Source organism: Citrobacter sp. wls716 (genome assembly GCF_005280975.1).
Taxonomy (GTDB): Bacteria; Pseudomonadota; Gammaproteobacteria; order Enterobacterales; family Enterobacteriaceae; genus Citrobacter; species Citrobacter youngae.
Genome location: NZ_SZWX01000024.1, coordinates 1 through 113,706 on the forward strand (window position 1 = coordinate 1; position 113,706 = coordinate 113,706).

Here is a 113,706-nt window from a genome sequence, read left to right on the forward strand (position 1 = left end):
CAGGTGGCCAAATTTACTGTGCCACTACATATGCAAAGAACAACGTTATATTTTGTCCTGATTGACACGGGATGAAAGCTCCTGATGGTTCTCTTTTCGTTCGCTATAGCGATCCGCAAGATAGCCGGTTTGCCCCTTAAGCAGCAGAGTGATTTTAAACAGCTCTTCGGCTACATCGACAATGCGGTCATACCATGACGAAGGTTTCATTCGTCCGTTTTCGTCGAACTCTTGCCATGCCTTGGCTACGGAGGACTGGTTAGGGATCGTAAACATCCGCATCCACCGGCCCAGAATACGCATCTGGTTCACTGCATTGAAGGACTGTGAACCTCCGCAAACCTGCATTACCGCAAGTGTTTTGCCCTGCGAAGGACGAACTGCGCCTTCACTTAATGGTATCCAGTCAATCTGCGCCTTCATAACTGCGCTCATAGCCCCGTGCCGTTCCGGAGAACTCCACACCATCCCGTCACACCATCTGACCAGACCGCGCAGCTCGGCGACTTTAGGATGTGTATCTGGCGCATCATCCGGCAGGGGTAAACCTGAGGGATTAAATAGTTTTACCTCCGCGCCCATCGCTGCCAGCAGGCGACCAGCTTCTTCCGCAGCAAAGCGGCTGTAGGAGCGCTCTCTAACTGAGCCATATAGGATCAGAATCCGCGGCGGCTCGTGCAGGCGCTCGGCGATGTGTTGATCAAAGCATTCACTATTCAGTGCTGGAAATTGTTCCATTTTTCTACTCCGGAGAGATCAGATGATTTCAAATTTAATACATATGATTTACCATATGTATATTCTAAAGGGAACGGAGTGAAAAATGCTACAACCTGTTCAGCTTTTCAAAATCCTGTCGGATGAAACCCGGCTCGCCATCGTCATGATTCTCCGGGAGTCAGGAGAACTGTGCGTCTGTGATATCTGCGCAACCATTTCCGAATCACAGCCCAAAGTCTCGCGACATATGGCTATTCTTCGCGAGGCTGGGTTGGTTCTGGATCGTCGTGAAGGCAAATGGATCCATTATCGTCTGTCACCCCACATACCGGCATGGGCAGCGGAGACAATCACAACGTCCTGGCAGTGTATGCGAGAGGATGTGCGTGAATGGCTGGATAAATCAGCCTGCACCTCCTGTTGAGAAATGAAAACACATTTACATAATCATATATAACGGAGTCTGAGATGCTTTTGGCAGGGAGTATATTTTTACTGACGCTGATACTGGTGATCTGGCAACCCAGAGGCTTGAGCATTGGCTGGAGTGCGAGTATCGGGGCTGTGCTGGCGCTGGTAACCGGTGTCATCCATATCAATGATATTCCCGTTGTCTGGAATATCGTCTGGAACGCGACAGCGGCATTTATTGCGGTCATTATCATCAGTCTGCTACTCGATGAGGCCGGTTTCTTTGAGTGGACCGCACTGCACGTCTCCCGCTGGGGTAACGGGCGTGGTCGCCTGCTGTTTTCCTGGATAGTGTTGCTCGGTGCCGCTGTCGCTGCTTTGTTCGCCAATGACGGCGCCGCGCTGATTCTGACACCAATTGTGATTGCGATGCTGCTTGCAATGGGATTCAGCAAGGGCACAACACTGGCCTTTGTGATGGCCGCAGGATTTATAGCAGATACGGCCAGCCTGCCGCTCATTGTTTCTAACCTGGTGAATATCGTCTCGGCGGACTTTTTCGGTCTGGGCTTTACGCAGTATGCCTCCGTTATGATCCCCGTAGATGTGGCAGCGATTGCGGCCACGCTAGTCATGCTGCATCTCTTCTTCCGCAGGGACATTCCGGCGACGTATGACGTTTCGCTGCTGAAGACTCCTGCCAGTGTGATAAAAGATCCGGCAACGTTCAGGGTGGGCTGGATTGTCCTGTTATTGCTGCTTGTCGGTTTCTTTGTTTTGGAGCCTATGGGGATCCCGGTCAGTGCGATAGCGGCTACTGGCGCAGCAGTACTGTTTATAGTGGCGAAAAGAGGTAATGCCATCAACACCGGAAAAGTCCTGCGCGGTGCGCCATGGCAGATCGTTATTTTTTCGCTGGGCATGTACCTGGTTGTTTATGGCCTCCGCAATGCAGGGTTAACGGAGTATCTGTCTGGCGTGCTAAACCTGCTGGCAGAAAAGGGATTATGGGCAGCAACGTTTGGCACCGGCTTTCTGACCGCGTTCCTGTCGTCGGTGATGAACAATATGCCGACAGTGCTGATTGGCGCGCTGTCGATTGATGGGAGTACGGCGACTGGCGTCGTCAAAGAGGCAATGATTTATGCCAACGTGATCGGCTGCGATTTAGGCCCGAAAATCACCCCGATTGGCAGTCTGGCAACCCTGCTTTGGCTGCATGTGCTTGCCCAGAAAAATATAACGATTACCTGGGGATATTACTTCCGCACCGGCATTATCATGACTCTGCCCGTGCTGTTTATCACTCTGGCCGCGCTGGCGTTGCGGCTCTCCATCACTTTGTAATGAGATACAGATATGAGCAACATTACCATCTATCACAATCCAGCCTGTGGCACCTCACGTAACACGCTGGAGATGATCCGTAACAGCGGTAACGAACCAACCATTATTTATTATCTCGATACTCCCCCGACTCGTGATGAACTTAGCAAACTGATTTCAGATATGGGCATTTCAGTACGTACATTGCTGCGTAAGAACGTCGAACCTTATGAGCAGTTGGGTCTTGATGAAGACAAGTTTTCTGATGAGCAGTTGATTGATTTTATGCTTCAGCATCCGATCCTGATTAATCGGCCGATTGTAGTGACACCGATCGGCACACGTCTTTGTCGGCCCTCCGAAATGGTGCTGGATATTCTACCGGAAGGTCAGAAAGGAGTGTTTACCAAAGAGGATGGAGAGAAGGTCATTGACGAAACGGGTAACCGAGTTAAGTAATCTGCCCACTTCAAAATATCGGACGCCTGTTAACGCTATGCGGGCGTCCGCTTTTCGCTCAAAGCTGACGCTCTAGCACTATCGCTTCGTGCATCAACATATAGTTTCTATTAACTCCGGTCCTTGATTCCCAACGGCACGCGTAACGGCGTGCCATATAAAATTATCAGCCGGCACGGAACCGTCGGCCGCAATTTCCGCAGCTTCTTTCCCTCCAACATCCTGCCTCATCCATTCACGAGCTGCATCTGGCGATAGTACCAGCGGTCGCCTGTCGTGAATATCTACCAGCCCTTTGTCGGCCGCAGCTGTCACTATAAGGAAACCTTCTGCTTCATCTCCACGTTCGAAAGGTGTGCTACCGATCGCTGCCATAAATATTGGCTGACCGTCTGCTCGGTGAATAAAGTATGGTTGTTTCTTGTCGACTTCCATTTTCCACTCAAACCATCCATCTGCAAAGCAAATTGCGCAGAGTGGTTTAAACATTCTGCTGGTGGCCGCAGTTTCAGACCGTGCATTAATGAGAGGCGGTTTATCCCACCAACCGGGGGCGTACTCCCAGATGACTGGATCAAGATGCAACTGTTCATCACGTTCGCTAAGAAGCAGAACTTTTGTTCCTGGCGCTACGTTGAATCTTCCGATGGGTTCTGGATCGTATGGAATGTCGCATTCTGATTCATCAGCGAGAAAGGCGAGGTAGTCTTCACGTGTCATTGACTGTGAAAAGCGTCCACACATAGAAACCTCCCGTTAACTGTCAGACTGAAAGTATAGGGTATTGGTTAGTACGAGAGGATTTGAACCTCCACACCACTAATATTCCATTACCTCTTGCTACCTTTTCGAGGCTGCTAAATGGCCGATAGACCACTACCCATCGTTACTTTTTTGGGGGCAAATTTGGGGGCAAAAATCAGTTAGGGGCATAATTTGGGGCGATGAAATGACTCATATTGCCCGTGATTGTCTAAATTCATTTTTTATTAACTGATTGATTTTATGGTAATTAACTGTATTTACTGAATTTTCAAAATCAATTTTATAGTCTAACGCTGATTATGTGGCAGTGGGGATAAACATTTAATAAACCGGGGGAAGGGATGTTAATGCGGCGATAAAAAGCCGGAATCGCTTACGCTTATCCGGCTTCTGTTCAGCATCTGGCGGAGTGCAGATTACTTCAGTTCATCAACCATGGTGATGGCGCGACCAATGTAATTGGCCGGCGTCATGGCTTTCAGGCGGGTTTTCTCGTCTTCCGGCAGCGCCAGACCATCGATAAACTGCTTCATGCCTTCAGCGTCAACGCGTTTGCCGCGAGTCAGTTCTTTCAGCTTCTCGTACGGTTTTTCAATGCCATAGCGACGCATCACGGTCTGGATCGGCTCTGCCAGAACTTCCCAGTTATGATCCAGTTCATCCAGCAGATGATCGCGGTTCACTTCCAGTTTGCTCACTCCCTTCAGCGTGGACTGATAGGCGATCAGCGCATAGCCAATGCCCACGCCCAGGTTACGCAGAACGGTTGAATCGGTCAGGTCGCGCTGCCAGCGGGAAACCGGCAGTTTGCTCGCCAGGTGTTGCAGAACCGCGTTAGACAGGCCCAGGTTACCCTCAGAGTTTTCGAAATCGATAGGGTTCACTTTGTGCGGCATGGTGGAAGAACCAATTTCACCGGCGACAGTTTTCTGCTTGAAGTGACCCAACGCAATGTAACCCCAGACGTCGCGATCGAAATCGATCAGAATGGTATTAAAACGGGCGATGCAATCAAACAGCTCAGCAATGTAGTCGTGCGGCTCAATCTGCGTGGTGTAGGGGTTCCACTGGATGCCCAGCGAGGTGACGAACTCTTTGCTAAACTGATGCCAGTCAACTTCCGGGTAAGCGGCGATGTGGGCGTTATAGTTACCCACAGCACCGTTGATTTTACCGAGGATTTCAACCTGGTTGAGCTGGCGATACTGACGTTCCATGCGGTACGCCACGTTTGCCATCTCTTTGCCCATCGTTGACGGGGTGGCAGGTTGACCGTGAGTACGGGATAGCAGGGGAATATCGCGATATTCAACAGAAAGCGCGGTGATGCCATCAATCAGTTGGCGCCAGTACGGCAGGACTACTTCGTCGCGCGCCGTTTTCAGCATCAGCGCGTGAGACAGGTTGTTGATGTCTTCTGAGGTGCATGCGAAGTGGATAAACTCGGAAACAGCGTGCAGTTCCGGGATATCCGCCACTTTTTCTTTCAGGAAATACTCAACTGCCTTCACGTCATGGTTGGTCGTACGCTCGATGGTTTTGATACGCGCAGCATCTTCTTCATTGAAGTTAGCGACGATCGCATCAAGGTAACCGATTGCGTCGGCAGCAAAAGCAGGAACTTCCTTGATCGCTGCGTGCGCGGCCAGTTTTTGCAGCCAGCGTACTTCAACCTGTACACGGAATTTCAGCAAACCGTATTCGCTGAAAATCCCGCGCAGCGCGCTGACTTTATCGCCGTAGCGTCCATCTACAGGGGAAACGGCGGTCAGTGAGGATAATTCCATAGATCACAACTCCGGGGTTAAATGAGCAAGAATTTGTTTTGCCTGAGTCGTCAGGCGATTACGAGAAAACATGAGTTGCAGACGGCCGCCACCTACCTGATGCCAGAGCACGGCAGCGCGAATGCCAGCCAGCAATGAAGCGCGTACTTTGGCCTGAACCTGTGGGCTCTGCAGGATAGCCGGGGAGCCAGTGACCTGAATACGCGGGCCGAGTGGGCTGATGACGTCAACATAAATGCCGGCCATCGCACTCATCAGTGTTTCTGACTGCAAATCAAAATGGTCCAGTTGGCGCTGCAAGCCGTTGATACGGTCTCCCAGCGTGTCCATGGCGCCTTTGGCGGCTGAAAGCTTACGCTCCAGTACCATCAGGCTTAATGTATAGCGGGTAAGTTCCGCGTTCAGCCCCTGACGGCTGCTGGCGTTGAGCACGCCGAGCATCGTTTCCAGACCGAGACGCAGGTTGGCCTCGCTGCCGCCAAACACGCCCAGCGTAGAGCTGGGATTCATGTCAATGACGCTGTTCAGTGAAACGTGTAATGCATCGGCATCACAATGCCCCTGGTGCGCCAGTTCTTGCACCAGGCGTGCCGACTGACAAATGCCTGCCAGGGCGAGGGTGATGTCATAATAATTCTTTGCCACGTTCACTGCTTCCTTGTATCAAATGTGTAAATAATTATACCGGCAGAGGCAATCGTTGTTCGATAATGCCGCCGCCGAGGCACACTTCGCCATTGTAAAAGACCGCCGACTGACCCGGCGTTACCGCCGCGACGGGTTCATCGAAAATGACTTCAATACGCTCGGCATCCAGTGCCTTAACGGTGCACGGAATGTCGGTCTGACGATAGCGGGTTTTCACCGTGCAGCGCATGGTGCCGGTGAACGGTTGACGGTCGACCCAGTGTAATTGCTGTGCAATCAGGCCAACGGACATCAGGCGCGGGTGTTCATGACCCTGAGCGACAACCAGAATGTTGTTCTCAACGTCTTTATCCACCACATACCATGGATCTTCGGTACCTTCTTTTGTTCCGCCAATACCCAGACCTTTACGCTGACCCAGGGTGTGATACATCAGCCCCTGATGCTGGCCAATTTCTTCACCGTCAACGGTAATGATCTTGCCGGGTTGTGCCGGCAGGTAACGACCGAGGAACTCACGGAACTTACGTTCACCGATGAAGCAGATGCCGGTGGAGTCTTTTTTCTTCGCAGTAACCAGACCCAGATCTTCGGCAATTTTACGTACCTGCGGTTTTTCCAGTTCGCCAACCGGGAACAGGCTTTGCGCAATTTGCTCATGGCCGAGGGTATAGAGGAAATAGCTTTGGTCTTTATTGCCATCAAGCCCACGCAGCAGTCGACTTTTACCGTCGACATCCGCGCGACGCACGTAGTGACCGGTGGCGATGTAATCGGCACCTAAATCTTCAGCGGCAAATTCGAGGAAGGCTTTAAATTTAATTTCTTTGTTGCACAGAATATCCGGGTTCGGCGTACGGCCCGCTTTGTACTCTTCAAGGAACAGTTCAAAGACGTTGTCCCAATATTCTGCGGCAAAGTTGACGGTATGCAGCTCAATGCCGAGTTTGTCACAGACAGCCTGAGCATCCGCAAGGTCGGCGGCTGCTGTGCAATATTCCTCGCCATCGTCCTCTTCCCAGTTCTTCATGAACAGGCCTTCTACCTGATAACCCTGTTGTTGCAACAGCCAGGCAGAAACGGAGGAATCGACACCGCCGGACATGCCGACGATCACTTTTTTTGGGCTTTCAGACATAGGAATACTCACGACATTGAACTTCAAGGCGGCATATTCTAGCACGCAGCCCCTTACTTGACACCCTCTGTAAACGGCCAGTTAAATTCACCGATCATCGCCAGCGGGTAGCGTTGTCCGCTCTGGTAGCAGCGAATGCTCTCCGCAACCAGCGGTGAGCGCAGGTTTGGCGCGCAGAGAACCTCTTTTGCGCTGACCCAGTGACAGCAATCTATATCGCTGTCATGAGGTTCGGTAGCGCACATATTGGCAAGCTCGATAGAAAACAGAAAACGTAAAAAGGGCGTTTTATCCGGCGCAATCCATTGATGCATTCGAATGAAATGCTGTGGCTGTGCGTGGATACCTGTCTCTTCCCAGAGCTCGCGCGCGGCGGCCTGCACTAACGTCTCATCCGCTTCCAGATGTCCTGCTGGTTGATTCCACAAGGCTTTGCCATTGATTGTTTCCTCAACGACCAAAAACTTATCTTCTGCATGCACAATGCAGGCGACCGTGACGTGCGGTTTGAACATACCTGTTCCTTATTCAGTTAGTTACATCCCGCCATTGACCATTGGCGAGATTATCCAGTGTGTAATCCCCCATGGCGTAGCGAATGAGACGCAGCGTCGGGAATCCAACGTGGGCTGTCATGCGGCGAACCTGGCGGTTGCGGCCTTCATATAAGGTCACTTTCAGCCAGGTGGTGGGGATATTTTTCCGCTCCCGAATGGGCGGGTTTCTCGGCCACAGCCATGCAGGCTCTTCTACCACTTCAACGCCTGCGGGCAGCGTGGGGCCATCGTTAAGCGTTACGCCTGTGCGTAGCGCATCCAGCGCTTCTGCAGTTGGCTCGCCTTCAACCTGCACGTAATAAATTTTCCCGGTGCGCTTTCCGGGTTGTGTTAAACGGGCCTGCAGTGCACCGTCATTGGTCAGCACCAAAAGCCCTTCACTGTCCCGGTCGAGTCGGCCCGCAGCATAGATTCCCGGCACGGGAATAAAATCTTTTAACGTGCTTCTGCCTGCCTCGTCCGTAAATTGCGGCAAAACATCGTAGGGTTTATTGAACAAAACCACGCGTTTTGGCTGGTTTTCTTTACGCTGCCTGGTGACTTGTCGTGAGCTGAATCGCTCAACCCGGTGATTTCTAAAAGAAGTTTTTTGCATGGTATTTTCAGATTATATCAATTGCCGCATTATAGCCTAAGAACGAGTGTCTTTCATGGCGGCAAACATTAGGGTAGTATTGACATGCTCATTACAAAACATTAACAAAAAATTGCTCTAACGCATTCGTGCAGCAGGACGCAAACGCACATGCAGCGCGATGACAGACGAGCAGAACCAGAAGCGCTCGAAGGAGAGGTGAATGGAAAGCAAAGTAGTTGTTCCGGCGGAAGGTAAGAAGATCACCCTGCAAAACGGCAAACTCAACGTTCCTGAAAATCCGATTATCCCGTTCATTGAAGGCGACGGTATCGGCGTTGATGTAACCCCACCGATGATCAAAGTTGTCGATGCTGCTGTCGAGAAAGCCTATAAAGGCGAGCGTAAAATCTCCTGGATGGAAATCTACACCGGTGAGAAATCCACTCAGGTTTATGGCCAGGACGTCTGGCTGCCTGCTGAAACCCTTGATCTTATCCGTGAATATCGTGTTGCCATCAAAGGCCCACTGACCACTCCAGTTGGCGGCGGTATTCGCTCTCTGAACGTTGCCCTGCGTCAGGAACTTGACCTGTATGTCTGCCTGCGTCCGGTGCGTTATTACCAGGGTACACCTAGCCCGGTTAAACACCCAGAACTGACCGACATGGTCATCTTCCGTGAAAACTCAGAAGATATCTATGCGGGGATTGAGTGGAAAGCTGACTCCGCTGATGCTGAGAAAGTGATTAAATTCCTGCGCGAAGAGATGGGCGTGAAGAAAATCCGCTTCCCGGAACATTGCGGTATCGGTATCAAGCCGTGTTCCGAAGAAGGAACCAAGCGTCTGGTTCGTGCAGCGATTGAGTACGCCATCGCTAACGATCGTGATTCTGTTACCCTGGTTCATAAAGGTAACATTATGAAATTCACCGAAGGCGCGTTCAAAGACTGGGGTTACCAGTTGGCGCGTGAAGAGTTCGGTGGTGAACTGATTGATGGCGGTCCGTGGGTTAAAATCAAGAACCCGAAAACCGGTAAAGAGATCGTGGTTAAGGACGTTATCGCCGATGCGTTCCTGCAACAGATCCTGCTGCGTCCCGCTGAGTACGATGTTATCGCGTGTATGAACCTGAACGGTGACTACATCTCCGATGCGCTGGCAGCACAGGTTGGTGGTATTGGTATCGCACCGGGTGCCAACATTGGTGACGAATGTGCGCTGTTTGAAGCAACCCACGGTACTGCACCGAAGTACGCAGGCCTGGATAAAGTGAACCCAGGTTCCATCATCCTGTCTGCAGAAATGATGCTGCGCCACATGGGTTGGGTCGAAGCGGCTGACCTGATTGTTAAAGGTATGGAAGGCGCGATTAACGCGAAAACCGTCACTTACGATTTCGAACGTCTGATGGACGGCGCTAAGCTGCTGAAATGTTCAGAGTTTGGTGACGCGATCATCGAAAACATGTAATCCAGATTCTGGGTTGTGTGAGAACGGGAACCGGGTGGTTCCCGTTTTTTTTAAATGGAATTCGGTGGCGATTAAAACCGCTTTAAACCTGCCGGGGCTCTACGCCAGATTTGTATTTTTTACCCTCATGGTATTTGTGATTAGTGTTGGCGAACACAAATTGATATTTACGTCTGGTCTGTAAGCTCAATGACGCGGTTCTTGCCAGGATATCTCGACCCGACAAGCAATCATATTTTTTATAGATGAGCTGCAAAACCAGGTTCTGGTGATTCATTGCACAGCACTCATTCGATGAGAGGCGTGAAACCCTCTGCCGGAAAAACAATATCCTGCTGTTGCCTGAAAAAATAGACCTTTATATTTATGTGTGTTTATTTTTACCACTTAAACAGGCAGCTTATTTTTTGTACGGTGGTAGCGAAATTTACTGTGTCGCAAATAACAGCAATGGCCTTTTTTAAGCAATGTCAAAAAATAAATTTAGATTAACTCTTTGATTTTAATGGGCTAAAAGATGGGGAGGCTTACAGTATCAATAATCGCTGGGCAGCATGTGTAAATAGCATAATAACTAAATTATAATTCTCTTACATTCGATAGATTGGTGAGGTTAGAATGCGGTTAATTGTCATGTTGTTAAGCTTTGTCGTCACTACCCAGGTCTGGGCCGGTGAACTTTCCAAACCTGTCGGTAAAGTCCTTTTAACAGTGTCCGGTAATATAGAAAATACCAATGAAGACGGGAAAGCCATTTTTGATATCGCCAGTCTCGAGAATCTGGGCACGGTAAGTTTCCAGACCTCCTCACCCTGGTATAATGGACGCACTACCTTTACGGGTATCTCACTGCAAAAGCTCATGGATTATGTCGGGGCAAAAGGTTCTGTTGTTAAAGTCACTGCGCTCAATGACTACACCACCGTTATCCCACTCAGTGATTTCAAAAAATATAATGTTATTCTTGCTCTAAAAATCAACGGAGAATATATGCGCATCCGTGATAAAGGCCCACTATTCATCGTGTATCCCTATGACAGCATTCCTGAACTGAATAATCAGATTTTTTATTCAAGGTCAGCATGGCAGGTCAGCTCAATGAAAATTGAGTAGGGGTTCAGAGGACCATCATGAACAGAATACTGGCTGGCATTATATTCTTCCTTTTTATATCTACCGGATATATATCTTTTCTTGTGCACGAAAGACAACAAGAACTACAGAAACTGACTCACTACACCGACTCATGGTCTGCTGTTCAAATGGTATCAGAATATTACCGATTTGAATCGTGGCTTGGTCTCTACATTAGTGATGATACGATGACGCTCGATGCTGTGCGCCTGCGTCTCGATATTATGCTCAGCCAGAGCGATTTAATAAAGGAAGGTGATTTAGGGCATTATATAGAGAGCAATCAAGCGCATTATGAACTGGCTATACAGCTTGAAAAAATGCTTAATTATCTGGATGTTCATCTTGAGAAAATGAATCGTTCAGAACTCAAGGCATACCTGAAAGAAATGCATGCGCTTGATGCACCGCTAGCCCGTCTTTCATCCGGTGCGTTAGATAAAGATGTTAGCTCGATTAATAATACAAATATTAACATTCAAACCCTGTATTATATTTATTCAGCTACTTCAGTATTGCTTATAATATTGAGTGCGATACTGGGGGTTCTGATTTTTTTTCAGAACAGAAACATTTTGAGAGCACATCTCCAGGTTAAGTGCCTTGCTGAGGAACTTCAGGAATCTAAAGAAAAACTGCAGATCCAGAATGCAAAACTGGAGTATGACGTCTATCACGACTCTCTCACCGAGATGAATAATCGCCAGTTGTTTTGGGGGGATTTAAATAAAACCATCGAGATGGCAGAAAAAAACAATGACTCTGTGACGGTGATGTTGTTCGATTTAGATCGATTCAAAGAGGTAAATGATACGTATGGCCATGATGCCGGTGATATGTTATTACGTCAGATATCCCATCGTTTGATTTCTATGAGCCAGGGTTCCGACACGCTATATCGTCTAGGCGGCGATGAGTTTGCTTTTCTTTCGAGCGGTCTGACAGAGAGTCATGCTGTTTCCCGAGCCCAAAAAATATGTGATTTTATCAACCAACCCTACACTATTTATAACGCAATTATAAATATAACCACTTGTGTTGGTATTGTTATCTCTGAAACTGAACGCCGTTCCGACTATCTTTATAAATTTGCCGATCTGGCGCTTTATGAAGCGAAAAATGAAGGCTCGGGTAAAATAAAAGTCTTCCGACAGCGGATGTTAGAAAAGCTGCAAGAAAGCAGAACTCTTGAGCATGATATGGCAATGGCCATAGTGAATAAAGAATTCGTGGTTTATTATCAGCCTATTGTCGATTCTTTCAGCCAGGAAATTTACAGCTATGAAGCCCTTATTCGTTGGATACATCCTCTAAAAGGGCTTCTGTCGCCGGATAGTTTTATTCCTGTTGCAGAAAAAACAGGAATGATTAACGAGATGGGAAAATCTGTGCTTGAAATTGCATGCAGGGAAGCAGCGTCCTGGACCGTACCGGTTAAAATTTCAGTCAATGTTTCACCTGTCCAGCTAAGCAGCAAGGCCTTTGCCGGAATCGTGCTGTCCATTCTGAAAGAAACCGGACTTCCGGCAGACCGTCTCGAGCTGGAAGTGACGGAATCCTCTCTCTTTACGGAGAGCAATACGCCGATGAATACGCTTAACAAGCTCAGAGCTCTGGGGGTAAAAATCTCCATCGATGATTTTGGTACCGGATACTCTTCTCTTTCGCGACTGAGTCGGCTTGCCTTCGATAAAATCAAAATAGACAAGTCCTTTGTGCATTCGATATCTACGCAGGAAGACGCCCTTAATATCATCAGGCTTATTACTGGTATGGCGAAATCGCTGAATATGAAAGCTGTTGCAGAAGGTGTCGAAACAGAGGAACAGCTGGCGAGCCTTCAGGCTTTGGGCTGCGATTTCGCGCAAGGGTATCTGTTTGGTAAACCGCAGCCGGGTATCAATGGGAAAATCAGAAACGGTTAAATAACGCCCGTTCCTCGTGCCCTGGCGATATGCTAAATCAGCGTAACGACAACGTACTTGCCAGCGCTAAGACGTTGGCAATTGCCGTTTTCGCTTGCGGACTGTTTTTCCAGCATGTCGAGCCGACCATTGACGCCGCTTGCTGGGTAATATCGTCGACAGTAGAGTTTTTAAGATCGGCAAGCGAGTGGAAACCAAGTTGCTCAAGCCGCTCGATGACTTTGGGGCCAACGCCTTTTAATGACAGAAGTGCCTGACGCTCAGTGGTTGAAAAGGGCATTGTCTCTCCTTACGTATGCGCAATACTGACAATCCGCTTACGAATACATGCTGATAGCGGCCAGGCTATCAGTTATAGCCTGGCCAACAGAGGTAAGCAAAACTAGAACTGGTAGTTTAAGGATACCCAGTAGTTACGGCCCGGGTTGACGTATCCGGTCGTGGATTGTGCAGTCTGATAGTAGTCGCCTGCATAAGTACTATTGCGGCCAACCTGATACAGCGTGACGTCACTAAAGTCTTTATCCAGCACGTTGTTCACCGCCGTATTCAGCGTCAGTTCTTTGGTCAGTTTATAAGACATCCCCATGTCCAGAACGGTCCAGGCTTTTAAATTTGCACCTTTGTCGTCATACACCGCCTTTTGGACGGCGCTGAGGTTGTCGTAATTCTCCGTATAGCGTGGAGCCTTACCGCGGTAGCGAGCGCTCAGCCAGGCGTTCATATCTTCCGTTGCCTGCCAGTTCAGACGGGCGTTCGCCATGTGTTTCGGGGTATAACTCAGTGGCGCGCCTTTATTCTCGCCATCTTTTTGCTTGCTCTGGGTATAGGTGTAGTTGAGAGATAAACTCAGCGAGTCCGACCATAGCGGGAATGTACTGGCAAACTCGATACCATCGGTTCTTGCTTTACCGCTGTTGGTGTAGCTGTTGGTATTATCATCGATAGAATACGAAACGATTTTATTTTTGTATTCAGTATAGAAACCCGTGACGTTGGCGTTCAGCCCAGCGTCATTCTCATAGTAAAGCCCGGTTTCGTAACTGGTACTTTCTTCAGGTTTAAGGTTCGGGTTCCCGACGGTATTGACCGTCCCCTGTGCCGTTACGCCACTGATGCCATTATGAAGTTGGCTGAGTGATGGCGCTTTATAACCCGTTGTGACGCCGCCTTTGAGGGTCCACTCATCGGATACGTCCCAGACCATATAGGCACGTGGGCTGAGGTGCCCACCAAAGACGTCATTATGTTCATAGCGAGTCCCCACGGTTAAGGCCAGAGAATCGAGGATATGCCATTCATCTTCAGCATAGGCCGACCATGTTTTCTGGTGGAATGTCTCGCCGGTATTGGCCAGCACGACACCATCCTTCATGCGGGCATCCCAGTATTCTCCCCCGAGAGTCAACAGGTGCGAGTCACCTAACGGCGTCAGCAGCATGGAATCCAAAATAACGTTGGTGTTCTTCAGTTCACGTGCGTCGCCGGCCCGGCTCGCGTTCTCTGGTGTCAGTGCCGAGGAGACCAACTGGCGGCCTTTGTTCTCGGTTTCATTCCAGCCTACAGAGGATTTCCAGGTACCAAATGTTAATGCGGTATCGTGGCCGAGCGTCACTTTGTTACGCTCATAACGCAGCGTCTTATCATATCCGCCGGTCAGATTGCCAAGCTGTCCATCATCGTTATCGTAGCGTTGTCTGGCGGAATCGAGATCCAGCCACAACGTATTGCTGTCACTGGTTTTCCAGTCCAGGCGAGTGCCGATATTGTAATTCTCAGATTCCGTAGGATACGGCACGCGGGTGGAAGAGGTATCGCTCAGCGAAGTGACACTGGAGCCTTGACGCTGCGTGGTGCTGCCGCGAACTTGCATATCCAGTACACCGGCGATCAATGGGCCGCTTGACCAGAAGTTGGCGACAGTGCTGTTACCCCATTTATTACTTTCTTGCAGGTTAACGCCGGTATTAATGGACGTGCTCCATTTATCGGTGCTCTTTTTGGTGATGATATTGACGACGCCGCCAATGGCATCGGAACCGTATAACGTCGACATCGGACCGCGGATCACTTCAATATGGTCGATTGCCGCCAGTGGAGGCATAAAGCTGGTGTTCATGGCTGAAAAGCCGTTCGGTGTCACGTCGCTGCTTCCATTTTGACGGATACCGTCAATCAAGAGCAGGGTATAGCTGGCGGGCATACCACGGATGCTAATTTCCAGACCGCCGGTTTTACCCGTGCTACTTTCGACATCTACACCTTCCACAGAACGCAGAGCTTCACCTAAATCGTTATATTTATTGGTTTGTAACTCTTGCTGTGAAATAACGGAAACGCTGGCAGCCGCATTGGTGATCTTTTTTTCGTAACCAGAAGCGGTTACTACCATCACGTCTTCAGCGAAGACAAAGGGGCTGGTAAACCCTATACAGGACAGAACGACAGAGGCAACAGGTTTTAAACGCATAGTCAAACTTCCTTTGTTAAAAATTCAAAGGCAGTAAGATAATTGATGAAAATGATAATACAAATAATTATCATTATATATTTACATAACTTGTCACTTACTGTGTCTTTCTTTAATAAAGATACATAAATTGTCATGAATTTGAGGTAGGTAAAAACCGAAGCTGGTGAATAGTTTTTCCTGCAACTATTGCTTCTTATTTAATATAAAGGCGAGTAAATACGGTGATTTTGCTTAGCCACTTCAGCGAAGTGAGAGGTGAAAGTACTGGGTATTAGAAAGTCGTATGATGTTTTTTAAAAATCGTCATACTTTTCTGCGCTGCATCATTTTTTTCGACATTACTGTCCGCCATAATCCCTTTCCCAGGAGACCGTCTAACGTAAATTGTTCGTTAAACGCGATAAAAATAACGTAAATCTGGATAAGAGAATGATTAAAGGCAAGCTGGCACTGCTGACGTGCGCACTGACTCTCGCATTAACCTCACCACTCCTCGCTGCGCAAAATGCAGACGAAGGCCAGACGTTAAAACTGGCCATTGGGCCCGAGCCGACGGAGGGATTTGACCCAATGTTGGGCTGGAGTCATGGCAGCTATCTGTTGTTGCATGCACCTGTGTTAAAGCAAAATGCGGATATGAGCTGGGGAAACCTGCTGACGGAAAAAGTGGTGACCAGTGCCGACGGCAAAACCTGGACGCTGACGCTTAAGCCCGATCTCAAATTCTCTGATGGTTCGCCGCTAACGGCTGAAGATGTGGTCTTCACCTATAACAAAGCCGCAAAAAGTGGTGGGAAAATTGACATGGGGAATTTCACCCATGCCCGCGTGATAGACAACCGCACGGCAGAAATTACGCTTAGCCATCCGCAGAGCACTTTTGTGAACGTGCTCGGTTCGTTAGGCATTGTTCCGGCAAAACAGTATGACGAAAAAACATTTGCCAAAAATCCGATTGGCGCAGGTCCTTACCGCCTGGTGAGCTTTCAACCTGGGCAGCAACTGATCGTGGAAGCAAACCCGTGGTATGCCGGTAAGAAGAATGATTTCAACCGGCTTGTGTTTGTATTCCTCGATGAGGATAACGCATACGCCGCAGCGCGTAGTGGCCAACTGGGACTGGTACGTATTGCGCCGTCGATGGCGGTGGCGCCCGCACAGCAGAATTTAAAACTGTGGGTTCGCGACAGTGTAGAAAACCGCGGTATTGTTTTCCCAATGGTTCCGGCTGGGAAGAAAGATGCTAATGGTTATCCGGTTGGGAACGATATTACAGCCGATATTGCTATCAGGCGTGCGATCAATTACGCCATTGACCGTAAGCAGCTTGCCGGGCAGGTTATGGAGGGGCATGCGATCCCCGCGTATAGCGCGGTTCAGGGGTTGCCATGGCAGGGGACTTCGGTGGCATTCAAAGATGGCGACGCTGAAAAAGCCCGGACGATTCTGGATCAGGCCGGCTGGAAAGTGGGCAAAGACGGCGTACGGGTGAAAGACGGTAAAGAGGCGCGTCTGACGTTGTGGTACGCCAGCGGCGACAGTACGCGCCGGGATTTAGCCGAGGCCGTACGTGCGATGCTGGAGCCAGTGGGTATTCAGATTTCGCTGCAGTCGGGTAGCTGGGAAACCGTTGAACGTCATATGCATGCTAATCCTACGTTGTTCGGCTGGGGGAGCCTGGATCCGATGGAGCTTTTCCATCACTACAGCGGGCAGGCGGCGGGTGTGGAGTATTACAACCCGGGCTACTACAGCAATCCGGTGGTCGAGCAACATCTCAAGCAGGCCATTGATGCACCAGACTGGCAAAAAGCGTTGCCTTTCTGGCAACAGGTTGAGTGGGATGGTAAACAAGGCGCAGGCGTACAAGGGGATGCCGCATGGGCATGGCTGCTGAATATTCAGCACACCTATCTGGCGAATCCGTGCATCGATCTGGGCAAAGGTGCACCGGAAATTCACGGTAGCTGGTCACTGCTCAATAATCTGGACGAATGGACCTGGACCTGCCGTTGATGAAGTCTGTTTTAGGCCATGTATTACGGCTGATAGTGTTGTTAGTGCTGGTCGCGGCTGGCACTTTCATCTTGCTCAGCTTTTCGCCGGTCGATCCAATCCGGGCCTATATTGGCAACGATTTGCTGCATGTTCCGCCGGAGCAATATGCACGTATTGCTGCTCGTTGGGGCCTGGATCAACCCCTGTGGGAGCGTTTTTTCCACTGGTTCTTACGCGTGCTACAGGGCGACCTTGGTTACTCGATGTTGTTTAATGCCCCTGTTGCCAGCGTGATTAAGGAGCGGTTTGCGACCTCGTTTGCGCTGCTGAGCGGTGCGTGGCTGGTTTCCGGTTTATTGGGAACGACAATGGGGTTTGTTGCCGGCCGCTACCTGAACCGTTGGCCGGATAAAGCCATCTGCCGACTTAGCTATCTGCTTTCTTCCTTACCGACCTTTTGGATTGGCATGCTGCTGTTGGCAGTATTTGCGGTACGCTGGCCGCTGTTCCCGGTCTGTTGTGCGTGGGAACCGGGAAATAACAGCGATATGGCAACGCTGACTGAACGTCTACGCCATTTGGTTCTCCCTGTTTGCGCACTTAGCCTGCTGGGGCTGGGGCAAATTACGTTGCACACGCGGGAAAGTATCGCCAGCGTGATGAAAAGCGAATTTGTTCGTTTTGCGCGTTCGCAGGGTGACAAGGGGTGGTCGCTGTTGCGTCACCAGGTTCTGCGACACGCCATCACGCCAGCGCTATGTCTACAGTTTGCCTCGTTGGGCGAACTGTTGGGCGGTGCGTTGCTGGCTGAGAAAGTTTTTGCCTATCCGGGGCTGGGGCAGGCTACCATCGATGCCGGATTACGCGGTGACCTGCCGTTACTGATGGGGATTGTCTTGTTCAGTACCGTGCTGGTGTTTATTGGTAACTCTCTCTCTGCCTGGTTTGTCCATGTTCTGAATCGCGCGCTGGAGCGACCTGATGCTCTATAACCCGACGCCGACGCTTGTTCGTCTTCTGCTATCCGTGAGCGGCCTGTTATTTATTGCAGTATATGGCGCAGCTATGCTGGATAATCCGTTGAACGTGAATCTTCTTGTGCGTCATCTTCCGCCTGATGCGCTGTACTGGTTTGGTACCGACAATCTGGGGCGCGACCTGTGGGTTCGTTGCTTTCAGGGGGCGCTAACCAGCCTGCAAATCGGTATTGGCGCGGCGCTGTGCAGCGGATTCATTGCGTTGCTGATGGCGGCGATTTCCCGTCTGCACCCACGCCTGGATGTCGTCATGCGTCTGATCACCGATGCGATGTTGTCCATGCCGCACCTTCTGCTGCTGATTTTGATCTGTTTTACCTTGGGCGGCGGGAAAAGCGGGGTGATTATGGCGGTTGCGCTCACACACTGGCCGCGGCTGGCATTGATTTTACGTGCTGAAGCGGAACGCGTTGCCCACAGTGATTACCTGACACTCACCTGGCGACTGGGGCATGGCCACTTTTACTGCTGGCGGCATCACTATTTACCTGCGCTATTGCCCCAGTGGTTAACGGGAACGTTGCTGATGTTCCCTCATGCGGTATTGCACAGTGCAGCGTTAAGTTTCCTTGGCTTCGGGCTGGCACCCCACGAACCTTCGCTGGGACTGTTGCTGGCAGATGCGCTGCGGTTTATCAGTCATGGCGACTGGTGGCTGGTGCTGTTTCCAGGGCTGATGCTATTTCTCCTTGTGATGCTATTTGATCAACTTGCCCGGGCGGTACATCGTTTATGGTTGAGAGGTGATGCATGTTGAGTTTGCGGCAGATTTCGCTGGAAGTGGCGCGTTATCGCTGGTACGGCGCAAAAAAATGGTCCTCGTTGCTGCAGGATGTCTCTTTTGATGTTGCGCCGGGCCAGATGGTGGCGTTAGTGGGGGGCAGTGGTGAGGGTAAGAGCCTGCTGCTGCAATGCTTACTCGATCTGTTGCCGGAAAATTTGCGCTTTCATGGCAATATCACCCTTAATGGGAAAATGCTGGATAACAATGACATCAGGGCATGCCGTGGCAGTACGTTTAGTTATGTTCCGCAAGGTGTGCAGGCGCTGAATCCGCTGCTGTCTATTGAAAAGCATTTACGAAGAGCCAGCCAGCTTTCTGGTCAGGCGTGGAATGCAGGGCAAATTGAACACTTGCTCGAACGTCATCATCTGGAAACCACCGTGTTAGAGGCTTTCCCGCGTCAGCTTTCGGGAGGAATGGCCAAACGCATTCTGGCGTGTCATGCCGCACTCAGCCAGGCTCGTTATATTCTTGCTGATGAGATTACCGCCTGGCTTGATGCGCCTCTGGCAAATCAACTGCTGGAACAGCTACGCGGCCTGTGTGAGCGGGGCGCGGGCGTTTTATGGGTGACACATGATCTCACTCTGGCTGCACGTCACGCAGATCGCATTGTCGCGCTGCATCAAGGAACGGTGTCGGATAATGTCAGCCGGGAACAGCTTTTACGCGGTGAAATTAGTGAACATCTAAAACGGCAATGGCGAGCACTGCCCGAAAGAAATCAACTTTTTGGAGAGCGGTATGCTGTGCTGTCGTGATGTGTTCATTCGTCAGGGAGGTAAAATACTGTGGCAAAATCTCTCGTTCTCGTTGTCACCAGGGGAGCGCATTGGGATTTGCGCACCCAGTGGAACCGGAAAAACAACGCTGGGACGTGTGCTTGCGGGGTGGCAAAAGCCGACGTCCGGCGACGTTCTGGTTGATGACCAACCGTTGCCGCGCCATCAATATTGCCCGGTGCAGCTTGTACCGCAGCATCCGGAATTAACCTTTAACCCCAGACGGAGTACCGGTGATGCGGTTCATGATGCATGGCGGCCAGATGCAGAAACGCTTGCCCGACTGCATATTAAGCCGGAGTGGCTAACGCGTCGTCCCGGACAACTTTCGGGCGGTGAGCTGGCGCGAATTGCCATACTGCGGGCGCTCGACCCGCGTACGCGTTTTCTGATTGCCGATGAAATTACCGCCCAGCTCGATCCTTCCATTCAAAGGGATATCTGGGCGCTGCTGCTTGAAGAATGTCAGCGTCGGCCATTGGCTATGCTGATTATCAGCCATCAGCAGGCATTGCTTGATCAGCTTTGTTCCAGCAAGCTCATTGTAGCGTGAAATGAGACAAGGGCTTGCAGCTGGTCTATTGATTTAATTGATACGTTATATTATAACATTTCACTCGCAAATGATTTGAGGGTGAAATTTTGGCTATGCATTTGGAAAAATTGGCAGTCGTTCTGGGGATGCTTTTTGTTAGTAGCCAGGTACTGGCGCATGGTCACCATTCCCATGGTGCACCAATGACCGAAATAGAACAAAAGGCGGCAGAAGGCGTTTTTGATGACAAAAATGTGCAGAACCGTACGCTCGCCGACTGGGATGGCATGTGGCAGTCTGTCTATCCATATCTGGTGAGTGGCGAACTGGATCCGGTATTCAAAAAGAAAGCGGAGAAAGACAAGAGCAAAACGGCAGAGCAGGTTAAAGCCTATTACCGCAAGGGCTACGCGACCGATGTTGACACTATTGGTATTGAAAACGGCGTAATGGAGTTTCATACCGGTAAAAAGGTGGCATCGTGTAAGTATGATTATGCCGGATATAAAATTTTGAACTATACGTCAGGCAAGAAAGGTGTGCGTTATCTGTTCGAGTGTAAAGACGCTGGCAGCGACGCGCCGAAATACGTGCAATTCAGCGATCACATTATTGCGCCACGTAAATCGAGCCACTTCCATATCTTTATGGGTAATACCTCGCAGGCTGCCTTGCTTGAAGAGATGGATAACTGGCCAACCTATTACCCTTATCAGCTCAAGGGAGAAGAGGTGGTGGATGAAATGCTGCACCATTAATCCCGACTGAAACTGTTCACAAAAACCCGCCGATGTTGGCGGGTTTTTGTGTATTACACTGACAGGAACATTATTTCCCGGATGTCAGCGTGTTGTAGCTGGTCATCAGGTTGCGATAGTCAGGAATATGGTTGGAGAACAACGTTCCCAGCCCTTCAATATCGTTGCGCCAGTCACGGTGTAATTCGCAGGCCAGACCGAACCACGTCATTAATTGTACGCCGGCAGATGACATACGATTCCACGCGGAATCACGGGTCAGCGGATTAAACGTACCGGATGCATCAGTGACCACAAACACGTCGAAACCGGCTTCAATGGCAGAAAGCGCAGGGAATGCGACGCAGACTTCGGTCACCACCCCGGCAATAATTAGCTGCTTTTTGCCTGTCGCTTTGATCGCGTTAACAAAATCTTCGTTATCCCAGGCATTAATCTGGCCAGGACGTGCGATGTAAGGGGCATCCGGGAACAGTTCTTTCAGCTCAGGAACCAATGGACCGTTAGGACCCGTTTCAAAGCTGGTAGTCAGAATCGTCGGGAGTTTGAAATATTTCGCCAGATCGCCTAATGCCAGAACGTTGTTTTTAAACTTGTCTGGATCGATGTCACGGACCAGCGAAAGTAAACCCGTTTGGTGATCGACCAGTAGTACGGCAGCCTGATCTTTATCAAGACGTTTATAAGCAATAGTCATTTTTCTTTCTCCATGTGATGAGAGGGGGCCTTGCGGGCTGAATCTACTGATAAACATTAGTGGCTAAACGGGGCATTGGGTAGGCGCAAAAGTGGGTTTCATCGTTGCAAATCTGGAACGAATAATGATGTTGCAATCGGACTGAAACAGAATGCTATATTCTAAAGCTTCTCTTTCCATCCCCTGGCGCATTCGTTAGCATATTGTCTCGCAGCAAGTGCATGTGTTTTTTCAGGAAGAGGTTAACGTGTTCGCAGAGTATGGAGTTCTGAATTACTGGACGTATCTGGTGGGTGCTATTTTTATCGTGCTGGTACCGGGGCCAAATACGATATTTGTGCTGAAGAACAGCGTCGGTCGTGGAGTGAAGGGTGGTTATTTGGCAGCAAGCGGTGTGTTTATCGGTGATGCCGTATTGATGTTTCTGGCCTATGCTGGCGTAGCTGCGCTAATCAAAACAACACCCGTATTGTTCAATATTGTTCGTTATCTCGGCGCGTTTTATCTGCTGTATCTCGGTGCGAAGATCCTGTATGCCACACTGAAATCGAAAGCCAGCGACGCTGCGCCAGAAGAAGTTCCGTTTGGTGCGATTTTCAAACGTGCATTAATTTTGAGTCTGACGAATCCTAAAGCCATTCTGTTTTATGTATCGTTCTTCGTACAGTTTATTGATGTCAACGCGACTCACTCAGGGTTGTCGTTCTTTATTTTGGCGATGACGCTTGAAATAGTGAGCTTTTTCTATCTGAGCTTCCTTATTTTCTCCGGTGCGTTTGTGACACAGTATATTCGTACGAAGAAAAAACTGGCTAAAGTTGGGAATTCCCTCATTGGCTTGATCTTTGTCGGTTTTGCCGCACGTCTGGCGACGCTTCAGTCGTAACGCTATTGGCCCGCTGTTGACGGCGGGCTTTCAGTATTAAGCTGTTCCCTTCATTGAAAAATGGGATTGTTATAACCAATAAATGGTATTTTAAATATATATTTTGAAGCGTACCCTGTTCACAGCAGCGATTCAATAAGACTCGCTGGTTGTCGACTGGAAAAGGGAAGAAAAATGCTTCAAATTCCACAGAATCATATTCATACACGCTCAACGCCGTTCTGGAATAAAGAAACTGCACCTGCCGGAATTTTCGAACGCCACCTTGATAAGGGTACCCGTGCCGGGGTTTATCCTCGACTTTCTGTGATGCAGGGGGCGGTCAAATATCTCGGATTTGCAGATGAACACAGCCCGGAGCCAGAAGAGGTGATGATTATCGAAGCCGGTCAGTTCGGCGTTTTTCCACCGGAGAAATGGCATAACATCGAAGTAATGACCGACGATACCTACTTTAATATCGACTTTTTCGTGGCGCCCGAAGTGTTGATGGAGAGCGCAAATCAACGAAAAGTTGTGCGTACCGGCAAGGAGTAAATCATGGGTAAAGCAACCTACACCGTTACAGTCACCAATAACAGCAATGGCGTGTCTGTCGATTATGAAACTGAAACGCCGATGTCGCTGTTGATTCCGGATGTCGCCGCTGAAGTGGTTAAAGATCTGGTCAATACGGTTCGTTCATACGATACCGAGAATGAGCACGAAGTCTGCGGCTGGTAGATGTTAGCCTCTGCCTCTGATTGAATATTTTCGTTTTTGATTTATAAACCGCACTGCGTTTTGATGGCGCAGTGCGGTTTTTTTATCCGTGTTAAACCTGGAAATATCCGGGAAAAGATTTCTTAAGAATACCTTAAGAAATCCGCATTGATTGCTAATGTTGGATCATTCACAGGGGTTATGATCGTGAAACAGTCACAATACAGAACCTCGCTTATGAAACTGAATACCCGACTAACATTACCCATTTTCATTCTTGGGCTGGTCATCGTAGCGATCCCGTTCACTGCGAACTGGAATCTACCTTTGCTCAACGGTACTGTCGTCAGATGGATTGAGAATGGCCAGGCATTATGGCTGCTGTTTGGTGCGCTTTTTACTCTCAGCTACATCCGGCCTTTATCACGTCCGGAAGGCGAGAAACAATTTTGGCTTTGGGCGGCTGTGTGGTGGTTGGTGTTGCTGGGTCGCAGTACCAGTTGGGGCCGTGATTATTTTCCGGAGCACCCTAAACTTCTGTTCAGAGCTATCTCAGTGGTATTGATTGCAATGATTATTTTGCCTGTCCTGATATCAAAACACTTACGCCAGGATATTGCCCGTCGCTTACGCAATGAACCGCTGCCGCTATGGCTGTTAGCGATCACCACCTGTGCATTTTTGATCTCCGATACGGTAGAGCATCATCGTCTGCTGGCCCCTATCTTTTTGCACAATGCGCAGTACGGCGATCTCATTGAAGAGCTGTATGAACTCCCGTTTATGGCGGGATTGTTTCTGATGAACCTCGGTTTTATGCAGCGGGATAAGCAGGTGGAATCAGCTGCCATTCGCTTTAGTGAACCACAGCTGGCGAAATAACGAGAAAAAGCCTGAGTCTGGGAAGTCAGACTCAGGCGGCCTGGGCGGTGACTTACTCAATGGCCTCGCACAGGCGTGATTTCATGTCGCTATACGTTTGTGCGGCATACTTCTCTGCCCATCCTTGATCGCTAATGTGCTCAATATTGACGGCACAATATTTGGTTTCCGGGGTCTTCGAGATGGGGTCCAGATTATCCTGGGTCAACTCATTACACGCGCCAATCCACCATTGATAGGTCATATACACCGTTCCGGTGTTGATGCGTTCAGAGACATCAGCCCGACTGATAACCTTGCCACGACGCGAACTGACCCATACCAGGTCACGATGGCGAATACCTAATTTTTCTGCATCATGGGTATTGATTTGCACATACCCAGGCTCATCGGCCAGGGCCTGCAATGCTGCGCAGTTGCCGGTCATCGAGCGGCACGAATAGTGGCCGACTTCGCGCACAGTGCATAATACCATTGGGTACTTTTCATCAGGTACTTCTGCAGGAGCACGCCACTGTGCGGCAAACAATTTACCTTTGCCATTGGCGGTATCAAACTGGCTGTGTGCATACAGATACGGCGTACCTGGGTGATCGAGTTCCGGGCATGGCCACTGTACATGACCCATATCACCCATTTTTTCGTAAGTCACGCCGTAGAAGAGCGGGCATAGCTCGCGCATCTCATCCCAGATTTGCTGGTTACTTTGATACTGCATCGGATAGCCCATTGCGGTGGCCAGCAGACTGATGATTTCCCAGTCGCGTTTGACATCCCCCGTAGGTTCAATCGCCTGTTCAAACCGCTGGAATCCGCGGTCGGCGCAGGTAAAGACTCCGCCGTGTTCGCCCCAGGAGGTGGCCGGCAGGAGGACGTCGGCCATTTCCGCTGTCTTGGTCATGAAGATATCCTGCACGACAATAAAATCGAGCGCGTTAAACCCTTCGCGGACCAGACCTAAATCGGCCTCGGTTTGCAACGGATCTTCCCCCATGATGTAGTAGGCTTTAATTTTGCCTTCGATAGCCAGATGCGGAACTTCGGTGATGCGCGTCCCAACCTTGTCATCCATCTGATTAACGTCAATCCCCCAGGCGTTGGCGAATTTCTCCCTGACGGTGAAATCGGTCACGTCCTGATACCCTGGGAACTGGTTAGGCAGCACCCCCATATCGCACGCGCCCTGTACGTTATTTTGCCCACGCACCGGCCCAACGCCGACGTTAGGGCGTCCCAGGTTGCCGGTCAGCAACGCCAGGCTCGACAAGCCACGAACCACGTCAACGGCCTGACCAAATTGGGTGACGCCCATTCCCCACATCACAGTTGCCGAGGGCGCTGCGGCAAAAGTACGCATCGCCTGACGAACCTGCTGTGCGGGAACACCCGTTAAATGTTCAACGGCTTCAGGCGCGTAATCCTTGACGGTTTCCCAGTATGTTTCCAGGCCTTCGGCATGTTTTTGCACATATTCGCGATCGTAAAGTTGCTCTTCGATAAGCACATGGCCAAACGCGTTGACCAGTGCCATGTTACAACCGTTTTTCAACTGCAGATGCTGGTCTGCAATTCGGGCAGTTTCAATGCGGCGGGGATCGCAGACAATGATTTTTGCCCCGTTCTGGCGAGCTTTGATCACCCGGCGAGCCACAATCGGGTGCGAGTCGGCACAGTTGTAACCAAAGATCAGCAGGCATTTTGAGTTTTCAATGTCGCTGATGGAATTACTCATGGCGCCATTGCCTAACGTTTCCTGTAACCCGGCAACGGAAGGGCCATGGCAGACACGGGCGCAGCAATCGACATTATTGGTATGGAGAACACCACGCGCGAATTTTTGCATCACGTAGTTGGTCTCATTCCCTGTTCCACGTGAAGATCCGGTGGTCATGATGGCGCGAGGACCATAGGTATTTTTGATATCGGATAAGCGTTTTGCGGTGTAACGAATGGCTTCATCCCAGCTAACGGGAGTGAATTTCCCACCTTTTTCATAACGGATCATCGGACGCGTCAGACGGGGAGTAAGAAGGCGAGTGTCGTTAAGAAAGTCCCAGCCATAGTAGCCTTTCAGGCATAACTGATTTTGGTTCGTTACACCCTCTGCGGCTTCGGCGCGGATGATTTTGTTATTTTCAACAACAAGCTTGAGCTTGCACCCGGCCCCACAGTAAGGGCATACACTGGTGATTTTTTTCATCAATAACAGACCTGTTAAATGCTGAAATAGCGCGAATTGTAAACGGAGCCACGCGATACGCATCGCGGACTACGATTTGTCATAGTGACAGGCTGTTTAAGCATAAAGTGTGCCAGAAGTGGAAACCCAGCAATGGCAGGGGCTGAGGGGGAGTCAGTAGACCTGAATGACTGACGATTCGACATTAATGACGAGCTACGTCAGGGCAAATGCCGCTATCGAATGGTTTAACCTTATGAAAGATCAGAAAAAGATGAAAATAACAGGTGATATTGATCACAAATTTTAATTTTTCAGCGCTATGCTATGCTTTTATACAACGAGTATACAACGAGTGAATCGTTAACTTAAAAACATAAGCGAGGGATATTATGGGCATTATTTCATGGGTGATTTTCGGTCTTATCGCGGGGATTTTGGCAAAATGGATTATGCCGGGTAAAGATGGCGGCGGATTCTTTATGACCATTATCTTAGGGGTTGTTGGTGCGGTAGTGGGCGGTTGGATCAGTACCTTCTTTGGTTTTGGTAAAGTCGATGGGTTCAACTTTGGCAGTTTCGTCGTAGCCGTTATTGGTGCGATTGTGGTGTTGTTTATCTACAGAAAAATCAAAAGCTAAGCAAACATACTGACAATAAAGGCCACTGATAAGTGGCCTTTTTCTCAGATTACCACCAGCCCAGTTCCGTTCCCAGCACGACAATAATGGCCACGCCAATCATAATAAGCGTTGTTTTTTTCATCGTTATGCTCCTGGTGAGGCGTAGCCGCCAATAAAGAACCAGGACAGGAAAACGACAGCGGAAATGAAAATAATAACGGGGAAAATAATACCGAGTCGCATACGCTTATCTGCCAGAATAATTTAAAGACGATTAAGCATAACAGGGCTTAATGTACGACAAAAGCGGTTTTATCCTGGCGTTTCTTATCCTGATACATCGCACTGTCTGCAAGATGAAGTGCACAGTTGACGTCTGTCTCCAGCGGGTCAATTTCTACAACTCCCAGACTGGCTCCCGGATAATACAGACAGATATCACCAAGGTCATAGTCACCGCAAATTAGCTGCTGTAAGTGGTTTTTCACGCTTTGCAAACGAACACACGGCGACATTTCGATTCCCCCTGACAGGCTGGCGACTAAAAATTCGTCACCGCCCAGACGACCAAGAATATCATTCTCACTGCATCCACGGCGTAAACGCTGGCCAATTTGGATCAAAAACTGGTCACCGACTTCGTGCCCAAAACGATCGTTGATCAGTTTGAAATCATCTAAATCAATATAGGCGACAATAATTTTGTGCCTCAGGTGGCGTGCCAGCGAGAAGAGGGTTTCGATATTTTCAAAGATTGCCCGACGGTTAGGTAGCCCGGTCAGAACGTCAGTGTAGGAGTGGGCGATCAGCGCAGCATTCGCTTCACGTAATTGAGCAACCAGCGATTCTTTCTGAATAGACTGCGCTATCAGGCCCGCGAACAGATGCAGTACCTGTTCACCTCGTTCACTAAGCGGTTGTTGCTGACGACTGGTGGCGCAGAGGGTGCCATAGAACGTGCCATCGGGCAGGTGGACAGGAGTACTCAGAAAGGTTGTGATCTCCAGCGCGCGTGCGGCGGTACATTCTGGCCAGCGCGCGGGAACGTTATCGCTATACAGACAGTTTGCGTCTATTGCGCGCTTGCAGAGTGTCTCATCCCACGGCACCGACAGCCCTTCGGGGATCTGCATTTGCTTACTATTACGCGCATACAGAATATGCTGCAGACGCGCATCTAAATCGACCTTAGTAAGATAGGTCGACTCCATCTCAGTCACTACCTCCAGCATCTCCAGAAGTTGCCGAACCAGACTCTCAACAGACTGCTCTGTGGCTAATGATTGTGAGACTCGGGCAAGGATCATGTCTGACATGAGAGGCAAATACTCCAGAATGCTGATAAGTCCTGTATTGCCCGCATAATAGAACATCGGAGGGAAAGATGAAACACGCTATCCGGGTCAAAATGTAGACATGGGATTGAAACTCGTCAGTAAAACATGGAGATAGGTGGGGAGTCGGGGTACTCTTCCAGTGTAACGTTTTTAACAGGAGTGAATATGAAACTTGCCTCTATTGTTGTGCCCGGCATTTTGGTGCTGGCGGGGTGTTCCACATCACCTGAAGCACCAGTACCACCGAAAATTGGCATGGCGAACCCGGCATCCGTATATTGTGAGCAAAAGGGCGGCGTGCTGGTTGCGGTGCAGACACCGCAAGGCGTAAGGTCGGATTGCAAACTACCCGGTGGCGAAGTTATTGATGAATGGGCGCTTTGGCGCAGAGATCATCCGGCAACGGGCAAATAACCCGCTGTCACAATTGACGTAACCACTCAGCCAGAACCAGCGCATGGTTTTGCTGTGTATCCTTCGCTGCATACAGCAGCGTTAACGGCTGTTGCCGGGCAATGTCCGCGAGTCGCTTGCCTTCCTGCTGTTGCTGGGCAAGTTCTGCGCGGTATTGCTCGGAGAAATGAGCAAAATCGATGATATCTGCGTGGAATGCCTTACGTAAATCAGATGAGGGCGTCAGCGCTTTATCCCATTCATTGAAAACAAGATCGGTTTTTTTCACCCCGCGCGGCCACAGCCTGTCGACCAGAACACGATAGCCATCACTTTTTTCTGCCGGGTCATACACGCGTTTACACTGAATATTCATCTCTTAATCCGCTCCGTTAAGCCACTGAACTCGTCTTCACGACGGCTAAATAAGATCGTAAAACGTGACCATTATAGCATTTTGGCCACATAGACTCTTAATTTAAGGGATTGTGGTAACAACAAAAAATCGGTAGGCTGAGGCTCCTTATGTTGTCCCTCATTGTCTGGACATAAGGAAAGTTAATGGAAATTTCCCCTGTTAAAGATACGCTTCGCATTGCGCTGGTGGGCGATTACAGCCCCGATATTGTGGCGCACCAGGCTATTCCCCTTGCCATCGATGATGCTGCTGCCGTTCTGGAATTAGTGGCTGATTATGACTGGCTCACCACATCTGATATTAGTAGTGGCGAAGATTTAGTCGGCTATGATGCCATTTGGGTGGTCCCTGGCAGTCCTTACCAGCACCCGGAAGGCGCGCTGACGGCAATACGTTACGCCCGCGAAAACAGCATTCCATTTTTGGGCACTTGTGGCGGTTTTCAGCATGCCATTCTCGAGTATGCTCGCAATGTGCTGGGCTGGCGTGATGCTGCGCATGCGGAAACAGAGACCTCGGGCCGTATGGTGATTGCACCGCTGACCTGCTCGTTGGTCGAAAAGACGGATGATATTGAACTGCGCGCGAATACGCTGATCGCCAGAGCCTACGGACGGGATGTCATTACAGAGGGGTATCACTGTAACTATGGCGTGTCGGAAACTTTTGCTGCTGAGCTTGAAAGCGGCGATCTGCGAGTGACGGGCTGGGATGACGCTGGTGATGTTCGCGCTATTGAACTGGTGACACATCCGTTTTATGTCGGGACGCTTTTTCAGCATGAACGAGGGGCACTGGCAGGAAAGCCTGTACCGCTCGTCCAGGCACTGCTGCGCGCGGCCAGAGGATAACAACTGGGCAGGTTGCTTATTCACCTGCCCGGTGTATTACGTGCTGGCGATCTCTTTGTCGCGTCCTGAACAGACGCCAAACACGGCCATGATGAGAGCGAGCAGTGCGACGCCAACCAGCGGGATCTGCCAGCTATCGTTAAGATCGTGAATTTTCCCCATCACCGGCGGCCCACATGCGGCCAGCAAATATCCGACAGATTGCGCCATGCCTGATAGCGCGGCAGCCTGGTGCGCTGAGCTTGCACGTAGCCCGATAAAGGTGAGACCGAGGATCATCGTGGCACCGGAACCAAAGCCAAACAGCACGGTCCACAGGGCCGCCTGCCCGGGCATAACAGCAAACCCTGCAGCGCCGACAGCGCACATTAACGAGACCAGTGCGGCGATAGTACGCTGATCTTTAAACCGATACAGAACGAGGGGGATCAGTAGCCCGGGAGCTGCGGTCGCCAGTTGCAGCAAACCATGCAGCGATCCCGCCTGTGCCTCACTGTAGCCGTGGCTGATCATAATGGCGGGTAACCAGCCGATAATGACATAATAGATGAGTGAGTTGATGCCCAAAAACAGCGTGACCTGCCAGGCGAGACTGGAGCGCCAGATCGCGCGGGAGTGCAACGCTCGCGAATTACTGAGGCTGGCATTGGCCGTCTGGCGCCATTGAGGTAACCAGATCAATAACGCCAGCAGCGGAAAGATCATTAACATCATCAGTGCGCCGCGCCAGCCAAATCCATTTAACGCCAGCGGCACGACCATTGCCGACCCCAGCGCTGCTGCAGCGCCCATCGTTAACGAATACGCCCCGGTAAGCTTTGCCACATGCTGTGAAAAATCACGCTTAATGAGTCCCGGCAAAAGGACATTTCCCAGTGCGATGCCACAGCCAATGACTGCCGTCCCACCAAACAAGGCTCCGGATGAAGGGAGCGAACGTATAGCAATACCCACACAGATCAGCAGCATGGCTGCTAACAGGCTGCGCTCAATGCCCCAACGGCGCGCAACGGCGGCAGCGAGGGGGGATACCAGCGCGAAGGCCAGCAGCGGCAGGGTAGTCAGAAGTCCCGTCTGGGCGGTACTCAGGCCGTAGTCGGCGCGAATGGCATCCAGCAATGGGGCTGCACCGGTAAAGGTGACGCGTAGTGTGGTGGCAATCATCAGGATCCCCGCGATCAGCAGCACTGCGCTTTTGCCGCGGGAGGAAGGTGTAATAATCATTTTTTTCTCATATCGTCAGGCGAGGCGATACTTTAGCGTTTTTACACTATGGATGAATCAAGCTAAAATGACAGTTTATCGCTAAAATAGGACATTCTGATGTTGGGGCTGAGACTGGATGGGTATCAACCCGATCTTTACCACGATGCCGCCGTGGCTTTTTGTATTCAGGCTCAGGAAGATGAACTTTTCAGCCCACTGCATCAACACCGCAAAGGTCAGTTAATCCTGGCGTTACATGGTGCAATTACCTGCGAAGTGGAGAACGCCATGTGGATGGTGCCGCCGCAATATGCGGTGTGGATCCCTGGCGAAATTCCACACAGCAACCACGTTACCGTGGGCGCGCAATTGTGTTTTCTGTTTATTGAGCCGCAGGCTGTCGTGATGCCTGAATGCTGCTGTACGCTGAAAATCGCTCCGTTATGTCGGGAACTTATTCTTGCGCTGGCGAACAAAACGGATGCCCAGCTCTGTGAACCAGCTACCCAGCGGTTAACGCAGGTGTTGTTTGACGAACTCCCGCAGCAGCCACAGGAGCAAATGCAGTTACCAGTATCCGATCACCCGAAAATTCGCAAGATGGTGGCGACGATGGCGCAGGAACCTGCACAATGGCAAACACTGGGGCAGTGGGCCAACGTGTTTGCCATGAGTGAGCGTAACCTTGCTCGTCTGGTTGTCAAAGAAACAGGATTAAGCTTTCGCCGCTGGCGTCACCAGCTACAGCTGATCCTGGCGCTGCAAGCTCTGATCGACGGGCACAATGTACAGCAGGTTGCTCAAATGCTCGGTTACGATTCAACGACCGCGTTTATCACCATGTTCAAAAAAGGCCTGGGACAAACGCCAGGCCGTTATCTGGCAGGATTGACTACTGCTTCCCAACAATCAACGAGACCAGACCTGCCGCAATGAGCGGTCCCACTGGCACCCCGCGAAACAGCGCCACGCCCAGAACCGTGCCCACCAGTAAACCGGCGACGAGTTGAGGTTGGCTACCCATCAGCGTGACGCCGCGCCCGCCAAGCCAGGAGACAACAACGCCGACGGCGATAGCGACCAGCGACTTCCAGTTTACAAAGGAGTGAATAAGCGTAGAGGGGGGCAGCGTTCCGCTGGCGATCGGCGCCATGACGCCAATGGTCAGAATAATAATCCCAACGGTAAGCCCCTGCTTTTCAATCCACGGGAAGAATGTATTCAGCGGAGTAACACGGACGATTATCAGCACCAGAATTGAAACGGCGACAGTGGTGTTGTGGCTGACAAAGCCCAGAGCTGCCAGTCCGAGGAGGATCAGCAGAGTGACATCAAACATCGTAGTTTCCTTGCCAAAAGAAAAAATAAGCCTGCTTACTGTACGCGTAAACGCGTGACGGAACAGGCTTTTTTTAATGATTATGATTTTTTTTGGGCTAACGCACGATGCGACGTTTTTTACTGCTAACGCAGACCGTTATTGTTCGCGGCGGAAAGGGATTAATTCAGGTTGCGCGATACGCAGGTAATCTGCGGTATCCATGATCACAGATTTTTCCAGCAACCCGGCATTAAACGCAATTTCATGAAAACGCTCAAACAATAGCGGATCGGCGACCAGCTTGAGATTCGGGTGGAAGCTAAACGGCGGGATCGCGCCAAATACACAGCCGGTAAGTTCATCGACTTCCACCGGGCTGGCAAGCGATGCTCTTAACCCACCAATATGACCCGCTAACAAACTGAGATCGGCCTGCTGGTCAGCGGGCAAAATTGCCAACACATGCTGATTAACGCCGTTGCCTTTGACCTTACAGACCAGGGCTTTTGCTCCCTGGCCGAGCGCGGTACCACGAATTTCAGAAACTGCCTCACATTTGCCGACGGCTTCATGGCTTACCACGCGGTACGTTGCGCCTTGCTCTGACAACAGCGAAATTAAACGCTGATGCGTTGCGTTACCTTTGTTCACTTCCGTCATGACTTACTCCTGGTACAACAATGAAAATCCTGCAGAAAAATAATCACGCACCGGCGCGTTTTTTCTGTTTGTTTATATAGAGCTGTGCATCAGATGCTTTGTAAGCATCATCAATAGTGTCGTTCGGCTGCATATTATAAACCCCGGCGGAGAAGCTGATGGAAATATCATGCGCAATAATTTGTAAGTTATAGCGAATTCTCTCTAGCAGGCGGGGCGTTAAATCACTGGGATGGTCGATGAGGATGATACAAAACTCATCGCCGCCGAGGCGGATGGCGTAGTCGCTTTTGCGAATGGAACTTTGAATGGCTTTGGCCAGATGAGTGATAATCCGATCACCTTCTTTATGCCCTAACGTATCATTGATGACTTTCAGCTTATCGCAGTCGATGGCGATAAAGGTGACGAGAGTGCCCGTATTGACCAACTGCTGCAAACGTTGTTCGAGCGTCGGGGTTAAAACTTTCCGATTGTAGAGTCCGGTCATGGCGTCACTGATATTTTCGCGCGTGACGTTGTGATACAAGCGAAAATGCGTTCTGACCAAATTCAACAGCAAAATTGTTGCCAGCAGATAGAAAGCGAAGATTTTCCAGGATGAGACAATAAAGTACATTAAATCAAGCGTTAAGGTGATGCGTATGCCGCCTGGAATGTCCTTCTCGTAGTGAACATAGTGAAACAGGTTAGTCTCACTTTGGTGAACGAGAATCTCTTTACCGGAGCTGGTATCCGAGAGCGTAACGTTAAGATAGCGCCATACCAGAGGCCGGTCGCTGGTATAAAAGATATTCTTTAAATTCTCTTTGTTGATATCCACCATTACTACACCTTTTAACTTACCGGTAGAGTAGACCGGCGTTAAAAAGCTCATCACCTTTTTCCCGGTCAGGTTATCCAGATAAATACTGGAGATCACCGTGCGCCCCGTGAAAATACCGTCAATATCATTCTGGTCGATGCCAAGGGTGCCTTTTTGCAAAAACGTCCAGTTATGTATCGCAAATTGGCGCGAGTCGATTCGGTCATAGAAATAGACGTAGTTATTTTTGAGGTCGACGTAATATCGGAATTTATACTCCAGCGTACCTAATCCCTGACCGTAATCTTTCTGCTCACGATTAGCGTTTACCGCCTTATCAAAAGAGGGCAGCAGGAATATGTCTTCAAGTTGTTCGCTACATTTCGTTGAGGTGGTTTGCAGCGTCCCGTGCAATGGCGGGTAGTTATGCTCTGTGAGATTGAGTCCATGAGTGCCGTTAACGCTGTCGAAAGCGTTGCAAAGTGCTTTTTGTTGTTCGACAGACGCGGGTTCCTGAGGGGATGAAAATGTGCGCATCAGATGGGCGGCAATACTTTGATTAGTATACTTATCATAAAGAAACGATGAGTCGGCTTTCTCATTGATATAGCGCATGTACGCATTCATCGCTTTATCGCTGGCAATGAGCTCATAAACCAAAAAAGAAGACGTCAAAACAATTACGCTAACGGAGATAAAGAGCCTGAGCGCTTTATGATGCAATTTCATAATGATTTACAGCCCTGTAAGTCTGATACTTCAGTCTATCACACGGTATAGCTCCTCTCTAACGCTACGCGGAAGGACATTTTGTAATAAAAAACATTCGTACTCTTCACCTTTAACTCTTAATGTTGTATTTATAATGCAACTTATAGAAAAGGAGACAGGCAGATGAGCACGACTGAAAAAGCGGGCCATACGTTCTTAGCCAGCCTGGGCAAAACCCGTCTGCGTCCGGGGGGCATTGAAGCAACAGAGTGGTTGTTCAGCCAGTCACAGCTGGCGCCCGACAGCCAGGTGCTGGAAGTGGCCTGCAATATGGCCACCACGGCGATAGAGATAGCACAACGCTTTGGTTGTACGGTCTACGCTATCGATATGGATAAAACCGCGCTATCAAATGCCAGAAATAATGTGGCAGCAAATGGGCTGGAAAATCACATTCATGTGATGGCTGCGAATGCCAGTACCCTTCCTTTTGCGGATAACAGCTTCGATGTGGTGATTAACGAGGCCATGCTAACAATGTATGCCGATAAAGCGAAGGCGAAATTAATTGCCGAATATTATCGCGTGTTGAAACCCGGCGGTCGTCTGTTAACCCACGACATTATGTTCACCACTCAAAGACTGGACGCGAGCGAGCAGGGCAAGCTTGTGGAGGTGGTGAAATCAAACGTGAGTCCGATGACCAGACAAGGCTGGCGTGAGTTATTTCTCAACTGCGGTTTTGAACAGGTCATGCAGCAGAATGGCGCTATGTCGCTGATGTCGCCAGGAGGATTAATTCGTGATGAGGGAGTTACTGGGGCGATTAAAATTATGTCCAACGGTTTACGCACTTACGAAAATCGCCGTCGGTTCCTGAAAATGTTTCGCTTCTTCCGTTCGCAACGTCATCAGCTAAACTACATTGCCTGCTGCTCTGTTAAGGGAAAATAAAAACAGGATGAGGCACTATTTATAAAATCAGTCAGCACATATACGCGCTGACTGATTTGTTTAGGCTAATTATTGCTGGTCGTACTTTGCTTATGGAACAGTTCGCGGAATACCGGGTAAATATCATCCTGATCGCGAATATGCTGCATCGCAAAGTTATCAAAGGTTGATTGCAGATGTTCGTATTCACGCCACAAGGTCTGGTGCGCACGGCGAGTGATTTCGATATAGCTGTAATATCTCACCACTGGCAGCAGTTTTTTCGCCAGGATTTCATGACACAGTGGTGAATCATCTGCCCAGTTATCGCCATCCGATGCCTGAGCGGCATAGATATTCCACTGGGCAGGGTTGTAGCGATCTTTTACCACTTCATCCATTAACTTCAGGGCGCTGGAAACTATGGTTCCCCCCGTTTCCTGAGAGTAGAAGAACTCGTGTTCATCAACCTCTTTCGCCTGAGTATGATGGCGAATATAGACAACCTCCACGTTTTTGTAAGTGCGGCTCAGGAACAGATACAGCAGGATATAAAAACGTTTTGCCATATCTTTAGTCGACTGATCCATTGAGCCGGAGACGTCCATCAGACAGAACATCACCGCCTGGCTGGAAGGATCGGGTCGTTTCTCATAATTCTTGTAGCGCAAATCAAAAGTATCTATAAACGGCACGCGTTCGATTTTTGCCCGTAGTTCGGCAATCTCTTTGCGTAACCTTTCCTCTTCCAGCAACTGAGCGGGTTCACTTTTGGCGATGGTTTCCAGATCGGCCTCAAGCGCATGCAGTTCACGACGTTTACCCGCCGTCATTGCTGTGCGACGCGCCAGTGAGTTTTGCAAGGAGCGCACCACGCTGATATTGGCGGGCACACCGTTGGAGGTAAATCCTGCACGGTGCGTTTTAAACTCCGTTAACTGACGTTGCTGATTCTGCTTCAGATTAGGAAGCGCTAAATCTTCGAACAGCAGATCAAGATATTCATCTTTAGATATCTGAAAGACGAACTCATCCTGACCCTCGCCATCCTGACTGGCCTGGCCTTGTCCGCTACCTGAACCGCCGCCGCCCCCCTGCGGACGTTCGATACGGTCATTCTGTACAAAATGATCATTACCTGGATGCACGCGATGACGCAGGCCACCGCGCCCCTGATGAAACATCGGTTCGCTAATATCATCGGTCGGAATAGAGACAGATTCGCCGCTATCTACATCGGTCACCGAACGCTTGTTAATGGCCTCGGAGATCGACTGTTTAATTTGCGATTTATAACGGCGCAAGAAGCGTTGGCGATTTACCGTGCTCTTGTTCTTGCCGTTAAGACGCCGGTCAATAAACCAGGTCATATGCCCCCCGTACTGCCAACTGTTCGCCATGTCTGTAAGTGCCGGATGGCGCTGGCGCTATCCGGCCTACGGAACATTATTTTGCAAGCCCGGTAAGCGCATGCACCACCGGGCACTTATGTTAAGACGATTTACGTACGCGCAAATACCATTCGCACAGTAAACGTACCTGTTTACGCGTATAGCCTTTTTCCATCATACGGTCGACAAAATCGTCGTGCTTTTTCTGCTCGTCAGTCGAGGTTTTAGCATTGAACGAAATGACCGGCAGCAGCTCCTCGGTATTCGAGAACATTTTCTTCTCAATAACCGTGCGTAGTTTTTCGTAACTGGTCCAGTTTGGATTGCGACCGCTGTTATTCGCTCTGGCACGCAGAACAAAGTTGACGATCTCGTTACGGAAATCTTTCGGGTTGCTGATACCCGCCGGCTTTTCAATTTTCTCCAGTTCTGAGTTCAGTGACTCGCGATCGAACAGCTGACCGGTATCTGGATCGCGATACTCCTGATCCTGAATCCAGAAATCCGCATAGGTCACATAACGGTCAAAAATGTTCTGTCCGTATTCGGAATAAGATTCGAGATAAGCCGTCTGGATCTCTTTGCCGATGAATTCAGCATATTTCGGGATCAGATAGCCTTTCAGGAACTCAAGATAACGCTCAGCCTGCTCCTGCGGGAATTGCTCGCGTTCGATTTGCTGCTCCAGTACGTAGAACAGATGAACCGGGTTAGCTGCCACTTCGGCATGGTCAAAGTTAAAGACGCGAGAGAGGATCTTAAACGCGAAACGCGTGGACAGACCGTTCATTCCCTCATCAACCCCGGCGTAATCCCGATACTCCTGATAGGATTTCGCTTTTGGATCGGTATCTTTCAGGCTTTCGCCATCGTAAACGCGCATCTTCGAGTAAATGCTCGAGTTCTCAGGTTCTTTCAGGCGAGAAAGAATGGTAAAGCGAGAGAGGGTTTCCAACGTGCCCGGTGCGCAAGGCGCATGGGTCAGCTCACTATGGTTAAGCAGTTTTTCGTAAATTTTGATCTCTTCAGAGATCCGCAGGCAATAAGGCACTTTGACGATGTAAACACGGTCAAGGAACGCCTCATTGTTTTTGTTATTACGGAACGTTACCCATTCAGATTCGTTCGAGTGGGCAAGAATAATCCCGTTAAACGGCAGGGCGGAGATACCTTCTGTCCCGTTGTAGTTTCCTTCCTGGGTGGCAGTCAGCAGAGGATGCAGCACTTTAATCGGTGCTTTAAACATCTCAACGAATTCCATAATCCCCTGGTTGGAGCGGCACAGCGCACCTGAGTAGCCATAGGCGTCAGGATCGTTCTGGGCGTGGTGTTCGAGTTTACGAATATCCACTTTCCCGACCAGAGCGGAAATGTCCTGGTTGTTTTCATCACCAGGCTCCGTTTTAGCGATGGCGATTTGCTCGAGAATAGACGGCCAGACTTTGACGACGCGGAATTTAGTGATGTCCCCGCCGAAATCATGCAAACGCTTCGCAGCCCACGGCGACATGATTGTACCGAGATAGCGACGCGGGACCCCATACTCTTTTTCCAGGATCTGTGCATCTTCCTGCGGATTAAACAGGCATAACGGATGATCGTTAACCGGGCTACGTTCACCATTGGCGCTGAGGACATAAATGGGCACTCTTTGCATCAGCGACTTCAGCCGCTCAGCAAGAGATGATTTCCCGCCTCCCACAGGCCCCAGCAGATAGAGGATCTGCTTCTTCTCTTCCAGCCCCTGAGCCGCATGTTTCAGATAAGAAACAATCTGTTCAATCGCGTCTTCCATGCCGTAAAACTCTTCAAAAGCGGGATAACGAGCAATCACCCGATTCGAAAAGAGTCGAGAAAGTCGAGGTTCGTGGGCAGTGTCAACCATGACAGGCTCACCAATAGCCATTAATAGCCGCTCTGCCGCGTTGGCATAAGCACTGCGATCTTGCCGACAAGTGGTAAGAAACTCCTGCAGCGTGAACTCTTCGTCCTTGGCAGCTTCATAACGCTGGCGATAGTGATCGAATATATTCATGGTATGCCGTCCTTTCGTTTTTTAGCACATGTTAAGAGCCGTTCATATGAATAGTAGAGGCCCCTGAAGAGGTAAACTGAACGACGTCGCTGCTGAAGAAATAAGCAACTCTCATGCCATTTCGATGGTCAGGAGATCAACGTATTCGGTGATACACCTTCTAAATTTAAGCGTAGATGGCATTTGCAAAACTTGCCTGTACGCGCAAATGAATTTCAATGGCATATCAATAACTCATCAGCAAAAAAAGCACATGTTATGTAAAGAAATGGGGCTGAATTCATGTGGTGTTCACCGTACTGCAAGCAAAATGTCATCACTCGTTGAGAAATTAGGGGGTTACATTGGGCAGGTAATACGTAAAATAGTTGGGCTGAAGCGTATTGGCGGTTACACTTTCGTCGCTAAACATTTGAATAAGGAATTATGGATTGTGACCAAACTCAAACTTCTGGCACTTGGCGTGCTTATTGCCACGTCCGCGAGCGTCGCGCAAGCAGAAAGCAACCTGACGCTGGGCGCAGGCGTTGGTGTGGTTGAACACCCTTACAAAAACTACGATAGTGACGTTTACCCGGTCCCTGTTGTGACCTATGAAAGCGACAACTTCTGGTTCCGTGGTCTGGGCGGCGGTTACTACCTGTGGAATGACAATACAGATAAATTATCTGTGATGGCGTACTGGTCGCCACTGTACTTCAAGCCGGGCGACAGCGACGATAGCCGTCTGCGCAATCTCGATAAGCGCAAGAGCACCATGATGGCCGGGCTTTCTTACGTGCATAACACACAATATGGTTTCCTGCGTACCAGCCTCGCGGGAGACGCACTGGATAACAGTAATGGTATCGTATGGGATCTGGCATGGCTGTACCGTTATACCAACGGGGGCCTGACGCTGACACCGGGGATTGGTGTTGAGTGGAACAGTGAAAACCAGAACCAGTACTACTACGGTGTATCGCGCCACGAATCGTCCCGCAGTGGTTTACGCAGCTACGATCCTGAAAGCAGCTGGAATCCGTACCTTGAACTTAGCGCCAACTATAATTTCTTAGGCGACTGGAGCGTGTACGGTACTGCGCGTTACACCCGTTTGTCTGATGAAGTGACAGACAGCCCGATGGTAGACAAATCCTGGACGGGTCTGATCTCAACGGGTATCACCTATAAGTTCTGATGCATTTCCAATGCTGAACATGAGCCCGCGTTATGCGGGCTTTTTTATGCCTGACGGGAATGAATGTTGATCTCAAGCATGAGAATTCACGATTTCTGCTGATTCTGCCTTATGCGATGCTGCAACGAATAATTAACGTGTTTTACCTGGTGTAGTTACCAAAAAGGAACGTATTATTTAATTAGTCTGATATCGATTTTCTTACAGCGTAAGAAATACAGGTGTCGCAGAACCAATCATCGTTAGCGACTAACAAAATCTACTACGGCAATATACTGAAAATGCACTGTTTTGTTATTACTCCTGGATCTCAATTAACCTTGCAAAACGTGTTGAAAATATCTGATAACTATTTTTATCGTTTAATTTAACCATGAAAGTCATCTTTCATGTGAAAACTAAAAAACAAAACGTTTAATTTTTATTTTACATTCTTTAGGTAATTATCTGAAAAAATTAAAATTGACATTAAATATTCTATTGCAGATATTACTCAAACTTTGAAAATAGTGAGCGTAATTCTTTCTTGCAGAAATATAATCTGCGATGAAGGTTTTTGAGAATAAACCTGGTATAGATAATGAAAAAATTAATCATGATAGCTGTGATGGGTGGGGTTCTGGCGGGTTGTTCTACCGAGGCCTCTCGCATGAATGACTGTGGGAACAAGGGCGTCAGTCGGGAGGCATGCTACGTTGCTGAGCAGAATCGTCAGGCTACAATCAATGCTGCAGCGGAAAAACAGGCTATGGAAAATGCACAGAACCTGTACATCACAAATGACGGTAATTCCAGCTATCATCATAATCACAATAAATATTAAGGTTTTACTCATGAATAAATTAATTATTACCAGCTGCGCTGGTGGCATCAACTGTTGCCCCTGTTCATGCTATTAGCGAGGCTTACCGTCGTCAGTTGCAACATGATCATAAAACCATGGTTAGTGAAGCGAATGTTCCGGTTAACGCCAGTATGGTAAAATCTATACATGTGAATAAACTGGGGGTTGATTTTAAACGTGGCACCGATGGCATTGCCTACATTAATGGTAGCCCGGCAGCCAATGATGAAAATAATGCAGATGCGCAAACTTACAGTGCAGGCCTGATTTCGGTTATTGTGTATAAGAACGGAAAAATAAACGCCATGAAAGAAGGTAAATATTTAGGCCGTTTAAAATAATCTCTGTACAGCTAACAAGTTATCTGTCCGAGCCCGGAAATAAATACTGTTCCCGGGTTTTTTATTGTGTCTGATTAACGACGAGCCCTCCAAACGAGGATGGTGCAATTTGTGCACCATCACAGGACACATCACCCATGTTTTGCTTTACTGTGGTGCATGTGCTCAGGGGGAACTATGACAGTAAAACAAGTGATGTTTACAAAACAGGTATCACTTCCTGCTATTGGGCAGGGAACATGGAACATGGGGGAGAACCCCTGCCGTCGTCGTGATGAAGTCTCGGCGTTGCAGGCTGGCCTGGATCTGGGACTGCGTCTGATTGATACGGCAGAAATGTATGCTGATGGTGCAGCAGAAGAGATTGTTGGCGAAGCCTTAGCGGGACGGCGCGATGGTGCATTTTTGGTTTCAAAAGTTTATCCGTGGAATGCCGGAGGCCAGAAAGCGATTGCTGCCTGTGAAGGCAGTCTGCGCCGGCTGAAAACCGACTATCTGGATCTCTATTTGCTGCACTGGACGGGGGACTTTACTTATGAAGAAACCGTCAGCGCCATGGAAAAACTCATCGCTCAGGGGAAAATTCGTCGGTGGGGTGTTTCGAATCTCGATTATGACGAGATGCAGGCGCTATGGCAGGTTGCAGGTGGACGACAATGCGCCACTAACCAGGTGCTATATCATTTAGCGTCGCGCGGCATTGAATATGACTTGCTGCCATGGTGTCAGCAACAGCAGATGCCGGTCATGGCTTACAGTCCGCTGGCCCAGGCGGGACGGTTGCGCCGTGGTCTGCTCACTCATTCGGTGATTAGCGACATTGCACGTGCACACGATGCCAGTACCGCCCAGATCTTACTGGCGTGGGTTATTCGTCAACCGGGCGTGATCGCGATTCCAAAAGCGGCAAGCGTAGCGCATGTCGAACAAAATGCCGCCGCGCTGAATATCACGCTCTCGGTTGATGAACTGAAGTTGTTAGATGAGGCATATCCGGCGCCAAAAGGTAAAACGGCGCTGGATATGGCCTGATTTGCCTGATGGCGCTGCGCTTATCAGGCCTACGGCTACGAGCGGTTTGTAGGCCGGATAAGGCGTTAGCCGCATCCGGCATGATGCGCAGAGTTGTCTTAGCGTTTAGCCACACGAATAGTCTGCGCGAGGCGAGATGGTTTTTCTTCGGTGGTTTTCTGCGGAGCGGTCGCGTAAGCCGTTTCTACACAAACAAACGTTTTGTAACCGTCATCCGGCATGTCGCCCATGCTAATGGACAGCGCCGGACCCGGGTTCCAGCCGACAACGTTCAGATGGTGGTGGTGCACGACATCGATATTGCGCTTGAGCGAATCATCATGGACGACGCTACATGCTTCCGGGTTCAGATAAACACGGTCAGTACGATCCGGGAAGGTCTGAATGCCGTCAGCCAGCACATCTTCTTTCGCATCGTTCACTTTATCGATCAGGCGATCGCCAAGACCACTGACTTTCACTGCGGCAATATCACCCACGTTGAAGTAGGTATGCAGTGCCGAGGTGGTTTCAAACTCACCGTGGGCTTCCAGTTCGATTTCACAGGTAGCACCGACCTTAAAGCGGGCAAGCAGGGTAAAGTCGTGTGGCCATAGCTGACGCGTTTCAGCGTTGCTCTGCAGTTCAAACGTCAACACCACGCCATTGTCGTCTTCGTTATGCGCTTTCAGCGTCCATGGCAGGTTACGGGCAAAACCATGCGAAGGCAAACCCTGTTGAGCCGCCGGGCCAAACCACGGCCAGCAAATGGGGACGCCGCCACGCAGCGCTACGCCTGTTTTGAACGGGGTATTGTTACTTAGCCACAGGACTTCCTCTTCGCCGTTTGGTTTCCAGGAAAGAAGATGTGCGCCCTGCAGCGCGAAAGAAGCTTTAACCTGTGGGTGATCGACAACAAGAACCTCAAGTTCATCAAGCTGACGGCGGGAGAGGACAGGGGTAAGCTGTTCAATGACCGGGAGAGCGAAAATTTTGTTAATCATGATGCAATCCTTGGTATGTAAATATTTTGGTCATAAAAAAAGGCGACCGAAGTCGCCTTTTTGGATCAGATACTCATCTCAACTTATTTGGAGATGTGAGCAATCAGGTCCAGAACTTTGTTGGAGTAGCCGGTTTCGTTGTCGTACCAGGATACCAGTTTCACGAAGTTGTCGTTCAGTGCGATACCAGCTTTAGCATCGAACACGGAAGTGCAAACTTCACCGTTGAAATCGGTAGATACTACGTCGTCTTCGGTGTAACCCAGAACGCCTTTCATCGGGCCTTCGGAAGCAGCTTTGATTGCTTTCTTAATTTCTTCATAAGAAGCAGCTTTTTCCAGACGAACGGTCAGGTCAACAACGGATACGTTCGGGGTAGGAACGCGGAACGCCATACCGGTCAGTTTGCCGTTCAGTTCTGGCAGTACTTTACCTACAGCTTTAGCAGCACCGGTAGAGGACGGGATGATGTTATGGGATGCGCCGCGGCCGCCGCGCCAGTCTTTGTGAGACGGGCCATCAACGGTTTTCTGAGTAGCGGTGGTCGCGTGAACAGTGGTCATCAGACCTTCGATGATGCCGAAGTTGTCGTTGATAACTTTAGCCAGCGGAGCCAGGCAGTTAGTGGTGCAGGAAGCGTTAGAAACGATGTCCTGACCTTCGTATTTGTCAAAGTTTGCGCCTTTAACAAACATCGGAGTGTTATCTTTGGACGGACCAGTCAGAACCACTTTTTTCGCGCCAGCAGTGATGTGCTTACGAGCAGTTTCGTCTGTCAGGAACAGGCCAGTAGCTTCAGCAACTACGTCAACACCAACTTCGTCCCATTTCAGGTTAGCCGGATCACGTTCAGCGGTAACACGGATTTTTTTACCGTTTACGATCAGATGACCGTCTTTCACTTCAACGGTACCGTTGAAACGGCCGTGAGTGGAGTCATATTTCAGCATGTAAGCCATGTAGTCAGCGTCTAACAGGTCGTTGATTGCAACGATCTCGATGTCAGAGCGTTCTTGAGCAGCACGGAAAACAATGCGACCGATACGGCCAAAACCGTTGATACCTACTTTGATAGTCATATATTCCACCAGCTATTTGTTAGTGAATAAAAGGTTGCCTGTAAAATTACAAAAACCTTACGCAGCGTCAAGCGGAATCGTGTCAATCATTGCGACAAATCAATCTGCTGCCTAAGCTTTGCGCAACTGACTCGCCTCACTCTTCCTTTGGGCTTGAAACCACATGGGGTCGGCGGCCCGAATTTTAAAGGGCAATTAAGATAAAAACGTGATTCTTATCACGAATTGCAGGCTGCCATTTCGCAAGGATCAAGTTTAGAACAAAAGTTCGCACTCCGGTGTTAATGTTTTGTTAGAATCTGTCTCGCAATGTGAGTTTAGATAAAGTGAGATGTGAGCAAATGGCTAATCAACCTTCTCCAGAAGAACTGAAAAAAAATTTAACCGAAATGCAGTTCTACGTGACGCAGAATCACGGGACAGAACCGCCATTTACCGGGCGTTTGCTGCATAACAAGCGTGACGGCATCTACCACTGTCTGATCTGCGACAAACCGCTATTTCGTTCCGAGACAAAATATGACTCTGGCTGCGGCTGGCCCAGCTTTTACGAGCCCGTCAGTGAAGAGGCTATCCGTTACATAAAAGATACTTCACATGGCATGCAGCGCATTGAAATTCGCTGTGGTAACTGTGATGCGCACCTCGGACACGTTTTTCCGGATGGTCCGAAACCTACCGGTGAACGTTACTGCGTTAACTCAGCGTCTTTGAACTTCACCGATGGTGAAAACGGCGAGCAAACCAAGGGCTAAAGAAACGATTCAGCAAATTATTCTACGGAGAGTGGATTTAACATGAATCTTGATGAGATGATCAACAGCATGACGCCGGAAGTTTATCAGCGCTTATCGACTGCCGTTGAACTCGGAAAATGGCCGGATGGCGTGGCGCTAACGGCAGAACAAAAAGAGAACAGCTTACAGCTGGTGATGTTATGGCAAGCGCGAAACAATATTGACGCACAGCATATGACGATCGATACCAACGGTGAGATGGTGATGAAGAGTAAGCAGCAGCTTAAAATGGAATTTGGGATTACGCCCGAACCGATTGCGACGTTTAAATCCTGATTAACCTGGCCCGGCAAACATCGGTGTCGGGCCCGCAGTTGATGTTATTTCTTGTTCATCATCGCCTTCAGATCGGCAAACGGATTGTATTTCGCCTCGCCGACGTCTTTCTGCGCATCTTCCCCCGCCACTACAGTGGAACCATACTGATCCACCTCAGTGTATTTCGAATGCTCATGATCGTGACAGTACAGGCACAACATCTCCCAGTTGCTGCCATCTTCCGGGTTATTGGAGTGATCGTGATCGATGTGATGTACCGTCAGCTCGCGCAAATTTGAATACACGAACTCACGGGAACAACGTCCACAAACCCAGGGGAAGAGCTTTAGCGCCTTTTCCCGGTATCCGACTTCCAGACGGGCGTAATTTTTAGGGATAAAAGCCATAAAAGCGCATGCCTCCAGTAGAAAATGAAGAGCTGCGCCAAAGGCTGGCGCAGCAGAATGGGCTAATCATAACCTATTGTGTCAGGCGTTGGGATCAGTGTTTGATGCCTAGCGAATCGGCTAACTGCTTCGCCAACTGGTTTTGGTCATCTGCACCGTATTCCCAGAACATGGCGCCTCCCAGTCCCTTGCTCTTGATGTAGTCAGCCTTGATCGCTACCGAGCGCGGGTTTTCATAAGAGAGGGCAAAAAGTGCTTTTCCATCTGCAGACTGCACCGATATCCACGGCACTTTTGCTTCATCATCCCAATGCTGGCTAAAGCGCTTCTGCGGATCGTTGATCAACTTCGCCACAATATCGTTGTACTTCACATAGGTATCTTTACTCAGATCGACGCCCAGTGATTTGAACAACTCAATTTGCGCAGGCTCGAAATAGGGCTGGGTAACAGGATTTTTCTGCGCGTCAGGTTTGCTCCAGTCAATACCTGGCTCAACGGCGCGTTTTGGTACGCGTCCATAAAAACCGATGCCCAGGTTCATCTGACTCGCTTTTAGACCGGCGGCAAGGTAGTTGTCGACGACAAAATTGGCGCTGTACCTATCCGCTGCGGCGACCGTTGGCCACTGTGTCGAATCGTACAGATTCGAGTTGAAATACTGAGTACCGTAGGCCATGTCATAGGTCATCAGGTTGATGTAATCGAGCGATGGCGCAATGGCTTTCACATCCACCCAGCTTTTCGGACTTTCCGCATTCGCACCCACGGCGATGGTTAGCAGTTTTTTATGACCCAACGCGGCACGCAGCTCTGTTAACAGCGCGGTAAAGTTCGCGCGGTCGGCTGGCTGGCTTTCAACCAGTCCCCAGGCGCCGTTGACCGGATATTCCCAGTCAAGGTCGATGCCATCCAGTCCATATTTCGCAATTATCTCCTGCGCAGACTGAATAAACACCGCGCGCGATTCTTTCGTTGCTGCAGCCCCAGAGAATCCGCGTGCGCCCCAGCCGCCGACGGAAAGCAGAACTTTCAGGTTCGGATTCTGTTTACGCAGCTGTGGAATTTTCAGCAAATCATCCTGCACTTTCTGTGAAAGCCAAATTTGATGGAGCTTGCTGGCATCTTTTAAGGCGTCATTGGTCTCGTCTTTTTCATTGTTATAGACAAGGCCAAACGAATAGTTGAGATGGGTTATCTGGCGAACATCCAGTTTATTGATATCGCCACCAGGACCCGCGGTGACGTCACCACCGCCATTGAAGTAGCCAACAGACATCAGCGAACTGGCGGAAACAACGCTCGCGCAGAGCAGGGGTAATGCTGCCAACAAAGGCAAAAGTTTCATCGGTGTTCCTCTTTGACATTTAAACAAGCAAACACGCCACGGAAATGGCGTGGCGAAAAAAACAGCACTTGCAGGTTAACAGTTTCATAACAGAAAAAATGCGAAGGGGTTCACGGCATTTTAGCCAAGCGGCTGCAATGTGCCGTTGGCTTTCGACTCAATCTGGCACTTATTTGTGATCTAAGTTGTGAAATGCAGATCACAATCTGTGTTTTAAAGATTTTGTGTTGACCTCAAAAATTATATGGATAAGTATGATGCCAGGTGATGCAAAACTAAACACAAAGGAAAATTCAATGAAAGCACTGGCAAGATTTGGCAAGGCCTTTGGCGGCTACAAAATGATTGATGTCCCGGAACCGGTATGCGGCCCGGATGACGTAGTGATTGAAATCAAAGCTGCAGCTATCTGCGGCGCGGACATGAAACACTACAATGTCGACAGTGGATCCGACCAGTTCAATTCGATTCGTGGTCACGAATTTGCCGGCCAAATTGTGCAGGTTGGCGATAAGGTTAAGGACTGGAAAATCGGTCAGCGAGTGGTTTCTGACAACAGCGGGCATGTCTGCGGTGTTTGTCCGGCTTGCGAACAAGGTGATTTTCTTTGTTGTACAGAAAAAGTGAATTTAGGTCTGGATAACAATACCTGGGGAGGTGGGTTTTCGAAATATTGTCTGGTTCCTGGGGAGATCCTCAAAATTCACCGTCATGCGCTGTGGGAAATCCCAACAGGCGTTGATTATGAAGAGGCGGCTGTACTCGACCCCATCTGCAATGCCTACAAATCTATCGCTCAGCAATCCAAATTTCTTCCGGGTCAGGATGTGGTGGTTTTTGGTACCGGCCCGCTGGGACTTTTTTCGGTACAAATGGCGCGCATTATGGGGGCCGTTAATATCGTGATGGTCGGGCTGGAAGACGATGTCGCAGTGCGTTTCCCGATAGCCAAAGAAATGGGGGCCACGGCTGTCGTCAACGGTTCGACCGAAGATGTGGTTGCACGTTGTCAGGAGATCTGCGGGAAAGATAATCTGGGACTGGTCATCGAATGTTCCGGTGCCAATATTGCCCTGAAACAATCTATCGAAATGCTGCGTCCTAACGGTGAAGTCGTCCGCGTGGGGATGGGCTTCAAACCTCTCGATTTTTCTATTAACGACATCACTGCGTGGAATAAAAGCATCATTGGTCATATGGCCTACGATTCCACTTCCTGGCGCAATGCTATTCGCCTGCTCGCTAGCGGTGCGATAAAAGTCAAACCGATGATCACTCACCGTATCGGCTTATCGCAATGGCGAGAAGGTTTTGACGCGATGGTCGATAAGACTGCGATTAAGGTCATCATGACCTACGACTTTGATGAATAACTCCATTTATTAAAGGAAGGTTCCCGGATGGAACAAATAGCAAAACCGCACTGCGGCGCGAGGTTGGACAGGCTGCCTGACTGTCGCTGGCATACGTCAATGTTTGCCATGGTTGCCTTCGGATTACTGGTTTGCTGGAGTAATGCCGTCGGCGGATTAATTCTCGCGCAGTTAAAAGAACTTGGCTGGACTGATAATTCCACCACCGCCACGTTCTCTGCCATTACGACGGCTGGAATGTTTCTCGGTGCGCTCGGTGGGGGAATTATTGGCGATAAAATCGGGCGTAAAAACGCATTTATTTTGTACGAAGCGATTCATATTATTTCTATGATCGTGGGTGCGTTTTCACCCAATATGACCTTTCTGATCGCCTGCCGTTTTGTAATGGGAGTTGGATTAGGCGCGCTGTTAGTGACCTTATTTGCCGGGTTTACCGAATATATGCCTGGCAGAAATCGTGGTACATGGTCGAGTCGGGTCTCGTTTATCGGCAACTGGTCTTACCCGCTCTGTTCGCTGATTGCGATGGGGCTGACGCCACTTATCAGCGCAGAATGGAACTGGCGCGTACAGCTGTTGATTCCAGCGGTGCTGTCGCTCATAGCTACTGTTATTGCCTGGCGCAGTTTCCCCGAGTCGCCTCGCTGGCTGGAGTCTCGCGGGCGCTACCAGGAAGCCGAAAAGGTGATGCGGGCAATTGAAGAAGGTGTCATTCGACAGACCGGTAAGCCACTGCCGCCAGTCGTGATAAAGGATGATGGCAAACAACCGCGTTCTGTACCGTACTCCGCCTTATTAACAGGTGTATTGTTGAAGCGGGTTATTTTGGGTTCTTTTGTTCTGATTGCCATGAACGTCGTTCAGTACACCTTAATTAACTGGCTACCGACAATATTTATGACTCAGGGTATTAATCTGAAAGACTCCATTGTCTTAAATACCATGAGCATGTTCGGTGCGCCGTTTGGGATTTTTATCGCCATGCTGGTCATGGATAAAATTCCGAGAAAAACAATGGGTGTGGGGTTATTAGTGTTAATTGCTGTACTGGGTTATATCTATTCGCTGCAAACCAGTATGCTGCTAATTACATTAATCGGTTTTTTCCTTATTACCTTTGTTTATATGTATGTTTGTTATGCCTCCGCTGTCTATGTTCCGGAAATATGGCCAACCGAAGCGAAACTTCGCGGTTCTGGTCTGGCGAATGCGGTAGGGCGTATTAGTGGTATCGCCGCGCCTTATGCGGTCGCGGTATTGCTTAACGGTTATGGAGTGACGGGTGTATTTGTACTGCTGGGGGCGGTCTCCATTATTGTCGCTGTCGCCATTGCTACCATCGGAATTGAAACCAAAGGCGTCTCTGTCGAAAGTCTCGGTATTGATGCAGTTACCAGCAAATAATATTGATGGGAAATAAAATGAAAAATTCAAAAGCGATATTAAAAACGCCGGGCACGATGAAAATTATTGCCGCCGATATCCCGGTGCCAAAAGAGCACGAAGTGCTGATCAAAGTTGAATACGTTGGCATTTGCGGTTCAGATGTTCATGGATTTGAATCAGGTCCTTTTATTCCGCCGAAAGATCCCAATCAGGAAATTGGTCTGGGGCATGAATGCGCCGGTACGGTGGTGGCAGTAGGGAACCGTGTGACTAAATTTAAACCCGGCGACCGGGTGAATATCGAACCGGGTGTGCCGTGCGGTCACTGCCGCTACTGTCTGGAAGGGAAATACAACATCTGCCCTGATGTTGACTTTATGGCCACGCAGCCTAATTATCGCGGCGCGCTAACCCACTATCTGTGCCATCCGGAGAGCTTCACTTACAAGTTGCCCGATAATATGGACACCCTGGAAGGTGCGTTGGTGGAACCTGCGGCGGTGGGTATGCATGCTGCAATGCTGGCAGACGTTAAACCGGGTAAGAAAATCGTCATTCTCGGGGCGGGGTGTATTGGTTTAATGACCCTGCAAGCCTGTAAATGTTTGGGTGCTACCGACATTGCGGTGGTTGATGTGCTGGACAAACGTCTGGCTATGGCCGAACAACTCGGGGCGACAACCGTGATCAACGCTGCAAAAGAGGACACCGTTGCCCGCTGCCAGCAGTTCTCTGGCGATATGGGCGCGGACATTGTTTTCGAAACCGCCGGTTCAGCCATCACCGTTAAGCAGGCGCCGTATCTGGTGATGCGCGGCGGGAAAATAATGATCGTCGGTACAGTACCTGGTGATTCCGCAATTAATTTCCTCAAAATTAACCGTGAAGTGTCTATTCAGACCGTTTTCCGTTACGCCAACCGCTATCCGGTTACTATTGAAGCCATATCCTCCGGTCGGTTCGATGTGAAATCGATGGTGACGCATATTTACGATTATGCAGATGTTCAGCGCGCGTTTGATGAATCCGTTAATAACAAAAGCGAAATTATTAAAGGCGTAATTAAAGTAAATCATTAATTTATCGGAAAGGGAGAAATAACTATGCTGGCAGATATTAAATATTGGGAAAATGATGCCCAAAATAAACATTATGCGATTGCTCACTTTAACGTGTGGAATGCAGAAATGCTAATGGGGGTGATTGATGCGGCGGAAGAGTCGAAATCGCCGGTGATTATCTCCTTCGGTACTGGTTTTGTGGGGAATACCTCGTTCGAAGATTTTTCGCACATGATGGTTTCAATGGCTAAAAAGGCCTCGGTTCCAGTTATTACCCACTGGGATCACGGCCGCAGCATGGAGATAATCCATAACGCCTGGACTCATGGCATGAATTCGCTGATGCGTGATGCCTCTGCCTTTGATTTCGAAGAGAATATTCGTCTGACAAAAGAGGCCGTGGATTTTTTCCATCCACTGGGTGTGCCGGTCGAAGCGGAACTGGGCCATGTGGGCAATGAAACGGTGTACGAAGAGGCACTGGCGGGTTATCACTATACCGATCCGAACCAGGCGGCGGAATTTGTCGAGCGTACCGGCTGTGACTCGCTGGCGGTAGCGATTGGTAACCAGCACGGCGTCTATACCTCAGAGCCGAAACTGAATTTCGACGTGGTTAAACGCGTGCGCGAAGCCGTATCCGTTCCACTGGTGTTGCATGGTGCGTCAGGTATCAGCGATGCGGATATCAAAAAAGCCATTTCATTAGGTATCTCTAAAATCAACATTCACACCGAACTGTGCCAGGCTGCGATGGTGGCAGTACAGGAGAACCAGGACCAGCCGTTCCTGCACGTTGAACGTGAAGTTCGCAAAGCGGTAAAAGAGCGTGCACTGGAGAAAATTAAACTGTTCGGTTCTGACGGTAAAGCGGAATGACAACATGGATAATATCGAGGTTATTTGTATAGGGGCTGCTATTGTTGATATTCCTTTACAGCCTGTGAGTAAAAATATCTTTGATGTTGACTCTTATCCGTTAGAACGAATAGCGATGACAACCGGCGGCGACGCAATTAACGAAGCGACAATTATTTCTCGTCTCGGTCATCGTACAGCGTTAATGAGCCGGGTTGGGGCTGATGCAGCAGGTCATTTTATTCTCGACCACTGTCGTCGGGAGAATATAGATATTCAGAGCCTGAAGCAGGATGCCGCAATTGATACATCTATTAACGTGGGATTAGTCACCGCCGATGGCGAGCGTACTTTTGTGACTAACCGTAACGGCAGCCTGTGGAAGCTGAATATCAGCGATGTTGATTTTGACCGCTTCTCTCAAGCAAAGTTGTTGTCGCTGGCGAGTATTTTTAATAGCCCGTTACTGGACGGCGATGCACTGACGGCAATTTTCACTCAGGCGAAAGCGCATCGGTTAATTATCTGCGCGGATATGATTAAACCACGACTGAATGAAACGCTGGACGATATCCGTGAAGCGCTGAGCTACGTGGATTATCTGTTTCCCAATTTTGAAGAGGCAAAACTGCTCACCGGGAAAGAGACGCTGGATGACATTGCCGACAGTTTCCTGAACTGTGGAGTGAAAACCGTCGTGATTAAGACCGGCAAGAGAGGCTGCTTTATCAAGCGTGTCGATATGAAAATCGAAGTTCCAGCCGTTTCGGGAATTACCGCCATCGACACTATCGGCGCGGGAGACAATTTCGCCTCGGGATTTATTTCCGCGCTGCTTGAAGGCAAAACACTGCGTGAGTGCGCGCTGTTTGCTAACGCAACGGCAGCCATATCGGTTTTGAGCGTAGGGGCCACGACGGGTGTGAAGAACAGAAAGCTGGTTGAACAACTTCTCGACGAAAATGAAGGATAATAGCAGCAGATGAAAATGATTCCTTTAGGCAGTACGGATATTACGCTTTCCCGCATGGGATTAGGCACCTGGGCGATTGGTGGCGGTCCGGCGTGGAACGGCGATCTCGACCTGCAGGTCTGTATTGATACCATTGTTGAGGCGCATCGCTGCGGTATCAATCTGATTGATACCGCGCCAGGCTACAACTTTGGCAACAGTGAAGTGATTGTCGGTCAGGCGCTGAAAAAGCTGCCGCGCAGCGAGGTAGTGGTTGAAACCAAATGCGGCATCGTCTGGGAACGAACAGGCAGCCTGTTTAACAAAGTGGGCGACCGGCAGTTGTATAAAAACCTCACGCCCGAGTCGATTCGCGAAGAGGTGGATGCCAGCCTGCAAAGACTGGGTATTGAGAGCATTGATATCTACATGACCCACTGGCAGTCGGTGGAACCCTGTTTTACGCCGATTGCGGAAACAGTCGATACACTAAACGCACTCAAGAAAGAGGGGAAAATTCGTTCTATCGGTGCGGCGAACGTCGATGCGGAACATATCAGGGAGTATCTCAAACACGGTGAGCTGGATATCATCCAGGCCAAGTACAGCATCCTTGACCGGGCACTGGAGGCTGAACTGCTGCCGTTATGCCAGCAGCATGGCATCGTGGTGCAGGTCTATTCACCGCTCGAGCAGGGGTTGTTGACCGGTACTATCGCCAGAGATTATGTCCCGGGTGGCGCGCGGGCCAACAAAGTCTGGTTCCAACGGGACAATATGCTACGGGTGATTGACATGCTTGAGCAATGGCGGCCGTTGTGCGAAAAATACCGCTGCACAATCCCCGCGTTGGCACTGGCGTGGATTTTGAAGCAAAGCAATTTAATCACCTTGCTGAGCGGCGCAACCGCGCCTGAACAGGTTCGTGATAATGTTCAGGCGTTAACGATTTCCCTAACCGATGATGATTCTTCATTGATGAGGCGAATGGCTGAGGCGTTGGATACAAAATAAGCCAAATGGGAGTTACCTCTGTTTCTGTGTAAAATAGTATTAAAATCTGTGATTCAGACATGTTCTTTTGAAAATAAACATAGCCTGTGAGATACTTGGGTCTTATTATTACTTTGCAGGAAACAGAGGTGTCATCGTGGCGGCAAAAGACAGGATTCAGGCCATTAAGCAAATGGTGGCGAATGATAAGAAAGTAGCGGTATCTAATTTAAGTTCGATCTTTCAGGTGACTGAAGAAACGATTCGCCGCGATCTGGAAAAACTGGAAGATGAAGGTTTTTTGACCCGAACATATGGCGGTGCTGTACTCAATACCACCGCGTTGTCCGACAATATCCATTTTTATAAGCGTGCAAAATCTTTTTTTGAAGAAAAGCAGATCATTGCCCGTAATGCATTACCGTTTATTAAAAATAAGACCACCATGGCTGCCGACTCCAGCAGTACCGCGATGGAATTATTAAAACTGTTGAAGGAAAGAAACGATCTGACGCTCCTGACCAACTCGGCTGAAGCTTTTCATGAGCTGGCACAGTCAGAGATTAACGTTGTTTCTACTGGCGGTGAATTAAATAAAAATACGCTGTCGCTTCAGGGAAGGATCACCAAGGAGATTATCAGCCGCTATCATGTTGATATCCTGGTAATGAGCTGCAAAGGTCTGGATATGCAGAGCGGGGCGCTTGATTCTAACGAAGCGGAAGCGGAAATCAAAAAAACCATGATCCGCCAGGCGACTGAAGTAGCTCTGTTAGTTGATCATTCGAAGTTCGATCGTAAAGCGTTCGTCCAGCTCGTGGACTTTAGCCATATTAATTACCTTATAACCAATAAGGCACCGGGTGCAGAGTGGATTGCATTTTGCAAAGAGAATAATATTCAACTCGTATATTAATTTTAACGTAGGGCGTGTCGATATTATTTTAGTTTGCACCTGGGCAATGCCATAAGAACCTAATGATGATGGATGGCGCGGCGAATTTTATTCTGCCGCGATCGCCATACTTTCTATTTAGCTTAATTTGAGGCATCCAGATGGAACAATGTGACCCTATCGGTGCAAGATTAGATCGCTTACCTTTATCTCGATTTCATTTTCGTATTTTCGGCATTATCAGTTTTAGTTTATTAGTCACCGGTTTTCTCAGCTATTCCGGGAATGTGGTATTGGCAAAATTAGTCAGTACCGGTTGGTCAAATAATTACCTCAACGCCGTGTTTACCTCGGCTCTGATGTTTGGCTATTTTATTGGCTCACTAACCGGTGGCTTTATTGGTGATTATCTTGGCCGACGCAAGGCGTTTCGCTTCAATTTGCTGATCGTCGGGGTCTCTGCCTGTGCGGCAACGTTTGTGCCTAACATGTACTGGCTTATCTTTTTCCGCTTCCTGATGGGGAGCGGAATGGGAGCGCTAATTATGGTGGGCTATGCCTCATTTACTGAATTTATTCCGCCCGGGGTGCGTGGGAAGTGGTCTGCTCGCCTGTCGTTTGTCGGCAACTGGTCGCCGATGCTGTCGGCGGCAATTGGCGTTGTGATTATCGCCTTTCTAAGCTGGCGGATGATGTTTTTACTCGGTGGCATGGCAATGCTCTTAGCATGGTATCTGTCGGGAAAGTACTATATTGAATCTCCTCGTTGGTTGGCTGGCAAAGGACAGAGAAACGAAGCTGAAAAACATCTTCTACAGGTGGAACTGCAAATTGAGAAAGAAAAAAACATCACTTTACCATCCTGCCGGAACGAATGCCCGTCGGCGGATTTAAGCACGGCAAGTGGTTCATTTTGGCTATTGTTTAAGGGGCCAATGTTGCGCTGTACACTGGTGGCGATCACCGTGCTTATTGCGATGAATATTTCGCTCTATACCATTACGGTATGGATCCCGACGATTTTTGTTAATTCGGGAATCGATGTGACGAAATCTATTTTTATGACCGCGATAATTATGATTGGCGCACCTGTTGGGATATTTATAGCCACACTGATTATCGACCGTTTTCCACGGCGATTGTTTGGTTCATTCTTGTTGATTATTATCGCGCTGCTCGGCTATTTCTATTCGATTCAAACCGAAGAGTGGGCTATTTTGAGCTACGGGTTGGTGATGATCTTTTTTTTGTATATGTATGTGTGCTTTGCCTCTGCGGTATATGTCCCCGAACTGTGGCCCACACACCTTAGATTGCGGGGATCGGGCTTTGTGAATGCCGTGGGAAGAATTGTCGCAGTATTTACGCCCTATGGCGTCGCTATCTTGTTGACCCGCTACGGCTCGATTACGGTCTTTATCGTGCTAGGCATAATGCTGGTGCTGTGCGCGCTGATTCTTTTTTGCTTTGGCATCGAAACACGCAAAGTTTCGCTGGAAGAGATTTCAACGCTGGCCTGAGATAACGTGCCGACAGGGGAGATCCTGTCGGCATCAATTAGCGCTGGGTTTCCAGCCAGTCGTCCAACGTATACAGCGTTGCGCCCGCCGCCGCCATGTCCATAAAGGCGTTTGCACTGTCCTGGGGTTGAATATTGACGCCACGGCAGCCATCGGTAATAACGCTGACGGTATAACCCAAATCGAGCGCATCCAGAACGGTAAATTTGACGCAATAATCAGTTGCCAGTCCCATAATGATGAGGTCGGTAACATGATGTTGCTGAAGCCACGCATTCAGTGCAGTAGCCTGGCGACGACCGTTATCAAAAAACGCACTGTAACTGTCGACCAGCGGGTTCTCGCCCTTGGTAAAGGTTTGAGATATCGCCCGCTGTTTCAGCAGTGGATGTAGGCTTGCTCCTTCACTGTGCTGTACGCAATGATCGGGCCAGAAGGTTTGCGCCAGGCCATCGAGTTGTCCCTGGCTGTAGGGAGCAACCTGATGCTGGCTGGCAAAGCTGCCGTGATTAGCCGGGTGCCAGTCCAGGCTGGCAACGACCATGTCACCGCGTACGGCACACCAGTCAATCAGACGGTTGGCAATATCGATTGTGCTGTCACCTTGTGGGACCGCGAGGGCACCACCGGCACAAAAGTCATTTTGTAAATCGACCAACAGTAAGGCTCGGGCCATGGGCATAGACTCCTTTAATCGTCAGGCGTGAGCTCACCACGCAGATTTTGCGTCATCGCTTCACGGATCGTCTGCGTATCCAGTCCCTGACTCAGCAAATAGTGTAGTTTGGTGAGTGTGGCTTCGACGGTCATATCCGCGCCGCCAATCACGCCAGCATGCGCCAGCGCATTGCCTGTCGCGTAGCCCCCCATGTTCACCTTGCCGGACATACACTGCGTAAGGTTCACCACCACAATGCCACGCGAACTCGCATCTTCAAGTTCTTGCAGAAACTCTTTATTCTGCGGTGCATTCCCCACGCCGTAGGAGCGCAAAATTAATGCTTTTACAGGTTGGCGCAGGAAGTTGCGTACTACATCAGCGGAGATCCCAGGATAAATGGTGACCACGCCAATCGGTTGCGGAGTGATAGGATGCACAATCAACTCACCTGTGCCGTGAGGTGCGGGCGGTGTTCCCAGCCGACGAATGTGGATCCCCGCTTCCAGCAGCGGTGCAAGGTTGGGTGAGGCAAACGCGTCAAAACCATCGGCGTGCGCTTTAGTGGTCCGGTTGCCGCGAAACAATCGATTGTTGAAAAACAGGGTAACTTCATTGATCGGGTAATTTGCTGCAACGTACAACGCATTCAGCAAATTGATTTGTCCGTCAGAACGTAGCTCTGCTAATGGGATTTGTGACCCTGTCACAATGACCGGCTTGCCCAGATTCTCCAGCATAAAAGAGAGCGCCGAAGCCGTAAACGCCATGGTGTCAGTGCCGTGCAGAATGACAAAACCATCGTAATCGTCGTAGTGCGCTTTAATGTCTTCCGCAATATGCTGCCAGTCTTCCGGCGTCATATCGGAGGAATCCATCAGCGGGGCGTATTCGTGGATGGTGAAGTCTGGCATCTCCGGACGGTGGAATTCAGGCATCAACGCCAGCTGGCGCTGCAGGTGACCGGAAACGGGAATATAACCCTGTTCTGAGCGCTGCATGCCAATGGTACCGCCGGTATAGGCAACGTAAATTGAGTTTTTCTGCATGACTTTTCTTCTGTCTCAAAGAAAACCCCTCTTCATCCCGAAGAGGGGTCAATAGTTAGCGAACGTTGGCGCAGGTCAGGCAAAACGCATAGCGGTTTTGCGGATCGTTGAATGCGGCCAGCTTATCGCTTTCGGCTTTTACTGCACTGGCCGCAGAGGCCAGCGGTGGCGGGAGCATAGCCTGAATGGCGTCAGGCAGCATGGCACGAACGGAGCCAGACATGCTGTCCATCACCATATCAACGAATGTTGGTTCGTCCTGATAATACTCAATGTGCCACTGTTTCAGTTTGCCAAGCTCAGCCGCTTTCGCGACGGCGTCGTCAAAATCACCGAGGCTGTCAACCAGACCGTTGGCTTTCGCATCCTGACCGGTCCAGACGTGGCCCTGCGCGATTTTGTCAATCTGCTCAGGCGTTGTCTTACGCGCATCCGCAACCAGCGTGATAAAGCGTTTGTAGCCGTTCTCAATGCTCAGTTGCATCATCTGCTGCACTTCCGGCGGTAACGCTTTGGTGATGGAGATATCCGCCAGTGGGGACGTTGCAACACCGTCAGTATGCACGCCAATTGAATCCAGGCTGTTTTCTACCGTGTTGATAACACCAAAGATGCCGATGGAGCCGGTCAGGGTGCTGGGGTTTGCCACGATGTAGCTGGCAGGCGTAGAGATCCAGTACCCACCGGATGCCGCCATGCCGCCCATGGACACCACAACCGGTTTGCCCGCCGCTTTTGCCGCTGCCAGCTCAGCACGAATGACTTCGGAGGCACTGACGCTGCCGCCAGGGCTGTTAACGCGCAGAACAATGGCTTTCACTTTCGGATCAAGACGCGCTTCGCGGATCTGTGCGGCAGTGGTGTCGCCGCCCACATTCCCAGGGGTTTCTTCACCGTCCATAATCGCGCCATTGGCGAAGATAACGCCAATGCTGTCTCCAGTATCCGCTGGCGTTTTCAGTGAGTAATCGTAATAGCTGACAGCGCGATAATTTTTATCCGCTTTACTCCAGCCAAACTGTTTGGTCAGCATTTTTTCGACTTCGGCGCTGGAGGCCAGTGCATCCACCAGTTTGTTGTCGAGCGCATATTTCGCGGTATCACCATCGACTCTCGTCAATCCGTCAAGCATCGCCTGCGCGCCCGGGAACACCTGCTGCGCAGGGATTTGGCGGTTGGCGGCGACCGTGTCGAGATAGTTCTGCCACAGCTCGCCTATCCAGCGGCTGTCGGCTTCACGCGCGGCAGGAGACATATCATCGCGGATAAATGGCTCGACGGCAGACTTATAAGTCCCGACACGGAACACGTGAGTGGAAACTTTCAGCTTGTCGAGCAGGGATTTGTAGTACAGACCGTTAGTGGCAAAGCCGTGCAGATCAACGGAACCCTGTGGAGAAAGATAAATTTTATTGGCGAAACTGGCGAGGTAGTACTGCCCCTGGCTGAAGTTATCGCCTACGGCGAAGACCGGTTTGCCGCTGTCGCGGAATTCCCGCAGCGCTTTACCGATATACTGCATGGAAGGCTGGTCGGCCCCGGCAAAATTTTTCAGATCCATCACGATGCCGGTGATGTTGCGATCATCTTTTGCCTGGCGAATAGTATTCACGATATCGAACAGGGAGTTTTCCTGCAGGCGATCGGAACTGGCGCCAAACAGTTGACGACCAATAACGCTTAAGCGACTGGTGCTCGATGGCTTATCGACAATCACCCCCGAGATATCCAGCAACAGTGCGCCTCGCTCAGCATGTTCGCTGGTACTGCTGCTACTGACCTGCATCCAGATACCCACGCCAACCAGCACCAAAAAGATGAAGAACAGGTTAAGCACAAATTCACGGACGAAATTGAGTAATCGCCATGTCCATTTAAAAAATCCGGCAATAAATCGCCACAGGGTTCGCATGTATTCTCCCTACCGATTAACAACACGCCACCCGAAATTCCGGAGAAAGGCGTTAAGATGAGGCTATCGTAATGACCCGGCAGGCACTTGTCAGCAGGAATCGCCGCCTGTGCTGTAACAAAATCCGCCCACGTGTTAATTTTGTGAACAAATATCATTGTTGGAGTTAAGCAAATGGATGCACTCGAATTACTTATCACCCGTCGTAGCGCTTCTCGTCTTGTCGAACCGGCCCCGGCCGGAGAGCAACTGCAAAACATTCTGCGGGCGGGAATGCGCGCACCGGACCACAAGTCGCTACAACCGTGGCAATTTTTTGTGATTGAAGGTGAAGGACGCGAACGCTTTAGTGCCGTGCTTGAAAAAGGCGCAATCGCCGCAGGTAGCGATGAGAAAGCTCAGGAAAAAGCGCGCAGCGCACCGTTTCGCGCGCCGCTGATTATTACCGTGGTGGCGAAATGTGAAGAAAACGACAAGGTTCCTCTGTGGGAACAAGAAATGTCTGCCGGTTGTGCGGTGATGGCTATGCAGATGGCCGCAATTGCCCAGGGCTTTGGCGGTATCTGGCGCAGTGGTGCATTAACCGAAAGTGCGGTCGTTCGTGAAGCATTCGACTGTCGCCCGCAAGATAAAATCGTCGGTTTCCTCTATCTGGGAACGCCGCAGCTAAAAGCCTCCACGACGATTAACCTTGCCGATCCGAGCGCATTCGTCCGTTATTTCTGATATCAACGGCAAAACTGTCTGGATTCTGAGCAAAGACACTCGAATTCAGACAGTCACTCTTACCACATCATGGAATGAGCGCTACCATATCCGGATTGCAATGACAGGAGATGTCCATGAGCGAGCAAGCTATTCGTTTAACGCAATACAGCCACGGAGCCGGTTGCGGTTGTAAAATTTCCCCAAAAGTGCTGGAAACCATCCTGCACAGCGAGCAGGCGAAGTTTGTTGATCCGAACTTACTGGTGGGTAATGAAACTCGCGACGACGCGGCCGTATACGATTTGGGAAACGGCATCAGTGTTATCAGCACCACCGATTTCTTTATGCCGATTGTCGATAATCCGTTTGATTTTGGCCGCATCGCCGCCACTAACGCCATCAGCGATATTTTCGCCATGGGCGGCAAACCGATTATGGCAATTGCTATTCTGGGCTGGCCGCTGGATAAGCTGGCACCGGAAATCGCCCGCGAAGTCACCGAAGGCGGACGTTTTGCCTGCCGTCAGGCGGGTATTGCGCTGGCGGGCGGCCACTCTATCGATGCCCCAGAGCCTATCTTTGGCCTTGCGGTAACTGGCGTTGTGCCGACCGAACGCGTGAAGAAAAACAGCACCGCAGAGGCAGGGTGTAAGTTATTCCTGACCAAGCCTCTGGGGATTGGCGTTCTGACGACAGCAGAGAAAAAATCACTACTGAAGGAAGAACACAAAGGACTGGCGACAGAAGTGATGTGTCGGATGAACATTGCCGGTGCGGCATTCGCCGATATCGACGGCGTGAAAGCCATGACCGACGTTACCGGTTTTGGTCTGCTGGGGCATCTGAGTGAAATGTGTCAGGGCGCAGGCGTTCAGGCGCAAATTATCTACCAGGATATTCCTAAGCTGCCTGGCGTTGAAGAATACATCGCGCAAGGTGCGGTACCCGGCGGTACCCAACGTAACTTTGCCAGCTACGGACACCTGATGGGTGAAATGCCGCAATCGGTACGCGATCTGTTGTGCGATCCGCAAACTTCCGGTGGCCTACTGCTGGCGGTAACGCCGGAAGCTGAAGCCGAAGTGAAAGCGGCAGCGGCGCAGTTCGGTATCGATCTCACCGCCATTGGTGAGTTAGTGGAAGCTCGTGGCGGTCGCGCCATGGTTGAGATTCGTTAACTCGATGCGGTTGTTTATTGCCGAAAAACCAAGTCTGGCGCGCGCCATCGCCGATGTGCTACCCAAGCCGCATCGCAAAGGTGACGGCTTTATTGAATGCGGAAATGGACAAGTGGTGACCTGGTGTATTGGTCACTTGCTTGAGCAGGCGCAGCCAGACGCCTACGACAGTCGTTATGCTCGCTGGAGTCTGGTCGATCTGCCGATTGTCCCGGAAAAGTGGCAACTGCAACCGCGCCCCTCGGTGACCAAACAACTTAACGTCATTAAGCGCTTTTTGCATGAGGCCAGCGAAGTTATTCACGCCGGTGACCCCGATCGTGAAGGGCAACTGCTGGTGGATGAAGTGCTGGATTACCTGCAACTGGCGCCTGAAAAGCGCCAACAGGTGCAACGTTGCCTGATTAACGACCTCAACCCGCAGGCCGTTGAGCGGGCTATTGAGCGGCTGCGCGCCAACAGTGAGTTTATTCCGCTGTGCGTGTCGGCACTGGCGCGAGCGCGTGCGGACTGGTTGTACGGTATCAATATGACGCGCGCTTACACCATTCTTGGACGTAACGCGGGCTATCAGGGCGTACTTTCGGTCGGGCGCGTACAAACGCCGGTGCTCGGGCTGGTTGTGCGTCGTGATGAAGAGATTGAAAACTTTGTCGCCAAAGACTTCTTTGAGGTAAAGGCGCATATCGTAACGCCCGCCGATGAGCGGTTTACCGCTATCTGGCAGCCGAGCGAAGCGTGTGAGCCGTATCAGGATGAAGAAGGGCGCTTGCTGAATCGCACGCTGGCTGAACACGTGGTAAACCGAATTAACGGTCAACCGGCGATAGTCACCAGCTATAACGATAAACGGGAATCAGAATCCGCGCCGTTACCTTTCTCGCTGTCGGCGTTGCAGATTGAAGCGGCGAAACGCTTTGGCTTAAGCGCACAAAACGTTCTGGATATCTGCCAGAAGCTGTATGAAACCCACAAATTGATTACCTATCCGCGTTCGGATAGCCGTTATTTGCCGGAAGAACACTTTGCCGGACGTCACGCGGTGTTGAACGCGATTAGCGTCCATGCGCCGGATCTGCTCCCGCAACCGGCGGTCAATCCCGATACGCGAAACCGCTGTTGGGACGATAAAAAAGTGGATGCGCACCACGCCATCATTCCTACCGCGCGCAGTTCATCCATCAACCTGAATGACAATGAAGCGAAAATTTACAACCTGATTGCCCGTCAGTATCTGATGCAATTTTGCGCAGATGCGGTATTCAGGAAGTGCGTTATTGAGCTGGATATTGCCAAAGGCAAGTTTGTTGCCAAAGCGCGTTTTCTGGCGGAAGCCGGATGGCGCACGCTGCTCGGCAATAAAGAGCGCGACGAAGATAACGACGGAACGCCGTTGCCGGTGGTGGCAAAAGATGACGAGCTGTTGTGCGAAAAAGGCGAAGTGGTTGAACGTCAGACCCAACCGCCACGACACTTTACCGATGCCACGCTGCTGTCAGCGATGACCGGGATTGCGCGATTCGTGCAGGATAAAGAACTGAAAAAGATCCTGCGCGCGACAGACGGACTGGGAACGGAAGCGACGCGCGCCGGGATTATCGAGTTGCTGTTTAAGCGCGGGTTCCTGGTGAAAAAAGGGCGTTATATCCATTCCACCGACGCGGGAAAAGCGCTATTTCACTCACTGCCTGAAATGGCGACGCGTCCGGATATGACCGCGCACTGGGAATCTGTCCTGACCCAAATCAGTGAAAAGCAATGTCGCTATCAGGATTTCATGCAGCCGCTGGTGGGGACGCTGTATCAGCTTATCGATCAGGCGCGCAGCACACCGGTACGACGCTTCCGGGGAATTGCTGCACCTGGCGGTAGTGGTGATAAGAAAAAGAGCGCGCCGCGTAAACGCCCGGCGGAAAAAAGCCCGCCATCCGAAGAGGCAGGCGTGTAAGTCTGTAGGCCTGATAAGCGTAGCGTCATCAGGCTTTGCCGGATGCGGCAACCGTGCTTTATCCGACCTACGGGTCTACAGAGACGATATTAAATCACACCCTGGCCCAGCATCGCGTCGGCAACTTTCACGAAGCCCGCGATGTTGGCGCCACGTACGTAGTTGGTCTGCTTGCTTTCGCCGCCGTATTCAACGCAGGCATGGTGAATATCCAGCATGATGTGGTGCAGGCGCGCATCCACTTTCTCCGCTTTCCAGCCCAGACGTGCGGCGTTCTGCGCCATTTCCAGACCGGATGTGGCGACGCCACCGGCGTTGGCGGCTTTACCCGGTGCGAACAGTACACCTGCCTCGAGGAACAGGTCGGTGGCTTCGATGGTGGTTGGCATGTTCGCACCTTCAGCCACGGCCTTGACGCCGTTGGCGATAAGCATTTGCGCGGCTTCCACATCGAGTTCGTTCTGCGTGGCACACGGCAGGGCGATATCGACCGGAACTGACCACGGTTGTTTGCCTTCCAGGTAGGTCAGGCCAAACTCACGGGCATAATCCGCTACGCGACCGTCACGGCTGTCTTTGATTGCACACAGACGCGCCAGTTTTTCTTTGGTAAATCCGCTTTCGTCGACTACGGTTCCGCTGGAATCGGAGGCGGTAACCACCCGCGCGCCAAACTCCATGGCTTTCTCAATGGCGAATTGCGCCACGTTACCGGAGCCAGAAACCGCCACGCGCATGCCTTCAAAGCCCAGACCATGGCGTTTGAGCATCGCTTCGGTGAAATACACCAAACCGTAGCCGGTCGCTTCCGGGCGGATCAGACTGCCGCCGAAAGAGAGACCTTTACCGGTAAAGACGCAGGCGCTGTTGTTGGAGAGTTTTTTCATCATCCCGGCCATAAAGCCGACTTCACGGCCACCCACGCCGATATCGCCCGCCGGAACGTCGGTATCGGGACCTAAATGGCGGAACAGTTCGGTCATCAGCGCCTGGCAGAAACGCATGATTTCGCCTTCGCTTTTCCCTTTCGGATCGAAATCGCTCCCGCCTTTACCCCCGCCCATTGGCAGGGTGGTGAGGGCATTTTTAAACGTCTGCTCGAAGCCGAGGAATTTCAGGATCGACAGGTTCACGGACGGATGGAAACGCATACCGCCTTTGTATGGGCCAATGGCAGAGCTAAACTGCACGCGCCATGCGCGGTTGACTTGCACCTGATTGCGGTCGTCCAGCCAGACTACGCGGAACTGGATCACGCGCTCCGGTTCAACCAGACGTTCCAGCAATGACATCTGACGATAACGTGGGTTTTGCTCGAGGAAGGGCCACAGCGTGGTCATTACCTCACGAACGGCTTGCGCGAACTCGGTCTGATTCGGGTCGCGCTTTTGCACATGGTTAAGAAACGACTCCAGAGAACATGTCTGATCCATAGATATAAGAACCTCTTATGTATTGATATGGTTATATTTTTGATATTTGTGTTAAGTGTTTTGCAGTTTTTGACTATACCACCAGCACTGTGACGAGACGCAAGAAAAAATTAATCCCGCTAAGTAAATTAATATTGCGTCGTGGGTCATAACCAAAAACGATGATCGAAGAGGCTAAAGTTTCTGCCGGTTTATACCGTTATACTGAGCATAGATGTCAGTTAAAAAGGAAAGAATATGCGCCGTTTAATCATGGCAGGTGCGTTGGCACTGATGTCCAGCGCGACGCTGGCAAATCAGCTTTATCGCCCGGACGTGCAGGTGAATGTGCCGCCGGAAGTGTTTAGTTCCAGCGGCCAGCGCGCGCAGCCATGTAATCAGTGCTGCATTTATCAGGATCAAAACTATTCAGAAGGGGCGGTGATTAAAGCCGATGGCGTGCTGCTACAGTGCCAGCGCGATGAAAAAACCATCAGCACGAATCCGCTGGTCTGGCGTCGCGTAAAAGAATAAACGCTTCCAGTAGCGGGATATCGGCAGGCGCCAGCGGATAACGCAGCGCCTCTTCGGGTGAACACCAGACGATATCCTGATGCTCATACGCCTTCAGTTCTCCCTGATATGACGGTACATGCCAGGCATGTAAGTGAATCAGTCGGCCCGAAACCTCGCGTTGATGGCTGGCAATGTAGCGCCCCACGACTGCCTCAATGCCCAACTCTTCACGCAGTTCTCGGGCCAGCGCATCTGGCTGACTTTCGCCCAGCTCAACCTTACCGCCGGCAAACTCCCACATGCCTGACTGATCCGCATGCTGCGGACGCTGAGCCAGTAAAATTTTGCCATCACGTTCAATAATAGCGGCGACCACGTCGAGGGTTTTCATTATATTCATCAAGATCTAACGACAGAAAATGACATACTATCGTTATCTTTGTTTTATCTAAAGTATTCAGGAGCCACCGTTGAACGAACCTCAGTCGTGGGTAAAGCCGTTAACGCGTATCCCTTCCAGTCTAAAACCGCTCGCTGCTACGCAGAAAAAACATTATGGCGATGTGCTACATCCCACGCGCTGGTGGGGGCGGATGCCGTTTCTGTTCTGGCTGGTAGCGCTGTTTGTCGGATTTCTGGAGCGTAAAAAGGCGCGTTTAACTCCGGTGATGCGCGCGCTGTTGATGACCCGCGTATCTCAGGTGTGCCACTGCGCTTTTTGCGTTGATGCCAACAGTTTACGCCTGGCTGAACGCTGTGGCGCGCTGGATAAAGTCTTACAGGTTGCCAACTGGCAAGAATCGGCGCTATTTAGCGCAGAAGAGCGCGTAGCGCTGGCCTATGCCGATGCGATCACCGCCACGCCGCCACAGGTTGACGCTGCGCTGAAAGCGCAGATGAAGCAGCAGTTTACCGATGATGCCATTACGGAAATGACCGCGCTGATTGCGTTTCAAAATCTCTCGGCGCGTTTTAATGCCGCTCTCGATATTCCTTCGCAGGGACTGTGCGACACCTTCAAAGGACGCCCGCATGCTTGACCGTCATCTTCATCCGCGTTTAAAACCGCTTTTGCATCGCTGCGTGGGCATTATTGATAAGCCTGCGATTACCCCGGACGGGCTTACGCTGGTCGGTTTTGCCATCGGCGTGTTGGCCTTGCCATTTCTGGCGTTAGGCTGGTATCTGGCGGCGCTGGCGGCCATTGTGCTCAATCGGCTTTTTGATGGGTTGGATGGGGCGCTGGCGCGGCGCAGAGGGCTAACCGATGCAGGCGGATTTCTTGATATCTCGCTCGATTTTCTGTTTTACGCCTTGGTGCCATTCGGTTTTATGCTCGCCGATCCGGCGGCTAACTCGCTGGCTGGCGGCTGGCTGCTATTCGCCTTTATGGGGACCGGTAGCAGTTTTCTGGCCTTTGCCGCGTTGGCGGCGAAACATCAAATTGATAACCCGGGCTACGCGCATAAATCGTTTTATTATCTGGGGGGACTGACCGAAGGTACTGAGACGATTTTGCTGTTTGTGTTTGGGTGTCTGTTCCCGGAATATTTTGCCGTGATGGCGTGGGTTTTTGGCGCGCTGTGCTGGATGACGACGTTTACCCGGATCTGGAGCGGATACCTGACGCTAAAAGCGGTTCAGCGTCAGGCATAATCAGAGATTACTTGCTGCTGTCCGGACCCCGTTCACCGCTGGAGACCGGGTTTTTTGGATTGCTGCTCCACTCATACCAGCCGCCGTCGTAAACGGAGACGTTTTTCCAGCCCATCGCGCGGGCATACATAAACGTTTCTGAAGCGCGCCAGCCGGTACCGCAATAGAAAGAGACCTGTTGATTCGGCAGGATATTCCATTGCTTCCACATGGCGGCGATGTCATCCGCGCTGCGCATGGTGCCATCCGGATTATGGAAATCTTCCATGTGGGTGGAATCACTGCCCGCGTGGCCCCAACGTGCGCCTGCAATCTCACCTTTTGGCTTAATGTAGCTATAGCCGCTGGTGGTACCGACAAATTCTGGCCATGAACGAATGCTCACCAAAGACGCATCCTGGCGATGCAGCAGACCGCGAGCCTGTTCCATATCGAGCATCAACTGCGGCTGGGCAGGAATGGTCACGCCGAAATCTGGTTCTGGTTTCACCGATGGCGCCGTGCCGCGTTCGACCGGTAAACCTGAGTCGGACCAGGTTTGCCAACCGCCGTCGAGCAGACGAACATCTTTCACGCCTGCGTACAGCATAATTTGCGCCACGCGCGCAGCGGCATAGACATCGCGACCGTATAAAATCACCGTGGTGTCGTGGCGGATACCGTGTTTCGCCAGCATCGCTTTGAGCTGCGCGTCGGAAACTTTATTCCACAGCGGTTCGCTTTCGACTTCGTTGGTATCAATGTAGCCCGCACCAGGGATGTGGCTCAGCAGATACAACTTCGGCGCGCCCCAGGCGGCCTCAATCACTTTCCAGTCACCCGCCGGTTTAGCGGTTACGTTTTTACCCTGCTGCAGGTCATGCAGCCACTGCGGGTACACCAGCTGTTCGAAGTGCGGCAGACGTTGCAGGCGGGCAGGGTCCGTAAGCGCATCGCTGAGGGTGGAGATATGGTTAAAGCCCACTTTTTGCAGGCGGGCTTTGACAGCCTGTATGTCGTTATCGTTGCCATACAGCGCCACCGGCGCGTCGGTGTTGAGTTGATGTGACTTAACCCAGGCGCTGAGTTGTTCATTATTCATCTTGTCGAGCCAGGCGGCAGACAGGTTCAGTGCGGAAGGTTCGTGTCCTGAAGGACCATTAAGCGACTGCGGCCAGCCGTTGTAAAAAGCGCTCTGACGGGTATCGATCGCCGCGCCTTGCTTTTGCTGTAACTGGTTGAGGGTAAGCGTCTGTGCTGTTTCAGTAGCCCAGGAAGAAGCGCAAGCGAGCCCTAAAGCCAGTGCCAGCGCGGTCATTTGAGAAACACGTTTCATCGAATAGCCCGACGTTGAAAAAAAGAGGACGACATTCTGTGCCGCCGGTTACGTAAAAACCTTGCGTTAACGCAGCATATCGCCACATTCACGCCCAGTTTTCCATCTGAAATACACGGCCTGCTGGCGGGACATCCTGCGCGTCATGGGTAACCTGTACCACTGGAATACCCAGCTTACGCACCTCGGTGAAGACCCATTGGCGAAAGGTGTCACGTAGCGACGCATCCAGCCGACTAAAGGGTTCATCAAGTAACAGTGCCTGAGGCTGCGCCAGTAGCGCGCGGAGCAGGGCGACACGCGAGCGTTGTCCGCCGGAGAGCGACGCCGGATCGCGCGAATAAAAACCGGCCAGGTCCGCACGCGCGAGAGCGCTTTCCACCGCATGTCGTCTGGTGGAACCCTGTAGAGTGGCGGGTAGGGCCAGCAGTAAATTCTGCCCAACGCTGAAATGGTCAAACAGCAGTGCATCCTGAAACAGAATGCCAATCTGGCGCTGCGCCGTAGGCAGAGCGTCAACGCGTCGTGCGTTGAGCCACAGCTCGCCTGATGCCTGAAATTGAGGTGACAACGCCCCGACCATCCACGAAAACAGCGAAGACTTTCCACTGCCGGAGGAACCCATAATCGTGACAATGTCACTTTTATTAACCTGAAAGGTAACGTTCTTCAGCAGCGCAGTCGCACCCTGGTACAACGAAAGGTTTTGCACAATGAGCATTAGCGGAGTCCTTGTCGAAAGCGGCCAATCCACGCAGCGAGAAACGCCGTGAGTGCGAAAACTAACAGCGGTAACAGAAGCTGCCATAGCGCCTGAGTTGCCAGAATCGCAGTGCTACCGCCGCTGCTTAATGCCACCGCTTCGGTGGTCAACGTGGGAAAGCGTCCAGCGCCTAACCACAGCGTCGGCATATACTGGGCGATACTGACAGAGAATCCGACCGCGAAGGCAATCAGAGCCGGGCGAGCCAGTAGCGGGCATTTTACCTGCCAGAATATGCGGCCCCGCGTCCAGCCAAGCGTTTGTGCAATCAAAATCAATCGCGGGTCAATGCGCTGCCAGGCCGGTTTAAGCACAAATAGCATCCAGGGCATCACCCATAGCAGGTGTCCCCAGACAATGGTCCTCATCAGTCCATCCTGCCCGACATATAACGCCAGCAAATACTGGCCGGTTACCAGCGGCAGTGCAGGCAAAATCAGCGGTAGCCAGACCCAACGGTGTCCGGTTTGCGGTCCCCATTCCAGCCAGGCAAAAAGTATCAGCAGCGCCAGCAGGCTGGAGACGAGTCCCAGTTGCAGACTATTGCCGAGCGCCTCGCTATTTAGCGAGGAATAGTTGGCGAGCAGCGCCAGAACCAGTGCGCATAGCACACCGTTAAGGGGCAAAAGTTGTACTAATGAACGTTCGATTGTACAGGATGGAAAACGCAGGCGTTCACCATTTACTGCCGGGATAGTACGTCGCCAGACGCGCCACAACAAATAACCCACCAGCGCGATAATGAGGAGCAACAGCACCAGTAACAGGCTGGCGAGTGCGCCTTTCGCCTGCTGCGCGGCATCGCCCTGGCTGAGCCATTGCCAGCTCAACACAGCAAGCGTTGGCGGATTTCCGGGGCCGAGGACGATTGCCACATCCACAACGGAGAGTGACCAGGCAACAATCGCCAGCATAGCTTTGCCTAATGCCGGGCCGATCGCGGGCAGTACCAGCCAGTTCAGGCATTGCAGTCGGCTGTAACCCAGCGAATCCAGCACGATAACCTGCTGCGAAAGTTGTTTTTCACTTAGCAGGGCCGAGAGGATCCATAACAAAAAAGCGCTCTCTTTCACCGCCAGCGTCACGCCAAGCCCAATGCCGTAAAGGTCTGGCTGTGGGCTGAGGAACGGCAGCCATTGCCAGATTTTACCGCCTTCGGCAAAAATCAACAGCGCGCTGGTGGCGAAGGCAACATGCGGGATCGCCAGCAGCCACGGAAGACGGGTGCTTAGTCGCGCCCAGCCTGCACCGGGCCATAAAGCGAGGATCGCCAGCAGCGCGATGATTAGTGCGCCGCTGGCAGCCAGCCCTGTGGAAACCAGCGTCGCCAGTAATGCCTGCGGAAGTTGAGGGTCGGCAAAGAGCGCCAGCCAATGGGTGAGGCTAAGGGCTGGCGCTATCAGAGAGAAAGCCGCTGGCGCCAGCGGCAGATAAACTGCCGCCATGATGGCCCAGAGTAGCAAAATTAATGCGTACCGTAGCGGCGTAGCCATTCTTGTTCCAGAGCGTTTACCCAGGCGGCATGCGGTTCCGGCAGAACGGCAGGGAGTCCTTGCGGGATCCGCGCCAGCAGCGCATCACGCTGTTCGACAGGTAATTTTTGTGGATCAAGCACCGAAGGATCTCCCCAGACAGTTGAGTCGGCTTTACGCAGTTGTGCTTCGGGCGAAAGCAGGAAGTTTGCCACGACTTTTGCTCCGGCACTGGCGCGGGCATTCGCCGGAATAGCAACAAAGTGCACGTTGCCGAGCATGCCCTGTGAGAAACCAAAACTGTAGCTGCTTTTAGGCAATTCGCCGCTGGCCACTTTTTGCAATGCATGGGCCGGATTAAAGGTCAATGATAAACGCAGGGTGCCGCTATTGAGCAGTGCATCCATTCGTGCTGGCGTGGGCGGAAAATCTTTGCCTTCACGCCAAAGTACAGGGTGCAAGGTATCAAGATAATGCCACAATGGCGCGGTTACGTCGGCGAATGTCGCTGCATCTGGCGCAACTTTCAATGCCTGTGGTTTGGTGGTGAGCGATATTAACAACTGCTCCAGAAACGCCGTGCCGGTAAAGTCGGGCGGGCGCGGATAGGTCACCGTGCCAGGGTGCGCCTGCGCAAATTCAAGCAGTGCCTGCGGAGATTGCGGCGGCTGCGCGGTGAGATCGCGCCGGGCAATGAAGGTGAGTTGGGCACCGCCCCATGGTGATTCAGCTCCCTCCGTCGGAACGGAGAAATCTTCGGTCACCGGTTTCTGGGTATCAACATAGCGCCAGTTAGGCAGCGTTTGCGCCCACTGAGTTTGCAGCAGCCCGGCTTCTTTCAGGGTGCGGAAGTTTTCGCCGTTAACCCACAATAAATCGACAGAACCGCCGGTTTTTCGCCCGGATGCCGCTTCCGTCTGGATGCGTTTTACTGCGTCGGCGGCATCTGCCAGGCGTACGATTTTCAGGTTAATGGCGTAGTGCGTTTTCATCTCACCGCTAACCCAGTCGAGATACTGGTTAACTGCATTGTCGCCACCCCAGGCGTTGAACCACACCGTCTGACCGCGGGCATCGTTTTTGATTTGTTGCCAGCCGTCGTTCTGGGCAAACGTCGCCAGCGGACAGAGCATTAAACTCAGGCACAATAAGCAGTAACGCATAGTATCTCCATGGCTAAAAATGGGGGAAGTCTCAGGTTTTTTTTCGTTGATGTTCAAGATAAAGGCTTCTCGCCACTGAAATTATTACGCTCAGAGCGAACAGGATGAACAGGCCGGTTACAAACCAAAATGTACCGCCGGTTAACAGGCTACCCGCCCATGAATAGACGATAGTGGCGGGTAACTGTCCGATGCCGGTGGCGATGAAAAAATGGCGAAAACGAATCGAGGTCAGGCCTGCTGCGTAGCTTACCGGGTCGAACGGTACAAAAGGTAACAGGCGACAGACCAGAATGGTGTGCTTACCATAGCGCTCGAAAAAAGCGTCCATATTGTTCAGCACCGTTTTTCCGGTCAGCTTTTCTACCGCACCGCGACCTAAAATACGGGCAATAAAAAAGCACAGCGCCGCACCTGCCATCGCACTGCTCCAGGACAGTATGCCGCCCCAAAATGCGCCAAACAGCGAGGCGTTGGCAAAGGTGATCACAAAAGCGGGAAGCGGGGCGACGATGGCCTGCAAGATCATCAGGAAGAATGAAACGACCGCCGCCTGAGTTCCGTAAGAACGAATAAAATTCTCAAGAGCATGCTGATCGAGCGTGGTAAATGCCGCCAGACTGGCGTGGAGAAAATTGCTCACGCCAGGTATCCACGCCCACGCCATCAGCGCGAGCAGCAGCAGAGCAATCAAACTCGCCCGGTAATAGCGAACCAGCCGAGCTTTGTTTCGTTTTATCATTTATCCGTACACTCATGATTTGCTGACGGATCGATATGCTTATACCGGGCCCAGGCTTTGGCTGTCTGAACGAGGGCGAATAACGCCAGCCCCGCCACGCTGAGCTTACCGATAAATACCAGGGTAATGCCTTCGCTGGCGAGTTCATGCGACATCAGCGTATAGATAAAGATACCGGGTAAGGTGGTAAGTGCCGATATTATGGTAAATGACCAGAACGGAATGGCAGTCAGCCCGTAAGCATAGTTTTGAATATTATAAGGAAACAGTGGAACGAGGCGGGTCAGGATCAGAAAGTCGATACCGCTATGGGCAATCCCTTTTTCGATCGCCTGAAACGTCGCCGTATGCCCGACATGTTTCAGTAATAGTTCCCGCCCAAGCCAGCGTGCCAGTAAAAATGACAGTGCCGAGGCAACAGTTGCTGCCAGTAAAGAGATGAGCGTGCCAACCAGTGGGCCGAAAAGGATACCGCCGACAATCACCAGTATGCTGCCGGGTATCAGGCACAGCGCCGCAACGATAAATAGCAGAATATAAAGTGCGTAGCCGAACAGCCCGCTTTGGTGGATGACATCTTGCAAATGATGGAGATTGGTTATCAGGTCAGACAGACCAAAATAGTGGAAAACCCCAGCCAGGGCGCAGAACAGCACTGCCACAATCAGCAGTCGGTATTCTGCCTTATGCGAACTTCTTTTTCATGGGGGGTCTCCTGTAAAACCGAGTGCAATGGAGCATTTTCGTCAGCGAAAAGTGCGCGCGAAGATATAATAAATTCCCGGCCGCAACAATGTATTACCGCCGCTTTATTGATTTTGCACAGAATAAACAGACTCTCCAGGCCGGGCCCGGAGAGTAAAAAACATAGGAGGTCAGACGCGGAATTTAGCCCATACCGGCGCATGGTCGGACGGTTTTTCCATGCTGCGAATTTCATAGTCGATGCCGGTTTCTTCGCAGCGTTCCGCCAGCGGATTGCTTGCCAGCAGCAGATCAATTCGCAGACCACGGTTATCGTCAAAGCCTTTTGAGCGGTAATCAAACCACGAGAACTGGTCATTCTTTTCAGGATTTGCGTGACGGTAGGTATCCACCAGACCCCAGCCCAGCAGGCGTTCCATCCACTCACGCTCCTCCGGCAGGAAGGAACATTTTCCGGTACGCAGCCAGCGTTTACGGTTCTCTTCACCGATGCCGATATCCAGGTCGGTTGGGCTGATATTCATATCACCCATGATCAGCACCGGATTATCGCGTTTCAGTTCAGTCTCCAGATAGTTTTGTAAGTTCTGATAGAACGCCGCTTTCGCCGGGAATTTAGTTTCATGGTCACGGCTTTCGCCCTGTGGGAAGTAGCCGTTGATCACAGTGATGCTGCCCAGAGGGGACGGAATTTCTGCCATGATGATACGACGCTGCGCTTCTTCGTCATCGCCCGGGAAGCCACGACGTACCGCAATTGGCGTTTCTTTCGTTAACAACGCGACGCCGTAATGGCCTTTCTGGCCGTGATAAAAGACGTTGTAACCGAGCTTTGCTACCTCTTCGAGAGGGAACATATCGTCGTGAACTTTTGTCTCCTGTAAGCCAATCACATCCGGTTGGTGTTTTTCGACAATGGCTGCCAGTTGATGAGGACGGGCACGCAGGCCGTTGATATTAAAAGAGACAAATTTCATAGTCGCTGCCACTTTGTAAGATGAATAGTGCAAGGATGGTAGCAGAATTTCCACGAACTGACTGCTTCTTGTCACCTGATTCCAACAATGATTGCTAATGGTGTTAACGATGGAGCAAAAACTGCACCGTTTTGGCGCGAAGCGCGTCGCTATGGGGCAATAATTTCCGATAAATTTCGTATACGATCACAATTCCAGAATTATATTTGGCGACTGAATAAAACTGCGTTTTTTCCTCTGTTTAGTCGCCTGATGCGCAAACATATTCACTTTATATGCACATGTAGTGAATATTGCCGTGTTGTAACCTGTTGATATTCCGTCCTCGACCTCCATTTATGCACTTTTTTCGCTGGCTGGCACGAACCCTGCAATCTACATTTACACCGCAAACACTATATTTATTAACATATAAATAACCTTTTATTTACCGTTGAGGTCGCTATGTCTCTGTCAATTACGCGTGAAAATTTTGATGAATGGATGATGCCTGTATACGCTCCGGCCCCTTTTATTCCGGTGCGGGGTGAAGGTTCACGTCTGTGGGATCAGCAGGGTAAAGAGTATATCGATTTCGCGGGAGGCATTGCGGTTAACGCGCTGGGTCACGCCCATCCGGCATTGCGCGAGGTATTAAACGACCAGGCGAGTAAATTCTGGCATACAGGAAATGGCTACACCAACGAGCCGGTATTGCGTCTGGCGAAAAAGCTGATTGACGCCACCTTTGCCGAGCGCATTTTCTTCTGTAACTCAGGGGCAGAGGCCAACGAAGCGGCGTTAAAACTGGCGCGTAAATATGCTCACGATCGTTTTGGTAGCCAGAAGAGCGGGATTGTGGCGTTTAAAAATGCATTCCATGGCCGCACGCTGTTTACCGTCAGCGCCGGTGGTCAGCCCGCCTATTCACAGGATTTCGCGCCGCTGCCGCCGGATATCCGCCATGCCGTGTATAACGATCTCGATTCTGCCAGCCAGTTGATTGATGACACGACCTGTGCGGTCATCGTCGAGCCTGTCCAGGGCGAAGGCGGCGTGGTGCCGGCAACAAACGCGTTTTTGCAGGGGTTGCGTGAATTATGCGATCGCCATAATGCGCTGCTGATTTTTGATGAGGTTCAGACCGGGGTTGGCCGTACCGGCGAACTGTATGCCTATATGCACTATGGTGTGACGCCAGACCTGCTGACGACGGCCAAAGCGCTTGGCGGTGGTTTTCCTATTGGGGCGTTATTGACCACAGAACGTTGCAGCAGCGTGATGACCGTGGGCACTCACGGTACAACTTACGGCGGAAACCCATTAGCCACTGCCGTAGCGGGTAAGCTGCTGGAAATTGTTAACACGCCGGAAGTCCTCAATGGTGTGAAACAGCGTCATGACTGGTTTGTGGAACGTATTAACGCCATTAACGAACGTTTTGGACTGTTTAGCGAAATTCGTGGGCTTGGACTGCTGATCGGCTGCGTACTGAATGCGGAATATGCCGGGAAAGCAAAACTCATCTCGCAAGAAGCGGCTGTTGCCGGGGTGATGGTACTGATTGCCGGCGCTAACGTGGTGCGTTTCGCGCCAGCGTTAAACGTCAGCCAGGAAGAGGTGGCAACCGGGCTGGATCGTTTTGCGCTGGCATGCGAACGCATTAAAGCAGGAGGTTCATCATGATGGTGATTCGCCCCATTGAACGTGCTGATATTACCGCGTTGATGCAGCTTGCCGGTAAGACCGGCGGCGGATTGACCTCGCTACCGGCGAATGAAGCGACGCTAATGGCGCGTATCGAACGTTCGCTACAAACCTGGCGCGGTGAGTTGCCCAAAAGTGAGCAGGGATATGTGTTTGTGCTGGAAGACAGCGCCAGCGGAACTGTGGCGGGGATTTGCGCCATTGAGGTGGCGGTAGGACTTAACGATCCCTGGTACAACTATCGGGTCGGTACTCTGGTGCATGCCTCGAAAGAGTTGAATGTCTATAACGCATTGCCGACGCTGTTTCTCAGTAACGATCACACCGGAAGCAGTGAGCTTTGCACGCTGTTTCTCGATCCGGACTGGCGTAAAGAAGGTAACGGCTATTTGTTGTCGAAGTCGCGCTTTATGTTCATGGCCGCGTTTCGTGACCGTTTTAACGAAAAAGTCGTTGCAGAGATGCGGGGTGTCATTGATGAACACGGTTATTCACCGTTCTGGCAAAGCCTCGGCAAACGTTTTTTTTCAATGGAATTCAGCCGCGCAGATTTTCTCTGTGGCACCGGACAAAAAGCCTTTATTGCTGAGCTGATGCCTAAACACCCTATTTACACCCACTTCCTGTCGGAAGAAGCACAAAGTGTGATTGGCGAAGTGCATCCGCAAACGGCGCCAGCCCGTGCGGTGCTGGAGAAAGAGGGGTTTCGCTACCGTAACTATGTCGATATTTTCGACGGCGGGCCGACTCTGGAATGCGATATCGACCGGGTGCGGGCAATACGTAAAAGCAGGCTGGTGGAAGTGGCGGAAGGTCAGCCAGCAACCGGCGATTATCCGGCTTGTCTGGTGGCTAATGAAAATTATCAAAACTTCCGCGTCATGTTAGTGCGTGCTGACCCGAATACCCAACGACTGGTGCTGACGGCAGCGCAACTGGACGCCCTGAAATGTCACGCGGGTGACCATGTACGTTTTGTGCGTCTTTGTGCAGAGGAGAAAGCAGCATGACATTATGGATAAACGGCGACTGGGTAACAGGGCTCGGCGAGCGTCGGGTGAAAACCAATCCCGTCAGCGGAGATGTGCTGTGGCAGGGTAATGATGCCGATGCAACTCAGGTGGCGCAGGCGTGCCACGCAGCGCGTACGGCTTTTCCGGGCTGGGCAAGACAGCCTTTTGCCGCGCGTCAGGACATTGTCGAGAAATTCGCGACGCTGCTGGAGAGTAATAAAGCAGAACTGACGGCGATCATTGCACGGGAAACCGGCAAGCCGCGCTGGGAAGCTGCAACCGAGCTGACGGCGATGATCAATAAAATTGCCATCTCAGTGAAGGCGTATCACACCCGTACCGGGGAACAGCATAACGCGTTGCCAGATGGCGCTGCGACGTTACGTCATCGCCCACACGGTGTTCTGGCCGTGTTTGGCCCGTATAACTTCCCCGGTCATTTACCTAATGGTCATATCGTTCCGGCGTTGTTGGCTGGCAATACGTTGATTTTCAAACCCAGCGAGCTGACGCCGTGGACCGGTGAAGCCGTGGCAAAGCTGTGGGCGCAGGCGGGATTACCGCCGGGCGTGCTGAACCTGGTACAGGGCGGGCGTGAAACGGGGCAGGCCCTGAGCGCGCTGGAAGACCTTGATGGTCTGCTGTTTACCGGCAGCGCCAATACCGGTTATCACCTGCATCGACAGTTATCTGGCCAGCCAGAAAAAATCCTCGCTCTCGAGATGGGAGGGAACAACCCGCTGATTATCGAGAACCCGGAAGATATTGATGCCGCCGTGCATCTGACCATTCAATCTGCGTTTGTTACCGCCGGACAGCGTTGTACCTGCGCCCGCCGCCTGTTAGTTAAAAAAGGCGCGCAGGGTGATGCCTTCCTGGCGCGTCTGGTGGAAGTCAGCCAGCGTTTAATGCCCGGCAACTGGGATGCAGAACCGCAGCCGTTTATGGGCGGACTGATTTCCGAACAGGCAGCGCAGCATGTCTATGATGCCTGGCAGCGTCTGGCGTCTTTGGGGGGCCGTACCCTGTTAGCACCGCGTCTGGTGAAAGCCGGAACCTCACTGCTGGCTCCTGGTATCATCGAACTGACCGGAGCGGCGAACGTACCTGATGAAGAGGTTTTTGGCCCTCTGCTTGGCGTCTGGCGCTATGACAGCTTTGATGACGCGATTCGCATGGCGAACAACACCCGTTTTGGACTGTCGTGTGGGTTAGTTTCACCCGATCGCAGCCAATTTGATCAATTGCTGCTGGAGGCGCGGGCAGGGATCGTCAACTGGAATAAGCCGTTAACCGGCGCGGCGAGTACAGCGCCGTTTGGCGGGGTTGGCGCGTCCGGGAACCATCGTGCGAGTGCGTGGTATGCCGCAGATTATTGCGCCTGGCCGATGGCAAGTCTGGAATCACCAGCCTTAACGCTGCCAACGGCGCTTAGCCCAGGACTCGATTTTTCTCGTGAGGATAAGCGATGAAAGCCCGTGAGATTAATTTTGATGGTCTGGTGGGACTGACCCACCACTATGCTGGATTGTCATTTGGTAATGAGGCCTCAACCAAACACCGTTTTCAGGTGTCGAACCCTCGTCTGGCGGCGAAACAGGGTTTGCTAAAGATGAAAGCGCTGGCGGATGCGGGATTTCCCCAGGCGGTGATCCCGCCCCATGAGCGGCCTTATATTCCGGTGCTACGGCAGTTGGGATTTAGCGGCAGTGACGAGCAGGTACTGGAAAAGGTGGCACGGCAGGCACCTCACTGGCTCTCCAGTGCCAGTTCCGCTTCGCCGATGTGGGTGGCGAATGCGGCAACGGTCTGTCCTTCGGCAGATTCGCTGGACGGAAAAGTGCATCTGACGGTCGCGAATCTGAATAACAAGTTCCACCGTTCACTGGAAGCGCCAACCACAGAAGCGTTGCTAAGCGCGATCTTCCGCGATGAGAGCCGCTTTACGGTCCATAGTGCATTGCCCCAGGTTGCGTTACTGGGTGATGAAGGCGCGGCAAACCATAACCGTCTCGGTGGTGATTACGGCGACCCCGGCATACAGGTGTTTGTCTATGGTCGTGAAGAGGGCAACGGCGCGCATCCGAAGCGTTATCCGGCGAGGCAATCCAGAGAAGCCAGCGAGGCTGTTGCGCGCCTGAATCAGGTGAACCCTAATCAGATTATCTTTGCTCAGCAAAACCCGGATGTTATCGATCTTGGTGTGTTTCATAACGATGTTATTGCGGTATCAAATCGTCAGGTGCTGTTTTGCCATGAATTGGCGTTTGCCAACCAGCAGGCTTTGTTACAGCAGTTGCATAGCCAGGTGGCGGGATTTACGGCGCTGGAAGTTCCCCTGGCTGAAGTGTCAGTGCAGGATGCCGTGGCAACATATCTGTTTAACAGCCAGCTACTCAGTCGTGATGACGGTTCAATGATGTTGGTCTTGCCGCAGGAATGCCGGGAGCATGCAGGGGTATGGCATTATTTAAACCGTCTGCTTGAAGATGACAACCCGATTGACGATCTACGGGTATTCGATCTGCGCGAAAGCATGTCCAACGGTGGTGGCCCGGCATGTCTGCGCCTTCGGGTCGTGTTAACCCCACAGGAGCAACAGGCGGTGAACCCGGCGGTTCTCATGAATGATGTGCTGTTTAACACGCTGAATAACTGGGTTGATCGTTACTATCGCGATCGTCTTACCGCCGCAGACCTTGCTGACCCGCAGTTGCTGCGCGAAGGGCGTGAAGCCTTGGATACGTTGACGCAATTACTCAACCTCGGTTCGGTGTATCCCTTCCAGCAGGAGCGTGCACGCCATGGATAATTTCCTTGCGCTGACGCTTGCGGGGGATTCGCCAGATGCCACCCGGGGGAAAGCTCACGGTTTTGACTGGCAATGGATCGGGCATGGCATGCTGGAGCTGACGCCGGTTGTTCCGGTTGAGCGTTCGCTGGTTTTGTCTGCGGGCATTCATGGTAATGAAACCGCACCAGTAGAAATACTGGATACATTGTTGGCCGGGTTGTTTAGCGGCAAGCTGCCGCTGACATGGCGGCTATTGCTGATCCTGGGCAATCCGCAGGCGTTAGCTGCGGGCAAACGCTACTGTCATAGCGATCTGAACCGTATGTTTGGCGGCCGCTGGCAGATTTTTACCGCGAGTGAAGAAACGCGCCGAGCCCATGAACTTGAGCTGTGTCTGGACGATTTTTACGCGCGGGCGCAAGAGTCAGTACGCTGGCATCTGGATCTGCATACCGCGATTCGCGGTTCACTGCATCTGCGCTTTGGCGTGTTGCCACAACGCAACGTTGCCTGGGATGAGGGTTTTCTTGAATGGCTGGGAGATGCAGGACTTGAGGCGCTGGTGTTCCATCAGGCGCCTGGCGGTACGTTCACCCATTTTAGCGCTGAACATTTTGGCGCGCTGGCCTGTACGCTGGAACTGGGTAAAGCGCTGCCGTTTGGACAAAACGATCTGTCCCAGTTTGCGCAGACGGCGGATGCGCTGGCGAAACTGCTGCAAGGCGAGCGAATCCCTACGGGAGAAACATCTCCGCTGCGCTACCGCGTAGTGTCGCAAATCACGCGGCGCAGCGACGATTTTATTCTCCATATGGATAACCAGACGCTCAACTTTACCCCCTTTAAAGAGGGGACCTTGCTGGCGCAGGATGGCGATGAACGTTTTATCGTCACCCATAACGTTGAATATGTTCTCTTTCCTAATCCAAATGTGGCCTGTGGTTTACGCGCGGGACTGATGCTGGAAAGGTTGTAAAAGATATATCCGCCCTCGGGTTAATCTCTGAGGGCTTATTATTGCGTGCTGTTTGTATTTATTACGGATTATTCCTGGTAAGCTGCTTTCTTAATAACCAGGTTTCAGGTATAGTTCTTCATAATTCTTTCAAAATCATCGTGTTGTAATTTTTTATTTCAACTCTCCGCAATTTATTCTTTTTTTCTTCATAATTGATGAAAGTTTGTTTTTTACACTTTCATTGTTTTACCGTTGCTCTGATTAATTGACGCTTAAGTCGGTAAAGTTAATCCCGTCAACACGACATCACATTGCATAAGCTTCGCGTGAATGTCGTAAGAATAACTGAAAGGAAGGATAGAAATTATGCGTAAATTGACTGCTCTGTTTGTTGCCTCTACCCTGGCGCTGGGCGCTGCAAACCTGGCTCATGCCGCTGACGTTACCACAGCAGCTCCGGCAGATGCCAAACCGATGATGCACCACAACGGTAAATTCGCCCCGCATCACGACATGATGTTTAAAGACCTGAACCTGACCGATGCACAGAAACAGCAGATCCGCGACATCATGAAAGGTCAGCGCGATCAGATGAAACGTCCTCCGCTGGAAGAACGCCGTGCAATGCACGATATCATCGCCAGCGATAGCTTCGATAAAGCGAAAGCTGAAGCGCAGATTGCGAAGATGGAAGAGCAGCGCAAAGCTAACATGCTGGCGCATATGGAAACGCAGAACAAAATTTACAACATTCTGACCCCGGAACAGAAAAAACAGTTTAATGCTAATTTTGAGAAGCGTCTGACAGAACGAGCAGCGCAGAAAGGTAAAATGCCACAAGCTGCCGAATAATCGGTAGGCGTCTATACTCAATCATTCATGCTGTGTCGGAGCAGATTTCCCCGGACAGCGTGAAAAAAAACTCAAGACCGCCGGCCTTGTCCACAACACGTTTAACGATGTGGGCAGGATCGGCGGGTTTTTTCGCTTGGGACAGGTTATGCTCCTGAGGCCCGCGAAAATGCTACCTGGATCAGCGCGTTAAACTTTTTTGCAAAACGCCATGGTCATCGCTAAGGCAAATCAACTCTGCTGCCGATAACAACGAGCAGGGTGAATGATAACAATGATGATTTGGCTGCCTGATGACGGCATGTCGGCGCACAGTGCCTTTCTGGAGGGATGATGGAGTACTTTGATATCCGCAAAATGCCGGTTAATCTCTGGCGTAATGGTGCGGGAGAAACGCGTGAAATATGTTGTTTTCCGCCAGCAACGCGCGACTTTCACTGGCGGGCGAGTATTGCCTCCATTGCTGCGAACGGCGAATTTTCACTCTTTCCCGGAGTTGAGCGCGTTATTACACTGCTCGAAGGGGGAGAAGTCACATTGGAAGGTGCTAACACGTTACCGCATACGCTAAAACAGCATCAGCCTTTTACGTTCGCCGGTGACCGCGTGGTAAAAGCGAAGCTGACGGAAGGACAGATGTCGATGGATTTTAATATCATGACCCGTCGGGATGTTTGCCAGGCTAAAGTTCGTGTGGCTGACCGGACGTTTACGACCTTTGGTTCGCGTGGCGGCGTGGTATTTGTTATTAGCGGAGCCTGGCAACTGGGGGATAAGTTGCTGACGGCTGACCAGGGGGCGTGCTGGCATGACGGTAAGCATACGTTGCGACTGTTGGAGCGCGAGGGGAAGTTGTTGTTTAGTGAGATTAACTGGAAGCCAGGTTTTTCGCCTGATTCGGTGCAATGACGTCGTTTGGGCCGGATAAACCATTTTGTGGTTATCCGGCACGGGTAAATCAGCGAATTACGATTTTTTCCAGAAGTCGTCAAACACCGTAATCGGTGGGCGACGTTTGTGTTCTGTTTTCACGTACCAGCCTTCAATTTTCTTCGCAACGTCGGCATTCAACGTTTTTCCTTCCAGATAATCGTCAATGTTGTCGTAGGTAACGCCTAATGCTGCTTCATCTGGCAGAGAGGGACGATCGTCTTCGAGGTCGGCGGTTGGCGCTTTCTTGTATAAATGCTCAGGGCAACCCAATGTCGCAAGAAGCTGCTTACCCTGACGCTTGTTGAGGCGGAATATTGGGTTAATGTCAGTGCCGCCATCGCCATATTTGGTAAAGAATCCGGTAATGGCCTCTGCGGCGTGATCGGTACCCACGACAACACCGCTGGTCATTCCGGCGATACTGTATTGTGCCTTCATACGCTCGCGGGCTTTTTCATTGCCGCGCACAAAATCACTCAGTTCAATACCTGCTTCGCGCAATGCCTGCTCGCTGGCCAATACCGCGCCTTTGATGTTGACGGTGAGTACACGGTCAGGTTGTATAAACGCTATCGCGTCCTGACAGTCCTGTTCATCGGCCTGCACACCATAAGGCAGTCGCACGGCAATAAACTGCAAAGCATCGTTACCCGTTTCTTCACGTAACTCGGAAATCGCCATTTGGCATAACTTTCCGGCCAGGGTTGAGTCCTGTCCGCCGCTAATCCCTAACACCAGCGATTTAAGGAAAGGGTAGGTTTTGAGGTACGATTTCAGAAAATCCACGCTGCGGCGAATTTCCTCTTCTGCATTAATATGTGGTTTGGCGCCAAGTGCCCGGATTATCTCTTGCTGCAGAGTCATTTAACCCCCTATGGAAAATAAAATGATCAAAAATAACGATGTGTTAAAGCTAACGCGTTGACGTCCAAACGACAAGGGATGCAGCCGGATATAACATCATTTTGTTTTGATAGAATTTTCTGAAATGACCCGAGTATCAACTGACAGCTTGAAAAATGCGTTGTTGTGCTCCAGGCTTATATAACACGCTGAAAAACAAGAGGACGGAATATGAACAAGAATCTAACAGGAATTCTGAGTGCAGCGGCGGTATTGACTATGCTGGCAGGCTGTACGGCTTACGATCGTACCAAAGACCAATTTGTGCAGCCCGTGGTGAAAGATGTGAAGAAAGGGATGAGCCGGGCGCAAGTGGCGCAGATTGCCGGTAAACCTTCTTCTGAAGTCAGCATGATCCATGCGCGTGGTACATGTCAGACCTACATCCTGGGTCAACGAGATGGTAAAGCAGAGACCTATTTTGTTGCATTAGATGATACTGGGCACGTGATTAATTCCGGCTACCAGACCTGTGCGGAGTACGACACCGACCCGCAGGCAGCGAAGAAGTAACAACTGTTTATTGCCTGAGCACTCTGACGAACCGGCCGCTGTGCCGGTTTTTTTGTGTCACGCGATCTTATTTATTGTCGCGAATTATTTGCCCGAAGTGTGAGGGGTGTCATAACCACAGGTCAAGGAGAGACAATTTAGTTGGTCAATGAAATACCATCCGCGGGTGCAATCCCGTATACTCATTTCAGCCACCTAAAAAAGTAATTTAGCTGACGCAAGTTACCCAGAGCATGGATGCAGGTTATGGCTTGCGGAGTGTCTGGTACACAGATAATCGCACATGAGGATCGTTTTAATGGAAAAGAAACACATTTATCTGTTTTGTTCTGCGGGCATGTCGACTTCTTTGTTGGTCTCGAAGATGCGTGCTCAGGCTGAAAAATACGAAGTGCCGGTTATCATTGAAGCGTTTCCCGAAACGCTGGCCGGAGAAAAAGGCCCAGTAGCCGATGTCGTGTTATTAGGTCCACAGATTGCTTATATGTTGCCCGAAATTCAGCGTTTGTTACCCAACAAACCTGTAGAAGTGATTGACTCGCTGTTGTATGGCAAAGTCGATGGTTTAGGCGTGCTTAAGGCTGCAGTTGCAGCAATTAAAAAAGCCGCAGCAAATTAATTATTTTAAATTTTCCCGTCAAAGAGTTATTTCATTAACATTCACCGCAATTGTTAATTGCGGTATTTAAGGGTATTTTTCTATGAGTAACGCTATTGCTTCACTTGAAAAGGTACTCCTTCCTTTTGCTGTAAAAATTGGAAAGCAGCCACACGTTAATGCAATCAAAAACGGTTTTATTCGTTTAATGCCGTTAACCCTCGCAGGGGCTATGTTTGTATTAATCAATAACGTTTTCCTGAGCTTTGGGGAGGGGTCGTTTTTTTATTCCATGGGCATTCGACTTGATGCTTCAACTATTGAAACACTAAATAGTTTAAAAGGCATCGGTGGGAACGTCTATAACGGTACGCTGGGTATTATGTCATTGATGGCGCCATTCTTTATCGGTATGGCGTTGGCGGAAGAACGCAAGGTCGATGCGCTGGCTGCTGGTTTATTATCTGTCGCCGCATTTATGACAGTCACACCTTACAGTGTGGGTGAAGCCTATGCCGTGGGTGCTAACTGGCTGGGCGGTGCGAACATTATTTCCGGTATTATTATCGGCCTGGTGGTCGCGGAAATGTTCACCTTCGTCGTGCATCGTAATTGGGTTATTAAATTACCTGATAGCGTTCCGGCTTCTGTTTCTCGCTCCTTCTCTGCACTGATTCCTGGCTTCATTATCCTCTCTATTATGGGGATCATCGCCTGGGCGTTGAACACCTGGGGAACGAACTTCCACCAGATCATCATGGATTCCATTTCAACTCCGCTGGCGTCACTGGGTAGTGTGGTGGGTTGGGCATACGTGATTTTTGTTCCGCTGTTGTGGTTCTTTGGTATTCACGGTTCTTTGGCACTGACTGCACTGGACAGCGGTATCATGACCCCCTGGGCGCTGGAAAACATCTCTATCTACCAACAGTTTGGTTCCGTAGACGCGGCACTGGAAGCGGGTAAGACGTTCCACGTCTGGGCGAAGCCGATGCTGGACTCCTATATTTTCCTGGGAGGGAGTGGGGCAACGCTGGGTCTGATTATTGCTATCTTCCTGGCATCTCGTCGCGCTGATTATCGTCAGGTAGCAAAACTGGCACTGCCATCAGGTCTGTTCCAGATTAACGAACCCATTCTGTTCGGTCTGCCGATTATCATGAACCCGGTTATGTTTATTCCATTCATCCTGGTTCAGCCGATTCTGGCAGCGATTACCCTGGCCGCTTATTACACAGGCATTATTCCACCAATTACCAACATTGCACCGTGGACTATGCCAACCGGTTTGGGCGCATTCTTTAACACCAACGGTAGCGTCGCTGCTCTGCTGGTCGCGTTGTTTAACCTTGGCATCGCAACGCTGGTGTACCTGCCATTTGTGGTCGTCGCCAACAAAGCTCAGAACGTCATTGATAAAGAAGAAAGCGAAGAAGATATCGCTAACGCATTGAAATTCTAAATTTAATCCGGCATGGCTATGCGGCCATGCCGGACTGAACCAGAGGAAAAAAGTATGTTGGATATCGAGAACATCGTCGACACGCAGTCAGAAGCAGAAGAGCTTGAAGAAGTGGTGATGGGGCTCATCATCAACTCGGGTCAGGCGCGTAGCCTGGCGTATGGCGCGCTCAAAATGGCCAAACAGGGTGATTTTGAGTCAGCGAAGACCATGATGGAACAGTCTCGCATGGCGCTGAACGAAGCACACCTTGTCCAGACCAAACTGATTGAAGGCGATCAGGGTGAAGGTAAAATGAAAGTCAGCCTGGTACTGGTCCATGCACAGGACCACCTGATGACGTCGATGCTGGCACGTGAACTGGTGACAGAACTGATTGAGCTTCACGAGAAGCTGAAATAGCGAGGAGTGCAGAATGCAGCTACAGATTAACGCACCGGAAATTAAAACCGTCTATGAGCAGCAGCTTTTTAATGGCAAAAATTTTCATGTGTTCATCTATAACAAAACTGAGAGCATCAGTGGGCTGCATCAGCATGATTACTACGAATTTACCCTTGTATTAACTGGACGTTACTATCAGGAAATCAACGGTAAGCGTGTACTGCTTGAGCGCGGAGACTTTGTCTTTATCCCGTTGGGATCGCATCACCAAAGTTTCTATGATTTCGGCGCGACGCGAATTCTTAACGTTGGTATCAGTAAACGTTTTTTTGAACAGCACTACCACCCGTTGCTGCCATTTTGTTTTGTCGCATCGCAGGTGTATCGGGCGAACAGCTCGTTTCTTACCTACATCGAAACGGTTATAGCATCACTGAACTTTCGTGAAAGTGGACTGGATGAATTTGTAGAAGTGGTCACCTTCTATATTATTAATCGGTTACGCCATCATCGGGAAGAGCAGGTGCTGGATGATATTCCACAATGGCTTAAAACTACCGTGGAAAGCATGCATGACAAAAGGCAGTTCAGCGAAAATGCGCTGGAAAATATGGTACACCTGTCCGCAAAATCCCAGGAGTATCTGACCCGTGCAACCCAGCGTTATTACAGTAAAACGCCAATGCAGATTATTAATGAAATCCGCATTAATTTTGCTAAAAAACAGCTGGAAATGACTAACTATTCTGTAACTGATATTGCCTATGAGTCTGGTTACAGTAGTCCGAGCTTGTTTATTAAAACGTTTAAAAAGCTGACGTCGTTTACACCAAATAGCTATCGTAAGAAATTAACGGAATTTAATCAGTAAATTTTATTTACCAATAACCAATTTTTATAGCTTGCCCAAAATAGCGCCGGGACTGCCACGCTATACCTGACGAATGGGTTGAGCATAATACGTGTCAGTGTTTTTACACTGAAGGGAGAAATTATGAGCCAGAAATTAAAAGTCGTCACTATCGGTGGCGGGAGCAGCTACACCCCTGAATTACTTGAAGGCTTTATTAAGCGTTATCATGAATTACCGGTCTCTGAATTGTGGCTGGTGGATGTCGACGGTGGTAAAGAGAAGCTGGACATTATTTTTGACCTCTGCCAGCGCATGATTGATAAAGCTGGCGTCCCGATGAAAGTGTATAAAACGCTGGATCGCCGCGAAGCGCTGAAAGATGCTGATTTCGTTACTACCCAGTTGCGGGTTGGGCAACTGCAAGCCCGTGAAAAGGATGAACGCATTCCGCTGAGCCACGGGTATCTGGGGCAGGAAACCAACGGCGCTGGCGGGCTGTTCAAAGGCCTGCGTACCATTCCGGTTATCTTTGATATTGTGAAAGATGTGGAAGAACTGTGCCCGAATGCGTGGGTGATCAACTTCACTAACCCAGCCGGGATGGTGACTGAGGCGGTTTATCGCCATACGAATTTCAAGAAATTCATCGGGGTATGTAATATTCCGATCGGCATGAAAATGTTCATCAGCGACGTGCTGGCGCTGAAAGAGAGCGATGACTTATCCATCGATCTGTTTGGTCTGAACCATATGGTCTTCATTAAGGATGTTCTGGTCAACGGTGTGTCACGCTTTGATGAACTGCTGGACGGCGTTGCGTCGGGTCAGTTGAAAGCCTCTGGCGTGAAGAACATCTTCGATCTGCCGTTCAGTGAAGGGCTGATTCGTTCACTGAGGCTGCTGCCGTGCTCGTATTTGCTGTACTACTTCAAGCCAAAAGAGATGCTGGCGATTGAAATGGGCGAATATTACAAAGGTGGTGCACGCGCACAGGTGGTACAGAAAGTAGAAAAGCAACTGTTTGATCTGTATAAAAATCCTGAGTTGAATGTTAAGCCGAAAGAGCTGGAACAGCGTGGCGGGGCTTATTACTCTGATGCCGCGTGTGAAGTCATCAATGCTATCTACAACGACAAACAGACCGAACATTACGTCAACATTCCTCATCATGGCCATGTTGATAATATTCCTGCGGACTGGGCCGTTGAGATGACCTGCACGCTGGGGCGCAATGGTGCAACTCCGCACCCACGTATCACCCATTTCGATGAAAAGGTTCTGGGGCTTATCTATACCATTAAAAGTTTTGAAGTGGCGGCGAGCAACGCAGCACTGAGCGGCGAGTTGAATGATGTGCTGCTGGCGTTGAACCTGAGCCCGCTGGTGCATTCCGACACTGATGCTGAAATTCTTGCCCGTGAGCTGATTCTGGCGCATGAAAAATGGCTGCCAAATTTCGCCGGATGCATCGAGAAACTTAAAAGCGAACAACACTAACTGAGGTTGGCTATGGAACGCGTACTGATTGTGAATGCGGATGATTTTGGCCTGAGCAAAGGACAAAACTACGGCATTGTTGAAGCCTGTCGCAATGGCATTGTCACCTCAACCACGGCCCTGGTGAATGGCGAGGCGATAGAGCATGCGGTACAGCTTAGTCGCGATATACCGGAGCTTGCCGTTGGGATGCACTTTGTCCTGACGCTCGGCAAACCGTTAACGGCTATGCCGGGTCTGACGCGTGACGGTGTGTTAGGGAAATGGATCTGGCAGATGGCAGAGGAAGAAACGTTGCCGCTGGAAGAGATTTCTCGAGAGCTGGCTGCACAGTATCAGCGTTTTATTGACCTGTTCGGGCGGGGGCCGACGCATCTGGATAGTCATCACCACGTGCATATGTTCCCGCAGATTTTCCCAATTGTCGCCAGTTTTGCCGCGGAGAGAGGCGTTGCGTTGCGGATCGATCGGCAGACGGTGTTCCAGGCGTCCGATTTACCGGAAACGTTGCGTACCTCCCAGGGATTTAGCAGTGAGTTTTATGGCGACGCGATTTCTGAGGCCCTGTTTTTGCAGACGCTGGACGCGTCCGCAGACCGGGGAGAGTCCTCGCTGGAAGTGATGTGTCATCCGGCGTTTATCGATGACATCATTCGACAAAGTGCCTACTGTTACCCCCGCTTAACTGAGCTTGACGTACTGACGTCTTCGTCATTGAAATACGCTATTGCGGAGCGCGGTTATCGTCTTGGCAGTTTTCTGAACGTTTAATTCCTGAGTTGGCGGCGCGTCGGTGCGCCGCATTTTTTTGTCTGCGTCATTGATGTTTGCTGCAACTTATCTGTTCCCCCCATTATCGCCACCCACTTCACGAATTCACTGTTTTTGCACCGTCCAGGGGTAAAATCAGCTAAGATAGCGTTTTTCAGATTTTTAGAATTTGTCTTTAGTGAAGCAACTGATTATGAAACCTCTTCGCCAACAAAATCGTCCGGTCATCAGCTATGTTCCTCGCGTGGAGCCCGCTCCGCCAGAGCATGCGGTGAAAATGGATGCGTTTCGTGACGTATGGATACTGCGCGGAAAATATGTCGCTTTTGTCTTAATGGGGGAGGCATTTCAGCGTTCGCCTGCATTTACGGTTCCGGAGTCGGCCCAGCGCTGGGCTAACCAGATTCGCCAGGAAAACGAACTGAGCGATTAATCGGATATAAAAAAACCGCCGGAGCATAACTCACTGGCGGTTTTTTGTTTTGCGCAGACAGGCTTTTAGCGATGCGCCAGTTCGGCGTGATCGTCGCTGTCCAGAATCGATTTATCGGTCTGTTTCAGCCATTGGCTGGTCAGCGTACCAGCGGTCATGGAACCGCTAACGTTCAATGCAGTACGCCCCATATCGATCAGCGGTTCAACTGAGATCAACAGAGCAACCAGTGTGACCGGCAGACCCATGGCAGGCAGTACGATCAGTGCCGCGAAGGTCGCGCCGCCGCCCACACCCGCAACTCCTGCTGAACTGACGGTCACGATACCCACCAGCGTGGCAATCCACATTGGGTCCAGCGGGTTAATGCCGACAGTTGGTGCCACCATCACGGCCAGCATCGCCGGATACAGACCCGCACAACCGTTTTGACCAATCGTTGCACCAAAAGAGGCGGCAAAGCTGGCGATGGACTCAGGGACGCCCAGACGGCGGGTTTGCGCTTCAACGTTCAGTGGAATAGAAGCGGCACTGGAACGGCTGGTGAAGGCGAAAGTCAGTACTGGCCAGACTTTGCGGAAGTATTTCAGTGGGCTAACGCCGTTAATACCCAGCAGGATGCCGTGTACGACGAACATAATGCCCAGGCCGAGATACGAAGCAACGACGAAGCTACCCAGCTTAATGATGTCCTGCAGGTTGGAACCGGCAACCACTTTGGTCATCAGCGCCAGAACACCATACGGCGTCAACTGCATCACCAGACGAACCAGCTTCATCACCCAGCTTTGCAGGGTATCGATAGCCGTTAATACGCGCTCGCCTTTTGGCGCATCATCTTTCAACAGCTTCAGTGCGGCAACACCGAGGAATGCAGCAAAGATGACCACGCTGATAATCGACGTCGGGTTAGCACCGGTCAGATCGGCAAACGGGTTTTTCGGGATAAACGACAGTACCAGCTGCGGAACGCTGAGGTCAGCCACTTTGCCAACATAGTTGGCTTCAATAGCGTTCAGACGTGCAGTCTCGGCACCACCTTGCACCAGGCCTTCGGCGGTCAGGCCGAACAGGTTGGTTACCAGAACCCCGACCAGTGCGGCAATCAGCGTAGTAAACAGCAGCGTGCCGATGGTCAGGAAGCTGATTTTACCTAACTGAGAGGCGTTGTGCAGACGCGCAACGGCGCTGAGAATAGACGCAAATACCAGCGGCATGACAATCATCTGCAGCAACTGGACATAACCGTTGCCGACAATGTTGAACCACTGTACGGAATCTTTAAGAACCTGGCTGTCGGAGCCATAAATGGTATGCAGGGCGAGACCAAACACCACGCCCATGACCAGACCGACCAGTACTTTTTTGGCCAGACTCCACTGTTTGTGGCGGGCTTGCGCCAGCACGAACAGCAGTACTACGAACACGATAATGTTCGCGATTAATGGAAAGTTCATCCCCGTTCTCCTGATCTTATTATGCGTATCACCATGCAATGGTGATTCTGTTGGCGCAAGATTAGCAGAACTGTGACTTGCCTCTTATATTCAAATGGAATTGTTTATACCTAAAATGACATTTTGGCCGATTTATTAGTCAACCTGGTGCGTTATAAAACGATTAAACTGCATTTGCAGCGTATTAATCATCTGTGATGACCAGCGTACCGCGCTGTTCTCTTGTACGGTCTGCGGCATCCAGATAGCCCAGGCAAACAGCGCCATGCACAGGAACCGTTCCAGTTGGTTGCCTTTTTGCGGCACGAGGATGGGCAGACGAAAACGCCAGCGGCAGGGCCAAAGCAGGGGAACGCCTGCCGGAGTCAGCATGTCAGCCAGAATGTGACTGAGATAACCGAGAACCATACCTTGTAAGGCATCGGCCGGGATTATCCAGCTATCCGGAACTTTCAGATAAAACGTGGCCAGCAGGGCAAAGACGGCCAGCAGGCTGTGAGTAAACCCGCGATGGCCAAATGCCCGGGCAATAGGCTTTGATATCCACTTCAGCCGCTGCCCGAGCAGGGATTTCGGGTGATCGATATCGGGTAGCAGGCAGGTTAAAATGGCCGAAGGTACAATATGCCACCAATCACCCTGAGCAAGAACGGGCGTCAGCTCGGCATTTTTGGCAAATACCGCACAGGCAATAGAAAAAAGAAGGTGGCCTTCCGCCGTCATGATAAAACCCAATGAACTGTCAATTCATACAGTATAGGGGTTTTATACAGTAGGCGGAAGAGGTGACGTTGTAACCCTTTGTCACAAATGCACGATTAACGCGCCAACCAACCGCCGTCCACGGCAAGCGTGTAACCATTGATATAGTCAGAAGCCTGGCTGGCGAGAAAAACGACCGGGCCTTGCAAGTCATCCGGTGTTCCCCAGCGCCCTGCGGGAATGCGATCGACAATTTGCTGATTACGCGTACTGTCTTCGCGCAGCTGCTGCGTATTGTTTGTCGCCATATAACCGGGTGCGATGGCATTGACATTAATTCCCTGAGCCGCCCACTCATTAGCCAGTAAGCGGGTGATTCCAGGCACGCCACTTTTTGATGCGGTGTAGGAAGGAACGCGGATTCCGCCCTGAAAAGAGAGCATTGAGGCAATGTTAATGATTTTTCCGCCGTTGCCCTGAACCAGAAACTGGCGCGCCACTGCCTGTGACAGGAAAAAAACGGATTTGAGATTCAGATTCATCACGTCATCCCAGTCTTTTTCACTAAAATCCAGCGCATCCTGACGACGTATGGTTCCCGCATTGTTGACCAGAATATCGACCCGGCCAAACGTGGCCACAGTTTGGGTCACTATGCCAGACAGCGCCTCTTGTTGGCTGAGGTCGGCCTGAATGGCCATAAAACGCCGACCGAGGGCGTTAATTTTCTCTGCGGTTTCATGTGGTATTTTACGATTCACGCCGACTACATCGCAGCCCGCTTCAGCCAGCGCCACTGCCATACCCTGCCCAAGGCCGGTGTCACATCCAGTGACGATGGCTACTTTACCTTCGAGACGAAAAGCTTCCTGAATCATGTTTACCTCAACTATTTATGTCATTAACGCTTGCTCTATAGGGCAAGGATAGGAGAGGTTAAACAGAAACACAATTAAAAGTGAAACGATGTTTTAAAAATAAAAAATCTGAGAGGGCGGGCAATACGATCATTGCCCGTTACAGGATTAGCCGCGCAGATGAACGGCAGTGAGTTCGGTGAGTGAGGTTAATTTGACATCGGCAAGAACGAAGCGAGGATCGTCCTGATTCTCATGCGCTGGTACGACGATGGAACGCATACGGGCGGCTTTTGAAGCAATCATGCCATTTACCGAGTCTTCCAGCGCAACGCAGTTTATAGGGTCAATGCCCAGTTTCGCCGCACAATCGAGGTAAACCTGCGGGTGCGGTTTGCTGTAAGGCAGTTTTTCTGCAGAAGCCAGCGCGTCGAAGTAGTTGCGCAGATCAAACATGGTCAGCACTTTTTCCAGCATATGCAGCGGCGAAGCGGATGCCAGTCCTACTTTGATTCCCTGAGATTTGCACAACGCCACGGCTTCACGCACACCCGGCAGCAGCGGTTTTGTTTCTTCCACTAACGCAATGGCCCGGGTGATGATGCGCTCGGTGACCTCCTGACGTGAGGGACCGTTCCACGGTTGCTGCGCAAACCAAAGATCAACAACCATATCGATACGTAAACCAAGCGTGTCGGGAAGTTCATGGCGGCGGGTGATATCTACGCCTAAACTTGCAATCACATCCAGTTCGGCCTGATCCCAAAGCGGTTCTGAATCGACCAGTAATCCATCCATATCGAAAATTGCAGCAAGAATTTGACGCGGGGTTGGCATCACAACCTCTCCTTTAGGGTGATAACAGGGATTAAGAGCCCACCAGAACGAGCTCTAAGCGTTCATTATGGCTAATTTGGCAGTATACCGCCTTTAAAGATCAGGCGAAAACGGTTATCAACGGGTAAACTTAGGCCAAAATGACACGTCTTTATCAAGGGGAACTCATGACGTATCAACAAGCTGGACGCATTGCTGTCTTGAAAAGGTTGCTGGGATGGGTGATTTTCATCCCGGCGCTGATTTCAACACTGGTTTCAGTACTGAAGTTTATGTACGCGCACAGCGAAAAGCAGGAAGGGATTAATGAGGTAATGCTCGATTTTGCCCACGTGATGATCGACATGATGCGGGTGAATACACCGTTTCTCAATCTGTTTTGGTATAACTCGCCGACACCGGATTTTCAGACCGGACTTAATCTTGTTTTTTGGTTGATTTTCATTCTGATATTCATCGGTCTGGCATTGCAGGACTCTGGCGCCAGAATGAGTCGTCAGGCGCGTTTTTTACGCGAGGGCGTTGAAGATCAGTTGATTCTGGAACAGGCAAAAGGCAGTGAAGGGTTATCGCGTGAGCAAATTGAGTCGCGTATTGTCGTGCCACATCATACGATCTTTTTACAAATCTTCCCGCTCTATATTTTGCCGGTGATTGTTATCGTGATCGGCTATTTCTTCTTTTCATTACTGGGATTTTTGTAAGTCCGATATTATCAGGCCTGGACTACGTGAAGCGTCAGGCCTGATAAGCAAAGCCGCCTTCGGGCTATTTATACGTTAAGCCGCCAGTAACCTTTCCATCGCTTTTTGCGCCACCACCAGGTGCTGCCCGCCAAACAGAATTGCCCGATTCAGCAACGTATACAACTGATAGATAGGCTGCCTGTCGAGAAAATCTAACGGTAGCGGCGAGACAGACTGGTAACCGTCATAAATCTGCGGCGGTTGATCGGTATGTAACGGCAACATTGCCAGATCGCACTCTCTGTCACCCCAGTAACAGGCGGGGTCAAAGATGTAGGGGCCATTCGGCCCGAGCGCACAGTTTGCCGACCACAAATCGCCGTGCAGGAGAGAAGGTTGTGGCTGATGGGAGGAGAGTCGTTGTTGAACATGATCGACAATGGCGTCAATATTGCCAAACGCAATGCCTTTTTCCGCCGCAAGTTCCAGTTGCCAGCCGATGCGTTGCTCGGCGAAGAAGGTTGACCAGCGACGCTGCCAGGCATTGGGTTGTGGCGTAGTGGAGAGTGCATTATCGAAGTCGAGGCCGAACTGTGGTTGATCGCTCCATTCATGCAAATGTGCAAGTTGTTGTCCGAGAATAAACGCGTTATGCGCATCAAGCGGACGGGGAGGGAGGAAATCCATCACCAGAAAGCTGTAATCTCTGTCTGCGCCTACTGCCCAGACTTTCGGTACAGATACAGTTTGACTGCGGGAAAGTAGCTCCAGCTGATCGGCTTCTGCCGTAAAGCCGGTTAACAGCTCTCTTACATCGCATTTGACGAAAAAATCTCTCCCCGCATAGCGTAAATGCCATGCGGCGTGAATCTCTCCGCCGGGCAGTTCATTACGGAGTTCGATTTCGCCTTCACCTAATTGCTCGCTTAAAAGACGACTGATAGCCTGCCACATGATGTCTCTCCCCATGTTGTCTGCCAGATCATAAGGTTAGCGCAAGAATGCGGTTAAAAAACACGAACTGACGCACACCACGGACGCGTCATCGCTGGAAAGGCACTTAATGTTTGTCGCTCTTCTTCACCCCGTACCGTTGTGGAGACGTCTGACTGCACATGATTCACTTCTTTGTAATCACGTGATTTTTTATCATAGTCGCATAACACCCATGCTGACAGTTTTACGCGAGAATCCCCTTTCTCTTCAAAAGAGGGACGGTGTCATTACTGAGTGAGATACGAATAAATTTTTTGCGTGTCGTCCAAAGAGCACAGGCGCGTACCCTGATTGAGCGTTGCTGCGCTACCTGCGGCGACGCCGTAACGGACAATATCCTCAAAAGGTGCATTCTCAGCCAGTTTAAGCGTCATGGCCCCGACCATGCTGTCGCCCGCGCCTACGGTGCTTTGACTTTTCACCGGCGGAGGGACGACCTGGACGCACGTTTCTTGATTGACGCCCAACGCCCCTTGTGGCCCAAGAGAGACCACAACGCGAAGCGCTTTCCCACTATGTACGATTTCCTGCGCGGCCTTGCGCACATCATCGGGTTGCGTGAGTTCGCGGTTTACCAGCGCACTCAGTTCTTTGAGGTTGGGTTTGACCAGTTCGATATTGCCGATGGCTAACGCCGCCGTCAGTGCTTCGCCTGAGCTGTCGACAATACAGCGGATCCCCTGTTTTTGTGCGGTAGTGATGAGCCGGGTCATTTTTTCTATTTGTACACCGGGCGGCAAACTGCCGCTAATGACCAGTATCGCACCCGATTCAATTTCCAGTACCTGATCCTGCAATTGGTAGAATTCGTCATCAGTCAGCGCTGCACCGGGCATGACAAAACGATACTGCTCGCCGCTGGATTCGACGTGGACATGGAGATTTTGTCGGGTCCAGTCTTTAGCCTCGATAGTCGAGACGGGAACATTTTCGTCGGCAAGTAAAGAAACTAAGTGCTCGCCGGTCGCACCACCGACCGGAAAGATGGCCGTTGCAGTTCCGCCAAGATGTGCAATGGCGCGGGCGACGTTGATGCCTCCGCCGCCAGGTTCAAAAACTGGTGAGGTACAGCGAAGTTTACCTTCGGGGTAGATTTGTGGAGTGGTTGTTGCGCTATCGAGAGAGGGCGCAAGTGTTAACGTATAGATACGTACCATCTTTACCTCCTGTTAGGCTGACCCCAGTCTGGCACTTAACGCCACGAAAGTGAAGTAATTAACAACATGATTTCTCGCAGCTTTATTTAAAATTCTCGTGCCAAAGATATATAAATAAAATAAAGGATTAGGAACGCTCTTATTCAAAAAATGAAATAAGAATTTATTGCTATGTTATTCGAGTCTTTTTATAATTTGTTACCTTTCAAGGGTCTTTTGTCATTGATCCACATGAAAGTTTCCGAGACCGTTATGGTCTCTTTTTTTGTTGTACGGACTCTTTATAAATGAAGCTTTTGAAGACAGTGCCCGCAGCAGTATTGCTGACGGGGTGCGTGTTTGCGTCAATGCATGCCGCCGCCGATGATTCCGTTTTTACTGTCATGGATGACCCTTCCAGCGCGAAAAAACCCTTTGAAGGTAACCTGAACGCGGGATATCTTGCCCAGTCAGGCAACACAAAAAGTTCTTCTTTAACCGCCGACACCACCATGACCTGGTATGGTCAATCTACGGCGTGGTCTCTGTGGGGAAATGCCAGCAACACCTCCTCAAATGATGAGCGTTCATCTGAGAAATATGCTGTAGGTGGTCGTAGTCGTTACAACATGACTGACTATGACTATCTCTTTGGCCAGGCCAGTTGGTTAACAGACCGTTATAACGGATACCGTGAGCGTGACGTGCTAACGGCCGGTTATGGTCGCCAGTTTCTTAATGGACCGGTACACAGTTTCCGCTTTGAATTCGGTCCTGGTGTACGTTATGACGAGCACACTGATGGCACCACTGAAACGCAACCGTTAGGTTATGCGTCCGGGGCTTATGCGTGGCAGATGACGGACAACACCAAGTTTACGCAGGGTGTGTCGGTATTTGGTGCAGATGATACAACGCTTAACTCTGAAACGGCCTTAAACGTTGCCATCAACGAACACTTTGGATTGAAGGTCGCGTACAACGTCACCTGGAACTCCGAACCGCCGGCAACCGCGCCGGAACATACCGATCGCCGCACGACGCTTTCGCTCGGCTATCGTATGTAATGACAAACCGGGCCAAATAATTGGCCCGGCTTTTATCTATTAACGTTAAGTTTATTTAAAAGTTAATCTGTGTTTTATTTTTAATGCTTATCGATAACTCGCTATTTTTCAGATGAATTCGATTTAATTGATAAATACAACGGAACCAGAAAAGCGGCCAGTATTTTAACCCCAGATCATTGCTGCCCAACGCAGCATCAGCATTGCCGCACAAATAACCAGCAGGATCACCACCATCTTCCAGTGTTTCTTCGCAAAGCGGTTTGTTGGCATTGTTTTTTCCTGCTCCGGTGAAATGACTTTCTACAAGTGTAACAAAGACGTCAGGGTGTCAGTGAATTGATTTACATCATAGAGTGCACGTTGATTGTTGCTTTGATCGCATCCTAATGCCGTGTACACTGTCAAACGGTGTTATCAAAAAACGGGCGTAGGTCCAGTGTTACCAGTCAGGTGACCTGTGACATATTTCGCAGAGTGAAGCGGGAATCAGCCCAGACCTTTTTGATAATTTTAAATATTGAATCTTTGTATGTGCTCTTACGTGTGGGGCACCACTGCAAATAAGGATATAACATGCCTGTTATTACTCTTCCTGATGGCAGCCAACGCCATTACGACCACGCTGTAAGCCCCATGGATGTTGCGCTGGACATCGGTCCAGGTCTGGCTAAAGCGACTATTGCTGGCCGTGTTAACGGTGAGCTGGTAGATGCTTCCGATCTGATTGAACATGATGCGAAACTCTCCATCATCACCGCGAAAGATGAAGAAGGTCTGGAGATCATTCGTCACTCTTGTGCGCACCTGTTAGGGCATGCGATCAAACAACTTTGGCCGAACACCAAAATGGCGATCGGACCGGTTGTTGACAACGGTTTTTACTACGATATCGATCTTGACCGTACGTTAACCCAGGAAGATGTCGACGCGCTCGAGAAGCGGATGCACGAGCTCGCTGAGAAAAACTACGATGTCATTAAGAAGAAAGTCAGCTGGTACGAAGCGCGCGAAACCTTCGTGAAGCGTGGCGAGACCTATAAAGTCTCTATTCTTGATGAAAACATCGCCCATGATGACAAGCCTGGCTTGTACCATCATGAAGAATATGTCGATATGTGCCGTGGCCCGCACGTGCCGAACATGCGTTTCTGCCATCACTTCAAACTGATGAAGACCGCAGGGGCATACTGGCGTGGCGACAGCAATAACAAGATGCTGCAGCGTATTTATGGTACTGCATGGGCCGATAAAAAAGCCCTGAATGCCTACCTGCAACGCCTGGAAGAAGCGGCCAAGCGAGACCACCGCAAAATTGGTAAGCAGCTTGACCTGTATCATATGCAGGAAGAAGCACCGGGTATGGTGTTCTGGCATAACGATGGCTGGACTATCTTCCGCGAGTTGGAAGTTTTTGTTCGCTCGAAACTGAAAGAATATCAGTACCAGGAAGTTAAAGGTCCGTTCATGATGGACCGTGTGCTGTGGGAAAAAACAGGTCACTGGGACAACTACAAAGATGCAATGTTCACGACCTCGTCTGAGAACCGTGAGTACTGCATTAAACCTATGAACTGCCCGGGCCACGTGCAGATCTTTAACCAGGGTCTGAAATCCTATCGCGATCTGCCGTTGCGTATGGCTGAATTTGGTAGCTGTCACCGTAACGAGCCGTCAGGTGCGCTGCACGGTCTGATGCGTGTACGTGGCTTTACTCAGGATGATGCACATATCTTCTGTACTGAAGAGCAGATTCGCGATGAAGTTAACGCCTGCATTCGTATGGTCTACGATATGTACAGCACCTTTGGCTTCGAGAAAATCGTCGTCAAACTGTCCACTCGCCCCGAAAAACGTATCGGTAGCGATGAAATGTGGGACCGTGCTGAAGCTGACCTGGCCGTTGCGCTGGAAGAAAACAACATCCCGTTTGAGTTCCAACTGGGTGAGGGCGCATTCTACGGTCCGAAAATTGAATTTACCCTGTATGACTGCCTCGATCGTGCATGGCAGTGCGGTACTGTACAGCTGGACTTCTCTCTGCCGTCCCGTTTAAGCGCCTCTTATGTTGGCGAAAACAACGAACGCCAGGTGCCGGTTATGATTCACCGCGCAATTCTTGGGTCGATGGAACGTTTCATTGGTATCCTGACCGAAGAGTTCGCTGGCTTCTTCCCGACCTGGCTTGCGCCGGTTCAGGTTGTGGTCATGAACATCACCGATTCTCAGTCTGAATACGTCAACGAATTAACGCAGAAACTACAAAATGCGGGTATTCGTGTAAAAGCAGACTTGAGAAATGAGAAGATAGGCTTTAAAATCCGCGAGCACACTTTACGTCGTGTCCCTTACATGTTGGTCTGTGGCGACAAAGAGGTAGAAGCAGGCAAAGTTGCCGTGCGCACCCGTCGTGGCAAAGACTTGGGCAGCCTGGACGTAAATGAAGTGATTGAGAAGCTGCAACAAGAGATTCGCAGCCGCAGTCTTCAACAACTGGAGGAATAAGGTATTAAAGGCGGAAAACGAGTTCAAACGGCACGTCCGAATCGTATCAATGGCGAGATTCGCGCCCTGGAAGTTCGCTTAACAGGTCTGGAAGGCGAAGCTTTGGGTATTGTGAGTCTGAGAGAAGCGATCGAAAAGGCTGAAGAAGCTGGAGTAGATTTAGTTGAAATCAGCCCTAACGCCGAACCGCCAGTTTGTCGTATTATGGACTACGGCAAGTTCCTTTATGAAAAGAGTAAGTCTTCTAAGGAACAGAAGAAAAAGCAAAAAGTTATCCAGGTTAAGGAAATTAAATTCCGTCCTGGCACCGACGATGGCGATTACCAGGTAAAACTCCGCAGCCTGGTACGCTTTCTGGAAGATGGCGATAAGGCTAAGATCACGCTGCGTTTTCGCGGTCGTGAGATGGCCCACCAACAGATCGGTATGGAAGTGCTCAACCGCGTCCGTGACGATCTGAGTGAACTGGCAGTAGTCGAATCCTTCCCTACGAAGATCGAAGGCCGCCAGATGATCATGGTGCTCGCTCCTAAGAAGAAACAGTAAGGCCTTCAAGTAGCAATGTCTGTGGAGCCTACGGGTTCCACAGCCGTTGTTCGCCTACGTTTCGTTTATTAACAATGCGAAGTGGAAGTTATTAAAATGCCAAAAATTAAGACCGTACGCGGTGCTGCTAAGCGTTTCAAAAAAACCGGTGGTGGTGGATTTAAGCGTAAGCACGCAAACCTGCGTCATATTCTGACCAAAAAATCTACTAAGCGTAAACGTCACCTGCGTCCAAAAGGCCTCGTGTCTAAAGGCGATCTGGGTCTGGTTATCGCGTGCCTGCCGTACGCATAAGCCGTTAACGTTTAATTCATTTTTTTACTAAGAATATAGAGACAGGAGAGCACATATGGCTCGCGTAAAACGTGGTGTAGTTGCCCGTGCACGTCACAAGAAAATTTTGAAACAAGCTAAAGGCTACTACGGTGCGCGTTCTCGCGTATACCGCGTTGCCTTCCAGGCTGTTATCAAAGCTGGTCAGTACGCTTATCGTGACCGTCGTCAGAAGAAGCGTCAGTTCCGTCAACTGTGGATTGCGCGTATCAACGCAGCAGCACGTCAGAACGGTATTTCTTACAGCAAATTCATCAACGGCCTGAAAAAAGCCTCTGTTGAAATCGACCGTAAGATCCTGGCTGACATCGCAGTATTCGACAAAGTAGCGTTCACCGCTCTGGTCGAAAAAGCGAAAGCAGCTCTGGCATAAGCCGGTGAAAAGAGGGAGCCTGGCTCCCTCTCTTTTATTTGTAGTGCAATCAATTAGTTGACAATTTATCCGTAAGCCTTTTCAATAAAGGTTGTCCGGTTTTTACCACACAAGGTAACGCAAGCATGAATGCTGCTATTTTCCGCTTCTTCTTTTACTTTAGCACCTGAAATCAGGAGGCTTGCGCGTGAAAGAAGAAACGGAAAACAGCGCCTAAAAGCCTCCCTGGTGGAGGCTTTTTTTATACGCGTCATCCTTCAAGTTGTCTCTGTATTGGCTGCATTCGCTCTTTTGCTGCGTTGATACAACTTGAATGATTTTGCGTATATACGAGCGACTAGTGAATATCGCAACATAACGAGGAAAACCATGTCACATCTCGCAGAGCTGGTTGCCAGTGCAACGGCCGCCATTAACCAGGCTTCAGATGTTGCCGCGTTAGACAATGTCCGCGTCGAATATTTGGGCAAGAAAGGGCACCTGACCCTTCAGATGACAACCCTGCGCGAGCTGCCACCGGAAGAGCGCCCGGCAGCAGGTGCGGTAATCAATGAAGCCAAAGAGCAGGTACAGCAAGCGCTGAACGCGCGTAAAGCCGAATTAGAAAGTGCCGCGCTGAACGCGCGCCTGGCTGAAGAAACTATCGATATCTCCCTGCCGGGACGCCGTATCGAAAATGGTGGACTCCACCCGGTAACGCGTACTATCGACCGTATTGAAAGTTTCTTCGGTGAGCTGGGCTTTACCGTGGCGACTGGTCCGGAAATCGAAGATGACTATCACAACTTCGATGCGCTGAACATTCCTGGCCATCACCCGGCGCGCGCTGACCACGACACTTTCTGGTTTGATGCAACGCGTCTGCTGCGCACACAGACTTCCGGCGTGCAGATCCGCACCATGAAGGAAAAACAGCCGCCGATCCGTATTATCGCCCCGGGCCGCGTTTATCGTAACGACTACGATCAGACGCACACCCCGATGTTCCATCAGATGGAAGGCCTGATCGTTGATACCAATATCAACTTCACCAACCTGAAAGGTACGCTGCACGATTTCCTGCGCAACTTCTTTGAGGAAGACCTGCAGGTTCGTTTCCGTCCTTCTTACTTCCCGTTCACTGAACCTTCTGCGGAAGTTGACGTCATGGGCAAAAACGGAAAATGGCTGGAAGTACTGGGCTGCGGAATGGTTCACCCGAACGTGCTGCGTAACGTCGGTATCGATCCAGAAATCTACTCCGGTTTTGCCTTCGGAATGGGGATGGAGCGTCTGACCATGCTGCGTTATGGCGTTACCGATCTGCGTTCTTTCTTCGAAAACGATCTGCGTTTCCTCAAACAGTTTAAATAAAGGCAGGGTAATACAATGAAATTCAGTGAACTGTGGTTACGCGAATGGGTAAACCCGGCGATTGATAGCGATGCGCTGTCAAACCAAATCACGATGGCGGGTCTGGAAGTTGACGGTGTGGAACCTGTTTCCGGCGCGTTCAACGGCGTTGTGGTGGGCGAAGTGGTTGAGTGCGCTCAGCACCCGAACGCTGACAAACTGCGTGTCACCAAAGTGAATGTAGGCGGCGACCGTCTGCTGGATATCGTCTGCGGTGCGCCAAACTGCCGTCAGGGGCTGAAAGTGGCCGTGGCAACCGTGGGTGCCGTTCTGCCGGGCGATTTCAAAATCAAAGCCGCAAAACTGCGCGGTGAGCCGTCTGAAGGTATGCTGTGCTCATTCTCTGAGCTGGGTATTTCCGACGATCATAACGGGATTATCGAACTGCCTGCCGATGCGCCAATTGGAACCGATATCCGTGAATACCTGAAGCTTGACGACAACACTATCGAAATTAGCGTCACGCCGAACCGCGCCGACTGCTTAGGCATTATCGGTGTCGCACGTGATGTTGCTGTGCTGAACAAAGCTCCGCTGGTTGAGCCGGAAATCGCGCCTGTAGTGGCAACCATTAGCGACGTCCTGCCGATTCAGGTCGAAGCCGTAGAAGCCTGCCCTCGCTATCTGGGCCGCGTGGTTAAAGGCATCAATGTTAAAGCGCCGACACCGCTGTGGATGAAAGAAAAACTGCGTCGTTGCGGTATTCGTTCAATCGATGCCGTGGTTGACGTGACTAACTATGTGCTGCTCGAACTGGGCCAGCCGATGCACGCATTCGACAAAGACCGCATTGAAGGCGGAATTGTTGTCCGTATGGCAAAAGAGGGTGAAACCCTGGTATTGCTGGATGGCAGCGAAGCGAAGCTGAATGCGGATACGCTGGTGATTGCGGACCATAACAAAGCGCTGGCGATGGGCGGCATCTTTGGTGGCGAACATTCCGGCGTGAATGATGAAACGCAAAACGTCCTGCTGGAATGTGCATTCTTCAGCCCGCTGTCTATTACCGGTCGCGCACGTCGTCACGGTCTGCACACCGATGCTTCTCACCGCTATGAGCGTGGTGTTGATCCGGCTCTGCAACATAAGGCCATGGAACGTGCAACGCGCCTGTTGATCGATATCTGTGGTGGCGAAGCGGGTCCAGTCATTGACGTGACGAACGAAGACACGCTGCCAAAACGCGCAACCATTACGCTTCGTCGTAGCAAACTGGATCGTCTGATCGGACACCATATTGCGGATGAGCAGGTGAGCGACATTCTGCGTCGTCTGGGTTGTGACGTGACGGAAGGGCAGGATGAGTGGAAGGCTGTCGCGCCGAGCTGGCGTTTCGATATGGAAATCGAAGAAGACCTGGTCGAAGAAGTCGCCCGCGTATACGGCTACGACAATATCCCGAATACCCCAATTCAGGCAGGACTTATCATGGGTGAGCATCGAGAAGCGGATTTATCGCTGAAACGTGTAAAAACCATGCTGAATGACAAAGGCTACCAGGAAGTTATTACCTACAGCTTCGTCGACCCGAAAGTCCAGTCGCTGCTGCATCCGGGTGAAGAAGCGCTGCTGCTGCCAAGCCCAATCTCTATCGATATGTCAGCAATGCGTCTGTCTCTGTGGACCGGTTTGCTGTCCACGGTGGTTTATAACCAAAACCGTCAGCAAAACCGTGTGCGTATTTTTGAAACAGGTTTGCGTTTTGTACCGGATACGCAGGCTAACCTCGGGATCCGTCAGGATCTGATGCTGGCGGGCGTGATCTGCGGCAACCGTCATGATGAACACTGGAATCTGGCGAAAGAGACGGTTGATTTCTATGATCTGAAGGGCGATCTGGAAGCGGTTCTCGACCTGACAGGCAAACTGGCGGACATCCAGTTCAAAGCTGAAGCGAATCCAGCCCTGCATCCGGGTCAGTCTGCGGCGATTTATCTGAAAGGTGAACGTATTGGTTTCATTGGGGTTGTTCATCCTGAGCTGGAACGTAAACTGGATCTGAACGGTCGCACTCTGGTGTTCGAACTGGAGTGGAATAAGCTCGCAGACCGCGTGGTGCCTCAGGCGCGTGAAGTTTCTCGCTTCCCGGCGAACCGCCGTGACATCGCCGTTGTTGTGGCAGAAAACGTTCCCGCAGCGGATATTTTATCCGAATGTAAGAAAGTTGGCGTAAATCAGGTAGTTGGCGTAAACTTGTTTGACGTGTACCGCGGTAAGGGTGTTGCGGAGGGTTATAAGAGCCTCGCTATCAGCCTGATCCTTCAGGATACCAGCCGTACACTTGAAGAAGAGGAGATTGCCGCTACCGTCGCCAAATGTGTAGAGGCATTAAAAGAGCGATTCCAGGCATCATTGAGGGATTGAACCTATGGCGCTTACAAAAGCTGAAATGTCAGAATATCTGTTTGATAAGCTTGGGCTTAGCAAGCGGGATGCCAAAGAACTGGTCGAGCTGTTTTTCGAAGAGATCCGTCGTGCTCTGGAAAACGGTGAGCAGGTAAAACTCTCTGGTTTTGGTAACTTCGATCTGCGTGATAAGAATCAACGTCCGGGACGTAACCCGAAAACGGGCGAAGATATTCCCATTACAGCACGGCGCGTGGTGACCTTCAGACCCGGGCAGAAGTTAAAAAGCCGGGTTGAAAACGCAACGCCCAAAGAAGAGTGATTTAACGATACGCAAAGTATGACGCGTATAACTAAAAAGGCCGCTATGCGGCCTTTTTCCTTTTCACTACTGAATCAGCACCGTAGAATCTCCCCATCTTTTTTCAGCAGAATGGAAAACATGCTGACTTTCGCCCACCAACAGCAGCGACGAAACGTGCGCTGGATACTGTCTCTGTCAGTGCTGATGCTGCTGGCAACCATGATAAGTTTATGCGCTGGAGAACAGTGGATTGCTCCCGGCGATTGGTTTAGCGCTCGCGGCGATCTGTTCGTCTGGCAAATTCGACTGCCCCGTACACTTGCCGTATTGCTGGTAGGCGCCGCACTGGCCCTGGCTGGCGCGGTGATGCAGGCGCTGTTTGAAAACCCGCTCGCGGAGCCTGGTTTACTCGGCGTGTCTAATGGCGCGGGGGTAGGGCTTATTGCGGCTGTGCTGTTGGGGCAAGGGCGATTGCCCGGCTGGGCATTGGGCCTATGCGCCATTGCTGGCGCGCTGATTATCACCCTCATTCTTCTTCGTTTTGCCCGCCGACATTTATCGACCAGTCGTTTGCTGTTGGCCGGCGTGGCGCTGGGGATTATCTGCAGCGCGCTGATGACCTGGGCTATCTATTTTTCCACCTCTTTTGATCTTCGACAGTTGATGTACTGGATGATGGGGGGCTTCGGCGGCGTAGACTGGCATCAGGCCTGGCTCATGGTGGCATTGATTCCGGTGCTGGTGTGGATCTGCTGTCAGTCGCAGCCGATGAATATGCTGGCGCTGGGGGAAACCTCCGCGCGCCAGCTGGGGCTGCCTTTATGGTTCTGGCGCAACTTGCTGGTGGTTGCCACGGGATGGATGGTTGGCGTGAGCGTGGCGCTGGCAGGGGCAATTGGTTTTATCGGGCTGGTAATCCCTCATATTCTGCGACTGTGTGGATTAACCGATCACCGCGTTTTACTCCCTGGGTGTGCGCTGGCGGGGGCAATTGCACTACTGTTTGCTGATGTTGTCGCACGTCTGGTACTGGCATCGGCTGAATTACCCATTGGCGTGGTGACGGCCACGATGGGCGCACCGGTATTTATCTGGTTATTGTTAAAAGCTGCGCGCTAGAAAGCGCAGGTTCGGTCTATGCTTAAAAGCTGAACAGGGTCATCCCACTATTCACCTGTTGTTCTGGAGATGCTATGCAAAACACGCTTTTTAATACGGAAGTGACAACCATCGACGGCGAGGCGACCTCATTGCAGGCGTATGCCGGAAATGTACTGTTAATCGTCAACGTAGCCTCAAAATGTGGGTTAACGCCGCAGTATGAGCAACTGGAAAACCTGCAGAAAACCTGGCATGGGCAGGGTTTCACCGTTCTGGGATTCCCCTGCAACCAGTTTCTGGGGCAGGAGCCCGGCAGTGAAGACGAGATTAAGACGTATTGCAGCACAACCTGGGGCGTTACCTTCCCGATGTTCAGTAAGATTGATGTCAATGGCGAAGCCCGCCATCCGTTGTATCAGAAGCTGATTGATGCGGCACCCACTGCGGTTGCACCTGCAGATAGCGGATTTTATGCGCGTATGGCGAGTAAAGGCCGGGCACCGCTCTACCCGGACGATATTCTGTGGAACTTCGAGAAGTTCTTAGTCGGTCGGGATGGACAGGTGCTGCAGCGTTATTCACCTGATATGACGCCTGAGGACCCGGTTCTTGTACACGCTATAAAGACTGCATTGGCCAACTAATGTCCCGATTAATGCTGCTACAGGATGTTGCGGAATCGACCCGACTCGGCCCGCTATCTGGTGAAATTAAAGCAGGAGAGATCCTGCATTTAGTGGGCCCCAACGGCGCGGGGAAAAGTACGTTGTTGGCGCGAATGGCGGGGCTGACGACCGGAGAGGGGTGCATCACCTTTGGTGATACACCGCTCGGTGATTGGCCGGCAGCGAAGCTGGCGCAATATCGTGCTTATCTTGCGCAACAGCAAAATCCGCCTTTTGCGATGCCGGTCTGGCATTTTCTGACGCTGCATCAGCCTGATAAAGCGCGAACAGACCTGCTGCAGGAGGTGGCTGATGCGCTTGGGCTGGGAGATAAACTAGGACGTGGTGTTAATCAGCTTTCAGGGGGGGAATGGCAACGTGTGCGTCTGGCGGCCGTCATCCTGCAAATGAGCCCCCAGTCTAATCCGCATGGGCAACTTTTGTTGCTGGATGAGCCGATGAATAGCCTGGACGTGGCGCAACAAAACGCGCTGGACAGATTGTTGAGCCAGCTGTGTCTGCAGGGAATCGCCATTGTGATGAGCAGTCATGATCTTAACCATACGCTACGCCATGCGCACAAGGCGTGGTTGCTCAAGCGCGGAAAGCTGCTGGCGAGCGGTGCGCGTGATGTGGTGCTAACGCCAGCCAATCTGTCGTTAGCCTACGGTGTAAATTTCCGTCGCCTGGATATTGAAGGCCACAGAATGCTCATATCAACCACTTAAGTTAAATGGGTTCTTGAAAATCACATAATTTCCACGCTAAATTGACACAAAAATAAAAATCAGAGGATTCGTCCTGAATGCGCTTTTGGCTCCTTTTCATCACAGCATTGTTTTTGGCGGGGTGCAGCAGCCATCGTGCTCCTGCGCCAAATGCCCGACTGTCGGACTCTATCGCCGTTATCGCAGGTCTTAACGATCAGTTGCAAACCTGGCATGGTACTCCCTATCGCTATGGCGGCATGAGCCGTAGCGGGGTGGATTGTTCGGGATTTGTGTTGATGACAATGCGTGACAAATTCGATCTGCAACTCCCGCGCGACACGCGTACGCAATCAAAGATTGGTACTGAGATCGATAAAGATGATTTGCTACCCGGCGATCTGGTTTTCTTTAAAACGGGTTCCGGTGAAAGTGGTCTGCATGTCGGGATTTACGATACCAATAATCAATTTATCCATGCTTCAACCAGTCGCGGAGTGATGCGTTCTTCGCTGGATAACGTCTACTGGCGTAAAAACTTTTGGCAGGCGCGCCGAATTTAATCATTGCGGGTGACGAGATCGGCTCGCGGCTTTCTCGTCATCCGCATTTTAAATGTCAACTTTCACTTCTGCTGTTTGTCGGTCTATAACCCTGAACATTAAGAGCGTATCTTGCTAAAAATATGATTTATCCCGAGATATTAAAAAGTGCAAGGCTGGATATTCGTTTATAATCAGGATAAGCTAAAAAAAAAGGATTCGATTTACTGGCTAAAAAGGGAAAAATGAAAGGGCCTCAATTTGTATCAGCAGCAACGTATTTTTCCATCCTTTGCTACAGGATGCCGGATTACACCCATGCAGAGGGGCTGGCACAATGATTGTTTCACTGGATTATCTTTATCATTCAGAGTTCTCTTTTCTTCCTGCACGAAGTGAAAAAGGTGACCTTGAGTTCGTCGATATTGTTACAAACTTTGTCAGCCCGGATGGCGACGTACACATGCCAACAGAGCTGGTTATGCCCCGGATGTCAGACGACGAGCAATGCCGCTTATTTGCCGAGAAGTTGGAATTAATCGAAACGTGCCAACACTTTTTTATTCAACGCAAAATTCCGGCCTGGATTAATTTAACGCCAGCGGTCGCTAATATTTTATTATCAGACGCTGAATATGCTTCACGTGTTGAACGATTTTCATTTATTGAACTGACGATTAATGAAAGTTATCCAGAGTTAAACAGTGGCAAAGAAAATCCCACGCTGGCGGCTCTGGCTGCGCGATTCCCATTAATACTGACAAACTACGGTGCCGGGGGCATATCCACGCGGGCAATTTTTGATGGTCTTTTCAAACGGGTCGTGCTGGATAAAAACTTTGTTCAACAACGGATTACACATATTTCGTTTGAGCCGTTTATGCGGGCTATTCTGGCGCAATTATCTCCCTGCTGCGAATCAATCATCATTAGCGGTATTGATACACAAGAGATGCTGACGCGGGTATTACCTTTGGGATTCAGCGCGATGCAAGGGGGACTGTGGCCGGCGGTATCACCGGCAAAAATTATTTCACTGGTAAAATGATAACCCTTTTATTTGCTGGTGTTTAACAGGCTATTAACAGTCTACACTAGAGACAGGAGGCCCTATGACCCTGTCTTTTACTACTCGCTGGCGTGATGAATTACCAGCAACCTATACCGCTCTTTCGCCCACCCCCCTGAAAAACGCGCGCATCATCTGGCATAACGATGCTCTGGCTGCGCAATTGGGTATTCCAGCTGCGTTGTTTGATGTTTCTGATGGGGCAGGTGTATGGGGGGGCGAATCGCTATTACCTGGGATGTCGCCTTTGGCGCAAGTTTATAGCGGGCATCAGTTCGGTGTCTGGGCTGGGCAGCTTGGCGATGGCCGCGGGATCCTGCTGGGCGAACAACAACTTGCGGATGGTTCAACATTTGACTGGCATCTGAAAGGCGCTGGATTAACGCCTTATTCCCGCATGGGGGATGGGCGCGCTGTGCTGCGCTCGACGATTAGAGAGAGCCTGGCCAGTGAAGCCATGCATTATTTGGGGATACCTACAACCCGGGCCTTGTCGATTGTCACCAGCGAGACTCCGGTGCAGCGAGAGACCACTGAAGCAGGCGCGATGCTCATTCGCGTGGCACAAAGCCATATGCGTTTTGGCCATTTTGAGCACTTTTATTATCGTCGTGAACCGGAAAAAGTACGTCAGCTTGCTGACTTTGCGATCCGTCATTACTGGCCACAATGGCAGGAAGAGGCAAATAAGTATCAGTTGTGGTTTACGGATGTTGTTACGCGTACCGCGACGTTAATGGCCGACTGGCAAGCCGTAGGCTTTGCGCATGGGGTGATGAACACGGACAACATGTCGATTCTTGGTCTGACGATGGATTATGGTCCCTTCGGTTTCCTTGATGATTACGTGCCAGATTTTGTCTGCAACCACTCCGATCATCAGGGGCGCTATAGTTTTGATAATCAGCCTGCTGCAGCTTTGTGGAACCTACAACGTCTGGCGCAGACGCTGTCGCCATTCATCCCGGTTGATGTGCTCAATGATGCGCTGGACGGTTATCAACTGGCCTTGCTAACCCGCTATGGGCAACGAATGCGGCAAAAACTGGGTTTCTTTAGTGAGCAGAAAAACGATAACGAAATCCTTAGCGAACTGTTTAGCCTGATGGCGCGGGAAGGTAGCGACTATACGCGAACGTTCCGCATGCTCAGCCAAACTGAGCAACACAGCACCTTGTCCCCACTGCGCGATGAGTTTATTGACCGTGCGGCATTTGACGACTGGTTCACTCGTTACCGCACGCGCCTGCAACAAGACAATGTGGCTGACGTTGTCAGACAAGCGCAGATGAAGACGGAGAATCCGGCTATGGTGCTACGTAACTGGCTGGCACAGCGGGCAATTAGCCAGGCAGAGCAGGGTGATTATACCGAACTACATCGGTTACACGCTGCGTTACGTACGCCGTTTATCGATCGGGATGATGATTATATCAGCCGTCCACCTGACTGGGGCAAACGGCTGGAGGTGAGCTGTTCGAGCTAAGGCGCGAGAAAAACTTGTGGGGATGCGTTGGCCGGGTGTTGGCCAACGTGAACCTGAGCACCGTACCAGCGTATCAGATCATCAGCCTGTAACACGGCGTCGGGCGTCCCTTGAGACACAATGCTTCCTTGATGGAGCAGTATGATCCGGTCAGCCCACAGTGCTGCCAGATTGAGATCGTGAAGGATGATGCAAACATGCAATTCTCCTGAAGCGGTGAGTGTCTTTAGTAATCTCAGCAGATGTTGCTGATGGTACAGATCTAACGCTGACGTCGGTTCGTCGAGAAATAGCCAACCGCGAGGTCCGGCGTTGCACCACAATTGTGCCAGCGCACGGGCTAACTGAACGCGTTGTTGTTCGCCACCGGAAAGCGCGGCGTATTGCTTGCCCGCCAACGGTGTGCAGCCGGTGACTGCCATTACCTGTGCGATAAGCTCGTGCTCGGGATGTTGGGACCAGGGGGCACGGCCCATCGCGATAACGGCTTCTGTCTGCCAGTCAAAACCTACCTGCGTTTGCTGACGCATAACCGCGCGATGGCGTGACAGCGACTGCGTACTCCAGTCAGCCAGTGATTTGCCATCTAACAAACAGCGTCCGGCAGTCGGTTTAAGAAAGCCGGTCAACAGACGTAGCAGGGTGGATTTTCCCGCACCATTCGGCCCGATTAACGCGACCAGTTCACCTTTAGCGAGTTTGAGCGATACGTCGTCAATTACTGAGCGATAAGCAAGGCGATAGTGAAGTCCTTCGGCAATAAAATGTTCAGCCATGCGCTCCTCGCTGACGAAAAATAAGCCATAAAAACCACGGTGCGCCGAGAAGACTGGTCAACAGACCGACCGGCATTTCCGCAGGCGCAACTGCGGTGCGGGAGAGAGTATCGGCAATCAGTAGTAAAAATGCGCCAGCCAGAACGGAACCGGGGATCACGGCCCGATGGTCTGATCCGAGCCACATACGCATTAAATGCGGAACAACCAAACCGATGAACCCAATGACTCCGCTGACCGCTACAGCAGCGGCCACGAGTAATGCGCTGCATAACAACAAAATACGTTGGATCATCCGAACATCAACGCCGAGATAATGCGCCTCCTCCTCACCCAGTTGTAGCAGGTTCAGCGCCGGAGCCAGACGCCAGATGATCAGCACCGTCGGGATAGTCAGTGACGTGACAGCCAGTAGCGTGGACCACTGCGCGGCTCCCAGACTTCCCATCCCCCACAACGACAACTGGCGCAATTGCGCATCATTACTGACCCACGACAAAACGCCAACCGCCGCCCCGCAGAGTGCGTTGATGGCAATTCCGACCAACAACAGACGCGATAGCGAACCGTCACGCTGTTGGCTGAGGATAAAAATCACCACGGTAGCAGCCAGTGCACCGAGAAATGCCGCCATCATTGGCGCATACAGCATGAGTAACGCGGGTAATGAGACCGGTAACACCACCCACAGGGCGACGGCGCAGGCCGCACCGCTGCTAATACCCAGTAGCCCTGGATCGGCAAGCGGGTTGCGAAACAATCCCTGCATGACGCAACCTGCCAGTGCCAGTGAGCCGCCAATCACCAGCGCCAGCAGAACGCGCGGTAGCCGAATGGTGAGCCAGATTTGACGCAAAGCATCATCTCCGTCCTGCCAGAGCAGGCTTACCGGCAGACGCAACGCGCCAAAACCGGTCGCCACTATCGTCATTACACCCAGCATAAAGGCCAGCGTCCATAACGAGCAGGTGATTCGTCGGGCCATCAGGGCAATTGCTCCGCTTTGGCGCGTAGCTGCAAAATGGCCTGTGGCGTGCGAACGCTGAAGCCCAGTAATGCCATATCATCAATCTGCAGTACCTGCTTATTGCGTCCGGCAGGCGTTTGCGCAAGTCCCGGTAGCGCCCACAGGTTATCTTCGCCACCCATCGCCTTAACGCCGTCCTGCGAAATCACCACCAGATCGGGCTGGCTGGCAATGACGCCTTCTTGTGATAACGGCTGGTAACGGCTAAAACCCTGCATTGCGTTACGTAAGCCGGCTGCGCGAATAGCGGCATCAGCCCCCGTATCCTGTCCTGCAGCCATTGCGGTCATTCCACCATGATTGAGAATAAACAGAACGCGTTTATCAAGCTTTGTGGCGGGTAATGC

General features: G+C 50.8%; 119 protein-coding genes, 1 pseudogene and 1 other annotated feature (1 of these 121 only partly in view). Of the genes and pseudogenes, 72 read left to right on the forward strand and 48 right to left on the reverse strand.

Annotated features, from left to right (window positions below):
* Positions 1-45: 45 nt before the first annotated feature.
* Entirely contained in the window at positions 46-738 is a 693-nt protein-coding gene (arsH, locus tag FDX24_RS06295; protein WP_137364005.1) for an arsenical resistance protein ArsH, read from the reverse strand.
* 85 nt (positions 739-823) lie between these two features.
* Here arsH and FDX24_RS06300 point away from each other — a divergent pair, with 85 nt between their 5' ends.
* From FDX24_RS06300 to arsC, 3 genes are read left to right on the forward strand one after another with little or no spacing between them, the layout of a single operon-like run.
* The gene (locus FDX24_RS06300) at positions 824-1,144 is read left to right on the forward strand and encodes a transcriptional regulator (RefSeq protein ID WP_047041444.1); all 321 of its coding nucleotides are present in this window, start codon (positions 824-826) and stop codon (positions 1,142-1,144) included.
* 44 nt (positions 1,145-1,188) lie between these two features.
* Positions 1,189-2,478 (forward strand): arsenic transporter, encoded by a 1,290-nt coding sequence (locus FDX24_RS06305; protein ID WP_048211255.1) that lies wholly within the window; start codon positions 1,189-1,191, stop codon positions 2,476-2,478.
* Between the two features lie 12 nt (positions 2,479-2,490).
* Positions 2,491-2,916 carry a glutaredoxin-dependent arsenate reductase gene (gene arsC / locus FDX24_RS06310; RefSeq protein WP_048211254.1) on the forward strand — a complete coding sequence of 142 codons (426 nt, stop codon included), beginning with the start codon at positions 2,491-2,493 and terminating at the stop codon, positions 2,914-2,916.
* A 93-nt stretch (positions 2,917-3,009) separates the two neighbouring features.
* Here the strand turns inward: arsC and FDX24_RS06315 are convergent, their stop codons facing one another.
* The 6 genes from FDX24_RS06315 to rluE form a co-directional block, all read right to left on the reverse strand.
* Entirely contained in the window at positions 3,010-3,660 is a 651-nt protein-coding gene (locus tag FDX24_RS06315; RefSeq protein ID WP_137364006.1) for an SOS response-associated peptidase, read from the reverse strand.
* 437 nt (positions 3,661-4,097) lie between these two features.
* Positions 4,098-5,468 carry an adenylosuccinate lyase gene (purB, locus tag FDX24_RS06320; protein WP_137364007.1) on the reverse strand — a complete coding sequence of 457 codons (1,371 nt, stop codon included), beginning with the start codon at positions 5,466-5,468 and terminating at the stop codon, positions 4,098-4,100.
* Positions 5,469-5,471: 3 nt separating this feature from the next.
* On the reverse strand, positions 5,472-6,113 hold the full coding sequence (gene hflD, locus FDX24_RS06325; RefSeq protein WP_016153409.1) for a high frequency lysogenization protein HflD: 642 nt from the start codon (positions 6,111-6,113) through the stop codon (positions 5,472-5,474).
* Positions 6,114-6,147: 34 nt separating this feature from the next.
* Entirely contained in the window at positions 6,148-7,254 is a 1,107-nt protein-coding gene (mnmA, locus tag FDX24_RS06330; RefSeq protein WP_048212599.1) for a tRNA 2-thiouridine(34) synthase MnmA, read from the reverse strand.
* 53 nt (positions 7,255-7,307) lie between these two features.
* A complete protein-coding gene (locus tag FDX24_RS06335; RefSeq protein ID WP_137364008.1) occupies positions 7,308-7,769 on the reverse strand; it encodes an NUDIX hydrolase in 462 nt (153 codons plus the stop codon).
* A gap of 13 nt (positions 7,770-7,782) precedes the next feature.
* Positions 7,783-8,406: a 23S rRNA pseudouridine(2457) synthase RluE gene (gene rluE, locus FDX24_RS06340; RefSeq protein WP_137364009.1), complete on the reverse strand. Its 624-nt coding sequence runs from the start codon at positions 8,404-8,406 to the stop codon at positions 7,783-7,785.
* A gap of 202 nt (positions 8,407-8,608) precedes the next feature.
* On the opposite strand from rluE, the gene icd reads away from it, so the two are divergent.
* The 3 genes from icd (at position 8,609) to FDX24_RS06355 (ending at position 12,918) form a co-directional block, all read left to right on the forward strand.
* On the forward strand, positions 8,609-9,859 hold the full coding sequence (gene icd / locus FDX24_RS06345; protein ID WP_137364010.1) for an NADP-dependent isocitrate dehydrogenase: 1,251 nt from the start codon (positions 8,609-8,611) through the stop codon (positions 9,857-9,859).
* Between the two features lie 618 nt (positions 9,860-10,477).
* Positions 10,478-10,972: a molybdopterin-dependent oxidoreductase gene (locus FDX24_RS06350; RefSeq protein WP_048211945.1), complete on the forward strand. Its 495-nt coding sequence runs from the start codon at positions 10,478-10,480 to the stop codon at positions 10,970-10,972.
* Positions 10,973-10,989: 17 nt separating this feature from the next.
* Positions 10,990-12,918 carry a bifunctional diguanylate cyclase/phosphodiesterase gene (locus tag FDX24_RS06355; RefSeq protein ID WP_137364011.1) on the forward strand — a complete coding sequence of 643 codons (1,929 nt, stop codon included), beginning with the start codon at positions 10,990-10,992 and terminating at the stop codon, positions 12,916-12,918.
* Between the two features lie 37 nt (positions 12,919-12,955).
* Here the strand turns inward: FDX24_RS06355 and FDX24_RS06360 are convergent, their stop codons facing one another.
* Entirely contained in the window at positions 12,956-13,198 is a 243-nt protein-coding gene (locus tag FDX24_RS06360) for a helix-hairpin-helix domain-containing protein (RefSeq protein ID WP_121584522.1), read from the reverse strand.
* Positions 13,199-13,300: 102 nt separating this feature from the next.
* On the reverse strand, positions 13,301-15,388 hold the full coding sequence (locus FDX24_RS06365; RefSeq protein WP_005120392.1) for a TonB-dependent receptor: 2,088 nt from the start codon (positions 15,386-15,388) through the stop codon (positions 13,301-13,303).
* 432 nt (positions 15,389-15,820) lie between these two features.
* Between FDX24_RS06365 and FDX24_RS06370 the strand changes: the two genes are divergently transcribed.
* From FDX24_RS06370 to zinT, 6 genes are all read left to right on the forward strand, one after another.
* The gene (locus FDX24_RS06370; RefSeq protein WP_048211941.1) at positions 15,821-17,407 is read left to right on the forward strand and encodes an ABC transporter substrate-binding protein; all 1,587 of its coding nucleotides are present in this window, start codon (positions 15,821-15,823) and stop codon (positions 17,405-17,407) included.
* Complete coding sequence (locus FDX24_RS06375) at positions 17,407-18,381, forward strand: ABC transporter permease (protein WP_061068819.1); 975 nt, start codon at positions 17,407-17,409, stop codon at positions 18,379-18,381. The genes FDX24_RS06370 and FDX24_RS06375 overlap by 1 nt, the downstream gene beginning before the upstream one ends.
* Complete coding sequence (locus FDX24_RS06380) at positions 18,371-19,183, forward strand: ABC transporter permease (RefSeq protein WP_061067746.1); 813 nt, start codon at positions 18,371-18,373, stop codon at positions 19,181-19,183. Before FDX24_RS06375 ends, FDX24_RS06380 begins: the two co-directional genes overlap by 11 nt.
* Positions 19,177-19,971 carry an ATP-binding cassette domain-containing protein gene (locus FDX24_RS06385; protein ID WP_115643515.1) on the forward strand — a complete coding sequence of 265 codons (795 nt, stop codon included), beginning with the start codon at positions 19,177-19,179 and terminating at the stop codon, positions 19,969-19,971. Before FDX24_RS06380 ends, FDX24_RS06385 begins: the two co-directional genes overlap by 7 nt.
* Positions 19,955-20,545, forward strand: a complete 591-nt coding sequence (locus FDX24_RS06390; RefSeq protein WP_048211938.1) for an ATP-binding cassette domain-containing protein — start codon at positions 19,955-19,957, stop codon at positions 20,543-20,545. Before FDX24_RS06385 ends, FDX24_RS06390 begins: the two co-directional genes overlap by 17 nt.
* A 95-nt stretch (positions 20,546-20,640) precedes the next feature.
* On the forward strand, positions 20,641-21,285 hold the full coding sequence (gene zinT, locus FDX24_RS06395) for a metal-binding protein ZinT (RefSeq protein WP_161958604.1): 645 nt from the start codon (positions 20,641-20,643) through the stop codon (positions 21,283-21,285).
* A 70-nt stretch (positions 21,286-21,355) separates the two neighbouring features.
* Here the strand turns inward: zinT and ycaC are convergent, their stop codons facing one another.
* Positions 21,356-21,982: an isochorismate family cysteine hydrolase YcaC gene (gene ycaC, locus FDX24_RS06400; RefSeq protein WP_005120379.1), complete on the reverse strand. Its 627-nt coding sequence runs from the start codon at positions 21,980-21,982 to the stop codon at positions 21,356-21,358.
* Positions 21,983-22,229: 247 nt separating this feature from the next.
* Here ycaC and leuE point away from each other — a divergent pair, with 247 nt between their 5' ends.
* The 4 genes from leuE to FDX24_RS06420 all read left to right on the forward strand — a co-directional run bounded on the left by leuE (position 22,230) and on the right by FDX24_RS06420 (position 24,452).
* Positions 22,230-22,868 carry a leucine efflux protein LeuE gene (gene leuE / locus FDX24_RS06405; protein WP_048212597.1) on the forward strand — a complete coding sequence of 213 codons (639 nt, stop codon included), beginning with the start codon at positions 22,230-22,232 and terminating at the stop codon, positions 22,866-22,868.
* Positions 22,869-23,042: 174 nt separating this feature from the next.
* Positions 23,043-23,405 (forward strand): DUF1971 domain-containing protein YeaR, encoded by a 363-nt coding sequence (gene yeaR, locus FDX24_RS06410; RefSeq protein WP_045441926.1) that lies wholly within the window; start codon positions 23,043-23,045, stop codon positions 23,403-23,405.
* 3 nt (positions 23,406-23,408) lie between these two features.
* Positions 23,409-23,591, forward strand: coding sequence for a DUF1869 domain-containing protein (locus FDX24_RS06415; protein ID WP_048211936.1), 183 nt, complete (start codon positions 23,409-23,411; stop codon positions 23,589-23,591).
* 216 nt (positions 23,592-23,807) lie between these two features.
* Entirely contained in the window at positions 23,808-24,452 is a 645-nt protein-coding gene (locus FDX24_RS06420) for a hypothetical protein (protein ID WP_061068820.1), read from the forward strand.
* Positions 24,453-24,504: 52 nt separating this feature from the next.
* Here FDX24_RS06420 and fdhF read toward each other — a convergent pair whose 3' ends face one another.
* Positions 24,505-26,652, reverse strand: coding sequence for a formate dehydrogenase subunit alpha (gene fdhF, locus FDX24_RS06425; RefSeq protein WP_048212596.1), 2,148 nt, complete (start codon positions 26,650-26,652; stop codon positions 24,505-24,507).
* A 371-nt stretch (positions 26,653-27,023) separates the two neighbouring features.
* Here fdhF and FDX24_RS06430 point away from each other — a divergent pair, with 371 nt between their 5' ends.
* Complete coding sequence (locus FDX24_RS06430) at positions 27,024-27,272, forward strand: GlsB/YeaQ/YmgE family stress response membrane protein (RefSeq protein WP_005120370.1); 249 nt, start codon at positions 27,024-27,026, stop codon at positions 27,270-27,272.
* A gap of 49 nt (positions 27,273-27,321) precedes the next feature.
* On the opposite strand, the gene yoaJ is transcribed toward FDX24_RS06430, so the two are convergent.
* From yoaJ to FDX24_RS06445, 3 genes are read right to left on the reverse strand one after another with little or no spacing between them, the layout of a single operon-like run.
* A complete protein-coding gene (yoaJ, locus tag FDX24_RS06435) occupies positions 27,322-27,396 on the reverse strand; it encodes a protein YoaJ (RefSeq protein WP_099530266.1) in 75 nt (24 codons plus the stop codon).
* Positions 27,397-27,398: 2 nt separating this feature from the next.
* Positions 27,399-27,497: a YoaK family small membrane protein gene (locus tag FDX24_RS06440; protein WP_086523648.1), complete on the reverse strand. Its 99-nt coding sequence runs from the start codon at positions 27,495-27,497 to the stop codon at positions 27,399-27,401.
* A gap of 47 nt (positions 27,498-27,544) precedes the next feature.
* Positions 27,545-28,570 (reverse strand): sensor domain-containing diguanylate cyclase, encoded by a 1,026-nt coding sequence (locus FDX24_RS06445; RefSeq protein WP_061067748.1) that lies wholly within the window; start codon positions 28,568-28,570, stop codon positions 27,545-27,547.
* Positions 28,571-28,756: 186 nt separating this feature from the next.
* On the opposite strand from FDX24_RS06445, the gene FDX24_RS06450 reads away from it, so the two are divergent.
* A complete protein-coding gene (locus FDX24_RS06450; protein WP_005120367.1) occupies positions 28,757-29,005 on the forward strand; it encodes a DUF333 domain-containing protein in 249 nt (82 codons plus the stop codon).
* A 7-nt stretch (positions 29,006-29,012) separates the two neighbouring features.
* Here the strand turns inward: FDX24_RS06450 and FDX24_RS06455 are convergent, their stop codons facing one another.
* The gene (locus FDX24_RS06455) at positions 29,013-29,360 is read right to left on the reverse strand and encodes a DUF488 domain-containing protein (RefSeq protein ID WP_061067749.1); all 348 of its coding nucleotides are present in this window, start codon (positions 29,358-29,360) and stop codon (positions 29,013-29,015) included.
* Positions 29,361-29,545: 185 nt separating this feature from the next.
* Between FDX24_RS06455 and FDX24_RS06460 the strand changes: the two genes are divergently transcribed.
* Complete coding sequence (locus FDX24_RS06460; RefSeq protein WP_137364012.1) at positions 29,546-30,253, forward strand: CTP synthase; 708 nt, start codon at positions 29,546-29,548, stop codon at positions 30,251-30,253.
* A gap of 36 nt (positions 30,254-30,289) precedes the next feature.
* On the opposite strand, the gene FDX24_RS06465 is transcribed toward FDX24_RS06460, so the two are convergent.
* The gene (locus tag FDX24_RS06465) at positions 30,290-31,477 is read right to left on the reverse strand and encodes a CynX/NimT family MFS transporter (protein ID WP_115602165.1); all 1,188 of its coding nucleotides are present in this window, start codon (positions 31,475-31,477) and stop codon (positions 30,290-30,292) included.
* A gap of 99 nt (positions 31,478-31,576) precedes the next feature.
* Here FDX24_RS06465 and FDX24_RS06470 point away from each other — a divergent pair.
* Positions 31,577-32,369, forward strand: a pseudogene (locus FDX24_RS06470) (helix-turn-helix transcriptional regulator); the annotation flags it as partial.
* Here FDX24_RS06470 and FDX24_RS06475 read toward each other — a convergent pair.
* The 3 genes from FDX24_RS06475 to dgcJ all read right to left on the reverse strand — a co-directional run bounded on the left by FDX24_RS06475 (position 32,352) and on the right by dgcJ (position 34,974).
* On the reverse strand, positions 32,352-32,798 hold the full coding sequence (locus FDX24_RS06475) for a DUF441 domain-containing protein (RefSeq protein WP_042308914.1): 447 nt from the start codon (positions 32,796-32,798) through the stop codon (positions 32,352-32,354). The pseudogene FDX24_RS06470 and the gene FDX24_RS06475 overlap by 18 nt on opposite strands.
* A gap of 138 nt (positions 32,799-32,936) precedes the next feature.
* A complete protein-coding gene (locus tag FDX24_RS06480) occupies positions 32,937-33,440 on the reverse strand; it encodes a YbaK/prolyl-tRNA synthetase associated domain-containing protein (protein ID WP_137364013.1) in 504 nt (167 codons plus the stop codon).
* Positions 33,441-33,483: 43 nt separating this feature from the next.
* Positions 33,484-34,974, reverse strand: coding sequence for a diguanylate cyclase DgcJ (gene dgcJ / locus FDX24_RS06485; RefSeq protein ID WP_137364014.1), 1,491 nt, complete (start codon positions 34,972-34,974; stop codon positions 33,484-33,486).
* 165 nt (positions 34,975-35,139) lie between these two features.
* Between dgcJ and FDX24_RS06490 the strand changes: the two genes are divergently transcribed.
* The gene (locus FDX24_RS06490) at positions 35,140-35,910 is read left to right on the forward strand and encodes a class I SAM-dependent methyltransferase (RefSeq protein WP_137364015.1); all 771 of its coding nucleotides are present in this window, start codon (positions 35,140-35,142) and stop codon (positions 35,908-35,910) included.
* Positions 35,911-35,975: 65 nt separating this feature from the next.
* Here the strand turns inward: FDX24_RS06490 and FDX24_RS06495 are convergent, their stop codons facing one another.
* Both FDX24_RS06495 and yeaG read right to left on the reverse strand, forming a co-directional pair.
* The gene (locus FDX24_RS06495) at positions 35,976-37,259 is read right to left on the reverse strand and encodes a YeaH/YhbH family protein (protein ID WP_048211926.1); all 1,284 of its coding nucleotides are present in this window, start codon (positions 37,257-37,259) and stop codon (positions 35,976-35,978) included.
* A 121-nt stretch (positions 37,260-37,380) separates the two neighbouring features.
* On the reverse strand, positions 37,381-39,315 hold the full coding sequence (gene yeaG, locus FDX24_RS06500) for a protein kinase YeaG (protein ID WP_005120355.1): 1,935 nt from the start codon (positions 39,313-39,315) through the stop codon (positions 37,381-37,383).
* Between the two features lie 433 nt (positions 39,316-39,748).
* Between yeaG and FDX24_RS06505 the strand changes: the two genes are divergently transcribed.
* The 4 genes from FDX24_RS06505 (at position 39,749) to FDX24_RS06520 (ending at position 42,712) form a co-directional block, all read left to right on the forward strand.
* Positions 39,749-40,495, forward strand: a complete 747-nt coding sequence (locus FDX24_RS06505) for a MipA/OmpV family protein (protein ID WP_048212595.1) — start codon at positions 39,749-39,751, stop codon at positions 40,493-40,495.
* Between the two features lie 580 nt (positions 40,496-41,075).
* The gene (locus tag FDX24_RS06510) at positions 41,076-41,318 is read left to right on the forward strand and encodes a hypothetical protein (protein ID WP_137364016.1); all 243 of its coding nucleotides are present in this window, start codon (positions 41,076-41,078) and stop codon (positions 41,316-41,318) included.
* Between the two features lie 41 nt (positions 41,319-41,359).
* A complete protein-coding gene (locus FDX24_RS06515) occupies positions 41,360-41,680 on the forward strand; it encodes a hypothetical protein (RefSeq protein WP_252362814.1) in 321 nt (106 codons plus the stop codon).
* A gap of 177 nt (positions 41,681-41,857) precedes the next feature.
* Positions 41,858-42,712, forward strand: coding sequence for an aldo/keto reductase (locus FDX24_RS06520; RefSeq protein ID WP_048211922.1), 855 nt, complete (start codon positions 41,858-41,860; stop codon positions 42,710-42,712).
* Positions 42,713-42,810: 98 nt separating this feature from the next.
* Here the strand turns inward: FDX24_RS06520 and FDX24_RS06530 are convergent, their stop codons facing one another.
* Both FDX24_RS06530 and gapA read right to left on the reverse strand, forming a co-directional pair.
* Entirely contained in the window at positions 42,811-43,695 is an 885-nt protein-coding gene (locus FDX24_RS06530; RefSeq protein ID WP_137364017.1) for a D-hexose-6-phosphate mutarotase, read from the reverse strand.
* Between the two features lie 83 nt (positions 43,696-43,778).
* Complete coding sequence (gene gapA / locus FDX24_RS06535) at positions 43,779-44,774, reverse strand: glyceraldehyde-3-phosphate dehydrogenase (RefSeq protein ID WP_137364018.1); 996 nt, start codon at positions 44,772-44,774, stop codon at positions 43,779-43,781.
* Positions 44,775-45,115: 341 nt separating this feature from the next.
* On the opposite strand from gapA, the gene msrB reads away from it, so the two are divergent.
* Complete coding sequence (msrB, locus tag FDX24_RS06540; protein ID WP_061067757.1) at positions 45,116-45,529, forward strand: peptide-methionine (R)-S-oxide reductase MsrB; 414 nt, start codon at positions 45,116-45,118, stop codon at positions 45,527-45,529.
* 42 nt (positions 45,530-45,571) lie between these two features.
* A complete protein-coding gene (locus FDX24_RS06545; RefSeq protein WP_048211919.1) occupies positions 45,572-45,847 on the forward strand; it encodes a YeaC family protein in 276 nt (91 codons plus the stop codon).
* Positions 45,848-45,891: 44 nt separating this feature from the next.
* Here the strand turns inward: FDX24_RS06545 and yajD are convergent, their stop codons facing one another.
* Positions 45,892-46,236: an HNH nuclease YajD gene (gene yajD, locus FDX24_RS06550; protein ID WP_003030690.1), complete on the reverse strand. Its 345-nt coding sequence runs from the start codon at positions 46,234-46,236 to the stop codon at positions 45,892-45,894.
* A gap of 94 nt (positions 46,237-46,330) precedes the next feature.
* Positions 46,331-47,584 carry a glycoside hydrolase family 18 protein gene (locus FDX24_RS06555; protein WP_048211918.1) on the reverse strand — a complete coding sequence of 418 codons (1,254 nt, stop codon included), beginning with the start codon at positions 47,582-47,584 and terminating at the stop codon, positions 46,331-46,333.
* Positions 47,585-47,880: 296 nt separating this feature from the next.
* On the opposite strand from FDX24_RS06555, the gene FDX24_RS06560 reads away from it, so the two are divergent.
* The 8 genes from FDX24_RS06560 (at position 47,881) to FDX24_RS06595 (ending at position 56,625) form a co-directional block, all read left to right on the forward strand.
* Complete coding sequence (locus tag FDX24_RS06560; protein ID WP_061067759.1) at positions 47,881-48,957, forward strand: zinc-binding dehydrogenase; 1,077 nt, start codon at positions 47,881-47,883, stop codon at positions 48,955-48,957.
* Between the two features lie 27 nt (positions 48,958-48,984).
* Positions 48,985-50,364 (forward strand): MFS transporter, encoded by a 1,380-nt coding sequence (locus FDX24_RS06565; RefSeq protein ID WP_121584532.1) that lies wholly within the window; start codon positions 48,985-48,987, stop codon positions 50,362-50,364.
* Between the two features lie 17 nt (positions 50,365-50,381).
* On the forward strand, positions 50,382-51,425 hold the full coding sequence (locus tag FDX24_RS06570) for an NAD(P)-dependent alcohol dehydrogenase (RefSeq protein WP_137364019.1): 1,044 nt from the start codon (positions 50,382-50,384) through the stop codon (positions 51,423-51,425).
* Between the two features lie 24 nt (positions 51,426-51,449).
* On the forward strand, positions 51,450-52,286 hold the full coding sequence (locus FDX24_RS06575) for a ketose-bisphosphate aldolase (RefSeq protein WP_061067762.1): 837 nt from the start codon (positions 51,450-51,452) through the stop codon (positions 52,284-52,286).
* Between the two features lie 4 nt (positions 52,287-52,290).
* Positions 52,291-53,238, forward strand: a complete 948-nt coding sequence (locus FDX24_RS06580; RefSeq protein ID WP_137364020.1) for a carbohydrate kinase family protein — start codon at positions 52,291-52,293, stop codon at positions 53,236-53,238.
* Positions 53,239-53,247: 9 nt separating this feature from the next.
* Complete coding sequence (locus FDX24_RS06585; RefSeq protein WP_137364021.1) at positions 53,248-54,231, forward strand: aldo/keto reductase; 984 nt, start codon at positions 53,248-53,250, stop codon at positions 54,229-54,231.
* A gap of 136 nt (positions 54,232-54,367) precedes the next feature.
* Entirely contained in the window at positions 54,368-55,126 is a 759-nt protein-coding gene (locus tag FDX24_RS06590; RefSeq protein ID WP_048211911.1) for a DeoR/GlpR family DNA-binding transcription regulator, read from the forward strand.
* 140 nt (positions 55,127-55,266) lie between these two features.
* Complete coding sequence (locus tag FDX24_RS06595) at positions 55,267-56,625, forward strand: MFS transporter (RefSeq protein WP_137364022.1); 1,359 nt, start codon at positions 55,267-55,269, stop codon at positions 56,623-56,625.
* A gap of 37 nt (positions 56,626-56,662) precedes the next feature.
* On the opposite strand, the gene pncA is transcribed toward FDX24_RS06595, so the two are convergent.
* Genes pncA through sppA form a run of 3 tightly spaced genes read right to left on the reverse strand, consistent with a single transcriptional unit; the run spans position 56,663 to position 60,244 of the window.
* Positions 56,663-57,301 carry a bifunctional nicotinamidase/pyrazinamidase gene (gene pncA / locus FDX24_RS06600; protein WP_101741738.1) on the reverse strand — a complete coding sequence of 213 codons (639 nt, stop codon included), beginning with the start codon at positions 57,299-57,301 and terminating at the stop codon, positions 56,663-56,665.
* A 14-nt stretch (positions 57,302-57,315) separates the two neighbouring features.
* Positions 57,316-58,332, reverse strand: coding sequence for an asparaginase (ansA, locus tag FDX24_RS06605; RefSeq protein WP_137364023.1), 1,017 nt, complete (start codon positions 58,330-58,332; stop codon positions 57,316-57,318).
* 55 nt (positions 58,333-58,387) lie between these two features.
* On the reverse strand, positions 58,388-60,244 hold the full coding sequence (gene sppA, locus FDX24_RS06610) for a signal peptide peptidase SppA (RefSeq protein WP_137364024.1): 1,857 nt from the start codon (positions 60,242-60,244) through the stop codon (positions 58,388-58,390).
* A gap of 174 nt (positions 60,245-60,418) precedes the next feature.
* On the opposite strand from sppA, the gene FDX24_RS06615 reads away from it, so the two are divergent.
* From FDX24_RS06615 to topB, 3 genes are all read left to right on the forward strand, one after another.
* A complete protein-coding gene (locus tag FDX24_RS06615) occupies positions 60,419-60,970 on the forward strand; it encodes an NAD(P)H nitroreductase (RefSeq protein WP_048211906.1) in 552 nt (183 codons plus the stop codon).
* A 116-nt stretch (positions 60,971-61,086) separates the two neighbouring features.
* Positions 61,087-62,130 carry a selenide, water dikinase SelD gene (gene selD / locus FDX24_RS06620; RefSeq protein ID WP_137364025.1) on the forward strand — a complete coding sequence of 348 codons (1,044 nt, stop codon included), beginning with the start codon at positions 61,087-61,089 and terminating at the stop codon, positions 62,128-62,130.
* Between the two features lie 4 nt (positions 62,131-62,134).
* Positions 62,135-64,078, forward strand: a complete 1,944-nt coding sequence (topB, locus tag FDX24_RS06625; protein WP_137364099.1) for a DNA topoisomerase III — start codon at positions 62,135-62,137, stop codon at positions 64,076-64,078.
* An 89-nt stretch (positions 64,079-64,167) separates the two neighbouring features.
* Here topB and gdhA read toward each other — a convergent pair whose 3' ends face one another.
* Entirely contained in the window at positions 64,168-65,511 is a 1,344-nt protein-coding gene (gene gdhA, locus FDX24_RS06630) for an NADP-specific glutamate dehydrogenase (RefSeq protein WP_040233659.1), read from the reverse strand.
* A gap of 237 nt (positions 65,512-65,748) precedes the next feature.
* On the opposite strand from gdhA, the gene FDX24_RS06635 reads away from it, so the two are divergent.
* Positions 65,749-66,024 carry a YnjH family protein gene (locus FDX24_RS06635; RefSeq protein WP_061067768.1) on the forward strand — a complete coding sequence of 92 codons (276 nt, stop codon included), beginning with the start codon at positions 65,749-65,751 and terminating at the stop codon, positions 66,022-66,024.
* Here the strand turns inward: FDX24_RS06635 and FDX24_RS06640 are convergent.
* Entirely contained in the window at positions 65,984-66,397 is a 414-nt protein-coding gene (locus tag FDX24_RS06640) for a pyrimidine (deoxy)nucleoside triphosphate diphosphatase (RefSeq protein ID WP_048211902.1), read from the reverse strand. The genes FDX24_RS06635 and FDX24_RS06640 overlap by 41 nt on opposite strands.
* 79 nt (positions 66,398-66,476) lie before the next feature.
* On the opposite strand from FDX24_RS06640, the gene FDX24_RS06645 reads away from it, so the two are divergent.
* Together FDX24_RS06645 and FDX24_RS06650 are read left to right on the forward strand one after the other, a co-directional pair.
* Positions 66,477-67,046 (forward strand): carboxymuconolactone decarboxylase family protein, encoded by a 570-nt coding sequence (locus tag FDX24_RS06645; RefSeq protein WP_048211901.1) that lies wholly within the window; start codon positions 66,477-66,479, stop codon positions 67,044-67,046.
* Complete coding sequence (locus tag FDX24_RS06650; protein ID WP_137364026.1) at positions 67,039-67,662, forward strand: CDP-alcohol phosphatidyltransferase family protein; 624 nt, start codon at positions 67,039-67,041, stop codon at positions 67,660-67,662. Before FDX24_RS06645 ends, FDX24_RS06650 begins: the two co-directional genes overlap by 8 nt.
* A gap of 7 nt (positions 67,663-67,669) precedes the next feature.
* Here FDX24_RS06650 and FDX24_RS06655 read toward each other — a convergent pair whose 3' ends face one another.
* The 7 genes from FDX24_RS06655 to xthA all read right to left on the reverse strand — a co-directional run bounded on the left by FDX24_RS06655 (position 67,670) and on the right by xthA (position 74,799).
* Complete coding sequence (locus FDX24_RS06655) at positions 67,670-68,977, reverse strand: sulfurtransferase (protein WP_137364027.1); 1,308 nt, start codon at positions 68,975-68,977, stop codon at positions 67,670-67,672.
* A gap of 88 nt (positions 68,978-69,065) precedes the next feature.
* Positions 69,066-69,698 carry an ATP-binding cassette domain-containing protein gene (locus FDX24_RS06660; protein WP_137364028.1) on the reverse strand — a complete coding sequence of 211 codons (633 nt, stop codon included), beginning with the start codon at positions 69,696-69,698 and terminating at the stop codon, positions 69,066-69,068.
* Complete coding sequence (locus tag FDX24_RS06665) at positions 69,698-71,233, reverse strand: thiamine ABC transporter permease (protein WP_137364029.1); 1,536 nt, start codon at positions 71,231-71,233, stop codon at positions 69,698-69,700. Before FDX24_RS06665 ends, FDX24_RS06660 begins: the two co-directional genes overlap by 1 nt.
* Positions 71,206-72,375: an ABC transporter substrate-binding protein gene (locus FDX24_RS06670; RefSeq protein ID WP_137364030.1), complete on the reverse strand. Its 1,170-nt coding sequence runs from the start codon at positions 72,373-72,375 to the stop codon at positions 71,206-71,208. The genes FDX24_RS06665 and FDX24_RS06670 overlap by 28 nt, the downstream gene beginning before the upstream one ends.
* Positions 72,376-72,406: 31 nt before the next feature.
* Entirely contained in the window at positions 72,407-73,117 is a 711-nt protein-coding gene (locus FDX24_RS06675) for a TVP38/TMEM64 family protein (protein ID WP_137364031.1), read from the reverse strand.
* Complete coding sequence (locus FDX24_RS06680; protein ID WP_170973059.1) at positions 73,114-73,770, reverse strand: TVP38/TMEM64 family protein; 657 nt, start codon at positions 73,768-73,770, stop codon at positions 73,114-73,116. Before FDX24_RS06680 ends, FDX24_RS06675 begins: the two co-directional genes overlap by 4 nt.
* A 222-nt stretch (positions 73,771-73,992) precedes the next feature.
* Positions 73,993-74,799, reverse strand: a complete 807-nt coding sequence (xthA, locus tag FDX24_RS06685) for an exodeoxyribonuclease III (protein ID WP_003030642.1) — start codon at positions 74,797-74,799, stop codon at positions 73,993-73,995.
* Between the two features lie 444 nt (positions 74,800-75,243).
* On the opposite strand from xthA, the gene FDX24_RS06695 reads away from it, so the two are divergent.
* From FDX24_RS06695 to ves, 7 genes are all read left to right on the forward strand, one after another.
* The gene (locus FDX24_RS06695) at positions 75,244-76,464 is read left to right on the forward strand and encodes an aspartate aminotransferase family protein (RefSeq protein ID WP_137364032.1); all 1,221 of its coding nucleotides are present in this window, start codon (positions 75,244-75,246) and stop codon (positions 76,462-76,464) included.
* Positions 76,461-77,495 (forward strand): arginine N-succinyltransferase, encoded by a 1,035-nt coding sequence (astA, locus tag FDX24_RS06700; RefSeq protein WP_101741722.1) that lies wholly within the window; start codon positions 76,461-76,463, stop codon positions 77,493-77,495. The genes FDX24_RS06695 and astA overlap by 4 nt, the downstream gene beginning before the upstream one ends.
* A complete protein-coding gene (gene astD / locus FDX24_RS06705; protein WP_137364033.1) occupies positions 77,492-78,970 on the forward strand; it encodes a succinylglutamate-semialdehyde dehydrogenase in 1,479 nt (492 codons plus the stop codon). The genes astA and astD overlap by 4 nt, the downstream gene beginning before the upstream one ends.
* Complete coding sequence (gene astB, locus FDX24_RS06710; protein WP_137364034.1) at positions 78,967-80,310, forward strand: N-succinylarginine dihydrolase; 1,344 nt, start codon at positions 78,967-78,969, stop codon at positions 80,308-80,310. The genes astD and astB overlap by 4 nt, the downstream gene beginning before the upstream one ends.
* Complete coding sequence (gene astE / locus FDX24_RS06715) at positions 80,303-81,268, forward strand: succinylglutamate desuccinylase (RefSeq protein ID WP_137364035.1); 966 nt, start codon at positions 80,303-80,305, stop codon at positions 81,266-81,268. Before astB ends, astE begins: the two co-directional genes overlap by 8 nt.
* A 348-nt stretch (positions 81,269-81,616) precedes the next feature.
* Entirely contained in the window at positions 81,617-82,102 is a 486-nt protein-coding gene (gene spy, locus FDX24_RS06720) for an ATP-independent periplasmic protein-refolding chaperone Spy (RefSeq protein WP_137364036.1), read from the forward strand.
* A gap of 333 nt (positions 82,103-82,435) precedes the next feature.
* Complete coding sequence (ves, locus tag FDX24_RS06725) at positions 82,436-83,011, forward strand: environmental stress-induced protein Ves (RefSeq protein WP_048211887.1); 576 nt, start codon at positions 82,436-82,438, stop codon at positions 83,009-83,011.
* A gap of 57 nt (positions 83,012-83,068) precedes the next feature.
* Here ves and nadE read toward each other — a convergent pair whose 3' ends face one another.
* Positions 83,069-83,899, reverse strand: coding sequence for an ammonia-dependent NAD(+) synthetase (nadE, locus tag FDX24_RS06730; protein ID WP_048211886.1), 831 nt, complete (start codon positions 83,897-83,899; stop codon positions 83,069-83,071).
* Between the two features lie 210 nt (positions 83,900-84,109).
* Here nadE and osmE point away from each other — a divergent pair, with 210 nt between their 5' ends.
* The 8 genes from osmE to cedA all read left to right on the forward strand — a co-directional run bounded on the left by osmE (position 84,110) and on the right by cedA (position 90,449).
* Positions 84,110-84,451 (forward strand): osmotically-inducible lipoprotein OsmE, encoded by a 342-nt coding sequence (osmE, locus tag FDX24_RS06735; protein ID WP_003030621.1) that lies wholly within the window; start codon positions 84,110-84,112, stop codon positions 84,449-84,451.
* Positions 84,452-84,749: 298 nt separating this feature from the next.
* Positions 84,750-85,070, forward strand: a complete 321-nt coding sequence (gene chbB / locus FDX24_RS06745) for a PTS N,N'-diacetylchitobiose transporter subunit IIB (protein WP_003832547.1) — start codon at positions 84,750-84,752, stop codon at positions 85,068-85,070.
* Positions 85,071-85,152: 82 nt separating this feature from the next.
* Positions 85,153-86,511 carry a PTS N,N'-diacetylchitobiose transporter subunit IIC gene (chbC, locus tag FDX24_RS06750; RefSeq protein ID WP_040233680.1) on the forward strand — a complete coding sequence of 453 codons (1,359 nt, stop codon included), beginning with the start codon at positions 85,153-85,155 and terminating at the stop codon, positions 86,509-86,511.
* Between the two features lie 54 nt (positions 86,512-86,565).
* Positions 86,566-86,913: a PTS N,N'-diacetylchitobiose transporter subunit IIA gene (chbA, locus tag FDX24_RS06755; RefSeq protein ID WP_101741716.1), complete on the forward strand. Its 348-nt coding sequence runs from the start codon at positions 86,566-86,568 to the stop codon at positions 86,911-86,913.
* Positions 86,914-86,926: 13 nt separating this feature from the next.
* On the forward strand, positions 86,927-87,766 hold the full coding sequence (gene chbR / locus FDX24_RS06760; protein WP_005120798.1) for a transcriptional regulator ChbR: 840 nt from the start codon (positions 86,927-86,929) through the stop codon (positions 87,764-87,766).
* Between the two features lie 123 nt (positions 87,767-87,889).
* Positions 87,890-89,245 carry a 6-phospho-beta-glucosidase gene (locus FDX24_RS06765; RefSeq protein ID WP_137364037.1) on the forward strand — a complete coding sequence of 452 codons (1,356 nt, stop codon included), beginning with the start codon at positions 87,890-87,892 and terminating at the stop codon, positions 89,243-89,245.
* A 12-nt stretch (positions 89,246-89,257) separates the two neighbouring features.
* Positions 89,258-90,016: a chitin disaccharide deacetylase gene (chbG, locus tag FDX24_RS06770; RefSeq protein WP_048211883.1), complete on the forward strand. Its 759-nt coding sequence runs from the start codon at positions 89,258-89,260 to the stop codon at positions 90,014-90,016.
* Between the two features lie 169 nt (positions 90,017-90,185).
* Positions 90,186-90,449 carry a cell division activator CedA gene (gene cedA / locus FDX24_RS06775; RefSeq protein WP_071887334.1) on the forward strand — a complete coding sequence of 88 codons (264 nt, stop codon included), beginning with the start codon at positions 90,186-90,188 and terminating at the stop codon, positions 90,447-90,449.
* Between the two features lie 65 nt (positions 90,450-90,514).
* On the opposite strand, the gene tcyP is transcribed toward cedA, so the two are convergent.
* The 4 genes from tcyP to hxpB form a co-directional block, all read right to left on the reverse strand.
* The gene (tcyP, locus tag FDX24_RS06780; protein WP_061067781.1) at positions 90,515-91,906 is read right to left on the reverse strand and encodes a cystine/sulfocysteine:cation symporter; all 1,392 of its coding nucleotides are present in this window, start codon (positions 91,904-91,906) and stop codon (positions 90,515-90,517) included.
* A 135-nt stretch (positions 91,907-92,041) separates the two neighbouring features.
* On the reverse strand, positions 92,042-92,641 hold the full coding sequence (locus tag FDX24_RS06785) for a metal-dependent hydrolase (RefSeq protein WP_086523651.1): 600 nt from the start codon (positions 92,639-92,641) through the stop codon (positions 92,042-92,044).
* Positions 92,642-92,724: 83 nt separating this feature from the next.
* Complete coding sequence (gene kduD, locus FDX24_RS06790) at positions 92,725-93,486, reverse strand: 2-dehydro-3-deoxy-D-gluconate 5-dehydrogenase KduD (protein WP_137364038.1); 762 nt, start codon at positions 93,484-93,486, stop codon at positions 92,725-92,727.
* Positions 93,487-93,633: 147 nt separating this feature from the next.
* Entirely contained in the window at positions 93,634-94,302 is a 669-nt protein-coding gene (gene hxpB, locus FDX24_RS06795) for a hexitol phosphatase HxpB (protein ID WP_137364039.1), read from the reverse strand.
* A 167-nt stretch (positions 94,303-94,469) separates the two neighbouring features.
* On the opposite strand from hxpB, the gene FDX24_RS06800 reads away from it, so the two are divergent.
* Positions 94,470-95,006 (forward strand): YniB family protein, encoded by a 537-nt coding sequence (locus FDX24_RS06800; RefSeq protein WP_137364040.1) that lies wholly within the window; start codon positions 94,470-94,472, stop codon positions 95,004-95,006.
* A 75-nt stretch (positions 95,007-95,081) separates the two neighbouring features.
* Here the strand turns inward: FDX24_RS06800 and FDX24_RS06805 are convergent, their stop codons facing one another.
* Positions 95,082-95,942 (reverse strand): fructosamine kinase family protein, encoded by an 861-nt coding sequence (locus tag FDX24_RS06805; RefSeq protein WP_137364101.1) that lies wholly within the window; start codon positions 95,940-95,942, stop codon positions 95,082-95,084.
* Between the two features lie 269 nt (positions 95,943-96,211).
* Complete coding sequence (gene pfkB, locus FDX24_RS06810; protein WP_061067786.1) at positions 96,212-97,141, reverse strand: 6-phosphofructokinase II; 930 nt, start codon at positions 97,139-97,141, stop codon at positions 96,212-96,214.
* 287 nt (positions 97,142-97,428) lie between these two features.
* On the opposite strand from pfkB, the gene FDX24_RS06815 reads away from it, so the two are divergent.
* Complete coding sequence (locus tag FDX24_RS06815; protein ID WP_048211874.1) at positions 97,429-98,187, forward strand: YdiY family protein; 759 nt, start codon at positions 97,429-97,431, stop codon at positions 98,185-98,187.
* Between the two features lie 165 nt (positions 98,188-98,352).
* Here FDX24_RS06815 and yniD read toward each other — a convergent pair whose 3' ends face one another.
* Positions 98,353-98,460 (reverse strand): small membrane protein YniD, encoded by a 108-nt coding sequence (yniD, locus tag FDX24_RS06820; protein WP_003030590.1) that lies wholly within the window; start codon positions 98,458-98,460, stop codon positions 98,353-98,355.
* 303 nt (positions 98,461-98,763) lie between these two features.
* Here yniD and thrS point away from each other — a divergent pair, with 303 nt between their 5' ends.
* The 14 genes from thrS (at position 98,764) to selO (ending at position 111,556) form a co-directional block, all read left to right on the forward strand.
* Positions 98,764-100,692 (forward strand): threonine--tRNA ligase, encoded by a 1,929-nt coding sequence (gene thrS, locus FDX24_RS06825; RefSeq protein ID WP_040233697.1) that lies wholly within the window; start codon positions 98,764-98,766, stop codon positions 100,690-100,692.
* 3 nt (positions 100,693-100,695) lie between these two features.
* Positions 100,696-101,238, forward strand: coding sequence for a translation initiation factor IF-3 (gene infC, locus FDX24_RS06830; RefSeq protein ID WP_048997935.1), 543 nt, complete (start codon positions 100,696-100,698; stop codon positions 101,236-101,238).
* Between the two features lie 96 nt (positions 101,239-101,334).
* The gene (rpmI, locus tag FDX24_RS06835) at positions 101,335-101,532 is read left to right on the forward strand and encodes a 50S ribosomal protein L35 (protein WP_003030583.1); all 198 of its coding nucleotides are present in this window, start codon (positions 101,335-101,337) and stop codon (positions 101,530-101,532) included.
* A gap of 55 nt (positions 101,533-101,587) precedes the next feature.
* Complete coding sequence (gene rplT / locus FDX24_RS06840) at positions 101,588-101,944, forward strand: 50S ribosomal protein L20 (RefSeq protein ID WP_003030578.1); 357 nt, start codon at positions 101,588-101,590, stop codon at positions 101,942-101,944.
* A gap of 120 nt (positions 101,945-102,064) precedes the next feature.
* Positions 102,065-102,189: a sequence feature (Phe leader region), on the forward strand.
* Entirely contained in the window at positions 102,070-102,114 is a 45-nt protein-coding gene (pheM, locus tag FDX24_RS23420; RefSeq protein ID WP_001386830.1) for a pheST operon leader peptide PheM, read from the forward strand. (Overlaps the previous feature by 45 nt.)
* A 124-nt stretch (positions 102,190-102,313) precedes the next feature.
* On the forward strand, positions 102,314-103,297 hold the full coding sequence (gene pheS / locus FDX24_RS06850) for a phenylalanine--tRNA ligase subunit alpha (RefSeq protein ID WP_003832580.1): 984 nt from the start codon (positions 102,314-102,316) through the stop codon (positions 103,295-103,297).
* Between the two features lie 15 nt (positions 103,298-103,312).
* Positions 103,313-105,700 carry a phenylalanine--tRNA ligase subunit beta gene (pheT, locus tag FDX24_RS06855; protein ID WP_137364041.1) on the forward strand — a complete coding sequence of 796 codons (2,388 nt, stop codon included), beginning with the start codon at positions 103,313-103,315 and terminating at the stop codon, positions 105,698-105,700.
* A 4-nt stretch (positions 105,701-105,704) separates the two neighbouring features.
* Positions 105,705-106,004, forward strand: coding sequence for an integration host factor subunit alpha (gene ihfA / locus FDX24_RS06860; protein WP_003030571.1), 300 nt, complete (start codon positions 105,705-105,707; stop codon positions 106,002-106,004).
* A gap of 120 nt (positions 106,005-106,124) precedes the next feature.
* Positions 106,125-107,105 (forward strand): vitamin B12 ABC transporter permease BtuC, encoded by a 981-nt coding sequence (gene btuC, locus FDX24_RS06865; RefSeq protein WP_101741707.1) that lies wholly within the window; start codon positions 106,125-106,127, stop codon positions 107,103-107,105.
* 74 nt (positions 107,106-107,179) lie between these two features.
* Complete coding sequence (locus FDX24_RS06870; RefSeq protein ID WP_048211871.1) at positions 107,180-107,731, forward strand: glutathione peroxidase; 552 nt, start codon at positions 107,180-107,182, stop codon at positions 107,729-107,731.
* The gene (btuD, locus tag FDX24_RS06875; protein WP_061067788.1) at positions 107,731-108,480 is read left to right on the forward strand and encodes a vitamin B12 ABC transporter ATP-binding protein BtuD; all 750 of its coding nucleotides are present in this window, start codon (positions 107,731-107,733) and stop codon (positions 108,478-108,480) included. Before FDX24_RS06870 ends, btuD begins: the two co-directional genes overlap by 1 nt.
* Before the next feature lie 77 nt (positions 108,481-108,557).
* Complete coding sequence (locus FDX24_RS06880; protein WP_003832591.1) at positions 108,558-109,022, forward strand: NlpC/P60 family protein; 465 nt, start codon at positions 108,558-108,560, stop codon at positions 109,020-109,022.
* Between the two features lie 316 nt (positions 109,023-109,338).
* The gene (locus tag FDX24_RS06885) at positions 109,339-110,049 is read left to right on the forward strand and encodes an EAL domain-containing protein (protein WP_061067789.1); all 711 of its coding nucleotides are present in this window, start codon (positions 109,339-109,341) and stop codon (positions 110,047-110,049) included.
* 64 nt (positions 110,050-110,113) lie between these two features.
* Complete coding sequence (gene selO, locus FDX24_RS06890) at positions 110,114-111,556, forward strand: protein adenylyltransferase SelO (protein WP_048211868.1); 1,443 nt, start codon at positions 110,114-110,116, stop codon at positions 111,554-111,556.
* Here selO and FDX24_RS06895 read toward each other — a convergent pair.
* The 3 genes in view from FDX24_RS06895 to FDX24_RS06905 are tightly spaced (each overlapping or abutting the next) and all read right to left on the reverse strand, a layout consistent with a single transcriptional unit that may run on beyond the window.
* A complete protein-coding gene (locus FDX24_RS06895) occupies positions 111,553-112,332 on the reverse strand; it encodes a heme ABC transporter ATP-binding protein (RefSeq protein WP_048211867.1) in 780 nt (259 codons plus the stop codon). The genes selO and FDX24_RS06895 overlap by 4 nt on opposite strands.
* Positions 112,325-113,317 carry an iron ABC transporter permease gene (locus FDX24_RS06900; protein ID WP_137364042.1) on the reverse strand — a complete coding sequence of 331 codons (993 nt, stop codon included), beginning with the start codon at positions 113,315-113,317 and terminating at the stop codon, positions 112,325-112,327. Before FDX24_RS06900 ends, FDX24_RS06895 begins: the two co-directional genes overlap by 8 nt.
* Positions 113,317-113,706 carry the end of a hemin ABC transporter substrate-binding protein gene (locus FDX24_RS06905; RefSeq protein WP_061067791.1) on the reverse strand. It continues 432 nt past the right edge of the window, so only the last 390 of its 822 coding nucleotides appear in the window; the start codon falls outside the window, past its right edge — the gene reads right to left on this strand; the stop codon is at positions 113,317-113,319. The genes FDX24_RS06900 and FDX24_RS06905 overlap by 1 nt, the downstream gene beginning before the upstream one ends.

Coding starts and splice junctions, on each gene's coding strand:
- chbG (WP_048211883.1), top strand. CDS start 89,258: ATGGAACGCGTACTGATTGTGAATGCGGATGATTTTGGCCTGAGCAAA.
- gdhA (WP_040233659.1), bottom strand. CDS start 65,511: ATGGATCAGACATGTTCTCTGGAGTCGTTTCTTAACCATGTGCAAAAG.
- rplT (WP_003030578.1), top strand. CDS start 101,588: ATGGCTCGCGTAAAACGTGGTGTAGTTGCCCGTGCACGTCACAAGAAA.
- FDX24_RS06560 (WP_061067759.1), top strand. CDS start 47,881: ATGAAAGCACTGGCAAGATTTGGCAAGGCCTTTGGCGGCTACAAAATG.
- FDX24_RS06900 (WP_137364042.1), bottom strand. CDS start 113,317: ATGGCCCGACGAATCACCTGCTCGTTATGGACGCTGGCCTTTATGCTG.
- ves (WP_048211887.1), top strand. CDS start 82,436: ATGGAGTACTTTGATATCCGCAAAATGCCGGTTAATCTCTGGCGTAAT.
- FDX24_RS06695 (WP_137364032.1), top strand. CDS start 75,244: ATGTCTCTGTCAATTACGCGTGAAAATTTTGATGAATGGATGATGCCT.
- nadE (WP_048211886.1), bottom strand. CDS start 83,899: ATGACTCTGCAGCAAGAGATAATCCGGGCACTTGGCGCCAAACCACAT.
- fdhF (WP_048212596.1), bottom strand. CDS start 26,652: ATGAAAAAAATCACCAGTGTATGCCCTTACTGTGGGGCCGGGTGCAAG.
- FDX24_RS06385 (WP_115643515.1), top strand. CDS start 19,177: ATGTTGAGTTTGCGGCAGATTTCGCTGGAAGTGGCGCGTTATCGCTGG.
- arsC (WP_048211254.1), top strand. CDS start 2,491: ATGAGCAACATTACCATCTATCACAATCCAGCCTGTGGCACCTCACGT.
- msrB (WP_061067757.1), top strand. CDS start 45,116: ATGGCTAATCAACCTTCTCCAGAAGAACTGAAAAAAAATTTAACCGAA.
- FDX24_RS06415 (WP_048211936.1), top strand. CDS start 23,409: ATGGGTAAAGCAACCTACACCGTTACAGTCACCAATAACAGCAATGGC.
- xthA (WP_003030642.1), bottom strand. CDS start 74,799: ATGAAATTTGTCTCTTTTAATATCAACGGCCTGCGTGCCCGTCCTCAT.
- FDX24_RS06575 (WP_061067762.1), top strand. CDS start 51,450: ATGCTGGCAGATATTAAATATTGGGAAAATGATGCCCAAAATAAACAT.
- sppA (WP_137364024.1), bottom strand. CDS start 60,244: ATGCGAACCCTGTGGCGATTTATTGCCGGATTTTTTAAATGGACATGG.
- topB (WP_137364099.1), top strand. CDS start 62,135: ATGCGGTTGTTTATTGCCGAAAAACCAAGTCTGGCGCGCGCCATCGCC.
- rluE (WP_137364009.1), bottom strand. CDS start 8,406: ATGCAAAAAACTTCTTTTAGAAATCACCGGGTTGAGCGATTCAGCTCA.
- ycaC (WP_005120379.1), bottom strand. CDS start 21,982: ATGACTATTGCTTATAAACGTCTTGATAAAGATCAGGCTGCCGTACTA.
- selD (WP_137364025.1), top strand. CDS start 61,087: ATGAGCGAGCAAGCTATTCGTTTAACGCAATACAGCCACGGAGCCGGT.
- chbC (WP_040233680.1), top strand. CDS start 85,153: ATGAGTAACGCTATTGCTTCACTTGAAAAGGTACTCCTTCCTTTTGCT.
- FDX24_RS06365 (WP_005120392.1), bottom strand. CDS start 15,388: ATGCGTTTAAAACCTGTTGCCTCTGTCGTTCTGTCCTGTATAGGGTTT.
- FDX24_RS06555 (WP_048211918.1), bottom strand. CDS start 47,584: ATGAAACTTTTGCCTTTGTTGGCAGCATTACCCCTGCTCTGCGCGAGC.
- FDX24_RS06430 (WP_005120370.1), top strand. CDS start 27,024: ATGGGCATTATTTCATGGGTGATTTTCGGTCTTATCGCGGGGATTTTG.
- pfkB (WP_061067786.1), bottom strand. CDS start 97,141: ATGGTACGTATCTATACGTTAACACTTGCGCCCTCTCTCGATAGCGCA.
- FDX24_RS06455 (WP_061067749.1), bottom strand. CDS start 29,360: ATGAATATTCAGTGTAAACGCGTGTATGACCCGGCAGAAAAAAGTGAT.
- FDX24_RS06800 (WP_137364040.1), top strand. CDS start 94,470: ATGACGTATCAACAAGCTGGACGCATTGCTGTCTTGAAAAGGTTGCTG.
- FDX24_RS06370 (WP_048211941.1), top strand. CDS start 15,821: ATGATTAAAGGCAAGCTGGCACTGCTGACGTGCGCACTGACTCTCGCA.
- FDX24_RS06885 (WP_061067789.1), top strand. CDS start 109,339: ATGATTGTTTCACTGGATTATCTTTATCATTCAGAGTTCTCTTTTCTT.
- FDX24_RS06565 (WP_121584532.1), top strand. CDS start 48,985: ATGGAACAAATAGCAAAACCGCACTGCGGCGCGAGGTTGGACAGGCTG.
- icd (WP_137364010.1), top strand. CDS start 8,609: ATGGAAAGCAAAGTAGTTGTTCCGGCGGAAGGTAAGAAGATCACCCTG.
- FDX24_RS06460 (WP_137364012.1), top strand. CDS start 29,546: ATGGAAATTTCCCCTGTTAAAGATACGCTTCGCATTGCGCTGGTGGGC.
- astB (WP_137364034.1), top strand. CDS start 78,967: ATGAAAGCCCGTGAGATTAATTTTGATGGTCTGGTGGGACTGACCCAC.
- FDX24_RS06375 (WP_061068819.1), top strand. CDS start 17,407: ATGAAGTCTGTTTTAGGCCATGTATTACGGCTGATAGTGTTGTTAGTG.
- thrS (WP_040233697.1), top strand. CDS start 98,764: ATGCCTGTTATTACTCTTCCTGATGGCAGCCAACGCCATTACGACCAC.
- ansA (WP_137364023.1), bottom strand. CDS start 58,332: ATGCAGAAAAACTCAATTTACGTTGCCTATACCGGCGGTACCATTGGC.
- FDX24_RS06615 (WP_048211906.1), top strand. CDS start 60,419: ATGGATGCACTCGAATTACTTATCACCCGTCGTAGCGCTTCTCGTCTT.
- FDX24_RS06335 (WP_137364008.1), bottom strand. CDS start 7,769: ATGTTCAAACCGCACGTCACGGTCGCCTGCATTGTGCATGCAGAAGAT.
- pheS (WP_003832580.1), top strand. CDS start 102,314: ATGTCACATCTCGCAGAGCTGGTTGCCAGTGCAACGGCCGCCATTAAC.
- FDX24_RS06495 (WP_048211926.1), bottom strand. CDS start 37,259: ATGACCTGGTTTATTGACCGGCGTCTTAACGGCAAGAACAAGAGCACG.
- pheT (WP_137364041.1), top strand. CDS start 103,313: ATGAAATTCAGTGAACTGTGGTTACGCGAATGGGTAAACCCGGCGATT.
- FDX24_RS06480 (WP_137364013.1), bottom strand. CDS start 33,440: ATGACGGAAGTGAACAAAGGTAACGCAACGCATCAGCGTTTAATTTCG.
- FDX24_RS06635 (WP_061067768.1), top strand. CDS start 65,749: ATGCGCCGTTTAATCATGGCAGGTGCGTTGGCACTGATGTCCAGCGCG.
- FDX24_RS06655 (WP_137364027.1), bottom strand. CDS start 68,977: ATGAAACGTGTTTCTCAAATGACCGCGCTGGCACTGGCTTTAGGGCTC.
- pncA (WP_101741738.1), bottom strand. CDS start 57,301: ATGGCCCGAGCCTTACTGTTGGTCGATTTACAAAATGACTTTTGTGCC.
- btuD (WP_061067788.1), top strand. CDS start 107,731: ATGTCCCGATTAATGCTGCTACAGGATGTTGCGGAATCGACCCGACTC.
- astA (WP_101741722.1), top strand. CDS start 76,461: ATGATGGTGATTCGCCCCATTGAACGTGCTGATATTACCGCGTTGATG.
- chbB (WP_003832547.1), top strand. CDS start 84,750: ATGGAAAAGAAACACATTTATCTGTTTTGTTCTGCGGGCATGTCGACT.
- FDX24_RS06490 (WP_137364015.1), top strand. CDS start 35,140: ATGAGCACGACTGAAAAAGCGGGCCATACGTTCTTAGCCAGCCTGGGC.
- kduD (WP_137364038.1), bottom strand. CDS start 93,486: ATGATTCAGGAAGCTTTTCGTCTCGAAGGTAAAGTAGCCATCGTCACT.
- FDX24_RS06300 (WP_047041444.1), top strand. CDS start 824: ATGCTACAACCTGTTCAGCTTTTCAAAATCCTGTCGGATGAAACCCGG.
- FDX24_RS06895 (WP_048211867.1), bottom strand. CDS start 112,332: ATGGCTGAACATTTTATTGCCGAAGGACTTCACTATCGCCTTGCTTAT.
- FDX24_RS06390 (WP_048211938.1), top strand. CDS start 19,955: ATGCTGTGCTGTCGTGATGTGTTCATTCGTCAGGGAGGTAAAATACTG.
- FDX24_RS06580 (WP_137364020.1), top strand. CDS start 52,291: ATGGATAATATCGAGGTTATTTGTATAGGGGCTGCTATTGTTGATATT.
- FDX24_RS06355 (WP_137364011.1), top strand. CDS start 10,990: ATGAACAGAATACTGGCTGGCATTATATTCTTCCTTTTTATATCTACC.
- arsH (WP_137364005.1), bottom strand. CDS start 738: ATGGAACAATTTCCAGCACTGAATAGTGAATGCTTTGATCAACACATC.
- FDX24_RS06530 (WP_137364017.1), bottom strand. CDS start 43,695: ATGATTAACAAAATTTTCGCTCTCCCGGTCATTGAACAGCTTACCCCT.
- FDX24_RS06520 (WP_048211922.1), top strand. CDS start 41,858: ATGACAGTAAAACAAGTGATGTTTACAAAACAGGTATCACTTCCTGCT.
- rpmI (WP_003030583.1), top strand. CDS start 101,335: ATGCCAAAAATTAAGACCGTACGCGGTGCTGCTAAGCGTTTCAAAAAA.
- FDX24_RS06510 (WP_137364016.1), top strand. CDS start 41,076: ATGAAAAAATTAATCATGATAGCTGTGATGGGTGGGGTTCTGGCGGGT.
- FDX24_RS06350 (WP_048211945.1), top strand. CDS start 10,478: ATGCGGTTAATTGTCATGTTGTTAAGCTTTGTCGTCACTACCCAGGTC.
- dgcJ (WP_137364014.1), bottom strand. CDS start 34,974: ATGAAATTGCATCATAAAGCGCTCAGGCTCTTTATCTCCGTTAGCGTA.
- astD (WP_137364033.1), top strand. CDS start 77,492: ATGACATTATGGATAAACGGCGACTGGGTAACAGGGCTCGGCGAGCGT.
- FDX24_RS06585 (WP_137364021.1), top strand. CDS start 53,248: ATGAAAATGATTCCTTTAGGCAGTACGGATATTACGCTTTCCCGCATG.
- FDX24_RS06805 (WP_137364101.1), bottom strand. CDS start 95,942: ATGTGGCAGGCTATCAGTCGTCTTTTAAGCGAGCAATTAGGTGAAGGC.
- hxpB (WP_137364039.1), bottom strand. CDS start 94,302: ATGCCAACCCCGCGTCAAATTCTTGCTGCAATTTTCGATATGGATGGA.
- FDX24_RS06465 (WP_115602165.1), bottom strand. CDS start 31,477: ATGATTATTACACCTTCCTCCCGCGGCAAAAGCGCAGTGCTGCTGATC.
- FDX24_RS06595 (WP_137364022.1), top strand. CDS start 55,267: ATGGAACAATGTGACCCTATCGGTGCAAGATTAGATCGCTTACCTTTA.
- yniD (WP_003030590.1), bottom strand. CDS start 98,460: ATGCCAACAAACCGCTTTGCGAAGAAACACTGGAAGATGGTGGTGATC.
- FDX24_RS06570 (WP_137364019.1), top strand. CDS start 50,382: ATGAAAAATTCAAAAGCGATATTAAAAACGCCGGGCACGATGAAAATT.
- gapA (WP_137364018.1), bottom strand. CDS start 44,774: ATGACTATCAAAGTAGGTATCAACGGTTTTGGCCGTATCGGTCGCATT.
- FDX24_RS06815 (WP_048211874.1), top strand. CDS start 97,429: ATGAAGCTTTTGAAGACAGTGCCCGCAGCAGTATTGCTGACGGGGTGC.
- FDX24_RS06360 (WP_121584522.1), bottom strand. CDS start 13,198: ATGCCCTTTTCAACCACTGAGCGTCAGGCACTTCTGTCATTAAAAGGC.
- astE (WP_137364035.1), top strand. CDS start 80,303: ATGGATAATTTCCTTGCGCTGACGCTTGCGGGGGATTCGCCAGATGCC.
- yajD (WP_003030690.1), bottom strand. CDS start 46,236: ATGGCTTTTATCCCTAAAAATTACGCCCGTCTGGAAGTCGGATACCGG.
- FDX24_RS06450 (WP_005120367.1), top strand. CDS start 28,757: ATGAAACTTGCCTCTATTGTTGTGCCCGGCATTTTGGTGCTGGCGGGG.
- mnmA (WP_048212599.1), bottom strand. CDS start 7,254: ATGTCTGAAAGCCCAAAAAAAGTGATCGTCGGCATGTCCGGCGGTGTC.
- yeaR (WP_045441926.1), top strand. CDS start 23,043: ATGCTTCAAATTCCACAGAATCATATTCATACACGCTCAACGCCGTTC.
- FDX24_RS06305 (WP_048211255.1), top strand. CDS start 1,189: ATGCTTTTGGCAGGGAGTATATTTTTACTGACGCTGATACTGGTGATC.
- zinT (WP_161958604.1), top strand. CDS start 20,641: ATGCATTTGGAAAAATTGGCAGTCGTTCTGGGGATGCTTTTTGTTAGT.
- FDX24_RS06670 (WP_137364030.1), bottom strand. CDS start 72,375: ATGCGTTACTGCTTATTGTGCCTGAGTTTAATGCTCTGTCCGCTGGCG.
- FDX24_RS06445 (WP_061067748.1), bottom strand. CDS start 28,570: ATGTCAGACATGATCCTTGCCCGAGTCTCACAATCATTAGCCACAGAG.
- purB (WP_137364007.1), bottom strand. CDS start 5,468: ATGGAATTATCCTCACTGACCGCCGTTTCCCCTGTAGATGGACGCTAC.
- FDX24_RS06650 (WP_137364026.1), top strand. CDS start 67,039: ATGCTTGACCGTCATCTTCATCCGCGTTTAAAACCGCTTTTGCATCGC.
- FDX24_RS06660 (WP_137364028.1), bottom strand. CDS start 69,698: ATGCTCATTGTGCAAAACCTTTCGTTGTACCAGGGTGCGACTGCGCTG.
- FDX24_RS06315 (WP_137364006.1), bottom strand. CDS start 3,660: ATGTGTGGACGCTTTTCACAGTCAATGACACGTGAAGACTACCTCGCC.
- chbR (WP_005120798.1), top strand. CDS start 86,927: ATGCAGCTACAGATTAACGCACCGGAAATTAAAACCGTCTATGAGCAG.
- FDX24_RS06765 (WP_137364037.1), top strand. CDS start 87,890: ATGAGCCAGAAATTAAAAGTCGTCACTATCGGTGGCGGGAGCAGCTAC.
- yeaG (WP_005120355.1), bottom strand. CDS start 39,315: ATGAATATATTCGATCACTATCGCCAGCGTTATGAAGCTGCCAAGGAC.
- FDX24_RS06640 (WP_048211902.1), bottom strand. CDS start 66,397: ATGAAAACCCTCGACGTGGTCGCCGCTATTATTGAACGTGATGGCAAA.
- FDX24_RS06880 (WP_003832591.1), top strand. CDS start 108,558: ATGCGCTTTTGGCTCCTTTTCATCACAGCATTGTTTTTGGCGGGGTGC.
- ihfA (WP_003030571.1), top strand. CDS start 105,705: ATGGCGCTTACAAAAGCTGAAATGTCAGAATATCTGTTTGATAAGCTT.
- FDX24_RS06420 (WP_061068820.1), top strand. CDS start 23,808: ATGAAACTGAATACCCGACTAACATTACCCATTTTCATTCTTGGGCTG.
- chbA (WP_101741716.1), top strand. CDS start 86,566: ATGTTGGATATCGAGAACATCGTCGACACGCAGTCAGAAGCAGAAGAG.
- selO (WP_048211868.1), top strand. CDS start 110,114: ATGACCCTGTCTTTTACTACTCGCTGGCGTGATGAATTACCAGCAACC.
- tcyP (WP_061067781.1), bottom strand. CDS start 91,906: ATGAACTTTCCATTAATCGCGAACATTATCGTGTTCGTAGTACTGCTG.
- FDX24_RS06665 (WP_137364029.1), bottom strand. CDS start 71,233: ATGGCTACGCCGCTACGGTACGCATTAATTTTGCTACTCTGGGCCATC.
- FDX24_RS06475 (WP_042308914.1), bottom strand. CDS start 32,798: ATGTTTGATGTCACTCTGCTGATCCTCCTCGGACTGGCAGCTCTGGGC.
- btuC (WP_101741707.1), top strand. CDS start 106,125: ATGCTGACTTTCGCCCACCAACAGCAGCGACGAAACGTGCGCTGGATA.
- FDX24_RS06870 (WP_048211871.1), top strand. CDS start 107,180: ATGCAAAACACGCTTTTTAATACGGAAGTGACAACCATCGACGGCGAG.
- FDX24_RS06440 (WP_086523648.1), bottom strand. CDS start 27,497: ATGCGACTCGGTATTATTTTCCCCGTTATTATTTTCATTTCCGCTGTC.
- FDX24_RS06380 (WP_061067746.1), top strand. CDS start 18,371: ATGCTCTATAACCCGACGCCGACGCTTGTTCGTCTTCTGCTATCCGTG.
- FDX24_RS06545 (WP_048211919.1), top strand. CDS start 45,572: ATGAATCTTGATGAGATGATCAACAGCATGACGCCGGAAGTTTATCAG.
- osmE (WP_003030621.1), top strand. CDS start 84,110: ATGAACAAGAATCTAACAGGAATTCTGAGTGCAGCGGCGGTATTGACT.
- spy (WP_137364036.1), top strand. CDS start 81,617: ATGCGTAAATTGACTGCTCTGTTTGTTGCCTCTACCCTGGCGCTGGGC.
- FDX24_RS06675 (WP_137364031.1), bottom strand. CDS start 73,117: ATGATAAAACGAAACAAAGCTCGGCTGGTTCGCTATTACCGGGCGAGT.